We start from the raw sequence: 87,500 nt of genomic DNA, 5'->3' as shown, positions 1-87,500 counted from the left end.
GGTGATCCAGCCGCACCTTCCGATACGGCTACCTTGTTACGACTTCACCCCAATCATCTACCCCACCTTCGGCGGCTGGCTCCCTTACGGGTTACCCCACCGACTTCGGGTGTTGTAAACTCTCGTGGTGTGACGGGCGGTGTGTACAAGACCCGGGAACGTATTCACCGCGGCATGCTGATCCGCGATTACTAGCAATTCCGACTTCATGCAGGCGAGTTGCAGCCTGCAATCCGAACTGAGACCGGCTTTATAAGATTGGCTCCACCTCGCGGTTTCGCTTCCCGTTGTACCGGCCATTGTAGTACGTGTGTAGCCCAGGTCATAAGGGGCATGATGATTTGACGTCATCCCCACCTTCCTCCGGTTTGTCACCGGCAGTCACTCTAGAGTGCCCAGCCTGACCTGCTGGCAACTAAAGTCAAGGGTTGCGCTCGTTGCGGGACTTAACCCAACATCTCACGACACGAGCTGACGACAACCATGCACCACCTGTCTCCCCTGTCCCGAAGGCCTACGCTATCTCTAACGTATTCAGGGGGATGTCAAGACCTGGTAAGGTTCTTCGCGTTGCTTCGAATTAAACCACATACTCCACTGCTTGTGCGGGTCCCCGTCAATTCCTTTGAGTTTCAGTCTTGCGACCGTACTCCCCAGGCGGAGTGCTTACTGTGTTAACTTCGGCACCAAGGGTATCGAAACCCCTAACACCTAGCACTCATCGTTTACGGCGTGGACTACCAGGGTATCTAATCCTGTTTGCTCCCCACGCTTTCGCGCCTCAGCGTCAGTTACAGCCCAGAAAGTCGCCTTCGCCACTGGTGTTCCTCCACATCTCTACGCATTTCACCGCTACACGTGGAATTCCACTTTCCTCTTCTGCACTCAAGCCATCCAGTTTCCGATGCGACCACAGGTTGAGCCCATGGTTTAAACACCAGACTTAAATCGCCGCCTGCGCGCGCTTTACGCCCAATAATTCCGGACAACGCTTGCCCCCTACGTATTACCGCGGCTGCTGGCACGTAGTTAGCCGGGGCTTTCTTCTCAGGTACCGTCACTTCTCTAGCAGTTACTCTAGAGAACGTTCTTCCCTGGCAACAGAGCTTTACGATCCGAAAACCTTCATCACTCACGCGGCGTTGCTCCGTCAGGCTTTCGCCCATTGCGGAAGATTCCCTACTGCTGCCTCCCGTAGGAGTCTGGGCCGTGTCTCAGTCCCAGTGTGGCCGTTCACCCTCTCAGGTCGGCTACGCATCGTCGCCTTGGTGAGCCGTTACCCCACCAACTAGCTAATGCGCCGCAGGCCCATCCCTCAGTAACAGATTGCTCCGTCTTTCATCCCTTCTTCAGGCGAAGAAAGGAATTATCCGGTATTAGCTACCGTTTCCGGTAGTTATCCCAGTCTGAAGGGCAGGTTGCCTACGTGTTACTCACCCGTCCGCCGCTAAGTTAATCCGGAGCAAGCTCCTTCATAACTCCGCTCGACTTGCATGTATTAGGCACGCCGCCAGCGTTCGTCCTGAGCCAGGATCAAACTCTCCATTAATGAAAAGCTGATTTGCTCATTTTGAATCTGACGAGAATTAAATTCTCTTAATACTCACTCGTTGTTCAGTTTTCAAAGATCAAGCTTCATAAGACTTTCATCGTCGCTTATCTTTCGCATCAGCAACTTTTATATCTTATCACAACCAAGTGATTCATGCAAGCTTTTTTTATTTCTTTTTTGAATCAGCAGCTCGTATTTCTTGGCCGGAATTAGAATATACCATGTATGAATTGAGAAAGCAAGATCTTTTTTAGAATATTATTTATTTGTCGGCCTTCTTGGCCATAGCGTATAACTGAAGCTGATAACGAAGTCGATCACCAGGATGCAAGCCCAGCCCCCAATTATTCTTTCAAATATACGGGTTCGCTCAGGTTGACCGATCATCAGAATCATCACTGCGAGCAGCGCGCTTCCAATAACCCATGCCAGGAGATGCCTGTACCAGCCGGCTCGCTCTACTGCGGCATGAGCAGCACCCGTCTTCGGCGGCTTAGCCGGTCGTGCTCCGCCAGCAAAGCGATACGCAAAGTGCGAGTCCGCCCAGTTAATCATTCTGTGGCCGTAAGCGACCGTTCCGCCGATATAAATGGCCGCCAATCCATGCAGATAGCTTGCAGCCGTTCCCGACCGGATATCCCATACCGTCGCCACGAGGAGGGTTAAATCAATCAGCGGTGTCAACAGCAGCAGCAAGATCCCGGCACGGCGCTTCTTAAAGAAGTAACGTACAATCAAGCCGCTCAGGATCATCACCCAAAAACCAATTTCACACGTAACAATCAGCCAACCAATCATGTTGCGCCTCCTTTTTTACAATACAACTGTATTATAAAAATAATAGCACAACTGTACTGCAAAGTCGATTCCTGATCGGATATGGTATAATAAGCGCATGCCGAAAATTGTAGATCATGAACAGCAAAAAATAAAAGTGGCGGAAGCAACATGGAGAGTTATCCGCAAAGCAGGGATGGAAAACGCCACCGTACGCCAAATCGCCCAGGAAGCCGGCTTCTCTCCAGGCTTAATGCGCCATTACTTCTCCAGCCAGACCGAGCTGCTGGCCTATGCCATGAATCTTGTCGCGGAGAGAGTGCGGCAGCGAATCGAGAGCTACCCGTTTAGCGGTACACCGCTGGCCAATATACTTTGGATACTCGGTGTGTTTTTGCCTCTTGATGAAGAGAGACAAGCGGAGATGGAGGTTTGGCTTGCGTTCAAGGTCAAGTCGCTGACTGACCCCTCGCTGCAAGAGCTTGCCATGCGCGTTCGCGCCGAGATGAAGGCCGTGATGGAGCAGGCCATCTTGTCGCTGATCGAGAGTGGAGAGGCACGTCCGGGACTCCGTGCAGACGCAGAAAGCGAGCCCATGCTCGTATACATCGACGGCCTTGCCCTGCACGGCCTGCTGTATCCGGATCAGATGCCGCAATCACGGTTGAGCGAGCTGCTTAAGCTCTACGTAGAGTCTTTATGTAACGAGAGCAACGAGCAGGGAGTAACAGATTAACCCCAGAGCCTCATCGCCATCAGCATAAAATATAAAAGGGAGAAGCGCCCACGCGCCTTCTCCCTTTTTTTCATATAGCAAACTTCAATTGTTGAGTAACTGGTGAGCTCTACTGGTTCCGCATATGCGGGAACAGCAGCACATCACGGATCGAAGGAGAGTCAGTCAGCAGCATGATCAGACGGTCGACGCCAATGCCCAGACCACCGGTCGGCGGCATGCCATATTCAAGCGCCCGGATAAAGTCTTCATCCATCTCATGCGCTTCATCATTGCCCTGCTCCTTCTCCAGAAGCTGCGCTTCAAAACGCTGACGCTGATCGATCGGATCATTCAACTCGCTGAACGCATTGGCGTGCTCGCGCGCCACAATGAACAACTCAAAGCGGTCCGTGAACCGGGGATCATGATCGTTCTTCTTGGCCAGCGGCGAAATCTCGACAGGATGTCCGGTAACAAAAGTCGGCTGAATCAGCGTCTCTTCGACAAAATGCTCAAAGAACGCATTGAGGATATGCCCAAAGGTCATATGCTTCTCAACCGGCACCCGATGCTCCTTCGCCAGACGATGAGCTTCCTCATCCGTCATGTGAACGCCGAAGTCCACACCCGTTACTTCCTTGACGGCATCAACCATCGATACACGGCGCCATTCCGGCGTCAAGTCAACTTCGTGGCCCTGATAGTTGATCTTCTGCGTACCAAGCACTTCCTGGGCGATATGCGAGATCAAATTCTCGGTCAGTTTCATGATATCCTTGTAGTCCGCATAAGCTTCGTACAGCTCAATCATGGTGAATTCCGGGTTATGGCGGGTAGATACACCTTCATTACGGTAGACGCGGCCGATTTCATACACCTTCTCCAGACCGCCGACAATGAGCCGCTTCAGATGCAGCTCGATCGCGATCCGCATATACAGCTCCATTTCAAGCGTATTATGGTAGGTGATGAACGGACGTGCCGCTGCACCGCCAGCAATGGAGTGAAGGGTCGGCGTTTCAACTTCGAGATAACCGAGCGAGTCCAGATAACGGCGCATCGACTGAATAATCCGGGAACGGGTAATAAATGTCTGCTGAACCTCAGGGTTGATGATGAGGTCGACATAGCGCTGGCGGTAGCGCAGCTCTACATCCTTGAGACCGTTATACTTGTCCGGCAGCGGAAGGAGCGACTTCGACAGCACTTCAATCCCGCTGACTTTAATCGTCGTTTCCCCGGTCTTCGTCTTGAAGACAGTTCCCTTCACCCCGATAATATCGCCGAGATCAAGCACATCAAATGCCGCGTACTGCACTTCAGGAACGCTGTCCTGGCGCACATAGATCTGGATTTTGCCCGACAGATCCTGGATGTGGGAGAAGCTGGCCTTGCCCATTTTGCGCTTAGCCATAATACGTCCTGCCACGCTGACCTCTACCGCCAGCTCGTCCAGCTCGTCATGAGTCATTCCGTCATATTTGGCCAGAATGCTTGCTGCGCTGTGGGTGCGCTCATACTTTTTGCCGAACGGGTCGATTCCAAGGCTCCGAAGCTCGTCCAGCTTGGCACGACGCACCTTCAACAGCTCGCTAAGCTCGCTCTCGGTACCGGTTGAATTGCCGATTTCTTCACTCATGCTCTAGTCTCCTTCAATTCCAAATTTAAATCTCTCGCAGACACAAGAAGAAACGCCAATCGGCGCCTCCCGGACGGCCGTGCGTTTCTTGTCAACAAATAAGGCCGGGGCGGGACCATTGGACAATCCTCTCCATCTTGGAAAAAAGCCTCCCTAAGGAAGCTTTCTCCATACGGACACCGGCAGCATGCGCCGATCGGTCAGATTGCCTGGCATGTCCCAATCCCGCGTAGACGCTTTCGGCCGAGATTATTTCATTTTGATGTCGATGATTTTATATTGGATAACGCCTGCGGGTACGTTGACGTCAACGACAGCACCCTTCTTCTTGCCAATGATGGCCTTGCCCACCGGACTCTCGTTGGAAATCTTGTTGTTGAGCGGATCGGATTCGGCGGTGCCGACGATCGTGTACTCCATAATATCTCCAAATTCCATATCTTCCACAGTTACGGTGACGCCGACGCTAACCGTCTCGGTATCAATCTCGTCGCTGTTGATGATGCGGGCGTTACGAAGCATTTTCTCCAGAGTAATGATGCGGCCTTCAATGAAAGCCTGTTCGTTCTTGGCATCTTCATACTCCGAGTTCTCGCTTATATCCCCGTATCCGATCGCCACTTTAATCCGCTCGGCTACTTCGCGGCGCTTGACGGATTTGAGGTTCTCCAATTCCTCTTCCAGACGCTTCAGTCCGTCCGGGGTAAGAATAACTTCTTTATCACTCATCTCAACCGATTCTCCTGTCATTTACATTATAGAAAACACCATACTATATGCGTAACCGAAAGGATCAGAACCCTTTCCCTGCAATGCTTTTTGTAACGGCGAATTTATACTGTGAAATTATATGGGAACCGTTACAAAATGTCAATGACGGCCTTCGGCCCGCAGAATGTGCTTATTATAACGGTCAGACAGGCATTAAATCGCCGATGCGGAGGTCCCTAACATCTCTTCTTCTCCATCCTGCTCCTCCGACAACCGGTCGACAAAATCATTCAAAATCCGTACCATTTCATCCCGCTTCGTTTCTTCCATAATAACGTCTTTGACGCGAGCTGCGCCTTTAAGGCCCTTCAGATACCAGGCCAGATGCTTCCGCATTTCACGAACGGCCACCGCTTCGCCCTTCAGAGCAACCAGACGGTCCATATGCAAAATGGCGACCTCGATCTTCTCCTGCGGAGATGGATCGGGCATAAGCTCGCCGGTGTTGAGGTATTGAACAGTGCGATACAGCATCCATGGATTGCCGAGCGCGCCGCGTCCGATCATCACGCCGTCGCAGCCGGTCTGATCCAGCATAGCTCTGGCATCCTGCGGCGTCAGCACATCGCCGTTGCCGATAACCGGAATCGATACGGCTTCTTTAGCCTGGCGGATATAGCTCCAGTCCGCATGTCCCGTGTACAGCTGCTCGCGCGTGCGGCCGTGAACGCTGATGGCTTGACCGCCGGCCCGTTCGACAGCCTGTGCATTCTCCACGACGAAGATATGCTCGCTGTCCCAGCCGATCCGCATTTTGACGGTTACTGGCTTCTCAACGGCGTCGACCACCGCGGAGACCATTTCATAGATTTTGCTTGGCTCAAGCAGCCAGCGGGCTCCGGCGTCGCACTTGGTGACCTTCGGCACCGGGCAGCCCATATTGATATCGATAATATCGGCGTTCGTCTCCTTGTCGACGACCTTCGCGGCCGCCACCAGCGACTCGCGGTCCCCGCCAAAAATCTGCAGGCTGAGCGGCTTCTCGCGCTCGTCGACAAACAGCATTTCGCGCGTTCGCTTGTTGCCGTGAACAATCGCCTTGTCGCTCACCATTTCAGCGCATACAAGGCCCGTTCCGAACTCCTTGGCGATCAGCCGGAAAGCCGGATTGCACACGCCGGCCATTGGAGCCAGCACGACCTGATTCTTCATTTCGATGTTGCCGATTTTAAGCATGATATTCACTTCCTTATATAGAAGGTGAGTCGGTCAATTCATCCACGCCGACCCCCAGGACCATTGCAATTTTATCTAAAATTTGATCTTCCAAGCGCCGGTTTCCCCGCTCCACCGCACCGAGCACAGCAAGTGAAATCCCTGCGCGGTCCGCAAGCTCCTGCTGTGTGTAGCCCTTCAGTTTGCGGAAAGCCCGGATCCGCCGCCCAAGACGTCTGCTGTCCACAATGTAATTCCATCCTCTCCGTCTAACTTCTTCAGCGCATCGTCGACAAGCTGCCGCAGTCCCGATGTCTCATCCTGCGGAACGATGTCATTTAAAGGAAACAGAACGAATGCCCGCTCCATCATCCGGGGATGAGGCAGCGTCAAATGCGCGCTATCCAGTCTTCTCCCTTCCATCCAGAGCAGATCCAAATCCACGGTCCGCGGGCCATTCGGAATATGACGGACTCTGCCCAGGTGGTTCTCGGTTTCCAGCATGATCGACAGCAGACACTCCGGCTCCAATGAGGTTCGTAGAGCCGCTGCCATATTCAAGAACTTCGGCTGATCCAGATATCCGACCGGGTCGGTCTCATAGACTCTGGAACAGCGCGTCACTTCAATTCCTTCACGGGAATCAAGCAGCGCCAACGCTTCTCTTAAGCTGCGCTCCCGGTCACCCAAATTAGCCCCTAAAGCAATATAAGCCTCTGAATACTCAGAGGTGGAATGGTTGTTCATCAAACGTCTCTCTTTCTTGTTCTCCGCAGCTCCACTGTTACTCCCTGAAAATGAACATCGAATGGCGGATGAGGCTTCGTTACCTTGACAGTAACGGCATTGATAATAGTATAAGTGTCTAGTACCGCAGATGCAATACGTTCGGCCAAAGCTTCGATCAGCTTGAAGGACTCGTGTTCGACAATTTTTTTAACCAGAGCATGCGCTTCGGCATAGTTAACCGTCAGTTCCAGATCGTCGCTCCGCCCGGCCGCGCTTAAATCCATCTCAAATTCCAGATCTACATAATAGCGCTGTCCCAGCTTCCGTTCTTCCTCAAATACGCCGTGATAGCCGTAATATTCCATGCGGTGCAGCTTCATTTTATCCATGACAACAGTCGTCCTTCCTTATCTAGTAGTCTTACCGGTTCGAGTACAGCATGGCGTCGCACATCGCAACGGTCCGCTTGATCAACCGCACATCATGAACACGCACAATCTGGCAGCCCTGGGCAATGCCGAACGCGACCGTCGCGGCGGTTCCTTCCACCACATCGTCTGCGGGCAGATCCAGCACGGTGCGGATGAAACGTTTGCGGGAAGTCGCCAGCAGCACCGGATAGCCCATTTCCGTCAGCCGGTCCAGCAGCATCATCGCCCGAAGGTTCTCTTCATAATCCTTGGCAAAGCCGATGCCGGGATCGAGAATGATATTCTCGGGGCTCACACCCGCAGAGACCGCAAGATTGATGCTCTCCTCAAGATCGGCAACCATGTCGTCTCCAAGCTCCCGGTAATTCCGGTCATGCCGGTTATGCATCAGAATGACGGGACATCCGGCGTCGGCGGCGATCTGTGCCATATCGGGATCGGCCTTGAAGCCCCAAATATCGTTGATAATATGGGCGCCGGCGGCCAATGCCTGACGGGCTACCTCCGCCTTGTACGTATCCACGGACAGCGGAATATGGGGCGCAACGTCGTGAATCGCCTCAATGACAGGCAGAATCCGGGACAGCTCTTCCTCAGCGCTGATCTGCACATGTCCCGGGCGTGTCGATTCGCCCCCGATATCAATAATGTCCGCCCCTTCCTCCGCCATCTGCAGAGCGTGCCGAACCGCCTCTTCCGGCTTGTCCCACAGCCCCCCGTCGGAGAACGAATCGGGCGTCACATTCAGAATGCCCATAATGAGCGTGCGGTCCCCAAGCTTGAACTGGGCGGGTCCGCATGCGTAGGTTCTTTGGTACAGCTTCGGTTTCATTGTCCGCTAACCCCCGTTTGTTCCCGGTATTTCAGCAGCAGCTTAGAAGTAAGCGGTCCGGCCGTGCCAGCTCCGATCACCCTCCGCGTCTGTTCTTCCCATAGTGCTGTAACCGGGACGATCTCCTGAATCGAATTGGTCAAAAAGATTTCGTCCGCGCCCTCAAGCGTCTGCCAGTCATATAACCCGGACTCCGCCGGTATGCCCAGTTCCTCCGCCAGATCCATGACCATTTCCCGGGTAATTCCCGGAAGAATGCCGGTAGTCTCATCCGGTGTAAGAAGCTGTCCGTTTTTGACGAAAAAGATATTGCTTACAATGCCCTCGGACACATATCCCCGTTCCGTCAGCATCAGACCTTCCGCGCCGCTTGAGGCGCTGGGATATCCCGACAGCTCGCGCTTGGCCAATATATTGTTCATATAATGGAGAGATTTAAACCGAACCCGCCCCTCGGGCGTATTGCGCCGCAGCTTCAGAAGCTGCACCTCCCTGCCCTTCGTATCCAGCTCCTTCGGCCGGGCAGGAAGAGCTTTCGCGAACAGCACATGGTTCGGATTCTTGTAATCGCCTGCCGGGAGGCCGAGAATATCCTCTCCGGCCGTCACCGTATAACGGATATAGGCCTCCTGAAGCCCGTTTCGCTCCATCAGCCTTGCGATCCACTCTCTTAAACCATCTGCATCCGGCTGAAAAGGGATTCCCAGATCACGGCAGCCTTCCTCCATGCGTCTTAAGTGGCGATCCAGCAAAAAGGGCGTGCCTCCGTAGGTGCGGAACGTCTCGAACAAACCGACTCCATATAAAAGACCGTGATCCCTGACGGAAACCACGGCCTCTTCCGCGCCGAGAACGGCGCCGTTCATTCCTATAAAGGTCATGCCGTCGTTCCGGCTTTGCGCTTCAGGAAATTGCGGAGCATGGTATGACCATGATCGGTAATGATCGATTCGGGATGGAACTGCACGCCCTCTATCGGATATTCTTTATGGCGGAGTCCCATAATCTCGCCTTCTTCCGTCTCGGCCGTAATTTCCAGGCAGTCCGGCAGGCTCTCACGTTCCACCAGCAGCGAGTGATACCGGGTCGCCGTGAACGGCGATTCCAGGCCCTCGAATACGGAGCCGCCCTTGTGGTGGATCGGCGATGTCTTGCCATGCATCAGGCGCTCGGCCCGAATGACATTCCCGCCAAAAGCCTGTCCAATTGCCTGATGCCCCAGACATACGCCGAAGATCGGAATTTGCCCTTTGAACCGGTCGATCAGCGCCAGGCTGATGCCCGCTTCATTCGGCGTGCAGGGCCCCGGCGAAATGAGAATATGATCGGGCGCCATCTTTTCGATGTCCTCCAGACTAATCTCATCGTTGCGGCGGACCTCCACCTTCTCGCCAAGCTCTCCCAAATACTGCACCAGGTTATAGGTAAAAGAGTCGTAGTTGTCGATAACTAAAATCATGAATGACTCGCCCCTTCCGCGCCGCCGCCAGGCTGACCGTGCGCTGCTTCGCTGCAGAGCACCGCCTTCACAATGGCCTTGGCCTTATTATGACATTCCCTGTATTCGCGGTACGGGTCGGAGTCGATCACAACGCCCGCTCCCGTCTGGATATAGCCGATGCCGTCCTGTACAACCAACGTTCGTATAATAATATTTAATTCCATATTCCCGCTGTAGTCAATCCAGCCCATCGATCCGGTATACGGCCCGCGCCGCACCGGCTCCAGTTCTTCAATGATTTCCATCGTCCGCACCTTCGGAGCGCCGGTGATCGTTCCTCCGGGGAACAGGGCGGCGATGACATCATAGGCATCCTTCCCTTCTGCGAGCCGCCCGTTCACCTGGGATACGAGATGCATGACATGCGAGTAGCGCTCCACGGTCATGAGCTCCGGCACATGGACCGTCCCATACGCGGCGACACGGCCGATGTCGTTGCGCTCCAGATCGACGAGCATAATATGCTCGGCGCACTCTTTCTCGCTCCCGCGCAGCTCCGCCTCCATGGCGTCGTCCTCCGCGGGAGTGTGGCCCCTTCGCCGGGTGCCGGCGATCGGCCGCGCGCTGACTTCGTCCCCATGCAGCTTGACCAGCAGCTCCGGCGAAGCGCTGGAGAGCGCGAAGCCGGGCGAGCGCAGCAGCCCCATGTATGGGGACGGGTTCAGGCGGCGCAGCCATTCGTAGACCTCTTCCGGCGAAGAGGACAGCGGCGCTTCCTGCCGCAGGGACAGGTTCACCTGGAAGACATCGCCTTGGCGGATATAGTCCTGGATGGCCTGAACCGCCTGCTGAAACTTCTCCTGCGAGAACGCCGAGGAGGAACCCGGCCACTCTCCGGAGTCGCCGCCGGACAGGGGCGGGACATCCGCGAATGCGATGTCCCCGTCCCCATCATCAGCGGCGCTCAGCTCCCGCCATAGCCCGAGCATCTCTTCGGCCCTGGCCAAGGCCGATTGATATAGCCGCTCGAGCTCAGCTGAGGGCCGGGGCGGAAGCGCAGCATCGGCCGCAGCATCGGCATCGGCATTACCGGCTGAAGAGCCGAAGATTCTGCCGTCCAAGGAAGCGCCGTCTGGGGCGTTGCTGTCCAGAGCGGCACTGTCCGAGACGGTGCTGACCGGAGCAATACTGCCCGAGGCATTACCGTCCGGGGCGGCGCCGACTGAAGCGTTGCTGTCCGGGGTAGTGCTGACCGAGGTAATGCTGCCCGGTGACATGCTGCTCGCCTCCGGCACATTACAATGAACGGCGCAATACAGCTCGTCCAGCTCATGGTCGTAGATCCACACCTCGGGCAGCATCATCCAGAGATAATCAGGGAAGCCGGGGTCATCCTCGGCCGTCTCGGGCAGACGCTCCAGGGACCGGACAACATCATAAGCGAGGAAGCCTGCACAGCCGCCGATAAACGGAGGCAATCCAGGAACTTCTACACGCGGTCCGGCAAAGGGCTTCATCCACTGCCGGAGCACCTGGATTGGCGAACCTTCAAAGGCGGCGGCCTCTGCGGTTCCGGCCGCCTCTTGCATTCCCGGTGAACCGGCGACTTTCTCCAGTTGAACTGCTGTTGCCGCTTGTCCCTTCCCGGTTAGCACCGATGAGGGCTGAAGGCCGAGATATGAATAGCGGCCGCTCTTGCCGCTCTCCAGCAGCACGGAATAGGGGGATGATGCCGCCCAGGCCTTTTTCCAGGAAGACGGCAGACCGCTCATCCCCGCTCCCGATTTAATAACCAAGGGAAGGACGTTCCAGCCTTGTCCAGACCAGCGCTCCCATTCCTTCCACTCCGTGACGATCTCCAAGTTCATCCTCCTATGTCTCTGTCCTGACTGTTTGCCTGTCAGTATACTGTATGTCCCCTTGTTTGAAAAGCCTTCCCCGTCATTCGCCTCATTAACCGCATAAATATGAGCTTTAGGCCGATGCTCCATCCGTATTAGGATAAACAGCTGATCCTTCCGCCGACGAACCCTTAGTGGGAGATAGAAAAAGGTCATAATATGCGCAGCAGCTAATGCGATACCAATGAAAAAGGCCTCCGCCCTTTGCGATCAATCGCAAGGACAGAGGCCCTACCCAATCATAGATATGACTTCAATTCGGAAGAAAGTCCGACAAATTAAGCTTCGAAATTGTACAGCGGTGTGCTGAGGTAGCGTTCGCCGTTACTTGGCACGATTGCGACAACACGCTTGCCTGCGCCCAGTTCTTTGGCCACTTTGATGGCTGCAAAGATTGCTGCGCCGGAAGAGATGCCGGACAAAATGCCTTCTTCTTTGGCTACACGGCGTGCCGTTTCGAAAGCTTCATCATTCTCCACATGGATGATTTCGTCGTAAACGTTCTGATTCAGAATTTCAGGAATAAAGTTTGCTCCGATACCCTGGATTTTATGAGGGCCCGGCTTGCCGCCAGCCAGAATTGGCGAAGCCGCAGGTTCTACCGCGTACACCTTGATGTCCGGATATTTCTCTTTCAGCACTTCACCAGCGCCTGTAATCGTTCCGCCTGTTCCGATACCAGCGATGAAGGCATCCAGGGAACCGCCGATGGAGTCGATCGCTTCCACGATTTCCGGTCCGGTCGTTTCGCGGTGAATCTTCACGTTCGCCGGGTTCTTGAACTGCTCGGCTACAAAGTAGCTAGGGTTCTCAGCCAGAATGGCTTCAGCTTTCTTGACCGCGCCGTTCATGCCTTCCGATCCCGGTGTCAGTACCAGCTCCGCGCCGTAAGCGCGCAGCAGGTTGCGGCGCTCCAAGCTCATCGTTTCCGGCATAACAATGATCGCTTTGTAGCCCTTCGCTGCCGCTACCATTGCGAGACCGATACCGGTGTTGCCGCTTGTCGCTTCCAGAATTGTATCTCCCGGCTTCAGACGGCCGTCCTTCTCCGCTTCTTCCACGATGCTGACCGCGATACGGTCTTTAACGCTCGAACCCGGATTTTGATACTCCAGCTTCACATAAACTTCCGCTGCGCCTTCCGGTACGATCCGGTTCAGACGAACAAGCGGTGTTCCCCCGATAAGTTCAGTTACATTATTAACGACTTTGGCCATGAGCAGAAACCTCCTTGGAATAATAAACGAGAATAATGAAAACAGGGCTTGTGACTGTAGTCTTCAGCATTCTGCTCCCCGGCTCATCAGGAATGTCCGATTATGTATCCGATCGGTCATGCCGGACCGCTCCGAAGTTGGCAGCTGGCGCCGCGCCCCAAGTCGGGCGCTTCTTCGGCGTCTCTGGGAGCCGCCGATATTCCGACTAATTCAGTAGGTATTACTGTTAATCCAATATTATCAATCTTGAAGTCCCTTGTCAACACTTATTGAAGCCTCGTATTTAGTCCGAAGGTCATCCTTGACCCGCTCCAGCGAAGGGGCCTGCTCCAAGGCCAATTCACGGCGCACCTGCTTCCGTGCCTCCTGCTCGTCCGGGGCCTGCGGAATGATGATCTTGTCCGTGCGAATCACCGCAAAATTCGCGTCGAGCTGGAACGGGCCGGCGATATCGCCAGCCTCAAGCCCTGCCGCCGCCGACAACAGTTCCTGGGGCCAGAAGGGATCGTCCTCTTCGACGACCCCAACCCGCCCTCCCTGATGCCGGGTATCCTCATCGGTCGATAGTTCCTCCGCCAGCGCGGCGAAATCCTCGCCGTTCTCCAGCCGGTCCAGCGTACGCTCCGCTTCCCCGTAGGAGGCCAGCTCGATGATGGACAGCTCTATTTTCTTCGGCGGATGGAGCTTGCTTGGATTCTCGCGAAGATACTCATCTATCCGATCCTCACCAATCTTGATTCCGGCGATTGCGATGCTCTCCAGCATAACCCGGTACTTCGCTTCCTTGCGCACTTCTGCCTTGGACAAGCCCAGCTCCGACTCCATCTGCGCGTAATACTGCTCCTCCGAGTCGTACCCGGAAGCCGCTTCCTCCACTTCACGGTCCACATCCTGCTCCGATACGGAGATACCCAGGACTTCCGCTTCCTTCTCTGCGGCAATCCGGTCCACCATCCCAAGCAGCACCTCGTCTCCGTGCTTACGGCGAAGCTCGTCCTGCCACTGGTCTTCGGTAATCCCCTGGCCCGCTACTTTCGCGACCGTCTTACTGCCATTCCCGTTGTCGTCCGCCCTCTCAGCCTTGCGCCATTGCCATACAAGCAGCGCCGCGAGAACCAGCGCGAGGCCGGCCAGAATAAGAACGGCTTTGCGCAATGCGCTCTCCTGTCTCGTCATTGCCGCTTCATTCCTACCTCGCTTGATTCAAAATTTCCTGAAGCTCTTCCTTGTTGAAGGTGTAGGCCTCGTTGCAGAAATGACAGACGACTTCCGCCTGTCCGTCTTCCTCGATCATCTGCTCAAGCTCATATTTGCCCAAGCTGACCAGCGTCTGCTCTACCCGCTCTCTGGAGCAATGGCACTGAAAACGGATGTCCATTTCATCCAGCACTTCGGTATCCGGCAAAATCCGGCGCAGCATATCCTCCGGCTCAAGCCCTTGGTCCAGCAGTGCCGTAACCGATGGAGTCGCGCCCAGATTGTTCTCGATTTCCGTAATTTCCTCATCGCTTAGGCCCGGCAGCAGCTGAATGATAAAGCCGCCCGCTACCTTGACGCTGTTGTCGGCCTCTACCAGAACGCCGAGTCCCACTGCGGAGTTGGTCTGCTCCGATATGGCAAAATAATAGGTGAAATCGTCGCCCAGCTCCCCCGAAATAATCGGAACGCTGCCGCGGTAAGGCTCTTTCAGGCCCAAATCCTTGATGACATGGATGAAGCCCTCGGTGCCGACCGCACCTGCCACGTCCAGCTTGCCGAGACTGTTGCTCGGGAGATGAACGTGAGGATTCTGGACGTAACCGCGGACTTCGCCTTCGGCGTTGGCTTCCGCCACAATTTGACCCAAAGGACCGTTGCCCTTAACCTGGATGTTGATCATTTCTCTGCCTTTGAGCATGGCGCCCATCATGGCGGCTGCGGTAACCGTGCGCCCGAGCGCGGCGGTTGCAGTCGGATAGGTGTCGTGTCTGCGCTGCAGCTCGGCGGCCAGCTCGGTCGTACGAACCGCGAACGCCCGCACTCTCCCGCCAAGCGCCGTCCCTCTCACCAACCGGTCTTTTTTATTCTGCATGGGTTATGGGCCCTCCCGTTTCTAATTAAAAGTATAGCGCTTGTTACTGGTTTCGGTCGTAGATAATCCGCAGTCCTTCCAGCGTTAGCATCGGATTAACCTCGTCAATGCATTCCGTCTCTCCTGCAATCATGGAAGCCAGACCGCCTGTCGCGATTACTTTCAGTTCAGGCGCGTTCATCTCCGCCTTGATCCGTCTTACAATGCCCTCAACCTGTCCCGCATAGCCAAAAATAATCCCGGCCTGCATCGCGTGCACCGTGTTGCGGCCGATAACCTTCTTGGGCTTCTCCAGCTCGATGCGGGGCAGCTTGGACGCCCGCTGATACAGAGCCTCGGTTGAAATTCCGATGCCCGGCACGATGCAGCCCCCCAAATAATTGGCGCTGCCGTCGATACAGTCGAACGTCGTCGCCGTTCCGAAATCCACCACGACCAGCGGGCACTGGTAGCGTTCAATCGCCGCAACGGCGTTGACGATCCGGTCCGCCCCTACCTCGCGGGGATTCTCATAACGCAGATTAAGCCCGGTCTTGATCCCGGGCCCTACCAGCAAAGGGTCTTTGCCGACATATTTGCGGCACATCTCTACAATGACATGCACGAGCGGCGGAACGACGGAGGAGATAATAACCCCCTCCACATTCTTAACCGAGAGTCCCGACATATCAAACAAATTATGAATCATAATTCCGTATTCATCCGCGGTCGCCTGCCTTGCCGTACTGAGCCGGAAATGGTGCAGCAGCTCCTTCCCGCGGTATACGCCAAGCACGATATTGGTATTGCCGATATCCACGGCCAGCATCATGACAAGCCGCCCTCCTTCTTCGCATTCAAATCCAGACTGATATCCAGGCTTGCGAAGGAGTAAGTCAGCCGTCCGACCGAAATTACATTAACCCCTGTTTCAGCGATGGAGCGAACGGTCTCAAGCGAGACATTGCCCGACGCCTCGGTCTTGACATGCGGGGCCTTGGCCTTGATCCGGCGCACCGCCTCCGCCATCATCTCATGGGACATATTGTCCAGCATGATAATATCCGCTCCTGCGGCAAGCGCCTCCTCCACCTGATCCAGGCTCTCGGTTTCGACCTCAATCGTCATCGTATGCGGGATATGCGCCCGCGCCCGGCTGACCGCCTGCGAGATGCCGCCTGCGCCCTTGATATGATTGTCCTTGATCATCACGGCGTCGTACAATCCGAACCGGTGATTCGCGCCGCCGCCGATACGTACAGCATACTTCTCCAGCATCCGGTGTCCCGGCGTCGTCTTCCGGGTGTCGACCAGCCTGGTCGGCAGCCCTTCCAGCGCTGCCACGAACGAAGCCGTCCGTGTCGCGATTCCGGACAACCGCTGCATGAGGTTCAGCGCAAGACGCTCTCCGGTCAGAATAGAATGCGTGCTGCCCTCCACTTCGGCCAGGACGGTTCCCTTGGCGATCACCTCTCCCTCCTTAACGCGCGGAAGGAAGCTCAGGGAAGGGTCCACCACCTCGAATACGAGCTCCGCGACCGGAAGGCCGCAGACGACTCCGCCCTCTTTGGCATGAATGATTCCCTTGGACTGGTGTCCGGAGGGTATCGTCGTCTGGGTGGTCACGTCGCCGGAGCCGACATCCTCCCGGAGCCATGCCTTGATGGACTCTATCAGTTGTTCATTATATCCATTAAACATCATCGCTTTTCTCCTCTACAATGCCAACGCCCCGGATCTGAAGCAAATGCTTGCGCCAATGCTCATCATCCCGCTGCGGAAAATCCTCGCGGTAATGGGCCCCTCTGCTCTCCTGACGCGCCAGCGCCGATTCTGTGATCAGCAGGCTGCAGGTCAGCATATTGGCAAATTCATATTCTTCACGCTTGGTCAGCGCCCCGCTGAATATCGGAAGCTGCCGCTTCAATTCGTCCAGCCCCTTGTTCAGCATCTCTTCATTTCGGCGCAGACCGGCGTAGCGGACCATAATCTTCTGAAGCTTCAGCCGCCGCTCCACAATCGCCTGGGTAGAATGCTCATGCCGGCCCAGGTCGCAGCCCGCCGATACCGGGCCCTTCTTGAGCTTCGGCAAGCTGCGCACACGCTCGATAATGCGCCCGCCGAAGACGATCGCTTCGGACAGGGAATTGCTCGCCAGGCGGTTCGCGCCATGAACACCGGTGGACGACACTTCACCGCAGGCAAAGAGCCGCGAAATGCTGCTCTCGCCGTTCAGGTCGGTCTTGATGCCTCCCATCATATAATGCGCAGCAGGAGCCACCGGAATCCAGTCGCTCGTAATATCCAGACCATAGCTGATGCAGGTCTCATAAATCGTAGGGAAACGGTGTTTCACCATATCCGGAGATTCATGGGTGATATCCAAATAGACAAAGGTCGACTTCGTCTCGTCCATCTCGCTGAGAATCGCCCGCGCCACGATATCGCGGGGAGCCAGTTCCAGAAGCTCATGATAACGCTCCATGAACCGCTCGCCGTTAATGTTCCGCAGCACTGCTCCCTCGCCACGCACCGCCTCCGAGATCAGAAAGCGGGGAGCACCCGGATAACTCAGCGCCGTGGGATGGAACTGCAGAAACTCCATGTCACGGATATGCGCGCCCGCCCGGTAAGCGATCGCCACACCGTCGCCGGTCGCCACATCAGGGTTCGTTGTGTAGCGGTATAACTGGCCCGCGCCGCCCGAGCAGAGAATGGTCGCGTCGCCCTTCAGGAACAGGCGCTCTCCGCTTGGTCTCTGGACGAGCGCGCCGACGCATTCCCCGTCCTCGGTAATAAGGTCGATAACATAATGATCATCCCACACCTCGATATTGGGATGCCGGGTAAGCTGCTCGGACAGCGCCCGCACGATCTCATAGCCGGTCGCGTCTCCGTTCGCATGCAGGATGCGCCGGTGGCTGTGAGCGCCCTCCTGGGTCAGCGCAAGGACACCGTCCTCCTTGTCGAACAGCGTGCCGAGCCGGATCAGCTCGCGCACCCCTTCAGGCCCTTCGTTCACCAGCACATCGACGGAGGACGAGGAGCATAGGCCCGCCCCGGCCATCAGCGTATCCTGACGATGATAGACGGGAGAATCATCTTCGGCGATAACGGCAGCTATGCCTCCCTGGGCATAGCGCGTGTTGCTCTCCATCACCGACTTCTTCGTGAGCATAACGACACGGCGATCCTCGCTCGCCTTGATTGCCGTGAATAATCCGGCTATGCCCGAGCCGATGACGATGCAATCCGTCTCGACGACCTGCAGCTCCCGGAGATCGAAATCAACCAAATATTGTGGAATCATGACCGCTCTTCACCTGTTCCTAATCGAAAGAGTAGCGCATGCTACTTGACTTGTAGCATGCGCTCTAAGGACAATCTGGCTTTATCTGCGACAACTTCCGGCACATAAATCTGCGGCTTCATCGTCTCCAGGCATTTCACCAGTTTTTTGAGATTGTTGACCTTCATATTCGGACACACGAGGAATTTGGAAGCAAAATGAAACGCTTTGTCCGGGCTGTCTTTCCGCAGCTGATAGCCGGTTCCATCTTCGGTTCCGACGATAAATTCGCGGGTCTCCGACTTCTTGCAGTAATCGATAATGGCGGTCGTGCTGCCGACAAAATCGCCCATAGCCACAACTTCAGGACGGCATTCAGGGTGAACGACAAACTCGGCGTTCGGGTACTTGGCCTTCATTTCCACAACATCCTTAACGGTCAGCATATCATGAGTGTTGCAGTAGCCCTCCCAAATGATGAGCTTCTTGCCGGTCTTCTCCTGTACGTAATGGCCCAGATTTTTGTCGGGAACCCAGATGATCTCCTCGGCATCCACAGATTCAATCACCCGCACCGCGTTGGCGGAGGTACAACAGATATCCGTCTCGGCCTTGATCTCGGCGGAAGAATTAATGTAAGTGACGACCTTCGCGTTCGGATGCTTGGCCTTCAGCTTGCGAAGACCGTCTACGTTCACCATATCAGCCATCGGACAGCCCGCGCGTTCGTCCGGAATGAGCACCGTCTTGTTCGGGGCCAGAATTTTGGCGCTTTCTCCCATGAAATGCACACCGCAGAACACGATCACTTCCGCGTCGGTAGCCGCCGCCTTCTGAGCCAACAAAAAGGAGTCTCCCCGGAAATCGGCAACCTCCTGAACTTCATCGCGCTGATAATAGTGAGCCAGAATAATGGCATTCCGTTCCTTCTTGAGCTGTTCCAAGCGTTCACGCAGTTCACGGTTCTGTTCCTGCCTACGCTCCAGCGCCAGAGCTTCCACTGTTCACGTTCCCCCTTATGTCTTGACGCCATGCCTGCGGCACAGCCCATCTGTCGGTAAACTGGTTATTAAATCTGAAGCAGGTTTATGAAAAAGAATAGACTTCGTAATATTTATCACTAATGTACACAACTGTCTACTTCGTGTCAATCAGATGAAACACCCGGCGGCAGCCGCGCCAAAGGCCGGAACAATCGCATTCTTCCCTAAAATAAAAAAAGCCGCGGAAGCGCCGGATATCGAATCCTGCGTTTCCGCGGCCTTCATTAAGCCAATATATGTCCGCCTTCCACATGCAGCACCGTCCCGGTCACGAAGCCGTTGCCGATCAGGTACAAGACGCCTTTGGCGACATCCTCGGCGGTGCCGACCCGCTTCACCGGAAGCTTGGCGGCAACCGATTCATAAAATTGGTTCCGCGCCTCCTCCTGCATGCCGCTGCGCGAAGGCGTATCAATAATGCCCGGCGATACGACATTGACGCGGATCGGCGCCAGTTCGAGCGCAAGTGTCTGCCCGAGGGACGATACCGCGGAATTCACGGCGCCCAGCACGGAAGAACCCACCATCGCCTTATAGGCGACGACTCCCGAGAACAGCGTGACCGATCCGCCCGCGGACAGATGGGGAACGCCGTATTTCACCGCCAGGTACTGCCCCCAAAATTTATTGTCGAACAGCCGGCGCGCCGCCGCCGTGTCCGTCTGGAGAAACGGACCGCCTGACGTCTCGGCCGCGCTGACCACCAGATGATCGAACGCGCCGATACTGTCAAAGAGCTGCTGCACCTGCTCTTCCTTCATCATATCAACCTGGCGGAATTCCGCTCCCGGCCCCAGGCTTGCCACCGCCTGTTCCAGCTTCTCTGCGGAACGGCTGGCGATCACAACCTGATTTCCAAGCGCCAGCAGCTGTCTGGCTGTTTCCAGTCCGATTCCCGAGCTGCCTCCGATAATGACGATCTTCTGATTCGTTACATTTGGCATTTAATTCCCCTCCTTTTTGTCCATCCCATTGTGAGTGGTTAAATCGTTAAGTTAAGCGCCGGTCAATACCTCTTTCAGGTGGCGCCGAAGACCTGCAACATAATCCTCGATACGCGGATTTTTGATCACATCATAGCAGGCGTAGCTTCGGAGCGGCTTCATTCCGACATACTCCTGAACCCGGTGCAGATGGCGGATCGCTTCTTCCAAACCGTCTCCCTTGAAGAACTGGCCGGGATCGCCAAAGGCTTGTGCCGGAGCGTTCCAGGTTGTGGAGAACATATACTTGGTTCCGGTCAGCAGACCGCCCCGGCCATATGTTCCGGCTCCTTCGAAGAACGTTCCCGGAGCGTAGACTTCATCCATATAAGTCTTCATCAGCCCCGGAACGCTGAACCAATAAATCGGGGTCTGAAAAATGACGAGATCCGCCCACAGGAACTTCTTCCGTTCTTCTTCAATGTCGTAGCCATGCTGAACCGTTGTGGTCCGCACCTCGCCCCGTTCGCTTAACTCGGCGGCTATCGTATCGGCAAGCGTCTGATTCAGTCTTCCCTCCGCACCGGCATATTGCTGATGCCCGTTGATTACGAGGAAATTCTTCAACCCCTTCACTCCCTCTCAAACAGCAAATGTGATTTTGAATGGCCATTCGTCGATATTATAAAATGCAATAATTCATTTTGGGAAGTAGTGATATTTAATTCATATAGTTTCCGCAAGGGAAGTTTTGTGGTATGATTACATTTATCAGAATAATTAGTTCAGGAGGTCTTCGATATGGATATTCCGGTTCCGGATACGATTGAACTGACGAAGGGAACGCCGGGCGAGCCCTGCCCAATCGCCAGAACGCTGGACATTATCGGAACGAAGTGGACCTTTCTCATTATCCGCGATCTGCTGATCGAAGGGACGCTCCGATTCAGCGACCTGCTGAAATCACTGGAGGGGATCAGTCCCAAGACGCTCTCTCTGCGGCTCAAGGAACTGGAGGATCACGGCATCGTGAATCGAAAGGTGTATCCGGAGGTTCCTCCCCGCGTCGAGTACAGCTTGACGGATAAGGGCCGGCAGCTGGAGGGAATTTTTATCGAGTTGAAGCGCTTTGGCATTAGTCTGTAGGGATGAAGGGCGGCAGAACTCGTCAAATCTCATACATGCTGCATACGAGAAAAAAAGCCCGGAGAACGTCGCGTTCTCCGGGCTTTCTTCTGTTTCATTCATTAACTCAGGCTGCTTCCGCCGCCGTTGCCATCGGTATTGCCTTTATCTCCGCCGTCTTGCGGAGGATTGTTCGTAATATCCTTCGGCGCATCGCCAAGCGTAGCGCTCTGCTCCTCGGATTTACCCTGGATGCGGACTTTGACGTCACCGATGGAATCGATGACTGGCTCTGCACCGTCATTAGTCGTTCCCTCGCCGCCTTCCGGCTTGCCGTCCTCGGTCAGATAGCCCTGCTCGATCAGCTCTTTAATCTGTTCAAGCTCAAGCGTCTCTTTCTCAAGCAGCGTGTTCGCAATGAGGTGCATTTCCTTGGAATGCTCCTGCAGAAGCGCTCTGCATCGTTCGTAGCATTCGTTGGTAAAGCGCTGCATTTCCTGGTCGATCTCATAAGCGATCGAATCACTGTAGTTCTGCTCATGTCCGATATCACGGCCGAGGAACACCTGGCCCTGACTCGTACCGAACTGCATCGGACCGAGCTTCTCGCTCATGCCGTATTCCATGATCATGCTGCGCACGATCCGAGTTGCCTGCTGGAAGTCGCTGTAAGCGCCCGTGCCGATTTCACCGATGAACATTTCTTCGGCGACCCGGCCTCCGAGGAGTCCGGTAACCTTATCGAGCAGTTCCTGCTTCGTAACGAGCATGCGGTCTTCCTTCGGAAGCATGATGACATATCCGCCGGCGCGTCCGCGCGGGATAATCGTAACCTTGTGGACCATATCGGCATGCTCCAGGAAGTATCCGGCGATGGTGTGGCCGGCTTCATGGTAAGCGACAATCCGTTTCTCGCGTTCGCTGATGACGCGGCTGCGCTTCTCAGTACCGACGATAACGCGGTCGATCGCCTCATCAACTTCCCGCATAGAGATATCCTTGCGATTGCGGCGAGCGGCCAGCAGAGCCGCTTCGTTCAGCAGGTTCTCCAGATCCGCGCCGGTGAAGCCGGTCGTGCGCTTGGCGATTACGTCAAGCTTCACGTCCTTCGTCAGCGGCTTATTGCGGGAGTGTACCTTCAGAACTGCCTCGCGTCCTTTCACGTCTGGACGGTCAACCGTAATCTGACGGTCAAAGCGTCCCGGACGAAGCAGCGCGGGGTCGAGAATGTCGGCGCGGTTCGTTGCCGCGACGATGATAATGCCTTCGTTGCCGCCGAAGCCGTCCATTTCGACGAGCAGCTGGTTGAGCGTCTGCTCGCGTTCGTCATGGCCGCCGCCGAGTCCGGCGCCGCGCTGGCGTCCGACAGCATCGATTTCGTCAATGAAGATAATGCAGGGTGCGTTCTTCTTCGCGTTCTCGAACAGGTCGCGGACACGGGATGCGCCGACACCGACGAACATTTCCACGAAATCCGAACCGGAGATGCTGAAGAACGGAACGCCCGCTTCACCCGCAACAGCGCGGGCAAGAAGGGTTTTACCGGTACCCGGAGGGCCTACAAGCAGTACGCCTTTCGGAATACGCGCGCCGACAGCGGCGAATTTCCGCGGGTCCTTCAGGAATTCGACGACTTCGACAAGCTCCTGCTTCTCTTCGTCGGCTCCCGCCACATCCTCGAAGGTGACTCTCTTCTTCTCTTCGTTGTAGAGGCGGGCCTTGCTCTTACCGAAGTTCATGACCTTGCCGCCCCCGCCTTGCGCCTGATTGAACAGGAAGAAGAACAGGATGAACATAATCACAAGCGGTATAATGGAAGACAGGAAGGTCAGCCAGATGCTGTCGCCCTCCATTTTCTTCTGGGTGAACGGGATACCGTTGCTTTCACTGGCATCCGTCAGTTCACTGATAGCCGCATCCGTAGGAGGAATATATGTGGAGAAGCTATCCGATTTAGCCCCGTCCGGCTTCTCTTTGTAAGCGCCGGTTACGAGAAAGGCGTTGCCTTCGAACTGAACCGTCAAATTCTTCACATTATTATTCTTAAGCTCCTGCCGTAACTGGTCGTATCTAGGGAAATCGGCGGCTTCATTTCCATTGCTGACGAATTGGACGATGCCCACCACGACAAGAAATAAAATCAAATAAAAACCAGAATTCCGGATGAACCGATTCATCCCCTACCTCCTCTCGCAACACTTAAGTTATTGTAACATAGCCTATCGGAACACCTCAAATAGAGGGACTTCCAGCCGAAATGCAAACGGGGAAGCAAGGCTTGGAACAAAGTTATTTGGTGTAGATCTCCGGTTTCAGAATCCCAATATAAGGAAGATTCCGATATTGCTCGGCAAAGTCCAGTCCATACCCGACGATGAATTCGTCAGGAATGACAAAACCGGTATAGTCAGCCTCCAGCTCTACCGTACGGCCTGCCGGCTTGTCGAACAGGGTGACGACCGAAACCGAAGCGGCGTTGCGATTGCGAAGGAGTTCAATCAGGTAACTCAGCGTAAGACCGCTGTCGATAATGTCTTCCACGATCAGCACGTCTCGGCCATCGACCGGAACGTCCAGATCCTTGATAATTTTAACGACACCCGAAGATCTGGTTGCGGCTCCATAGCTGGATACAGCCATGAAGTCCATTTCAACAGGTACGGTTATAACTTTAACCAAATCAGCCATAAAAATAAACGCGCCTTTCAGCACGCAGATGACTAAAGGAGTGCGACCCTCATATACATCGCTCAGCTTGGCACCGAGCTCCTTGACTCTTTCCTGGATTTGCTCTTCGCTGATCAAAACTTCCTGAATATCGTTCTGCAACCTGTGAACCTCCTAAGATATACTATGAAAAACTGTCTGCGGCCATTACGAATCATTCCGGGGCCAGGTCTTCAAGCGACAGCAGCAGAACCGAAACCGTGTCTTGGCCAACGGCGGCATGGAATGAGCGGCGGATGCCGGGAATCCATATAATCTCGCCATGACCGTCGCACACGATGGGAATACGTGAACGTCCGGCGGAAGGTATCTTGTCGTCAATGTAAATATCTTTTACCTTTTTGCTTCCGTTTAATCCCATGATCCTGATGGTATCTCCAGGCAGCCGCGAGCGAATCGTCAGCGGGAAGACCAGTTGATCCAAGTCGAACCAGGCTTTTGCCCGGCCGCCGGAACCGCTGTAATCCAGTCCCTTCGCGCGCTCAAGGGCTGTCATGGTAAGAACCTTGTTAATCTCCCGAAGCTCTAGCCGGGATGCCGGTGAAGACAGCATATAGGAATAGCTGGCCTGACCATCCGGAGGAGACGAAAGGAAACAAACCGTATGATATTGCCGAATGCAGGTCAGTCCGCCCCCCAAATCCAAACGCCAGGACGCCGTTCTTTCCTGCAAAATTCCCCGCCTTACAGCTTCAACCTTCGGAAAATCGATTTCCGGTGTATCCGCCGACAGATAATTTAATATTAGTTTAATCAAACGCCGTTGTAAAGCGGACGGCAGGGCGGCAAAACCGGCTGATTCAAGCGTACATTTCCCCCGTTCCTTCCGCACAATATCCGCGAAGCTGCGCGCGGCAGCTTCCTCCATGTAATCGTCCTCGGCGCCGGCGATTTCAGCCAGTTGCGTCAGAGAACGGGACAGCGAGGGATTGAACTCCGCCAGAAAGGGCAGAACCTCCAGGCGCACGGCGTTGCGCTTGTACTTAACCTGCGCATTGCTCGCATCCTCTGCATAGCGGAAGCCGCGCTCCCGGCAGGCTTCAACGAGCGATGCCTTGTTCATACGAAGAAGGGGACGCACAAGTTCCATCTTTCTTTCGGTTCTTTTCCAGCGCATGCCGGCAAGTCCCGAAAGGCCGCTTCCCCGAAGCAAATGCATCAGCACAGTCTCGGCCTGGTCGTCGGCATGATGGGCCAGAGCTACGGCCGCCGCTCCGTGACGGTGTGCGGTATCGATCAGGAACCGGTACCGCTTATTGCGGGCGGCTTCCTGCGGGCCCAGACCGCTTTCCTTCATATAAGCGGGGATATCGAACTCGGCGAGTTCGAAGGGAACCTCCAACCTCTCTGCGAGGTCCCGGACCAGTTCCGCCTCCATTTTCGATTCTGCCCGAAAGCCGTGATTCACATGCGCGCAGATGAGGGACAACGGCATCCTTGTGCGGGAGATTTCATTCAGAACATGCAAAAGAGCCACAGAATCCGGCCCGCCGGACACTGCGACTACGATGGCGTCTCCGGCGCTCCACAGCTTATATTCGGCTGCGGCATCCATAACCGAATCCACCAGTTCATTCCACTTCATTAATATCAGGCTTCCTTCCTGCCCTGTAGCCGCTATTGGCCGCGACTGGGCGGCTGCCGGCACGGCAATCGGCGTGCCTGTCCTTATGTATAATCATAGAATATTAAAAATGATAAATCCAGTACACGGTAAAGACAAGCAGGCAAAGGGACAGTGCAAAGGCCCCCTTAAGCCAGCCGGGGGTCGCCACCGGCTCAGGCTTGCTCCGCCCTCCCCGGAAAATGTGGGTCTTCCAGGCCTCTCTCGCTTCAGCGGACGAGGCAAAACCGCCCTTTAGAGCGGTCTTCAGCCAGGATGCCAGTTTCCGATCAGGGAGACGGTTCGCCAGCTTGAGCAGTTCCTCTCCGCTTCGCATCTGGGGAAGCTGCGCAGCAGCGTTCTTCAGCCCCTGCTCGTCCAGAAGACGGAGACATAGCACGGCGAAGGCGAACAGATCGTAAGCCTCGTCACCAACCCGGCTTCCCGCGCTCCAGAAGCCGCGGTCATGCCACTCGGTGAACTGCTTCACGCTTCGCCCGATCGGGCCCGCCCCGCCGAAGTCAATCAATTCGGCTTCGCCATACTCCGAGACAATAACATTCTCCGGCTTCAGGTCGCCGAAGATAAAGCCGCATCCATGCAGGGCGCACAGCCGGTCCAGCAGCTTCAGTCCGATCAATTCCAGCCAGGCCGGCCCCTTCTTGGCCAGAAAGCGGTGAAGGGGCATACCCTGGACATACCTCATCACGTAGAAAGGAAAATCGCCGTCCGAGGCGTCGTCCGATTCCAGAAAGTAGAAGGACATCGGATCGGGCTTCCCGGGCCGCTTCCCCTGCCTGGCCTGGCAGGATTGAAGCGAAGTCAGCACATTGATCTCCGACTGAAGATCGAGCGCGTCGTAGCCGATCTTCAGCGCATACTTCTCCCGTCTGCTCTCCCGGGTTACCAAATATACGGTTCCGTTAGCACCTTTTCCGAGCAGCCTGTCCACCACATACCGGTTCCCTCGCCACTTGCCGGCGATAACTTCCCCGGGAGAACGTACGGGCCTAGACGACGTATCCACCGGGCATCCCTTCTCCTTCTTCAGCGTAAGCCGCCAGGCGGCCTTGATGTTCATCTAGTGTATCATACCGGAAATGATCCAGCACCCGGAAAATGGCAGGTCCCGTAGGCGTCGTCCCCTTCATCCGGATCTTCCCGAACAGCGACCGGATGCCGGTTACGTTGCGGCTCCAGTCCATATCCATCACGGCCGGCTCCTCCCCTGTTCCGGGAAAATGAAACACGGCAATTTCGCTGACCCCTTCCCGGGCCTCGAGACTGAGCGCCAGATCGCGGATAGCCTCCTCGACAGCTGCAAGCTTCGGCTTCATGCTGGCGCTTGCGTCAATCAGCAGCGCCAGCCGCAGCGGCGCCTTCTCGCTGAGATCGTCCACCACAGTCACCACCTGGGAGCGCTTCGCGGGCGGAAGATCCTCGATCGAGCCTTCACCCAGAATTTTCTGCACTTCCTTATTAACCGCCACCTGAATGGTCTGAACCACGGTCTTGCGCGTCATCATCTGCATCGTCTGCGCCAGCTGCGGCGAGCCGACGATCCGGCTGAGACCTCCACCGGCCTTCGCAATATCCTCGATCTCCCTCCCTCCTAGCTCGCCGATCGTTCCATAGTCCACCACTCCGATCACATTGACACTAATCCCTTCCTGAAATGCGTGTGCCGCCGCCATCACCGGGCTGTCGCCCACATTGGAACATCCATCCGTAATCAACAGAATCTGCTTCATCCTCTTAGCCTCCCGTTATATGAACTCTCTCTTCTCTAGTATGTCCCAGGAAGAGAGATTCCAAACGGGATAAGAAAGGCAAAATCAGAGTGACGGAGTCTTCAGCTTACGGTCCGGGGCCGCTCCATGCGCGAGAGTCCCGGAACATGCAGTGTCGACCATTCGGGCCGGTAATGGTCGATCCGGCTGACAACTACCGTCATATCATCATGGATCTCATTGCCCTGATAGCGAATGACCTTCTCCAGCAGGCTGTCGGCGATCTCCTGGGGATCGCCCGTATCCAGTTCCTGGATCATCCGCTTCATCCAGATTTCCTTGTTGACCGCATACCCGGGCGCGTCGTAAATGCCGTCGGTCATCATAATAAGGATGTCGCCCGCCTGCAGCTGCATGGTGACGAACTCGACCTCGATATCCTGAATGATGCCGATCGGCAGATTGCTGGCCGTGATCGGAATGACCTCGCTTCCCCGTTTGATGAAGCTGGGCGCCGAGGCAATCTTCATGAAGGTCGTCTGGGCGGAGTACTGGTCGATCAGCGCCATATCCACCGTCGCATAGAATTCCTCCGGCGAGCGCAGGAGCAGAATCGAATTGACGGACTTTACCGCAAGCCGCTCATCCATGCCGGATTGCAGCAGCTTCTCCAGCATGCCGAGCGCCGCGCTGCTCTCCATCTGCGCCCGTTCCCCGTTGCCCATGCCGTCGCTCACCGACACCGCAAATGTTCCGTTGCCCAGCTCGGAAATGCTGAAGCTGTCGCCGGAGAGCATATCCCCTCCTTTGGCGGCTTCTGCCATGCCGGTGCTGATCTCGTAGGCTTTCGCGGAGCCGAAGATCACCGTCGCCAGTCCCTCCCGGCTGTAAGGAGCTGTTTCGCTGACCACCGATATATTCTCCTCTAATATATCGGACAGAAGGGGAGCAATCATTTTACGGCATTCATCGAATCCGCGGGTGTAGGCATGGACAATTTCAATTTCCACACGGCCGGGGTCCAGACTGATGATATCAATGCCTTGAATGGACAGGCCCATAGCCTCCAGCGCTTCGCGGATCTGCGCCTCCTGGCGGTACATCGCCTGACTCTCCCGCTTGATCTCCCGGGCCAGATCCTCCATGACCTGCGAGACGCCGGACAGCTGCTCGGCCACAAATTTGCGGCTGTCGTATATTTGTCTCTTCCACCGCATATCATGCTGGTAGAGGTTGTATTCGCTGCGCATGACCTCAAGAACCTCCTCCGTCTTGCCGCAGATCCGCGACCATTCGGCGGGCAGCTTGTCCGCCGAAAGCTCGGGATTGTCCTCGACGGCGGTCATCATATCGGTCATATATTTATAGGTCTGATAGAATTTCGCATCCCAGCAATGGGTGCGACGGACGCATTTGGCGCAGGCCTCCTCGGTCACCGCATTCATGAAATGCTCCATCTCCCGGTTCGCTGCCTCCACTTGGCCGGCAGATGAAACCTGGCCGAAGCTGGTGGACAGCTGACGAAAGACCTGGGAGAACTGGGTTACACGCTCGGCGGTAATATCGCGGACGCGCCGCGCATATTCATGCTGGGAGCGGCTGTGATCGATTGTCCCCGGTACATATTTGGCGATCGAAGCGATCGTACTGCGCGGGGTCGCAATGAACAAGAGCACCGCTGCGCAGGTCTCCCAAGTGGATAGAAGCATATCGCCCGGCCCGCTGAAATAGACGGACAGAATGCTTGACCCGAGCAGCATGCCGAGCGCCACGGCGCCTTTGCGCCCGCCCTGCAGCATGCCTGCCAGCATGCCCGAGAAGGCGAGCAGACTCATCTGATAGATCGCGTGAATATCAGCAAGACTAAGGATCAAGCCCGTCACAACGCCGACAGCGGCTCCAAGGGGAGCCCCTCCCGCCATCGCGAACAGCAGAATTAAATAACGCGACAGAACATGCTCAAGGGACAGCCCGTCCACCTTCCAGCCGACCAGTCCGGTCATAATGGAAGCAAGCATAATAATCAGGCAGAGAATTTCCTCATTTCGCAGCGCCCGGCTCTTTGCTTTGTAGAGCAGAACAGGGAGGGCCTGAATGAAGACGAGCGTCAGCACGAAGGACAGCAGCGCATTCAGCGTCGTCATCATTAAGGCATACCAGGAGAGGGAAGGGCCGATCACGCTCTGGAAGAGCCCGACCATAAACGAGGAAACGAAGACCATGACCGGCGCATAGGCGAGGTCGATCCGCTGAAAGGCTTTCAATCCTTTATACAGCAGAACGAAGAGAATGAGCTCCGCAGCGATAACCAGCACGCCGGGAAACGGTGTGAACAATGCTCCGCCGATAATCGCAGCGAAGACAGGTGCAATGCTATCTCTGCGCATAAAGACCACTATGGCGAAAAAAGCCGCGGCAAACGGGGACAGCTCGTTCAGAATCATCGCTCTGCCCAGCAGAAATCCCATGCAGCTCAAGAGGAACATCCACTTTTTGGATTCCAGCCCGCGAAGAGCCCGCCGGCGGCTGCCCCACGCCTTTACGCTTTCCCACCAGGTCGACTTCTCTTCCTCTCTGACGCTCTCAGCTCTTGTCCATTCCGGGAATTTCACCACATTGCTCTTCTCCATCGATTTAAGCACCACCCGTTTAAGAGTAAAATCCACAGCCCTTGCCGGAGGGTTGTCTTGGATTTCCTTTTGGTGGACCCATTATATCTGGATGAGTATGGAAAGTTTGTCAGAACAAGAGGACCACACCTAAGAAATTTCCGACAAAAAAGTTCGGAATGACGAACACTTGTCAGCGCTCTCATTCCCTTGCCCGGCGCTTGTCCAGGCGGCCTCAGGAGCAGAAGCTAGCAGAAGCTCCCGACAAGCGGCATCCCCGATTCGTCAGCGAATGGGGCGGGCTTTCGCGGAATGGCCTTGGATGCTGTCGCAAATTTCCTTCGAGCCGACAAATTCAACCGGAGCCCGGAATAAAACCGGGCCTTTTGACGCCTTGCTGGTCCATTCATGGTTCTCCCGCGGACTACAGAGGAAGGGGGGCGACGAAAACAGAAAAAAACCGCAGCAGGCCTGCCGGCCCCTGCGGTTGTTGCATGTTAGGCTGATTTGATTAGACGCGTTTGGCTCCACGGCCGCCGCGTTTGCCTTCCGTGTTCTTCTTGAGAGAAGACATCCGTTCTTCACTGTCTTTAAGGAAGCGTGACATTTTATCCTCGAATGAAGGTTTACCGGCTGCTGGCTTGAATGGACGCCCTCCCCGTTCACGATTGTAGCCGCCACCACCACCGCCACCGCCGAAACGGTCACCGCCGCTTGGACGATCCGGTCTTGGTGCTCTGGGCGGTCTAGTCTCCGAAGCCGGCTTGTCGACTGCCTGCTTGATGGAAAGACCGATCTTGCCGTCCTTGTCGACATTGATCACCTTAACCGTTACCACGTCATTAATCTTCAGATGATCGTTGACATCCTTGACGTAATTATCGGCGATTTCCGAGATGTGAACGAGACCTGTGACACCTCCTGACAGATCTACAAACGCTCCGAAATGCGTGATGCCTGTCACCTTGCCCTCTAACTTGGTGCCCACTTCAATTGCCATAGAATAAAATGATCCTCCCTTAAAAATATACAGACTTAAGATTAGAAAAATCCAGTCTGCGGTGATTTGATTATACAGGAAAGCGCATTGCAAGGCAACAGAGCGAAGAGCCTCTTTTTTCTATAAGGAGAAAGGCTTGACGGCTCATTCGCCAGATTGTTCGGTACGGATCGGAATCTCCCCTTTAGGGTAGATGTTAAACCATTTGCGCGCCAGTTGGCCGACATACTCGTCGTCATTAAGACGCGACACCTCATACTTCAGCTGGTTCAGTGAAGCGTTCACCTGTTCGCCGGCAGCCTGCTTCTTGGCCAGGTCCTGACTCTTGTCCGCAATCAAAGCGCTCTGGGCGAAGAATATGTAGCCGGCCCATCCGAAGAACACCGCCATCACGGCCATCCAGAGAAATCTTCTTCTCTTAGCTCCCGCCGCGGTGCTCCCCCCAGCCTGCTTCTCTTCCGGAGAAAATCTGTTCATAAGAGCGGTCCTCCCATTAAAGGTCAGCGTTGTTTTTTGGCGGCAATCCAAGCCTTCAATTTAGTCAGCGGCGCGCTGCCCAGCAGCCGGTCATAGAGAGGGGTTAGCCATTTAACGGGAAAATGCCACAGCGGACGGGTCAGCCAAAGCGCAAGCTTCAGCAGTCTCCGGAGCACGGCTGCAAGCAGCCGCAGCGTCCAGCGTGTCAGTCGCCATATTCCAATTAGCGGCATGCCAATCACAATGCCCAGCAGCTTCACCAGCAGTTTCCATACCCGCTGAACCACCTGAATTAACATTACCACAAATTTCTGGACCGTAACACTGAAGATTAAAAAATATACCCACACACCCAGGAACAATCCCAGAAAGGCGTAAAAACGAAGCTGGCCCTGATTGCCCTCGTACAGAAGGCGGAAGACAAGCAGAGCCGAGGCCAGCCAATAGAGCAGATCGAGAACGGCCGTCAGCCATCCCGGAAATCGCAGCCGCTGGGACAGCACCCGGTACGCGTCAAAAGCAAACCCCATCATTGCGCCGGCCCCCGCCAGGTATAGCAGTGTCATCCACTGCACAGCCGGATTCATTTGAACAGCTTGCCGAGCAGCCCTTTATTCTTGTCCTTCGCTCCCGGTTCCACATAAACCACCGATTGGATATTCCCTTCCAGCGACAGCAGCCCATTCTCCAGACTGAGGTTCTTGATATGTAAATGGCTGCCGCGGATGCTTAAGGTCCCAAGCTCTGTCTGAAGCAGAAACTCCCCGCTGTCGAAGCTCTCCACATTCTGCACACCCGTCAGATCCACCGCCTTACGGCTGCGCATATGAAGGTCGTGCTGCTTGACGTTTTTTCCAGGTTCGATCATGGCCTGTACCCCTCCTTCTAGTCCTAGCATATGGCTGTCCGGATCGGTTTAGAACAGGCCCGCAGCGTCCTTTTCGCGCAGCATTTGCAGGCTAGAAGCGGCCTGTTATACAAGGATGTACGCCTGACAGCGTCCTTTAGGCGCCAAGCGTTTACCGAGAAATAGAAGATCTATTATAAATAAAGTCTTATATCTAAAAAAAGCGCTCCCGCATACAGCGGGAACGCTTCTTCCGAGAAAAAAGGGACCGTCTACCAATCCAGGCCGTTGCTCTTCTGGATCGGCTCTTCGCGGAGCACAGTGTACATGCCGGCAGCTTCGTCCTTGCGGGTCGTTTCGACCAGCTTCTCGACGCGTACCGTCACGAGCTTCTGCCCGAACTGGACCGTGATTTCGTCGCCGATCTTCACACTCGCGCTCGGCTTCGATTCTTTGCCGTTGATCAGCACCCGGCCTTGCTCGGACACATCCTTCGCCACTGTGCGGCGCTTGATAAGACGGGATACCTTAAGAAATTTGTCGAGGCGCATTAGTTGACGGCTTCTTTAAGCTTGCCGCCGGCCTTGAACGCCGGGACGTTGGATTCCGGAATATCAATGACCGTACCCGTCTGCGGGTTGCGGCCTGTCCGGCCGGAGCGCTTGCGGGTTTCGAAGGTGCCGAACCCGATCAGCTGGACTTTATCGCCCTTGGAGAGGGCTTCCGTAATTTCACCAAGAAAGCCGTTGAGCACCAGCTCCACGTCTTTTTTGGACAAGCCGTTTTTCTCGGAAATGTTGTTGATCAGATCTGTTTTGTTCATAACTTAGCGTTCCTCCCGGAAATGAAAAAAATAAGGAAACGATCGATCTTGTGCCCTGCTATGGCGAAGACCGCCGTTCCATCTTAAAGGTATTCTGGATGCCTTGTCAAATTCCTGCCGAAGCCAGCGGTTTTTGGACAGAATTTGGCAGGGCCAAATGATTCAGGCGCTTACCCGGAGCAGCTTCATGCCGGGCTTCAGGCCCGCTCTGCCCCCTTGGCCTCCTGCCAGAGCGCCTCCATTTCATCCAGTGTGCTGTCCTTGGGCGATATGCCCCGCTCCCGCAATTTGCGCTCGATATACCGGAACCGTTCGACAAATTTGCGGTTGGTGCGCGTCAGCGCCTCCTCCGGATCGGCGTCTATGAACCGGGCAGCGTTCGTTGCCGCGAACAGCAGGTCTCCAAGCTCCAGCATCTGCTCCTCCTGAGAAGAGCCGGAGGCAATCGCTTCTTTCAGCTCATCAAGCTCCTCCTGAACCTTGGCGAGCACATCCTCGACATTGCCCCAATCGAAGCCGACTTTGGACGCTTTCTTCTGAAGCTTGTAGGCCTTCATCAGCGCCGGCAAATCGCGGGGGACGCCATCCAGCGCCGACAGTTCCCCTGGCTCGATGCCCTTCCGCCGCTTCTCCTCGGCCTTCATCCCTTCCCAGTTCTGCAGCGCCGCCTCCGCGTCGGCCGCATCCTTGTCGCCGAACACATGCGGATGACGGAAGATCAGCTTGCCGTTCAGCGCCTCGATTACGTCGAATACGTCGAACGCGCCCAATTCTTCCTCCATCTGCGAATGAAGCATAATCTGCAGCATAAGATCGCCGAGCTCCTCTTTCATATGCTCGGGATCATCCTCGTCGATTGTCTCCAGCACCTCGTACGTCTCCTCGATCAAGTTCTTGCGAAGCGAGTCATGCGTCTGCTCCCGGTCCCAAGGGCAGCCGCCCGGACTGCGCAGGATGCCGACGATTTCGTGCAGCCGGGCAAATGTTCGCTGCCGCAGCCGATCGGAGCGGTCCGCCGGAATGTAGATCAGCGACAGATTGCCGTAGCCTTCCTGGCGGTCCAGCTCATAGAGCGGCACGCGCAGAATCTGTTCTTCGCCTTCCACGCCAAGGGCATGTCCCACGACCACCTCATATTCGGGCGGATACATTTCCATCAGGCACAGCTTCGCCTCGGAAGCCGTGTAGGTATCGTACACCTGGCCGATCAGCGTATGCAGCTCCGGCTGAAGCTGTGAGCGGGTAATGCCAGTGGCGTCCAGCAGCTGGAAGCCCTCGATCGGATCGAAGCCGAGGCGCAGAAACGCTTCATCAAGAAAGCTCTCGCCGCCCAGCACGGTCAGTTCGATGGATTCCTCCGCGCAGCGCGCCCGCAGCTTGGACACGGCCGATTCGGCAACCATCGGATGGCCGGGAACGGCATAGACGATCTCGTCGCCCTGATTCCCCGAGCGCGCTTCCTCCAGCAGCTTCAGAGTAATCGCTTCGTACACTTCGGGAAAGGAAGAAAAGGACTCATACAGGTTGTCAAAAGACTCGTATGGAATCTCCAGTTCCTCCAGAACCTTGACCGCCGGGTGCTCGCCGGTCCGCACATGCACCCGGGAAGCCGCCTTCAGCTTGTTCACGATGCCCAGCGTCAGCCGGTCCGGATTGCCGGAGCCAAGTCCGACTACCGTTAATTTTGCGCTCATGCCGATTCTCTCCTTATCGCGCCTGCCAACCCGGCAGGCGGTCTATAATTCCCTGGCCTGTCTCCCCGCCATCCATGATCGTCAAGGAAACAGGCCCCATTTCTTAATCTTCCGGGCCAGCTTCGGACCGAATCCCGGGAGCTGCATCAGCTCCCCTTCGTTCAGCAGCCGCAGCCGCACGGCCAGCGCGGCGAACACGAGGCAGCCTGCGGTTACACCGAGCAGGCTCTCCCCGAGCGCCTGGATGCGGCCGTGCACCCCGGCCGCGCCCAGCAGCGCGCCGCCCGCCCAGCCGGCGGCGGCCGCAGCCGCGGCAAGACCCGCGATCAGCGCCGCGGGCTTGCCGAGCCATTCCGCGGGGCGCAGCGTAAGCCCCGCCGCCTTGCGCAGCAGCCGGAGATTCAGCCCGGCTGCCAGTGCCTGCGCGGCCACGCCTGCTATGGCCGCGCCCATGATGCCCTGCTGCGGAACGAGCAGCAGGTTCAGCGCCGCCTTCAACGCGGCGGCGGCCAGGAAGTGCACGGCCGGGGCGCGCACATGGCCCAGGCCCTGGAGCAGCGCGGCGGAGATGAGGCTGACCGTTCCGCCCGCGGCGGTGAAGGCCAGCCAGCGGATCGTGCCGCTGCCGGCGGCATCGCCGTACAGGGCGATGTTGATCGGCACCGCGAGTATGGCGAGCCCCGCCGAGGCGGCCAGGCCGAGCAGCCAGAACCAGCGCAGCGACAGGCGGCAACGACTCTCGATCTCCCTGGTGTCGCCGCGAAATTTCGACTCCGCCAGCGCCGGGATGAACAGGACCGTGAGCGAAGTAGCCAGCATCGTCACGAGCTGGACGATCGGCAGCCCCCGGTTGTAGATGCCGAAGTCGGCCATCGCCCGGCTCTCCCCGACGGCGTAAGACAGCAGCCTCGGCATAGTGAACACGTCCACGAGGCTGATCAGCGGCGCGGCAAGGCCGCCCAGCATGACCGGTACGCCGTAGGTCAGCAGGCTCCGGACGCTGCCGGAGCGGCTGTGAGCCGCTGTCGAGGCTGCGGCGGCTGTCTCGGCGAACGCATCAACGCTCGCCGCTGCGGTTATCGACGCGGAGGTTTCCGGCGCGTCCATTGTGGCTGCGGCTGTGGGGGCCGCAGTTATGGAGACTGCCGCCTCCGTCGCGGCCGCCGCTGGCTTACGGCTCACCCGGCGATGCCGGCGCCAGAACAGCAGCATGACGGCAAGCCCCGCCAGACCGCCGCCGGCCGACCCCAGCATAGCGCCGGAGGCAATCTCGCCGGCGCCCGCACCGCTCTGCGTCAGCAGGAGCAGCAGCGTGATCATGACGGCCACCCGGGCCGACTGCTCGACGATCTGCGACACCGCTGTCGGCAGCATGTTCTGGAGGCCCTGGAAATAGCCCCGCAGGGCGGCGAGCAGCGGCACGACCGCCAGGCCGAACGCGGCGGTCCGCAGCGCCGCCACAATATGCCCGCTGCCGATGAAGCGGGCGAGCAGCGGGGCGCCTGCATACGTGCCGGCGGCGAGCAGCAGCCCGGCCGCCGTGGTCGTCAGCGAGGCGCGCCGCAGCACCTGCCGGCTCTGGGGGGTACCGCCGCCGGCCTCGTCCTCGGCGACGTACTTCGAGACCGCCGCCGGCAGTCCCAGCATCGCCAAGGTGACGAGCAGTGTGTAAATCGGGTATACCGTGTTGTAGATGCCGAAGACGGCATCCCCGCCCAGGTTCTGCAGCGGAATTTTTTGCAGCGTTCCAATCAGCTTCGACAGCAGTGCGGCGGCGCTCAATATAAACGCTCCCCGCAGCAGCTTCGAGCCCGTCGCTTCTTTTCTCATATCAGCCCTACTTCGTCTGAACTGGATTCGAATGAATTTCTATATTATACCGCAACCTCCCCTGGAACGACAAAATCCCGCCTTCATCGTTCCGGTCCGTACGCCGGGATCGAAAAGCGGGATGGGGAAAGACCTTTACTGCTCCATCTGTTTGCCCAAAAAACCTGCGGCCGTTTCGGCCATCTTGACTTCCATCTGCGACATTTTGACCGCCTCGTCCTTGTTCATCATCACTACGGCTCCGATGGGATCGCCTCCCGAGATGATGGGAGCCGCCACATAGGAAGACAGGGTATCCTGATAATCCTTCGTGATTTCATAGGTGCCGCCGTTAGTCTCCAGCACCGTCTTTCGGCTGTCCATGCATTTTTCGAGCAGTTGTCCGACCGGCTTCTCCAGATAATCCTTCTTGGAGCCGCCGGAGAGAGCGATAAAGGTATCACGGTCGGATATAAGGGTAATATGTCCGGTGCTTTCATACAGCGATTCGGCATACTCCTTCGCGAAATCGCCCAGCTCGCCGATGGGGGAGTATTTCTTCAGGATGACCTCCCCGTCGCGGTCCACAAAAATTTCAAGCGGATCTCCTTCGCGGATTCGAAGCGTCCGTCTGATTTCTTTAGGAATAACGACCCGTCCCAAGTCGTCGATGCGTCTTACAATGCCAGTAGCTTTCATTCACCTGTTGCCCCGCTTTCTTAAGAAGTATTGTGTCAACTACTGCCTTTGGTGAGGGACCCCACGATCCCGGCGTTGGTTCCTTGTTGTCTGACCATAGTATTCATCTGTTCCCAGTTCCTTATGCATAGTACAAAGCGGCACCGCCAAAGATGGCGGTGCCGCTGTAAAGAGCCTGAATGATGTTGCTTGGAATTAGCGAAAATCCATGCTTACTTGGCGCCTGCGCTCGCGCTTGGCGAGGCGGCCGGAGCGGCAGAAGCCGCCGGAGAACCGGCAGGGGCTGCGGAAGCACCCGCAGAAGCGGCTGGGGAGGCGCTGCTCTTCGGCAGGTTGATTTTTACAATGATGCTGTCCAGATTCTTCTCCATGAATTCCTGCAGCTTGTTCGACGCGACCGAGCTCTTGATCGTTTCCTTCTGCTCATCGGTCAGCTGGTCAAATGTCTTCTCGGTACGGGATTCCACCTTCATGATGTGGTAGCCGTAGGTCGTCTCGACCGGATCACTGATCGTATTCAGCGGAAGCGTCTGGGCTGCTTTCTTGAATTCCTCGACATAGGTGCCGAGCTCCTTGTTCTCATACAGACCGCCGTTATCCTTGGAGCCTGTGTCGTCCGAGTATTCCTTGGCGATCGCCGCGAAATCCGCTCCGCCGTCCAGCTTCGCCTTCACTTCCTTGGCGCGCTTCAAAGCGTCTTCCTTGCTGCGCTCCTTATTGTTCGAATCGGTGAAGCCGACCAGGACATGGCGTACCGAAGCTACGGTGAAATCGCCTTTGGTGTCTTCGAATTCCTTCTTCACTTCATCGTCGGTTACCTTCTGAATCATATCCTGATAGACGCTCAATACGCGGACCATATAATTCTTGATCTCGTCTTCCGTAACGCCCTGCTCTTTCAAAGAGCTTTCATAGGTGTCGCCAAGCCCCTGCTTGTACGACGCAATCTGCGAGTCGGCCTGCTTCTCGGCTTCCTGCTTCGCTTTATCGTCCGCTTGCCCCGCCAAATATTCGAAGGCGACCTCCTGCTTCAGGATCGTCTCCTTGAAGGCATCCAGTTCCAGATACTGCGCCTGCTCCGGGGACAGGAGCTTCATCACCTTCACATCGGTGTCAAATTCCTTCTGCGTAATTTCGCCCCCCTTATAAGTAGCGAGTACCGTGCTGTTGTCTTCGGCATTGTTCTTGCCGCTGCTGCATGCCGAGAGCATGGATAACGAAAGGGCCGCTGCCAGCGAGACGAACAGCACCTTCCAGGGTTTATTTGACCGCATTGTGTAATTCTCCCTTCGATTTAAAAGCGGGCTTGACTTCCTTGAGGAAGCGCTCGAGCAGTTCGAGCAACTCCTTGTCGTCAAGGCCTTTGGCTTTGATCCGGATGGCCGCTTTGGCTTCCTTTTCAAATTGTACACGTCTTTCAAAACCATTGCCAATCTTGGCAAGCTTGGGCGTATCGATCATCGCGATCCGGTCCTCATGGAAGCTCAGCAGCACCTCGTCGCCGCGCCGGTTCATGGAATCGAGGCCGTACAGTTTGCCGTACAGCTTAAGCCGCGCGACGGACAACAGATTCACTACCGACTCAGGCAGCTCCCCGAACCGGTCAAGCAGCTCGTCCTCCAGCTCCGCCTCGTCTTCGAAGGTCGCAACGCCGGCAACTTTCTTGTAGATCTCGATCTTCTGCACACTGTCGTAAATATACTCGGAAGGCAGGTAGGCGTCAATTGCCAAATCGATGACGGTATTGCCTTCCTTAAGCGACTGATCCTCTTCGCCGAGGACGGTCACCTTCCGTTTGCGGATTTCTTCCGCCAGCATCTGGGAGTACAGGTCGAAGCCGACCGAGGCGATGAAGCCGTGCTGCTCCGCGCCTAGCAGATTGCCGGCGCCGCGAATCGACAGGTCGCGCATGGCGATCTTGAAGCCGGAGCCAAGCTCGGTGAACTCCTTGATCGACTGCAGACGCTTCTCGGCGACTTCGGTCAGCACCTTATCCCGCTGGTAGGTGAAATAGGCATAGGCGATCCGGTTGGACCGGCCGACCCGTCCCCGAAGCTGGTACAGCTGGGACAGGCCCATTTTATCGGCATCATGGACAATCAGCGTATTAACGTTCGGAATATCGACCCCGGTCTCGATAATGCTTGTGCTGACCAGCACGTCGTACTCGCCGTCCAGGAAGTCGAGAATCGTCTTCTCCAGCTCCGACTCGGACATTTGGCCGTGACCGATGCCAACCCGGGCCTCCGGAACGAGCATCTGGATCTGGGAGGCCATCTCCTGGATGCCCTGCACACGGTTATACAGGTAATACACCTGTCCTCCGCGTCCAAGCTCCCGTTCAACCGCCTCGCGGACCAGCGTCTGGCTGTATTCCACGACATAGGTCTGCACGGGGAAGCGATTCTCCGGCGGCGTCTCGATAACCGACAAGTCGCGAACGCCGAGCATCGACATATGCAGCGTGCGGGGAATCGGAGTTGCCGTCAGCGTCAGGACATCGACATTGGTCTTGAGCTTCTTCAGCTTCTCCTTATGGGTGACGCCGAACCGCTGCTCTTCGTCGACGATCAGCAGGCCCAGATCCTTGAATACAAGATCCTGGGAGAGCAGGCGATGGGTTCCGATTACAATATCCACCGTTCCCTGCCGGACGCCCTTGATCGTCTCGTTCTGTTCCTTCCGGCTGCGAAACCGGCTGAGCACCTGAATATTTATCGGATAGGAAGCGAAGCGCTCGCGGAACGTCTCATAATGCTGCTGGGCCAAAATCGTGGTCGGTACGAGCACCGCCACCTGCTTGCCCTCGATCGCGGCCTTGAAGGCGGCGCGGATCGCCACCTCGGTCTTGCCGTAGCCTACATCGCCGCAGAGGAGACGGTCCATCGGACGGTTCTGCTCCATATCCTTCTTGATTTCCTCGATTGCCCGCAGCTGATCCCGGGTCTCATCATACGGGAACATTCCCTCGAATTCATGCTGCTCCTGCGTATCCCTCTCGAACCCGTAGCCCGGCGCGCTCTGGCGTTCGGCGTACAGCTTGATCAGATCGTCGGCAATATCCTGCACGGAGGAACGCACTTTATTGGTAACGCGTGTCCACTCATTGCCGCCGAGCTTGTAAATCTTCGGCTCCTTGTCCTCGGAGCCTACGTATTTCTGGATCAGATCGATCTGCTCGATCGGAACGGACAGCTTGTCTCCACCGGCGTACATGATGTGCATGTAATCCCGGTGAATGCCGCTGACCTCCAATGTCCCGATGCCCATGTATTTGCCGATGCCGTGATTCTGGTGCACGACATAATCGCCAATTTTGAGCTCGGTATAGCTCTTGATCCGCTCCGCATTATCCATATGCTTCGAATTTTTGCGGGCCTTGCGCTGCTTCTGCGAGAACAGCTCTCCCTCGGTAATGACCGCCAGGTGAATCGAGGGAAGCTCGAAGCCGGAACCCAGACTTCCAAGCATAATGGTCGGCTCCTCAATGCCGTAATCGTCCAGCACGCGGCGGATCCGGTCAATCCGGTCCTCTCCGCCTGCAAGCATGATGACCTTCACGCCAGATTTGTGCCAGCGCTCCATCTCCGATTTCAGCACATTCATCTGTCCGTGGAAATCCTGCATGCCCCGGCTGATGAAGCCCAGAATATTCTGCGGCTGCACATGCGGAACCTGACGCAGGAAAATCGACATGAAGAGGCTTTGGAACGGACGATGGTAGATCACCGCATCGCTGTCGAGCGACAGCTCCAGATCCGGGAGCGTCTTGCCGTTCTGCAGCAAATGCAGGTTCCATTCCGATTCGTCGCGCTCAAGCTGCTTCGCCGTCTCCAGCAGACGCGCCGGTTCGTCCAGTATAAGCAGGGTGTCCTCCTCCATGTAGTCATAGAGATGGCAGCGTTCCGGATAGAGCAGGGCAATATATTTATACATTTCCGGAAAATACGTGCCCTCGCGCAGAAGCTCAAGCTCGCGTCCGATCTCTTCCCGCAGCCGGATCTTGGCCTGCCGGTCGGTCGTCTTCTCCAGCTGGCGTTCCAGCAAGCCGGACGCCTTATCCGCCGCTGCGGCAAGCTGTCTCGCTCCGGCGACAATTTCCCTGGCAGGCGTGATGGTCACGCTTCTGACCTTGTCGATGGACCGCTGGTCGGATGGATCGAACGTCCGGATGGAATCGACATCTTCGTCAAAGAGCTCGACCCGGTACGCCAGCGGCGTATTCATCGGATAGAAATCGAGGATGCCTCCCCGGACGCTCAGTTCTCCGCGGTTCTCCACCCGTTCAACCCGTTCGTAGCCCATTTCAATCATGGCGTTCAGGAACGTCTCCAGCTCAAGCGTTCCGTCCTGTTGAATAGTAACCTGCGCATTCGCCATGACTTGCGGCGATGGCAGCAGACGCCGCACACCCGAATAAGGCGCGACCACAATGCCCCGGAATCCCTGCGAGCATTTGTTCAGCACCTCGATACGCTGGGCCACTGTCTCCGGGCTCGAGACCGCCGCTTCGGCCGCGACGAGCTCATTGGCCGGATACAGCAGAACCCGTTCAGGAGAAAGCGCTTCCTGCAAGTCATCGGCAATTTTTTGCGCCGAGAACATGTTATGCGTCACGATGAGCATCGGCCGGGAAGTCTCTTCATGCAGAGCAGCGAGCATGATCTGCCTCGCCGATCCCGAAAGACCCGAGATCAGCTGCTCTTTCATTCCGGCGGCGACGCCTTTGGCTACCGACTGAAAATCGGAATCTTTGGTAAAAGCCTCAATAAGACCTTGTAACAAAAGGCGCACCTCACTTACTAAAATCGCATCAAGCGAAACGGGTTCTTCCGCCGCTTCAACGCGCATGGAATAATAAATTTTTTAAAGATCCGGAGAACCCGGAAATAGAAGAACAAGGATACGCCGTCCGGCTTATCCCCTGATCATATGATTAATAGCAGCTTATACGTGCTGCATTTCAAAATAAGCCTCAGCTTTAGAGCCAAGGCTTTCGGATTCTGCGTGAAATCGGCAACGGCCTCCAGCTATTGAAGCGGGTTGGCCAGCAAGCTCAGCTCCGGATTATACTCCAGGGCTTCCTTGCAGTAGTCGCAGGTTACCTTTACGGTAATCCCGCCTTCCGAATCATACGCTATTATATCTCTGCGTTCTGCGGGGGTCAAGGAATGAAGGCCCAGCTTCATCTCACTGACCGCACTTCTTGGAATGCTCCCGAGAACGGTCCGGCAGTGTCTGCACACATAGTGTATTGCCATCAATATGCCTCCTGAAGGTAGAATATACCTTCAGTATGCCCCGTTTGCTTCTCTGCTAGCCCAAGACCCGCACCGCAATCAGCCGTTAAACTTGGCCATCGTCTGTTCAAAGGTATGATCCAGGCTGAATTCCAGCGCATCGCAGGTACTGCCGATCATATCGGTTAGCCGCTCGCTTTCCTTCTTGGGGAAGGTCCCCAGCACATAATCAATAATGGCATAGCCCGGCTCCGGCCGCGAAATGCCCATGCGGATCCGGTTGAAGCTCTGCGTACCGGTATGCTGAATGAGTGACTTGATTCCGTTATGCCCTCCGGCGCTGCCCTGATAGCGCAGCCGGATTTTGCCCACTTCCGTATCGAGATCGTCGTAGACGACAATCATATCCTCGAGGGCGACCTTATAATAATCCATATAAGCGCGAACCGCTTCGCCCGATAGATTCATGAAGGTCATCGGCTTGATCAGCACGACCTTGGTCCCGCCGATATTTCCTTCCCCGATGACGGACTTGCACTTGTTCTGGTTAAAAGAGATGCCGTGGCGCCGCGCCAGCTCATCCAGAGCCATAAAGCCGACATTATGCCGGGTCTTGGCGTACTGCGGCCCCGGGTTGCCCAGACCGACGATCCATTTCATTTGTAAACCTTCCCTTTCTTGGTACAATAGAAGCATAAGGGTGCTCCAGACCCGGAATCCATTTCAAAAAGACAGGTGATCTTTCTATGCTTCAGCAGGGCGAGCCTCTGACGCTTCACCGCCATTTTCAATACCATCTTCAGTATGCCATTCCTGTCGAGGTGTACCGTGGCGACGAGCATGTCGATATCGGTATTCTCACAGCTGTGGATGGCAGCTTCGCCGAGCTTCAGGGCACCCTCTACAACCGAAGTATGTTCACCTTCATCTCCCGGCCGGGCTTCTAGCTCCGCCGCTTCAGGCGCAATCTTCGCCAAACCGACAAGGGGTTACACCTCCTGAAGCAGGAGATGTAACCCCTTGTCGGACATTCAGCCTTGTCCCCGCTTCTTATTCAATCTCGAACAGCTTGCTGATGGACAGCTCCTCGTGAACGCGGATAATCGCCTCACCGAGCAGCGGAGCCACAGACAGCACTCTCAGCTTGGAGGTAGGCTTCTCATGGCGGATCGGAATCGTGTCGGTGACTACAACCTCTTTGATCGGCGAGTTCTCGAGACGCTCATGCGCAGGTCCGGACAGTACCGGGTGCGTACAGCAGGCGTACACTTCTTTCACGCCGCCTTCCATCAGAGCGTTGGCCCCCAGCACAATCGTACCGGCCGTATCAATGATGTCGTCGATGAGGATTGCCGTCTTGCCTTCGATGTTACCGATGATGTTCATAACTTCACTAACATTCGGCTCCGGACGGCGCTTGTCGATAATCGCCAGCGGCGCATTCAGGAAGTCAGCCAGCTTTCTGGCACGGACCACGCCTCCATGGTCGGGAGAGACGACGACCGGATTCTGAATCTGCTTCGACCGGAAATACTGCGCCAGAATCGGCACGCCCAGCATATGATCCACTGGAATATTGAAGAAGCCCTGAATCTGCATGGCATGCAGGTCCATCGTAATGACGCGGTGCGCGCCAGCACGTTCAATCAGGTCGGCTACCAGCTTAGCGGTGATCGGATCGCGCGAGCGAGCCTTGCGGTCCTGGCGGGCATATCCGTAATATGGAATGACGACATTGATGCTCTTGGCCGAGGCGCGCTTCAGCGCGTCGATCATGACCAGCATCTCCATCAGGTTGTCGTTGACCGGGCCGCATGTCGACTGCACGATGTAGACATGGCAGCCGCGAACGCTCTCCGACAATTTGACCTGAATTTCGCCGTCGCTGAAACTGGTCGTATGGGACTCGCCCATCGGAATCCCGATATAATCGGCGATCTGATGAGCCAGCTTCGGGTTGGAGTTACAGGTGAAAATTTTTAATTTGGAATCCAGATAAGCCATAAAAGTTAAACCCTCCGTGACGGTTCAATGGAATTTTGGCTGCCCGCGCGCTTACGATGGATGGCGCTGGCTTTTTTTCGCTTTGGCCCGGGCACGGATCTTGTCCGCATAACCCGGCTTGTTCTCCTGACGCTGTCTCGCGATTGCGAGATCGCCTTCGGCGACCGTTCTAGTGATCGTAGATCCGGCTACCACATAAGCGCCTTTGCCGACCTTGACGGGAGCGATCAGGTTGACGTTGCTGCCGATAAAGGCCTCATCCTCGATCTCCGTCAGAGATTTGTTAAATCCGTCGTAGTTGACCGTGATGGCCCCGCAGCCCACGTTCACGTTCTTGCCGACGACGGCGTCGCCGACATAGCTCAGGTGGGATACTTTGGAGCCGTCGCCGATGGTGGCTTTTTTGATCTCCACAAAGTCGCCGATCTTCACATCTTCACCCAGGACGCTGCCCGGACGCAAATAGGCAAAAGGCCCAACGGAAGTCCGTGCGCCGACTTCGGCACCGCTTAAGACGGAATGTTTGATCTTGGCTCCGTCACTAATGGCGCTGTCTTCAATTTCGCTGGAGGGTCCGATGGTACAGCCCTCTCCGATAGCGGTCTTGCCTTTCAATACCGAACCCGGGTAGATCACCGTGTCCGTGCCGATTGTTACATCGGCTTCTATATAGGTTGAGGCAGGATCTATAATCGTTACTCCATTCAGCATATGGCGGCGGTTGATGCGAAGGCGCATTTGGCTTTCAGCCTCGGACAGCGCCAGGCGGTCGTTCACGCCGATCGACTCCGCTGCGTCCTCCGTCTGGAAGGCAAGCACCAGCTCTCCTTGTTCCCGCAAAATGCCGATAACATCGGTTAAGTAATATTCGCCCTGCGCGTTCTGGTTCGTCACCTGCTGCAGCGCCGCGAACAACTTGGCGTTGTCGAAACAGTAGATCCCGGTATTGATTTCGCGTATGGCATCCTCTTCGGGCGTGCAGTCCTTCTGCTCCACAATCTTCAGCAGCGCGCCATCCTCGGTGCGGATAATGCGTCCGAGTCCTGCGGGATTGTCCATTACGGCGGTCAAGACTGTCGCCGCTGCTCCCCGCTTCTCATGCAGCACCATCAGCTCGGCCAGCGTTTCCGGCTTCACAAGCGGCGTATCTCCGCAAGCAACAATCAGGGTGCCTTCTTCCCCGCCTAGGATATCCTTGGCCTGCATAACGGCATGGCCGGTTCCAAGCTGGGTCTCCTGAAGAACATATTCCACCGAATCGCCCAAGTAAGCTTGTACGCTCTCGGCGCCGTGTCCTACCACCACAATATTGCGCTGGCAGCCGGTTGCTTTGACTGTGTCAAGCACATGCCCTACCATCGGCTTTCCGCAGACGGGATGCAGCACTTTGTACAGCTTCGACTTCATGCGCTTCCCCTGACCCGCGGCCAAAACAACAGCCATTCTTTTCAAGAATGCCAACCTCCTACTCTAAACTCATTACTGAATATACTTCATTCTCGGCAAAAAGAAAAGAGAACCATCCCAAGGATGGTTCTCTTTTCTTCGAACCCCAATTCGAATTGCATAGCCGAAACCACTGTTCAAAAAGCAAGGGCACTTCCCGGAGCGATTACGCTCCTTCTTCGATTACTTCTTCTTCCGTTGCCGCGCGGTCATACTCGGCAAGCACCGCTGTCTGGATCTTCTCACGCGTTCCGGAAGAAATCGGATGCGCGATGTCACGGAATTCCCCGTCCGGCGTACGTTTGCTGGGCATGGCAACGAACATTCCATTGTTGCCGTCAATGACGCGAATGTCGTGAACGACAAACTCGTTATCGATGGTAATGGATGCGATTGCCTTCATTCTCCCCTCAGAGTTAACGCGGCGGAGTCTGACATCCGTAATTTGCATGTGTGTGTTCACCACCTTTTTCCATAAGAGACTTGGGTGTATAATTCCACACACTCAGGCAAATTCCTTCTTTTTGGTGGTATAAAATCCCTTTCATAATCCAATAAATTTGACAAAACGGTGTTTTTAGTGTTCTTTTATCTCTTTCAACACCATATTCACGAAATTGCCATATATTTATATCTGAGGATTATTGAAGAAATTACCGGGATACGCCGAGACCCGCCGTTCCTTGGGGTCCACCTCGCCCAGCCGAATGAGCGACACATAATCATGCAGAAGACGCTCCTCCGACTCCACCGCGTCCGATTCTACGAGAACGCCGACGCCTGCGACCTCCGCGTTGAATTCCTTCAGCAGATCCACCATGCCACCGACCGTTCCGCCCGCCTTCATGAAGTCGTCGACGATAAGCACGCGTGATTTCTCCTTAAGCGCTCTGCGCGACAAGGACATCGTATGTATGCTCTTATGGGAGCCCGATACATAATTGATGCTGACCGCCGAGCCCTCCGTTACTTTGTGGTCACGCCGTACGAGCACCACCGGAAGCCCCAGCTGCGCCGCCGTTGCATAAGCCAGCGGAATGCCTTTGGTCTCCACTGTCATAACAGTATCGATCGGGACGCCATAGAAAGCCGTCGCAATGATCTTGCCTGCCTGCTCCATAAGGGATGGCTGTCCCAGCAGGTCGGACATATAAAGATAACCGCCCGGGAGAATCCGGTCGCTCTGTTCAAGCTGTCTGCACAGATCCTGGACAAAGGACAAGGCCATTTCTCCCGGCATAACGGGAATGTATTTCACGCCGCCCGCCGCTCCGGCCAGCGTCTGCAGCTCTCCGATGCCTTCGCCCTCGAACACTTCCTTGATAATCGCCAGGTCCTCGCTGATGGAGGACTTGGCCGCTCCGTATCGTTCGGCAAAAGTGGAAAGCGGCAGCAGCTCATGCGGCTTTTCCAGCAAAAATTGGGTCATATCCACTAAACGCTGACTTCTTTTTAGTTTCTTCACTGAAGGCTCCCTCGTCAAAACCGAATATTATAGAGAAAATATATCACTTTTGTACGGCTTTACACAAGGGATACGGCTTCGAATTCGTTATCCTTCAGCACAGCGAACGAACCGCGTAGACCTCGTTGCAAAATCCCCGCAGCCCGTTGTAAATCCGGGGCACCTTCGACTGCTTGGATACGAGCCCGAACACGGTCGGCCCGCTTCCGGACATCAGCACACCGTCCGCTCCCAGCGAGATCATCGCTTCCTTCAGCCGCAGCACCTCGGGGTGCAGCTTCAGGGTAACCTCCTCCAGCACGTTGCCGAGCCTTCCGCAGATCGCCTGGAAGTCGCGGGCCTCCACCGCCTCCCGCATCAATGCGGCGGAAGGATGGTTCGTAATCCGATCCGCCCGGAGCTTGCCGTACACATCGGCCGTGGAGACATTGATCGGCGGTTTGGCCAGGATAACCCAGCATTGCGGCATGCTGAAGATCGGCTCCAGCTTCTCGCCTCTTCCGGTGGCAAGGGCTGTTCCGCCCGTTACACAGAAAGGGATATCGGAGCCGAGCTCAGAGCCAAGCTCCTGAAGCTCCGTATGCGACAGGCCAAGTCTCCAGAGCCGATTCAGGCCGCGAAGCGTCGCTGCTGCGTCGCTGCTTCCTCCGGCCAGTCCGGCGGCGACCGGTATATGCTTATCCAGATGGATATGGACGCCCCGGCTAATGCCGTAACGTTCCTTGAGCAGCCTCGCCGCCTGAAAAGCCAGATTCTTCTCGTCGAGCGGAATATAACCGGCCTGGCTTGATATAATAATGGTGTCTCGCTTCATTTCGGACAGCTCCAGCCTGTCGGCGAGATCCACCATGGTCATGATCATTTCCACCTCATGAAATCCATCCGGCCGTTTGCGCAGCACATCCAGCATCAGGTTGATTTTGGCCGGCGCTTTTTCATATACTTTCAAGGCGTTCACCCTACTCTCCATTTTCCCTAACCAAACAGCTTAACATATTATAGGGGAATCTGAGAATGAAGTCCATTGCACCCGCAGCGCAGCATGATCAGGACATAATTTGCGTAAAGTTGCAGAATATTTTCATGAAAAAGGCCGTCCCGCGAAGGACGACCTTTTCCTTTTATGCAGTCTGTGGAGGATCAGGATCTTCGCGCAGCCTGTTCGGCAAGCTGGATCGCCCGTTTCACCATGTTCCCGGCGTCCTTTGCCCGTATGCCTCCCCAACCTTCGCGCTCCACCGTCTCATAGAATCCCAGATCCTTGGCCAGCTCGGTCTTGAGCTCCTCGGACATCATGCTCCGTCTTCTGCGGCTCACTACGGATTCCTCCTTCGGTTAATGAAATTAGGGATTGCCTACTTAGTATGGTTGTGTTCCTGCCTTAGCATACGCCCGAGCCACTTCAGGCCGCCGAGAAGCAGGGCATCACAAGGATAGTCCCTGACGGCCTTTTGGGGTCGACAGACGCTGAGTGGGAAAAATAAAGCCTGTGATTTTCGGGTAAGTTATAAATCCCCTAAGTACGCAAAACAGCCTCCCCTCTTGCGAGAAGGAAGGCTGTTTGTTGAGGAAAATATTTACGCTTTTGCAACCATAAGCGGCAGTTCTACATCATCTTCACAGACCGTAATTTCAACGGTCTCGGTCAGGATATCGGCATAGCTGTAAGAAACACGCTTAAAGGACTGCTGCTCCTCATCGAGCTTGACGATAAATACAGAAGGGTACGTTTCTTCCAGGACGCCGGTGCGTTCGACCGTCTTGCGGCGGCCACCGTTGGCCCGCAAAGTAATCTTGGAACCGACATGAGCTTCGAGACTGCGTTTAATTTCCAACAGCGTGTTATTAGCCATTGCCTAACGACCACCTCTTTCCTTGTCCATTATAACTCCTTTTAACGTCGTTGTCAAATCAAACAAATAATTATAGAGGATGCCAATTATGTTTGTCAACGATATTTTTTGAGTCATGGACACGGAAAAAGAGGCGGGTCAGATCGCCGAAGGCGTTACCTTCAGCGTGGACAAGTCATGCAATCCCGGCATGCCAATGCGGAAGCTGCCCCGGGTCTCAACACCGCCAACACCCTGGCTTCCGCTGATCGTATGATGCAGCACATCGTTCAGGTCAACGGTCTCGCGGATTGAAGTCAGAGCCGCCTTGGCCGCGATATAGACGGGATCAAGCGCATGAATCAGCACACGGGCCGGCGAGCTCGCGAAATTGGCTCCCGCCCCGATCAGCGCCTCAAAGTGCGACTGACAGGCGCCCGCTACAACGGTCAGTGCGTCGTAGCTGCGCTCGTAATCCCGGGCCACCGAAATGGCAGCCGCGAAATTCTGCGAATTCTTGTAGCTGTGCAGACTGTTCAGGTCATAGGACGTCAGCGACTTCAGCACACCGTCATGTCCGGTGACGACCACGATGTTCGGACGCACCTTGGGCAGCAGCCGGTACAGCACCGAAGCCATCTCCGGCTCGCGCACATGATGGCCCTCGGCCGGAATGCGCAGCTGCTGGTACATGCTGAGGCTCTTGCCCAAATAACCCGGGTCGCCATCCAAGTGAAGCACCTTTCCGGGAAGCTCAAAGTAGGAGCCGGCATTTGCCGGCTGATCCCACAGATCGGCCGTCCCGCTCATTCCCAGCCGGCTGCGTTCCTGCCGGTTCCTGCTCAGCTCGGTCAGCGACTCCGCCGCCTTAATCCGTGCACGCTCTCCCCGCTCGCTCGTAGCGGCAGGAGGCACCCGGACCAGATCGCTAAGAGGTGCATCCGCCAGCAGCCGGAATTCCGTTCCTTTGATGACCGCCTGATTTCTCGTCAGCTGCTCCACCCGGAACGTCACGTCGCCGCCGTAAGACCTCCGAACGACCAGATCTCCAATATTCATCCCAACATCACCTCTTTCCCATCCTATGGGCTAAGAGACCGGTTGGTTCTCATTTCTTCACGAAATGCCCGCTTCAAGCAGCACATCGCTAAGGCGCGCGTATTCGGCCAGGCTTAGCGTCTCGCCGCGCCGGGACGGCTCGATGCCCGCTGCCGCAAGCAGCTCCTCCAGCCGCTCCCGGCCCTCCTTGGGAAAGAAGCGGGCCTTCAGATTGTTGGAGATCGTCTTGCGCCGCTGCGTGAAGGAGGCCCGCACTACCTCGAAGAAATGATTCTCGTCCTTCACCTCAACCGGCGGACGCTCCCTGACCTTCAACCGGATGACCGCCGACTCCACATTCGGCTGGGGAATGAACACCGTATGCGGAACCGTGCAGATCAGCTCCGGCTCGCTGTAGTATTGGACCGCAATGCTCAGACTCCCGTAATCCTTGCCTCCCGGTGATGCGGCCATACGGTCCGCCACCTCTTTCTGGATCATGACCACGATGTTCGCCAGCGGCAGCTTCTCCTCCAGCAGCTTCATCAGAATCGGCGTGGTCACATAGTAAGGCAGATTGGCGACCACACTGACCCGCTCGACCCCGGAGAAATCCTCGGCGAACAGCTGCCGGAGATCCACCTTCAGCACATCGCCATGCCGGATCTTGACATGCGGATAAGGCGCGAGCACATCCGACAGAATCGGGATCAGCCGCTGGTCGATCTCGACCGCCGTCACGGCCCCGGCCTCCGCAGCGAGGCGCTCTGTCAGAGCGCCGATCCCCGGACCAATTTCGAGCACTCCTGTATTCTCTTTCAGGCCGGCGGCGTCCACGATTTTGTTCAAAATATTTTGGTCAATCAAAAAATTCTGGCCCAGACTCTTCTTGAAGGAGAAGCCGTGGGCGGCGATAATCTCCTTGGTCCGTCTGGGAGACGAAATCTCTTCTCTGCCGTTCATAGGGTATGCCCTCCCTGGTTCATTTGCCTCAGCGCATCCCCGAACTCTTCCGGCGTGATGCGGAAAATCGCGAGGCGCTTATACAGCTGCTTGCCGTTGCAGTATCCAATGCCAAGAATGTTGCCGAGCGCCATCCGGCGTTCGGCGGCGCTCGGATGGCCGATCAGGCCTGCTGCAATCAAATCGTCCATGCCGATCAATACCGGCGCCCCTTCAAATTCGGTATGCACATGTGCAAGCGCGTGACGGATCGCCTCGGGCGACGCGTTCTCCACCCCGATATCACCCTTCGCGGTGGCATCCTGCTCCGGGATAAACGCATGCTTGCAGCCCGGCACCTTCGACGAGACGATTTTGCGTATCCGCTCTCCCGCATGATCGGGATCTGTCAGAATGATGACCCCCCGCCGCTCGGCGGCCAGCGCAATCTTGGCGATAACGCGGCGGTCCACGGCCGAGCCGCCTGTTTCAATTGTGTCGGCATCAACCGCGCGCTTGACGGCGGCCGTGTCATTTTTACCCTCAACCACTATTAATTCCTTGATCATTCGTACTGTATTCCTCCCGGGTGCCTCATCCTGCTCCTGGCCGATGCGACAACCTGTAAAGTCTTGTATGCAAGGGTAAACGCACGCCCAGGCTTTCGGACGACGAACGTTACCCAAAAAAAGAAAAAGAAGAGGATTCGCTCCTCTTCTTTTTGGCTAAATTTGTTATACAGGGCGAGCTTACACCACTATAGCGTATTGCCGCCTAATTTGCAAAAGGGATTACAGCGGTCTAGTCAAGCTCCGGTTTAACCGGTCCGATGACATAGACGGTCCGTGTTTTGCGCCCGAAGTTAAGCGCATGGCTAAGGGAATCGTAGTAGACGTCGATCTTGTTGCCTTTGATGGCACCACCCGTATCTTCTGCACGGCGGAATCCGAGCCCCTCGATATATACCCACCAGCCGATCGGAATGACATCGGGATCGACCGCAATGGTCCGTCCTTCCGTTACACGAGTTCCGGATGCAGTCCGCGTTCCAATGCCCGGTTCCTCAGACGAATAGGCGGTCATCGAGACGTTCTTGATTATTTTCTTGTACTCAAAATCCACGCCGGCTTTTCTTACGACATTGCTGCTGCTGGCACTGATCTTCGCGCTGGTCTGTTTGATGGCAGTTGATGGACTGGAGCTCACTTTCGCCACTGCGGGTTGAGGCTTGGCTTTCGTTCCTACGGCGATGATTTTATCCTTGGTCACCGTTTGAACTTCTTTGCCGATCATGCGCATCGAGACCAGATTGCCGTCCTGGTAAGTCTTCTCGATATGCTGGATCATGACGCCTTGTTTGCCTGCCTGTGCTACTCGTACATCTCCCACATACAGGGAAGGGTCCGCCGTCTTGATGACCCGGTAAGGCAGGTTCTGCGTCCGCTGCACCACTTGCTTGTTGATGCGGAGCACCTTGACTTCCGTGTCGGCGGTAATTGCGGAGTCTAGCGAAGGAAAGATTTTGTCGTGGGTCCCTAAGGTAATTCCACTGTTCTTGATCGCCTGGCCGACCGTATCTTCGGTCGTATAGAGCGTATGCGTTGTGCCGCTCTCGGTCAGGGTAAATTCTTTGGCCCGTTTGATAATGATTTGATCACCATCACTAATCTCATCGCCCAATCCTGCCGATAATTGATCATAGGGCTTCAGCGAAATCAGTTCTGCGGCAAGCGCTTCGCCGAGCAGATCTTCACGGGTTTCGAGCGAGCGAACCTGACCGTCTATGACTAAAGTGATTTGCTTGCTGCTCTGAGAGTGTACATACAGCATAATAAGCAGCGCTACTGCTACTCCGATTACACCGGCAAGCGCCCAAACGCGGAGATTGAAGTGCTCCAAGCGTAACCGTAATGCATTAAACCTGCTGGATGATTGCGAATCATGGGATACTTCTGGTTGGAATACGCCCATCTTCTACATCCTCCTTACATAGCCTGGCTGAACGCGTAACTTGATTAACGCGACTTCACCCTTGCTACTAGAGATTGTTACAGGACGCGATACATGGCGAGGCTTCGCATCCTGCTTCATAAATCGCCTGCCCGGCTTTGCCAATTCCACGGTCGGCCAACTGTTATATAACAGTTTGCGGACAGGAATCCGTTTATTTCAAACAAAAAGAAGCCTAGATAAAGAGCCTAAAGGCAGAGGACTCTTTCGTGGCTTCTTGGGATGTCCGAATAAACGGCCAAAGCACGAGGTTGCCTCTCTTACTTGCGCTTACGGGGTTAGCTGTCGGGTTCGGACGAAAGAGAGACGCCCTAGCTTCGGTCAACCGCTCATGGCGGCTGCCTCCACATTCACCCCAAAGACCACGTGAAGAAATCAAATACGGCCTAGACGGCGACATCGACGTGTACGCCATGTACAGAATCATTCGTCAGGGCGGTATTGGTTCCCCCGTTCTCCATACGGAGACTCAGCGAGACGATCTATGAATCAGCAGCTGTCTCTGTATTACCAACAGCTCACTGCACTGAAACGATGATATCCTGTTTCGATGCATGTTGTAAAGGTTGTTTCAACCAGATTTGCGCAAAAATTTGGTTAATTTATTGTAATAATCCTTCGTTTTTTCGTTAAAATTCTTTAATCCTTCGCTCATGCTTACTTTTTTAACCGATTTTCTCCCGTTTTCACTTAATTCCAAATAGTTCCAGCCCGTTCGCATACGTAATTTCAGCCAATTTTTCCAATTGAATTCCTTTAATTTCCGCTGCAGCCTCTGCCACTAATCTGACATGAGCGCTCTCATTTCGCTTCCCACGATATGGGTGCGGAGTCAAATACGGGGAATCGGTTTCGATCAAAAGACGGTCGAGCGGAACCTGTGCCAGCACCTCTTTGGGCACCCTTGCATTCTTGAATGTAATCGGTCCCCCGAAGGACAGGTGGAAGCCTAAATCGAGACACATTTTCGCTGTCTCCCAGCTCCCCGAGAATGAATGCATAATCCCTCCGACCTCCGAAGCTTTCTCCTCACGCAGAATCCGAACCACATCCTCATGCGCATCCCGGTTATGAATCACAATCGGCATATTCAATTCGCGCGCCAGTCCGATCTGCCGTCTAAACACCTTATGCTGTACGTCTTTGGGTGACGTGTCCCAGTAATAATCCAGTCCTATTTCTCCGATCGCCACCACTTTGTCATGGGCGCACAAGGAAGCGATCCAGTCCAGATCCTCATCCTTCATGTCAATCGCATCTGTAGGATGCCAGCCGACAGCCGCGTAGATGAAATCGTACGATTCCGCCAGCTTCATGGTGGTGGGAATCGTCTCCCGGTTAAACCCGATATTAACCATCCGGGTCACTCCCGCCTCTACGGCGCGGGCAATTGTCTCTTCGCGGTCGCCGTCGAATTGGGGAGCATCCAGGTGAGTGTGAGTGTCGAAAAGCTGCATAGCCATTATCCCCTTTCAGTGCATAATAACTTAATTCAAATCAAAAATTTCACGTATCGATTTCGGAAGCCGGGAACGTGCTTCATTCAGCTTATCCTGTGGGTAATAGAGATGATAACGCCCCCGGTGAATGCCGCTGATCGAGCGCACAATATCGGACACCTCAGAGATTTCGCGAAGCCGTTCCTGGCGGTCGAGCAGCAGAATCTGCTTGCCGTGAAAGCCCTCTCCGGGATGGAAGACATCATACGGAAGATCTGTCGGAAAATCAATTTCCAAGTCGTATTCCGGATGAAGCCCGGCCGAGGCAAAGCTTCCGCGAATCTCGTCGATGGTCTCCAGGTCAAGGCTCTCCATTTCTACATATTTATACAGTTTACGATGAATAAAACGGCTGCACAAGTCGCTCAGCAGGTCGTCCTGTTCCCCGGTCCATTGCATAAACGCCGCCTGAACGATCGCCTCATCCAGCCTCAAATACTGCTGCACCTGGATGTCTCCCTCAAACAAATCGGTCAGAGGCTCCACCATGAAACGGAAGGCATACCCTTCCTGATACAGCTGCTTGGCCCGGCGGAATACCTGCCGCAAAATAATTTCCGAGCTCCGGGTCACCGGATGGAAATAAACCTGCCAGTACATTTGATATCTCGACATCAGGTAGTCTTCGATCGCATGCATGCCCGACTCCTTGACCACAACTCTCCCATTATAAGGACGAAGCACCCGCAGAATCCGGTCGATGTCAATTGTGCCGTAATTCACGCCGGTATAGTAGGCATCGCGGAGCAGATAATCCATCCGGTCCGCGTCGAGCGGGCTGGACACGAGATTGACGACAATGTCATGCTCATATTTTTTTGAGATCACGGAGGAGACCTTCTCGGGAAAATCTTCCGACACTTCCTTCAAAATCTCGGTAATTCCTGTGTTCTCCAAAATAATCCGGCATGTCCAATCCTCATGATTCATCTCAAAGGCCTCTTCGATCGAGTGAGAGAACGGTCCATGCCCCAGATCGTGGAGCAGCGCCGCGCACAGGGTAAGGAGCCCCTCTTCAGGAAGCCAATCCTTGTACCCGCTCCGCTCAAACTGGGAAATAATTCGGCGGGTGATCTCATAAACTCCTAAGGAATGGGAGAACCGGCTATGCTCGGCCCCATGAAAGGTAAGAAAGGTTGTGCCAAGCTGCCTGATGCGGCGCAGCCGCTGAAATTCCTCGGTGTTGATCAGACGCCAAATAATCGCATCCTGCACATGAATATAATTATGAACCGGATCTTTGAATACTTTTTCTTCGGAAAGCGGCTGCTGCGGCATAGATTCAGCTCCTTTACGTTCACCCCGTCGGGTTCTGATTACAAAATTGAAGAAGAAAACCTCTTTTTTTGTCGAAAAATATGCTTTTTCATTTTCCAATTCGACATTTATATTTTAACCTGCAAATGTTATACTTCGGATTAGAATACAGCGCTAATTATAAGAAATGTGCTCACTCACTATAATTCATCTGCTAAAAACAGGTTGACTGTTTTGGGAATGGTTGGTATTATGAGTACCATAAAACAGAGAAGATTGTCGAATGATGACATTTTTTGATTATTGAGAGGAGCAACGATTGCTATGATGAAATCAACTGGCATTGTAAGAAAAGTAGACGAACTGGGACGGGTTGTCATTCCGATCGAACTGCGCCGCACACTGGGTATTGGTGAAAAAGATGCACTGGAAATCTACGTTGACGGTGAGCGGATCATGCTGAAAAAATACGAGCCCGCCTGCATTTTCTGCGGCAACGCCGAGAACGTTACCTACTTCAAAGGAAAAATTGTTTGCCACGAATGCATTTCTGCTATCCCTGCCCCTGTGACAAATTAAAATAAATCGGTTATAATAGAGTCAATCCAATTAAATTGTTAATTCTAACCTTTTTATATCTCCTTGGCCTCCCGATTTTCGGGGGGTATTTTTTTTGCGCCATATGGGCGATTCCCCTCCTAAATCCTCCCCGAAGGGGAGGACCCCAAGGGTTGCACCCTCTGGACACCCGCAAATATTGGAGGATGCGCCAAGTTTAATTGGATAAAGTTACATAAGGTGAAGGAGCGACCCTTCTCGTCTCCTTTCCTCACGGAAAGGAGGACTCGGGGCTCTTCCATCCGGCGCTCAAAAGCGGTGCGTGGAGAGACGGTGGCGTTCTCCCCACGCTGTCCCTTCGGGATGCGCTTTACACTGGAGCGCTGAGTTTCGGCAGCCGTCCCGTCTCCCCCGCTGTCCCTTCGGGATGCGCTTTACACTGGAGCGCTGAGTTTCAGCAGCCGTCCCGTCTCTCCCTCGCTGTCCCTTCGGGATGCGCTTTACGCTGGAGCGCTGAGTTTCAGCAGCCGTCCCCTCTCTCCCTCGCTGTCCCTTCGGGATGCGCTTTACGCTGGAGCGCTGAGTTTCGGCTGCTGTCCCGTCTCCCTCGCTGTCCCTTCGGGATGCGCTTTACGCTGGAGCGCTGAGTTTCGGCAGCCATCCCGTCTCCCCCGCTGTCCCTTCGGGATGCGCTTTACACTGGAGCGCTGAGATATAGCGTTTTTTCGTATAACAGAATTAATATATCTTTTTCTTTGCCACTTCACCTCAGCACGTAGTGTGTCCCTGTGCTACTCCTCCAGCAGCGCGTTATAAATATCGCGCTTGGCCACGCCGCGATCTGCGGCGGCTTTCTTCATCGCGTCCTTGCGGGAGATGCCTTCGCCTTCGTAATGAACGACATGCTCGGCGATGCTGAGCGGACGCCACCAGGCGGAATCGGCTTCCTGAGCCTCTTCGCGGCTTTCGCCCTCCACGACAATCACATACTCTCCCATCGGCGGATGCTCCTCCAGCCACTCCAGGCATTCCTCAATTGTCCCGCGCAGAAACTCCTCGTACCGCTTCGTCAGCTCGCGGGCCAAAGTTACTCTCCGGTTCCCGAAGGCCTCCTGCAGGTATGCGAGCGTTTTGCCCACCCGGTGAGGGGACTCGTAGAAGAGCAGTGTTCCCTGAGAAGCGCGAAGCGGGGTCAGCACGGCGCGGATGTCCTTGCGCTCCCGGGGCAAAAATCCGACAAACGTGAATTTGCCCGTCGGCAATCCGGAAGCAATCAAAGCCGACAAAGCGGCATTGGCCCCGGGAACGGGAACCACGGAAATTCCGGCCTGAACAGCGAGTGTCACCAAATCGGCTCCGGGGTCGGAAATGGCCGGCAGACCGGCATCACTGACCAGCGCCAGATTATTTCCTTCTATTATATAGCGTATCAATTCGGGTCCGCTGGCGGTCTTGTTATGCTCATGGTAGCTGAACAACTGCTTGGGAGAAATGTCGAAATGGCTCAGCAGCTTGCGCGTCTGCCGGGTGTCCTCCGCCGCGATAATATCGCACTCCTTCAGAGTCCGGACCGCGCGAAAGGTCATATCCTCCAGATTGCCGATCGGGGTCGCCACCAGGTACAGAACGCCGCTGCCGGAATCGTTATGCTGAAAGCTGCTTTTGCATTGTATGGTCATGATTGTCCCTCTTTTGAACCGAAATAGATATCCATAATCTCCTGGCAATATTGATTGTCATCTGTATATACGATGAGCGGAGGCTGCACCCGAACCTCGGGCTTGCCATCCCTCGCCGCCTCGATCAAGACCATGTTGGCTTCCAGATGCGCTCTGGGATGCACGAACCGGATATTCTTGGGCTCCAGCCGGTATTTCCGCATCAGACTGATGATGTCGGCAAGCCGCTGCGGCTTGTGAACCATGCTGACTTTGCCTCCGGTACGGACGAGCCGGACAGCGGCCTGGATCACATCCTCCAGCGTACATCCGATTTCGTGCCGGGCCATCGCCTGATGGGTATTCATTTTCAGATCGCTGCCGTTCAGGGGCATGTACGGCGGATTCACCGTAATCGCATCATACACGCCGTATCCCGCCGTTTCATGCAGCGTCCGAAGATCGCCTTCATGAATCGTGATCTTCTCCTGAAGATCATTCATGGCGACACTTCGCCTTGCCATATCGGCCAGCCGGGGCTGGATCTCGATGCCCTCAAGCTTGGCGGAAGTCCTTGTGGTCAGCAGCAGCGGGATCACCCCATTGCCGGTACATAAATCGAGCACCCGGCCGCGCGGCGGAATGGATGCGAACCGAGCCAGCAGCACCGCATCCATCGAGAAGCTGAACACTTCATCGCTCTGAATAATATGCAGATTATGCGTCAGGAGGTCATCCACTCGCTCGGAAGGCAGCAAGGGAATGTCATGTAATCGGTTATTCATTTGAACTCTCCTATTTCCCAAGTATCTCTTGTTCTCTTTCAAATTTCAAAAAAGCCGTAGGCGGCGTCCTCCTACGGCTGGATGTTCTCATTTATTTAGGAATGACAGACAGAACAGACAGTCACCCTCCGTGCGTAAATGCCCGAAGTTGACATTGCAGATATGAAAGCCTTCATGATACAGCCGGGCCAGATTGTCGTAGCCCTCACCGACGACTTCTTCTGCCGGAGTCTCGGGGGCCGTCTGCCGCTTGCCGGCTTTAACCGGCTGCGGAGCCGCATTCTGCCGAGGAGCTTCCCGCTTCAAAATTCTTCGCAGCTGCTCGTTCTCCAGCGTCAATCGCTGGTTGGCTTCCATCAATTCCTTAACCGCCTGCTTCCAATCTTCCAGGTTCAGGCGCATCGTTTCCATCTGCGCTTCAATCTCCTGAATGTGTGCAAAAATATTTTTCTTTTCCAAGTTTCCACCCCGAAAGTAACCTTAATGGTCTACTTGACGACAACATCATCCATTGGAAGCTCTTTTACTTTGCCCACTTCAAATAACTGTACATGCACCATGCGACTTCCGGCGTTGATGCCAACCACCTTGCCTTCGCCAAGCGAAGTGATGACCAGCTTACCGACCGCGGGCAGTTCTTCTTTGATGCTTTCGTAATTATCATGCTCAAATTTCAAGCAGCACATGAGTCTGCCGCACAACCCGGAAATCTTGGTCGGATTAAGCGACAAATTCTGATCCTTGGCCATCTTGATCGATACCGGCTCAAAATCGCCGAGCCATGAGGAACAGCATAGCACACGGCCGCACGGACCGAGACCACCAAGCATCTTCGCTTCATCGCGGACGCCGATCTGTCTCAGCTCAATACGTGTACGGAAGATGCTAGCCAAATCCTTGACCAGTTCCCGGAAATCAACCCGGCCCTCCGCCGTGAAATAAAAAATGATTTTATTGCGGTCAAACGTAAACTCCACGTCGACGAGCTTCATTTTCAGCCCATGATCGCGGATCTTATTAAGACAAGTTGTAAATGCGTCCTTGGCCGCCTGCTTATTCTCTTCCACCATGCGCGCGTCATTATCCCCCGCAATACGCATGACTTTCTTAAGCGGCAGAACCACGTCGGCTTCCTGAACCTCTTTCTTTCCAACAACAACTCTGCCGTATTCAACCCCCCGGGCCGTCTCCACGATCACGCACTGATCACGTTCAATCGGCAATTCCAAGGGATCAAAATAATATATTTTACCCGCCTTTTTAAAGCGGACACCAACTACGCTGTATAACAAAATTAACCTCCTTGTCTGCCGGCGAAGGAACCCCAGCAAGTCCGCTCCATGATGCCTTCATGCTTGTAATTCCTGCCCTCAACCCAAGAAGAGACCGCTGCCAAACCGTATCTTATTCTTCCAGCCGTATTAAGAATTGCTCCAGACACAGCTGGGCATTCACATTGAAACGGAGCTTCTTCTTGCTCTCCGCCGCGTACTCCATGTACGACACCCACCGGGAAACGCTTCGGCTTCCAGCGTAATTGGAAATAAAGTCCAACTGATCTATGAAAACGATGTTCTCGTGTTTCAGGTGAAGGAAATACAGCATATCTTTGAACCACAGGTGGAACATGCTGAACAAGGTGTCCATATGCTCACCAAGCTCGGTCTTGAACAGTTTCTGACCCGCGGTCGCCACCGCAGAGCCCTTTTTGCCCAAAGACTCCTTCGCTAATTGTAACACTAGATTTCTCATTTCTGCAAACCAATTCTGCGCCGCAAGCTCGCGGCAGCCTTCGATTCCAGAGCTTAGAGAAACGGCACAGCGCGCCAGCGGAGCAGGCACTCCTTCGTCGGACAATGTTTGAAGCATTAGGTCCGGGGACAGAGGTGCAAAAGGAATGCGCTGAGTTCTCGACAAGATAGTCGGAAGCAGCGACTGGCTGTTCGAGGCAATCAGAATTGCCACTGCGGGAACCGGAGGCTCCTCCAGAAATTTCAGCAAGCTGTTGGCTGCCTGAACGGTCATTTTATCCGCTTCATCAATAATATATACCTTGGGATGGCTTCCCTTGGCCCGATAGGAAAAGACCCGCTGCAGTTCGCGGATCTGGTCGATTTTGATACTGGATCCGTCCGGCGACAGAATCGTCAGATCCGGATGGTTGCCATGCTCCACCTTACGGCACTCCAGGCACTCACCGCAGGCATCGTCCTGAAGAACCGTGCAAAATATCGCCTGGGCCAGCGTCAGCGCTGTCTTCATCTGCCCGCTTCCCGCAGGACCGGTAAACAAATAGGCATGACCCAGCGTGCCGCTTCTCAGCGAATTTTGCAGGATCTGCTTGGCAGCAGCTTGTCCCATTATATCTGTAAAAGGCATGTTTTCCTCCTGAATCCGTTAAAACGATAGATTAATCAGCATTCCCCGGATTTCTCCCACCTTGCCCAGCAGTTCAATTCGGCCCTGCTCACTGTCCAGCAGCTCATCAGCCAGCGACAAGAGCGCCGAATCGATTTCCTCCAGCAGCTTGTAGCGCTTGCCCCGACCGCGCCGGTCCCAGCCCTTGGTATCCTTCAGGCTAACGCCGCGGCGCGCCGTCTCTTCAAGGAACCGTTTGACCATCGTCCGGTAAATGGTTAACTCCCGAACGGTCATGGATTTGGAGAGCCGCTCTCCTTGGACTTGTATATCCTGGATCTTGCGCAGCAATTCGTCGCGGCTCGCATGCTCCCCATTCTGCTGAAGCACATCGGAGAATGTCTTCCGCTGAATCGGTTGCTTCGTATTGTCCGATACGGGCAGATCGCTCTTTATCGGCCTGAAGCCGGGATTAATTTTCATGAGTATTTACCGTCCTTCCTGAGCGGGCGCCTATTCACCATCCCGCATTGTCGGAAAGACGGTCTCGCACTGTCCAAAAAAGGAGGCGGGACCGTCTCTTCCACAATCTCAATAATGTTCAAAACGGTCAACCGGCAGGACGAATACCGTGGCTCCGCCAACCTGCACTTCAACAGGCAGCGGCAAATAAGAGTCTGTGGTTCCGCTCATTGGAGTTACAGGGGTGACCAACTGTTCACGCACTTTGCAGCTGTTGCGGATGACGCCGAGTACGGCTTCAACCTGACTGTCCTCAACCCCAATCATAAAGGTCGTATTTCCCGCACGCAGGAAGCCCCCTGTGCTCGCAAGCTTCGTTGCGCGGAAATTGGCCTTGACCAGTTCGCCGGACAAGCGGTTGCTGTCCTTGTCTTGGATAATCGCGACGATCAGTTTCATCGTATGCATCTCCTTTATTAGCGTTATTTTCGGGCTTATTGAAGAAGATTGTATCCCTAACAATTTGACACAGACCTTTAAAAATCCTTTAACAGCTTTCTTTCCAACGTATCTACTAGTTCCTTCTCCACCACATGCAGGGGACGTCCGGCATCAACGGTAACGATTCGCTGCGCATTGGCTTCTGCGATCAGGCGATACCCCTCCCGTACTTTATGATGGAAAGCCAGGCTTTCCCGGTCAAGCCGGTTAAATTCGCGTTCGCCATTGGCCGCAATTCGGGCTAATCCTGCTTCCGGCTCAATATCCAGGTAAAACGTGAGATCCGGTGTTCTTCCGCCTGTGGCAAAATCGTTGATGGCCTTAACCCGATCCATCCCGAGCCCTCTGGCATATCCCTGGTAGACGAGACTGCTGTCGACGAAGCGATCGCAGATCACAATCAGGCCCTGCTCCAGAGCCGGTTCGACCCGCTCGGCCAAATGCTGGCTTCTTGAAGCGGCATACAGCAGCGCCTCTGTCCTCGCGTCCATCGCCGTGTGAAGTGGGTCCAAAATTATGGAGCGGATCTTCTCGGCGATATCGATCCCTCCCGGCTCCCTGGTGATCAGATAAGGCAGCGACCGGTTCTGCATGTATGCTGCCAGCCTGCCGATAACTGTTGTCTTTCCCGATCCTTCTCCGCCCTCAAGCGTTATGAAATATCCCTTCCGGCCCAATTCCGTTCTCCGCCTTTCACTTTCTGCTTACGTTCCGGCAGCCTTAGAAGACGGCGTCCGTTCTACACTGGTAGGCATACACCTATGCCAGCTACTATAAATATACTTTCAATGTCTGCAAAGTGTGATCCATCGAGCCTTGAAATTTGGCTCCGGCTGTTACAAGGCTCATTATTCTGGAGTTTATTTCCCCGGTAATAACCTCCCCCGGGTAGAGCAGCGGAATGCCCGGAGGATAAGGGATGACCATCTCCGCCGCTATCCGCCCGGTGCATGCCTCAAGCCTGATGCGCTCCGTCTCTTCTTCCCGTACCGGTCTGAGCGAGAAGGATACCGGTTCGGATAGCCGATCCGCATGATAAATGTTCCACGTGGAAACATGTGCCTTGTTCTCAGAAAACGGTTGTTCAGGCTGCGGTGCTTCTTGATCAATCGCCTTGAGCGCATCCAGCAGTCTCATGGCATCCGCTTCGGATGAGCCTAAGCTGAACAACAGTACCACATACCGGTCATCGCTCATCTCCGGTATGCATCCCCGCCGCTCCAGCTCCGCCTGCAGCCGGGAGCCGCTTAGGCCGCCGCTTGCATCGAAGATCACGACCTTGAAGGGGTCTTGATAGCCGTAGGCGGCGCTTGGGTCTGCGCTGGCGGCAGCTGTGCTTGGCAGGCTGCCGTCTGCATTCTGCGGCGATTCCGGCCGCAGACACCCGAAGCGCGGCAGCTCCGCCAGGCCGCGCCTCACGGCCTCCACGGCGGCAAGCCCCGCCGAGAAGGCCTCCCCGCGCCGGACATGCACCATCCGGCGCGCCAGATCGAGCGAAGCCATCACCGGGTACGATGGGCTTGAGCTCTGCACCATGGCAAGCCGCTGCCTCAGCAGGTCCCGGTCGAGCCGGGGACCCTGCACGTGCAGCATGGCGCCCATGGTCATCGCCGCCAGCATCTTGTGCGTGGACTGTACCACGCCATCTGCACCGGCGCTCAAAGCGCTGGGCGGCAGCTTCGCATGCTGCCCGAAATGCGCCCCGTGCGCCTCATCCACGAGCAGCGGCACGCCGCTGTCATGGCAGGCGCGAGCCAGCGGCGCCAGATCGCCTCCCATGCCGTAATAATTCGGCATGGTCACCAGGACGCCGACCGCCTCCGGGTGGGCGGCAAGTGCCTTCCTCACGGCTGACTCCGCCGGAGCAACAGCCAGGCCGCTGGCTTCATCCACCTGCGGCTCCAGGAACAGCGCCCGGGCTCCGGCCAGCATGAGCCCGTGAATGACTGATTTGTGCACATTGCGCTGCACCAGCAGCAGCGAACCCGGTTCTGCACATACTGTCAGAATCAAAGCCAGATTCCCCGCCGTGCTGCCCCCCACGAGAAAAAAACTCTCGTCAGCTCCAAAACATTCCGCGGCAAGCTTCTGCGCTTCCAGGATGATACCTTCCGGATGATGCAGATCGTCGCTGCCCGTAATCTCGGTAATATCCGCTCGCAGCACTTCATCTAAAAAGCCGGAGCCGCCCTCCTCCCGGTAGGCTTGGCCATTTTTATGGCCCGGAACGTGGAAGGAAGCATTTCCTTCCGATTTATAGCGTTCCAGCATTTCATATAGAGGTGTGTTATTGCGCATTTCTTCCTTCATTTCTCGTAAGTCCTTTTCGCACCGGCATATCTCTATTTTACCCCATAACCGCTTTCCCGCCTATTCTTTGATTCTGCAGCCGCGTCCCCAAAGCGGCAAAACGGCCCTCCTGTATCAGGAGAAGCCGTCTTAGCCCATCTTATATCGATATGGTACGGGAGAAACTACGCATTCTTCTGCAGTCCGATTTTCTTCATACGGCCGATAAAAAAACGGTATTTCGCATCCTCCGCTTCCGTTCTCACCATTTCCGCCTCGCATTCCTCACAAATAAATTGCGATATAATGCGAATTCCCTCTGCCTTCTCCTGCCCGCAAATAATACACACCTCGGGAACCGCCTGTTCCTGATCCATTGCCATCCCACCTTGGTCTTTTAAGAACAGTATGCTTCACTTTCTACCATTTTAAACCCTTTCATAGTCTTTTTCATATCCTTTCTTGCCCCAAAGAAGGAACAATTAATTTTTTCGGGCAAATAGCCGATAGAAAGAGTAGGTGTTAAGATATCATGTGGAGGACCCGTATGGAACAAACAATTAAAGGGGCAACCTTTTACCAATATAAGCTGCTCAAAAAAGTAAATATTTCAGTCAATGCCAACCGGGTTTACGCCGTGTTTCCTCTTCTATTTATTATACTGGCTACCCTGCTGATCTCTCCGGTCAGTCTGTTGTATTTCTTGATAGCGATTCCGGTCATCCTCTGGATTCATTATGTGGTTTCCCGTTCCGTGCTTCTGATTGCAGGCTATCCGGTTAACAAACGGTGGCATCATAACTTCCGCCTGCCCTGGATCGGCTTTATGCCGGATCAATACATCAACTGCCGTCTATTCCGACAGGTCCAGCTGCATAATTTCTGGATTGGACTTGCTTTTACGGCGCTGTTTGTTTTCTGGTCTCCACATGCCTTTACTTTCTCTCTCGGTTTTCTGCATGTTTGGCTGCTGTTCCCGAAATTCTATGCGGTTGTTCGGACGGGATGGAGCCGGCAGGACGATATGCTGAAATTTAGCCCCGATGATGTATCCTGTTACTCTCAATAAACGCCTCATAATCGGATAGGAGGCTACCCATTAATTGAGTAGCCGACCTTCCACACCACCGTACGTACCGTTCGGTATACGGCGGTTCAACCGTTTGAGTGCAATTGACGCAAGCGCTCGTACTGGGCAGGGAAGTCATAATACCCTGCCTGTACGAGCCTTTCGTTTGTTACAGAGCGATTCAATACTGCGCTTCTGGCTATTCGCCAGTAGCCCCGCCTTGTATTTCCCCATTGGTAAGCCTGCCACTCCGGTATCCCCAGCTTTCGCAGATTTTGTACCTTCGTTCTTGGCTTCTTCCATTGCTTCCAGATGTACATGCGCATCCGCCTTCGCAGCCATTCATTCCAGTTTTGCAGGATTCGCTTCATGTCGGCTACGTAGAAGTGACCCAGCCAGCCGCGAATGTAGACTTTTACGTTCTCCATTACCTCTCTTGCACTCCTGCCTTGTCTTCGATTCGTGAGCTCTTTCAGTTTCCTCTTTGCTTTAGCGAGAGATTGCGGATGGGTGCGAATGTACACACCGTTCCCGTTCTTTCCCAGCGCATAGCCGAGGAATTTAAAGTGTTTCTGCGCCACGACGCTGACGACCTTACTCTTCTGCGGGTTCATTTGAAGTTTTAGCTTCTGCTCCAAGTACGTCCGGCTGGATTCCAGCAGTCGCATGGCTGCTCGTTTGCTCTTCGCCAGCACGACAATGTCGTCCGCATAGCGGATGACCCTCACGCCTCGGCTCTCCATCTCCTGATCGAATTCGTTCAGATAGACATTTGACAAAAGCGGAGACAGCGGCCCGCCTTGCGGCGATCCTTCCTCCGTTGCGCCTCGTACCCCGTTTTCCATGACTCCGCTTTTCAGGTACTTTTTGATCAGGTCGATGACGCGTTTATCCTCGATCTGTTTGCGCAGCAAGTTCAAAAGAAGCTCATGGTTCAACGTGTCAAAGTATTTCGACAGATCGATTTCAACCGCTTGTCCATAGCCCTGCTCGGCGTACGTTTTGACTTTCCGAATGGCCTGTTGCGCACTTCGACCCCGGCGGTAGCCATAGCTTCCATCCGAGAAAAGTGGCTCGAATAACGGTTGCAGTTGCTGGGAGATCGCTTGCTGGATCACCCGATCTACGACGGTCGGGATGCCGAGCTTTCTCACTCCGCTTCCATCTGGTTTGGGGATTTCCTTGCGCCGCACCGGGCTTGGTTTGTATTTCCCTTCCCGGATGCTTTGCAGCAGTTCATCTCTGTTTTCCCGCAGCCACGGAAGCGCCGCCTCTACGGTCATCCCATCGATCCCGGGCGCTCCGTGATTACTTTTGACCTGTTTGTACGCCCGGTTCAGATTATCTCTGTCCAGGATGCGTTCCATCAGATCGTTTGCACCGTCTCTTTCTTTACCTTCCCGAGCTCCGGCACTCCGCACTCCCGCATACTCTTCGTGTTCCACACTATCCCTTTGAGGGCAGCCCTTTCGGTATTCTGCTTTCATCGCACCGGTTCTCCTTCCAGTCTGTACTCGAGACTTACGATTGTTCAGCCCTTCCGCTTGCCGCTGACGCAACAAGCGTACTATGGCGTCTGCTGACCTCTCACAACAAGCTTTACTCCGTGTTTCGGATTTTTTTTTTTCTACGCCTGCCCGTTTTACTAACGTTGGCAGAATACAAGCACAAACCGGGTAATAGAGGGTAAGGAAGGAGGAGGTTATAATGCCTTCAACCAAAAACCGAATTACTCCGGAACAACGGATCTACTTTCACAGTGAATTGCGGCAATGTCCGCATTGTGGCACCAAACTCAAGCGGCATCATACCGCTTGGCATAAATACGTGAATACATTAAGCGGCATCTATGACGTGTGGAATATGGCCTATGCCTGTCCGAATTCGGAATGCCCCTATCCCGGATCGTATTATCGCTCAGCTGAAGCCGATGCGCTAGTCATGAAGCATACCTCATATGGGTTTGACGTCCTCGCGCTTGTAGGCGAACTTCGTTTCAAACATCACTACACCTTGTCTGAATTGCATGAGGAATTGAATCGACGGGGCGTTGTCACCTCCGAGCGTAATTGCGAGCGGCTGTATGAGCGTTATCTCACGCTGCTTCGCGCTTCCGTCACCGACCATCTCCGGGAAAACTTGAAAGAAGTAGTCCGTGAACACGGCGGATTACTGCTATCCATGGATGGCATACAGCCTGAGAAAGGCAATGAAACTCTGTATGTGGTCCGCGAAGGATTCAGTGGAAGCATTCTGGCCGCGCAAAACCTCAAAAGCGGCAGCGCCGAAGAATTGAAACAACTGCTGAGACCCGTGGAAGCTTTAGGTTTTCCCATAATTGGACTGCTCAGCGACGGCCAACATTCTATCCGCCTGGCGATGTCCGGCCTGTGGCCGGAAGTACCCTACCAATACTGCCAGTACCATTACCTGAAAGACATTGCCAAACCGGTCGTGGAGTTGGATCGCAAACTCAAAACCGGGATTAAGAAAAACTTACGTGGTATTCGCGAACTGGAAAAACAAGTTCAGGCTGACCCTTCCGAAGAAGCAACCCTCGCTAAAGATTACCTGGCCGCTGTGCGCTCCGTTCTGCTCGAAGACGGCAACCCACCGCTCGACCTTCCCGGAGTACGAGTGTTTGAAGAAGCAGAAGCGATCCGAAATTCCTTGAAACGAAGCGCTAAAAAAGGGGGTTCACCTACAGCGAGAAACTCTTGAAGCTGTTTGAAAAACTGGATTCCTTCCGTCCTGCATACCGAAAGGTAAAGCGTTGGTGCCAGCCTCTTGAGGATGCCGCCCATATTTTGGGTGCTCCGTCTGGGACAAGCAGTGAGACAACGCAAGTTCGAATGAACTGGCTGAAGTTCGAACTAAGAGCGAAGTTTATCCGAAAAGAAGACCAGCCCATGGTGGAGAATTTCGAACGGTATACAACCGGATTTTGGACGGGACTGTTTGCTTGCTACAACACCGCTTATCTTCCCCGGACGAATAACGACCAGGAACGCTGTTTCCGCCGAACGAAGACCCGACACCGCCGAATGACGGGTCTTCGTAGCTGGAACCGGTATCTTTGGCGTAATGGCGAGTTTGTGATTTGGGTAGAGGATGCCTTGATGCAAGAAAATGTGCAGCACCGACTTCAGCAGGTTCCTTATGAAACCTACTTTCAGGAACGGCGTCAATGGGAATCCCGACTGCTTGAAGGAACGAAACGGCTCCGGTTTCGACGAGAGCCTCAGCAGTATTTAGCTCAGCTTGAACAACGCGTCTGTTCGTTAGTTGGGCAGGCGTAGTTTTTTTTCTCCTACTCCCCGTCTGTGAGATCTCCCCGGGTAAGAGCGATAACTTTACCCTCATCTATCTGCCACATTTACATCATGGGATTCGGGCAGTATTGGACTTTGCTTTGTGTGGCAAGCTCGTCCGTCCCATCATGCCTTATATGTGATTTCTGTTCGTCAGACCGAGGGTTTGCCTCCGGCTTCCTTCAGATTCCGCCTCGCGGCGGACACCCTTGCCTTCAGCTAACAGTTCCTACTGCCAAGCCTGTAGCGGACTTTCACCGCCGAGTTATCGCCCATGCCGGGCGCACCACAGCAAAAATCGCCACCCTAAAGGTGGCGATTTTTTATGGACTGCCAAGAGACTGAGTTGTCGCTTTCTTATCCTTCGGAACCATTACAATAAAATACCCGTCATGAATGCTCAAATGAACAATGCTCTGATCCTTCTGAAATACATAGGAATTCGCGGTCTTCCCTTTGACCACTTCCTTCCACCCCCAAGCCTCAATGGCTTCCGAATAAGGCTCCGGCAGGCTATCCTTCTCCTTCAGTCCCGGAAGGGAATATCTCACATAATCCATTGCGGCATTCGTTGTGGTATGATCCGAAGAGTTGGCTTCTTTCGGGACGGGAAAATTCTTCTCGTTCAGCGCTCCTTCAAAAGAGTCCCAATGGGCTTCTTTCGCTCCGCACCCCGCCAGTATTCCCGTTAGCAGGCACACAAGAAGGAGAGTCCATAACGCTCGGGCTCGTTTCATGCTAATCCTCCTTACCCTTTAACCCTGCAACTTCATTTAGACACAGGTATATATTCAAGGAAATTGCTATTGATGAGTAGGTCCTCCGAATTAAAATTGCGTATTTAATTGCACTTTACTATTATACTTGCTACTTCTGTCCTGTCGGTAACAAAAATGTCACTCAACTTTATGCGAAACCATGCAACAGCATATGAGCCTATACAAAAAACCACTGCTGAGTATTCAGCAGTGGTTCATGTGCTTGGCAGCGTCCTACTCTCCCAGGACCCTTCGGTCCAAGTACCATCGGCGCTGGAGGGCTTAACGGTCGTGTTCGGGATGGGTACGCGTGGAACCCCTCCGCCATCGCCACCAAACGGGCATTTGCGGTGCAAATGCATATTCAGGCTTGATCGCCTGAAAACTGGATCGAAACGAAACCTTGCGTCTTAGCCCTTACTGGGTGTCTCGGGGTCCCCGAAAAGTACTCGGTGTACTCTTCGAAGCCTCCACTTCACTTTTTGGGGTATGCTTATGGGGCCCCCGCAAAGTACTCGGAATCGGCTTCGTCAGCGTCTTCCTCACTTTGTGGGGTAGTCTTGGATAAGCCCTCGACCGATTAGTACTGGTCAGCTCCATGCATTGCTGCACTTCCACCCCCAGCCTATCAACCTCGTCGTCTTCAAGGGGTCTTACGTATTGGGAAATCTCATCTTGAGGGGGGCTTCACGCTTAGATGCTTTCAGCGCTTATCCCGTCCGTACATAGCTACCCAGCCGTGCTCCTGGCGGAACAACTGGTGCACCAGCGGTACGTCCATCCCGGTCCTCTCGTACTAAGGACAGCTCCTCTCAAATTTCCTGCGCCCACGACAGATAGGGACCGAACTGTCTCACGACGTTCTGAACCCAGCTCGCGTACCGCTTTAATGGGCGAACAGCCCAACCCTTGGGACCTACTTCAGCCCCAGGATGCGATGAGCCGACATCGAGGTGCCAAACCTCCCCGTCGATGTGGACTCTTGGGGGAGATAAGCCTGTTATCCCCAGGGTAGCTTTTATCCGTTGAGCGATGGCCCTTCCATGCGGTACCACCGGATCACTAAGCCCGACTTTCGTCCCTGCTCGACTTGTAGGTCTCGCAGTCAAGCTCCCTTCTGCCTTTGCACTCTTCGAATGATTTCCAACCATTCTGAGGGAACCTTGGGACGCCTCCGTTACGCTTTAGGAGGCGACCGCCCCAGTCAAACTGCCCGCCTGACACGGTCCCCGTACCGGGTTACGGTACCAGGTTAGAACCTAGATACGATCAGGGTGGTATCCCAACGTCGCCTCCACCGAAGCTGGCGCTCCGCCTTCCTAGGCTCCCACCTATCCTGTACAGATCGTACCCAAGTTCAATATCAAGCTGCAGTAAAGCTCCATGGGGTCTTTCCGTCTTGTCGCGGGTAACCTGCATCTTCACAGGTATTAAAATTTCACCGGATCTCTCGTTGAGACAGCGCCCAAGTCGTTACGCCATTCGTGCGGGTCAGAATTTACCTGACAAGGAATTTCGCTACCTTAGGACCGTTATAGTTACGGCCGCCGTTTACTGGGGCTTCGGTTCACAGCTTCGGGTTACCCCTAACCGCTCCCCTTAACCTTCCAGCACCGGGCAGGCGTCAGCCCGTATACTTCGCCTTGCGGCTTCGCACAGACCTGTGTTTTTGCTAAACAGTCGCTTGGGCCTTTTCACTGCGGCCCCCTCGGGCTATTCACCCTACCGAGGCACCCCTTCTCCCGAAGTTACGGGGTCATTTTGCCGAGTTCCTTAACGAGAGTTCTTCCGCGCGCCTTAGAATTCTCTTCTCGCCTACCTGTGTCGGTTTGCGGTACGGGCACCTTCTCCTGGCTAGAGGCTTTTCTTGGCAGTGTGAGATCATGACCTTCGCTACTGTAAGTTTCGCTCCCCATCACAGCCCAGCCTTATGGTGTACGGATTTGCCTATACACCAGCCTCGCTGCTTAGACGGACATCCATCAGTCCGCGTCACTACCCTCCTGCGTCCCCCCATTGCTCATAACGGATTATGGTGGTACAGGAATATCAACCTGTTGTCCTTCGACTACGCCTTTCGGCCTCGCCTTAGGTCCCGACTGACCCTGAGCGGACGAGCCTTCCTCAGGAAACCTTGGGCTTTCGGCGGATCAGATTCTCACTGATCTTTTCGTTACTCATACCGGCATTCTCACTTGTGTACTGTCCACCAGTCCTCTCGGTCCAGCTTCAACCTATACACAACGCTCCCCTACCCCTGGATCGACTTCACTCCTGCCTCGAAGCCTTGTGTTTATCCCCTGGGAACCATTTGGCCTCAAGCCTTCATAACCGGCTCTTCGGCAAATATGTTCTCGCGATAAACACCGCCTCAAAGAAGCAGTGAAGTCGATCCAAGCCATAGCTTCGGTGGTGTGTTTAGCCCCGTTACATTTTCGGCGCAGAGTCACTCGACCAGTGAGCTATTACGCACTCTTTAAATGTTGGCTGCTTCTAAGCCAACATCCTGGTTGTCTGTGCAACTCCACATCCTTTCCCACTTAACACACACTTGGGGACCTTAGCTGATGGTCTGGGCTGTTTCCCTTTTGACAATGGATCTTAGCACTCACTGTCTGACTCCCGGTTAATCAGTCTATGGCATTCGGAGTTTGACTGAGCTTGGTAACCCTTGCGGGCCCCGCACCCAATCAGTGCTCTACCTCCACGACTGTCATTTCCGAGGCTAGCCCTAAAGCTATTTCGGGGAGAACCAGCTATCTCCGAGTTCGATTGGAATTTCTCCGCTACCCCCACCTCATCCCCGAACTTTTCAACGTTCGTGGGTTCGGGCCTCCAGTGCGTGTTACCGCACCTTCACCCTGGACAGGGGTAGATCACACGGTTTCGGGTCTACGTCCACGTACTCAAGTCGCCCTATTCAGACTCGCTTTCGCTGCGGCTCCGGCTCCTCGCCTTAACCTTGCACGTTAAACGTAACTCGCCGGTTCATTCTACAAAAGGCACGCCATCACCCCTAAAATGGGCTCTGACTTCTTGTAAGCACACGGTTTCAGGTACTGTTTCACTCCCCTTCCGGGGTGCTTTTCACCTTTCCCTCACGGTACTGTTTCACTATCGGTCGCCAGGGAGTATTTAGCCTTGGCAGATGGTCCTGCCGGATTCATACGGGGTTTCACGTGCCCCGCACTACTCGGGATCCGTCTCGGAGGGAACAGACTTTCAACTACAGGGCTTTTACCTTATCCGGCGGGCCTTTCCAGACCTCTTCGTCTACCCTGTTCCTTTGTAACTCCATGTGAGACGTCCCACAACCCCAGGGAGCAAGCTCCCTGGTTTAGGCTGTTCCGCGTTCGCTCGCCGCTACTGACGGAATCACTCTTGTTTTCTCTTCCTCAGGGTACTTAGATGTTTCAGTTCCCCTGGTCTGCCTCTTCATTGCCTATGAATTCAGCAATGAGTGACTGTGCATTACCACAGCCGGGTTTCCCCATTCGGACACCCCCGGATCAACGCTTGCTTACAGCTCCCCGAGGCCTTTTCGTTGTTCGCCACGTCCTTCTTCGGCTCCTGGCGCCTAGGCATCCTCCGTGTGCTCTTACTAGCTTAACCAACGCTCCGGCGTTTGGCTGTTTCTGCTCCGCTTGGTGGAACCTCTTCTCCGCCGCTTACGCTGCTTCGAACACCGCTTCCATCCAAATTCGCTCCAACATCCAAACCCCTTTGCTCTAAGCATCACTTACTTCAACTTGTTGACACAAGTTTCAGCTAAAAGATGTTCTAAAACGCAATTTTCGTTTCGGTATCCAGTTTTCAAGGATCAAGGTTCTTGCTGTTGAGAGCTTGAACTCTCAAAACTGACCAACGAGTGAGCTAAAAGCTTTGCGGAGCAAAGCTGCTTCGGAAGCATAAGCTTGGCCGAATTTTTTGAATGTCATCTCTGCGGATGACGATTCTCCATAGAAAGGAGGTGATCCAGCCGCACCTTCCGATACGGCTACCTTGTTACGACTTCACCCCAATCATCTACCCCACCTTCGGCGGCTGGCTCCCTTGCGGGTTACCCCACCGACTTCGGGTGTTGTAAACTCTCGTGGTGTGACGGGCGGTGTGTACAAGACCCGGGAACGTATTCACCGCGGCATGCTGATCCGCGATTACTAGCAATTCCGACTTCATGCAGGCGAGTTGCAGCCTGCAATCCGAACTGAGACCGGCTTTATAAGATTGGCTCCACCTCGCGGTTTCGCTTCCCGTTGTACCGGCCATTGTAGTACGTGTGTAGCCCAGGTCATAAGGGGCATGATGATTTGACGTCATCCCCACCTTCCTCCGGTTTGTCACCGGCAGTCACTCTAGAGTGCCCAGCCTGACCTGCTGGCAACTAAAGTCAAGGGTTGCGCTCGTTGCGGGACTTAACCCAACATCTCACGACACGAGCTGACGACAACCATGCACCACCTGTCTCCCCTGTCCCGAAGGCCTACGCTATCTCTAACGTATTCAGGGGGATGTCAAGACCTGGTAAGGTTCTTCGCGTTGCTTCGAATTAAACCACATACTCCACTGCTTGTGCGGGTCCCCGTCAATTCCTTTGAGTTTCAGTCTTGCGACCGTACTCCCCAGGCGGAGTGCTTACTGTGTTAACTTCGGCACCAAGGGTATCGAAACCCCTAACACCTAGCACTCATCGTTTACGGCGTGGACTACCAGGGTATCTAATCCTGTTTGCTCCCCACGCTTTCGCGCCTCAGCGTCAGTTACAGCCCAGAAAGTCGCCTTCGCCACTGGTGTTCCTCCACATCTCTACGCATTTCACCGCTACACGTGGAATTCCACTTTCCTCTTCTGCACTCAAGCCATCCAGTTTCCGATGCGACCACAGGTTGAGCCCATGGTTTAAACACCAGACTTAAATCGCCGCCTGCGCGCGCTTTACGCCCAATAATTCCGGACAACGCTTGCCCCCTACGTATTACCGCGGCTGCTGGCACGTAGTTAGCCGGGGCTTTCTTCTCAGGTACCGTCACTTCTCTAGCAGTTACTCTAGAGAACGTTCTTCCCTGGCAACAGAGCTTTACGATCCGAAAACCTTCATCACTCACGCGGCGTTGCTCCGTCAGGCTTTCGCCCATTGCGGAAGATTCCCTACTGCTGCCTCCCGTAGGAGTCTGGGCCGTGTCTCAGTCCCAGTGTGGCCGTTCACCCTCTCAGGTCGGCTACGCATCGTTGCCTTGGTGAGCCGTTACCCCACCAACTAGCTAATGCGCCGCAGGCCCATCCCTCAGCAACAGATTGCTCCGTCTTTCATCCTTCCTTCAGGCGAAGAAAGGAATTATCCGGTATTAGCTACCGTTTCCGGTAGTTATCCCAGTCTGAAGGGCAGGTTGCCTACGTGTTACTCACCCGTCCGCCGCTAAGTTAATCCAGAGCAAGCTCCTTCATAACTCCGCTCGACTTGCATGTATTAGGCACGCCGCCAGCGTTCGTCCTGAGCCAGGATCAAACTCTCCATTAATGAAAAGCTGATTTGCTCATTTTGAATCTGACGAGAATTAAATTCTCTTAATACTCACTCGTTGTTCAGTTTTCAAAGATCAAGCTTCATTTAAGACTTTCATCGTCGCTTATCTTTCGCATCAGCAACTTTTATATCTTATCACAACCAAGTGATTCATGCAAGCTTTTTTATTTCTTTTTTGAATCAGCAGCTCGTATTTCTTGGCCGGAATTAGAATATACCATATATGAATAGCAACTGCAAGGTTTATTTCTAAAAAAAGAGAGTGGCATATTTCGCCACCCTACCGGTTAGTGTATGATCTCTTGAATATACAGCTCGCGCGAGCTTGCCAAGTTAATGATTCGGCCGTTTACATTCACCATCGGACGAGTCGGGTTACTGCGGTCGGAGAATATGATCTCGCCTCTGCCGCCATCATTGAGCCGAACTTTCGTTCCATTATGAAACTCCGTAGTTTTATTGATAAAAGTCTGAACGATAGCCGGATCCAACTTGCCGAAGCCTTCCTTCTGGATCTGTTCCAGCACCAGATAAGGCGACTGCGCTTTTTTATAAATACGTTCCAGCGTCATCGCATGAAAAATATCGGCCACCGCCACGATTTTGGCATAGAAATGAATTTGACTGCCCTGAAGCCGGAGCGGATATCCGGACCCGTCCACCTTCTCATGGTGCTGAAGCGCTGCAAGTCTGACGCCTTCATTGATTGCCGTGACATTCCGAAGAATCTGATAGCCATAGGTCGTATGTCTGCGCATCTCATTCCGTTCCGCCGCTGTAAGAGTCCCTGGATTATTCAGAACGGCCGGATCTACTTTCACATTGCCGATGTCATGCAAGAGCCCTGCAAAAGCAGCCTGAAGCCAATCCCTCTGAGGGTAGCCGCACCACTGGGCGATTTTGTAAGAGGTTAGAGCAGACATTACCGCATGGTGGTATACATAATCCCGTTCGACGATATGACGCGGAGTAAAATTGAGCACATGATAATCCTTGATTTGAGCAATGAGCGCTTCTGTTCCACTGCGCAGCTCCAGAATCGGCAGACCTCCGGCGGCAGCAGAGCTGTAACAGCGCTTGATCAACGCCAGCATCTTGTCATACTCATCATGAAGAGGAGACTGGCTGCGGGTTACGGTTCCGATTGCCGGCTTCGTTCCAACTTTGTCTGCGCTCTTCGAAGCTTCCACCGCTCCGCTCTCTTCCTCCGCACCATCCACTTCCAAATGGTCAATGAAGAATGCTTCCAGAATCTCCATATCCCTGGGCAGCAGAACTTTTCCTTTTTCAAACAGGGTTCCACCGAGAGGCGTAATGACATCTTTGTTTATTATCAAGCCCGGCTTCGCTTCCATTACCGAGATATTTGGCATTATACCCAACTCCTCTATCCTATACCTTACTGAATCTTCGGAAACGGTACTATTTACCTAATTATAGTATGGATAAGAAGAAGAGACTAGTATGAAAGGTTTATTCTTCTAAATTTTTTTTCAAAAAAAAGTACCTGGCAGCTATTTAGCCGCAGGTACTCTCGGAGTGTTCAATCTTTAGTATTATTCTTCAGAACCTTCATCATCACTGTGAGTTTCATCCGATGCCATTTCCGGTTCTACTGATGCGTTAGACTCGCCTTCAACGGATTCTTCATCCTCGTTCTCCTCTTCGCTCTTATCAGTACGGCAAACGGTCGACACGGAGTCATCGTCTCTTGTATTGATCAGCTTCACGCCCTGTGCATAACGTCCCATTGTAGAGATGCCATCCATGCTCATTCGAATCAGCGTACCGCCGGTTGTGATAATCATCAAATCTTCTTCCTGCTTGACGACCTTGAGGCTGACAACACGGCCATTCTTCTCTGTGAGATTAATGGTCTTGATCCCCTTGCCACCGCGGGTCTGCAGGCGATAGTCCGATGCAGGGGTACGTTTGCCGTATCCGTTAGCGGTTACGATCAGCACGTCCAATTCCTTGTCGATGCAATCCATCCCAATCACATGGTCTTTGTCATCGAGCGTGATGCCTTTAACCCCGGTAGCGCTTCTTCCCATGGAACGCACATCTTCTTCCGAGAAGGTAATGGACATACCGTCCGCGGTCCCGAGAATCAGCTTCTGCTTACCGTCTGTAAGCTTCACATCAATCAGCTCGTCTTCTTCACGAAGATTGATCGCGATCAGGCCGCCTTTGCGGATATTATTGTAATCCTCAAGCGGCGTCTTCTTCACGATGCCCTCGCGGGTGGCGAAGAATAAATACTTGTCGCTGTCGGTCTCCTCGATCTGGATGACGGCGCTGATCTTCTCCCCTTGTTCAATCTGAATCAGATTGATAATCGGAGTTCCCCGAGCGGCGCGGCCAAGCTCCGGTATTTCATAGGCTTTGATCCGGTAGACCTTGCCTTTATCGGTGAAGAACATGAGATAGTTGTGGGAATTGCTCACAAAGAGATGCTCCACAAAGTCCTGTTCCTTGGTGTCCATTCCTATAACGCCTCGTCCGCCGCGCTTCTGGCTCCGGTAAGTCGTTACCGGGAGACGCTTGATGTAGCCGGTATGCGTTACCGTAATTACAACTTCTTCGCGTGGAATAAGGTCCTCGTCGAGGATGCTCTCTTCTCCGATCGTGATCTCAGTCCGGCGGTCATCGCCAAACCGTTCACGGATTTCCTGCAGCTCGTTGCTGATAATCTCGAGAACAAGCGTCTCATCAGCCAGAATGGCTTTATATTCCGCAATTTTGGCGAGCAGCTCATTATACTCATTCTCGATCTTGTCGCGTTCCAGACCGGTCAGACGCTGCATCCGCATATCCAGAATCGCCTGGGCCTGCTCAACACTAAGATCGAAGGTCGAAATGAGTCCCTCGCGTGCGATATCTACGGTTCTCGACGCCCGGATCAGTGCGATGACCTCATCCAGATTATCAAGGGCAATACGCAAGCCTTCCAGAATATGAGCCCGGGCTTCCGCCTTCTTGAGATCGTACTCGGTCCGCCGGCGGATGACGATGATTTGATGCTGCAGATAATGGTACAGCACGTCGCGCAGATTCAATATCTTCGGCTCTTTGTCGACAATGGCCAGCATGTTAATACCGAAGGTCGACTGCATCGCCGTATGCTTATACAGGTTGTTCAGCACAACATTCGGATTCACATCGCGGCGAACCTCCACCACGACGCGCATTCCGTTACGGTCGGATTCGTCGCGCAGGTCCGTAATGCCGTCAACCCGTTTCTCGCGAACCAGCTCGGCGATCTTCTCCACAAGGCGCGCCTTATTAACCTGGTAAGGAAGCTCGTTGACGACAATCCGTGCCTTACCATTGTTGTCCTCAATAGTAGCCTTCGCGCGCATCGTTACCGAACCGCGTCCCGTACGATAAGCCTGACGAATTCCCTCACGGCCCAGAATGAATCCGCCTGTCGGGAAATCCGGTCCTTTGATGTATTCCATCAGTTCCATCGGTGTGATGTCCGGATTCTTGATCATGGCCTGCACACCGTCGACAACCTCACCAAGGTTATGCGGCGGAATATTGGTGGCCATACCGACGGCAATACCGCCGACACCATTGACCAGAAGGTTCGGGAAACGGGCAGGAAGCACATCCGGCTCCTGTTCCTCGCCATCATAGTTCGGGTTAAAGTCAACGGTTTCTTTATTTAAATCGCGCAGCATTTCCATCGCAATCTTGGAAAGGCGCGCCTCCGTATAACGCATTGCCGCAGCCATGTCGCCGTCGATCGAGCCAAAGTTCCCGTGGCCGTCAACGAGCATATACCGCATGGAGAAGTCCTGTGCCATCCGGACCATCGTCTCATATACGGCCGAGTCGCCGTGCGGATGATATTTACCGATAACCTCGCCCACGATTCTCGCTGACTTCTTGTAAGGCTTGTCAGGGGACATGCCGAGTTCCGACATCGCGTACAGAATACGGCGATGCACCGGCTTAAGTCCGTCCCGCACATCAGGAAGCGCACGGCTGACAATGATGCTCATTGCGTAATCCATGAAGGATTCGCGCATCTCGGTACCGATGTCCCTATCCCTGATTTGAGGGTTATTTTGTTCAGCCATGAGTTGCTGGACCTCCTTCGGTTAAGAAGAAACGGGTGCCCGTTTCCTTGGTGCCTATCTCTTAGTATTTTCTAAAAAAACTCGCACTTAAACGTCCCCGCCGGCCACTCGAGGGTTGATAACTTTTTTTGCTGCCCCTGCCGGGATATCAGCCCTGTCCGCAAGCCGGTAGACGCCATAGACTGCTATGGAGCCGTCCGCAGTCAAATGCACAAACCGTTCACTAAGACACCATCCCATATCTTTTAATTATAACATTCTTTAGAACACTTGTCCTTAAATTTCAAACGCACAGAGGGAGGAGTAGCATGAGAATTCAGCGGGTCGCCAGCAAATGGGCCAAGACGGAAGTCATGATGGCAAACCGCTCGCTGGCACCTTATATTCCAGAAACCCGTAAGTTTGACGACGTATCGCTGAGCGACATGCTCTTGACGTATGAAACGGTCTATATCAAACCGGATCACGGGACATACGGCAACGGAGTCATGAGAGCAGAACTTAGAAGCCTGTCCTCGGCATCCAAAAGCGGAGATCTGACAAAGTCCGAATCGGAGAACATCGAGCTAGTCCAGAAGTCCGTCTATATTCTCCGTTACGGCACGCAAGCCAAGGTGTTCCGCTCTGTAGAGGAACTGCACCGGGCCATATCCGATCGCATCGGAAGCCGTCTGTATATTATTCAAAAAGGAATTGATCTTCTAAAGTATAAAAAACGCCCCTTCGACCTTCGGGTGCTCGTTCAATCAACGCCTCAGGGAAATTGGGAGACTACAGGACTATTGACCAGAATGGCCGCCCCGCAAAAAATCATTACCAACTACCACAGCGGAGGACAGGTTCTGGCTCCACATGAGCCGCTTGGCAGCCATATGAGCGCCGGCGAACTGGAACGTACCCTGAAGAAGCTGGCTAATCTGGGGGTTCGCGTAGGAAGCGGGATGCAATCGGCTTATCCGGGCATTCGTGAACTCGGTCTCGATGTGGCCATCGACAATCATCATGAGATCTGGATTATTGAGATCAATACGATGCCTTCCCTCATTGCATTCAAGAAATTCTCAGATCCTTCAACCTATCGAAAAATCCGCCGCTATGCATCTCATTACGGCCGATCCGGCTTCAGTCCCGATTCAAGCCTTCGCCGCCATCCGCCCGTCTAACAACTTTCCAAGACATTCTCCGGTAGTCTCCTAACGTAAAACAGCCTCCGGCAACTCCCGGGTAACCGGAAGTTCCGAAGGCTGCTGGATGATAAGCATAGGAGCGAGTGCCCTGCCTCACTTAAATATCCAGATTTTTGACGGTCTTGGCGTGTTCATGGATAAAGTCGCGTCGCGGCTCCACATTGTCACCCATCAAAGTATCGAAGATGCCGTCCGCGAGGATGGCGTCTTCAATCGTGACCTGAAGCATGCTGCGGCTCTCCGGATCCATCGTCGTCTCCCAGAGCTGGGCGGCATTCATTTCACCGAGACCTTTGTAGCGCTGGATGTTGAATTTGGCATTCTCGCCGAAGGAAGCGATGATTTCATCCCGCTCCGTTTCACTGCCGGCGTACCGCACGGTTTTGTTGCGCTCCACCTTAAAGAGCGGCGGCTGGGCGATATAAATATAGCCGGCTTCGACAATCTTCCGCATGTACCGGTAGAAGAAGGTCAGCAGCAGGGTCCGGATATGCGCGCCGTCGACGTCCGCGTCAGTCATGATGACCACTTTGTGATAGCGGGCTTTGGACAGATCGAAGTCATCGCCAATCCCCGTTCCAAGCGCCGTAATAATGGCCCGGATTTCCGCATTGGACAAGATTCGGTCCAGTCTTGCCTTCTCCACGTTCAGGATCTTGCCCCGAAGCGGGAGAATCGCCTGAAAATGACGGTCACGGCCCTGTTTGGCCGATCCGCCGGCGGAGTCCCCTTCGACGATGAACAGTTCACTGATCGAAGCGTCCTTGGAGGAGCAGTCCGCCAGCTTGCCCGGAAGGGCGCTGACTTCAAGCGCGCTCTTGCGGCGCGTCAGCTCGCGGGCCTTGCGGGCCGCTTCACGGGCGCGGGAGGCCTGCAGCGACTTCTCCAGAATCCGGCGCGAGACGGCCGGGTTCTCTTCGAGGAATTCCTGCAGCTTCTCGCCGAACAGCGACTCGACGATCCCGCGTACTTCGCTATTGCCGAGCTTGGTTTTGGTCTGTCCTTCGAACTGGGGCTCAGGAATTTTGACGGAGATAATCGCCGTCAGACCCTCGCGGACATCGTCCCCCGTTAGATTGGAGCTGTTATCCTTAATCATGCCGGATTTGCGGGCATAATCGTTGATGATGCGCGTCAGCGCGCTTTTGAAGCCCGATTCATGCGTTCCGCCTTCATGGGTATTGATGTTGTTGGCGAACGAATAAATATTCTCCGTGTAGGAATCATTGTACTGCAGAGCCACTTCGACCTGGATCATTTCGCGGGATCCGCCGACATAAATCGGCTCTTCATGCAGCACTTCCTTCTTCTCGTTGAGAAATTTCACATATTCCATGATGCCGCCATCGTATTTGAAGCTGTTGGAAATGCCTGTGCGTTCATCCTTCAGCGTGATTTCAATACCCTTGTTGAGGAACGCCAGCTCACGGATACGGGTAAGCAGCGTGCTGTATTCGAAAACGGTCGTTTCGGTAAAAATCTCCGGGTCCGGCGAGAACGTCGTCTTGGTTCCGGTTTCTTCCGTTTCACCGATCGTGCGGATCTCATACTGCGGCACGCCTCTACGGTATTCCTGCTGGTAAATATGGCCTTCGCGCTTAACCGTAACGATAACTTTCTCCGAAAGGGCATTCACGACGGAAATACCTACCCCGTGCAGACCGCCGGACACCTTATATCCGCCACCGCCGAATTTGCCGCCCGCATGCAGGACGGTCATGACGACTTCGAGCGTGGATTTCTTAAGCTTCGTATTCTCGCCAACCGGGATTCCGCGCCCGTTGTCGATAACGGTGACGCTGTTATCCTCATGTACGATCACCTGGATTTGGGTACAGTATCCGGCCAGCGCCTCGTCGATACTGTTATCCACGACTTCCCACACGAGATGGTGTAAGCCCTTTACACTGGTGGAACCGATGTACATGCCGGGACGCTTGCGGACGGCTTCCAGCCCCTCAAGCACCTGAATCTGGCTCTCATCATATGTCGGTTGATTCATTGACATGCCTTCACCTACTTCTTTCAGATTAACTCAAATGTCCTGCCTAGCTCAGCTGTCGGCCAATATATTGGAGCGTTTCTTGAGAGTGGAAGAAGAAATGGGGGAATAATACACGGCGTTCTGTGTAACGACTATCGATTTCGCTTCTTCTTCGCCGATCCGCTCAAGCCTTTTATCCTGAAGAGCAGCAGTCACGAACTGTTTGGACAGCTTGGAGGATTTCTCTATGGATATATCAAAAATAGCGATCATTTCGGATGACCGGATTATTTTTTCCCCGCCCAAATGAATGTACATGCTCTTCTTCCCCCGATCGATTAAGAATCGATTCTTCCTCCATGGACTTGAAACTGGCAGGCGCCTTTTAGTCTATCGGCGTTCAGGCTTTCGATCCCTGTCGCCGTAATGAACGTTTGCACTTTGCTTTGAAAGGTTTCGATCAGCTGCGTCTGACGGTACGGATCAAGCTCCGACAGAACATCATCCAGCAGCAGAACGGGATACTCTCCGATTTCCTCGTGAATCAGTTCGATTTCGGCAAGCTTCAGGGAGAGAGCAGTCGTGCGCTGCTGTCCCTGCGAGCCGTATACTGACGCCTCCCGGCTGTTGATAAAGAAAGATAAATCATCCCGGTGAGGGCCCGTCAGCGTCATGCCACGGCGGATTTCCTGTTCACGTGTTTGTGATAACTTTAACATAAATTTGTCCAATAAGACAGCTTCATCTTCCTCTTCGCGCTCCCCGAAGGAGGGAATATACCGCAGCTTCAGCTCTTCTCCGCCGTTCGTAATTCCCCTGTGGATCTCCTCTGCCCAGATCTGCAGCTTCTTAATGAATTGTTTCCTTTTTTTGACGATTTTAACACCATGCTCTGCCAGTTGGGCGTCCCAAATTTCCAGCATGGCCCCGCCGCCATCCTTCTTGCCCCACAGCTGCTTCAGCAGATTCCCCCGCTGGAGAAGCACCTTCTGATACTGCTGCAGATGAAACAGATAGCCCGGCTGAACCTGCCCGATCTCCATATCCAGGAACCGGCGCCGGATTCCCGGAGATCCCTTCACAATTTCGAGATCCTCCGGAGCAAACATGACCACATTCAGCGAACCGATAAATTCGCTCAGCCGGCGCTGCTCCAGGCCATTGATCTTGGCTTTCTTCCCCTGCAGCGAATAGGCCAGCTCAAGCTTCAGATTCCCGTATTTCCGGGTCACTTCGGCTTCTATATGGGCGGCTCCGTCCGGAGCGTTAAATGCGATCAATTCCCGGTCCTTGGAAGTCCGGTGGCTTTTGGTCATCGCCAGGCAGTAGAGCGCTTCGACAAGGTTCGTTTTGCCCTGCGCGTTCTGCCCGAGAATGAGATTGACATCCCCAAGTCCCTCCAGCATCAGCGCTTCGTAATTGCGGTAATGGCGAAGGCTTATTCGGTTCACAAACACTAGAAGGTTCCTCCCCCATTTTAGAAGCGCGGCTGCGATCTTCCATGAAGAAACCCGCAAAGCGCATCCCTGGCCCTTGAGCATGACCGGGTACTTTGCGGGACTCTTAACCATCATTATACCACTTTTTTTGAAACTTCGGCTAAACTCTTAAGCCTCGCTCGTTTCGCCTTCCACCTCAAACACACCTTCGCCTTGAACCTCCACCTTGTCCCCGGGATACAGCTTTCTTCCCCGGCGCTCTTCCCGTTCTCCATTCACGGCTACAAGCCCTTCCTGCAGCAGCGCCTTCGCCATCCCGCCTGTGGATACACAATCCGCCAGCTTCAGGAACGAATCCAGCTTGATATATCCACTGTGGATAACTATTTTTTTCATCGGTTTATTCCTCTCCGCCGCTTATCCACAGCCGTGAACCGGGCGTTAATTTGTTGTGCGATACGGCAGAATGACATACAATGCCTGACTCTCATCCAGCGGTTTTAAAATAATCGGGCTCATCATTCCGGTAAAAGCAATCGTCAGCTGTTCGCTGTCGATTACTTTAAGCACGTCCAGCATATATTTGGAGTTGAACGAGATTTTCAGCGGCTCTCCCTTAAAATCAATGAGATCGAGTTCTTCCCGCACCTTGCCAAGCTCAGAGGAGCTGGAGGAGATTTCAATACCGCCCTGTTCCAGCGTCTGAAGACGGACGATATTCGTTTTTTCCTCGCGGGACAGCAAATAAGCCCGGTCGATCGATTCGCTTAATTTTTTTGTTTCCAGCGTCAGTTCTGTTTTGTACACGGTCGGAATAATTCTAGAAGTATCCGGATAGACACCGTCCAGAATACGGGTGTAGAACAGCACGCGGTCAAGCTTGAACAGCACCTGATTATCAGCCACGACAATATCGATCAGCATATTCTGGTCGGGGATGATTTTGCTCAGCTCGTTCAGCGTCTTGCCGGCAATGACGACATTGCTGAATTTGACGTCCTCGGTTCCTTCCAATTTGGCGGCTCTTGTGGCCAGCCGGTGGCGGTCTGTCGCGATGAATTTGAATTCGCCTTCGGCCAGATTCCACAGAATACCGGTTAAGATTGGCGTAGTCTCCTGAGTCGAAATGGAGAAAGCCGTCTGCTTGATCATATTCTTCAATAGATCGCCTGGCAGCGAGATGGTTTCGTTGCCCTCAATGTTCGGCAGTACCGGGAACTCTTCCGGATCGAGGCCCACCATCTGAATTTCCGTCGCTCCGGAAGAGATAAAGGTGTGGAAGCCTTCCTTGACCTCCATCTGAATTTCTTTGGACGGCAGCTTCTTAATGATTTCAACGAAAAATTTGGCTGGCAGCACTACGCTGCCGGGTCTGTCCACTTGCACGATCTGCTGGTTCTCATCCTCGGTTGGAATGAACGATTGGATGGAAATATCCGTATCGCTTGCAGTCAAGGTAACGCCCTGATGCGTAACCTCCAGCTTGATACCGGTAAGAATCGGAATGGTTGTACGGCTGGATATGGCCTTCGATACATGCTGGATGGATTCGTTGAGCTCATTTTTAAGAATGCTGATTTTCATATTTTCACTCCTAGATCAATAATGGCTTGAATGAAGAATGTTTTTAATCTTTTTAAAATAGTATTAGTAGTAGGGGCGCTGAATATGTGGATAAGCCTGGCGAACAACATAAAATTAAGCCTACGCACATGTGAATAGATTGTGTATAGGCTTGTTTATTCCTTCGGATCAGGAAGGATTTTTAATTTTCTCTGAAATATTGTTGACCACTTTATATAGATCCTGATCGACCTTGAGCGATTGGCTGATCTTCTCATGGGCATGAATGACCGTTGTATGGTCTCTTCCTCCAAAGGCTTCTCCGATCTTCGGCAGCGAATAATCCGTCAGCTCTCGGGATAGATACATGGCGATCTGCCGAGGAAATGCGACAGCTTTCGTCCGCTTGCGCGCCTTGAAATCCTCCAGCCTTAGATTGTAATATTCGCCGACCCTCTGCTGAATGTCCTGAATCGTGATCATCTTCGGCCGGCTGGATGGGATAATATCCTTCAGCGCTTCGGCGGCCAGATGCGTCGTTACATCCTGATTTGTCAGGGATGAATAGGCGACAACCCGAATGAGAGCGCCTTCCAGCTCACGGATGTTAGTATCGATCTGGTTGGCGATATACATCATCGCTTCATTCGGAATATCCAGATTCTCCGCCTTCGCCTTCTTGCGAAGAATAGCGATTCGTGTCTCCAGATCCGGAGGCTGAATATCGGTGATCAGGCCCCATTCGAACCTTGAACGCAATCGTTCCTCAAGCGTCGGAATTTCCTTTGGCGGACGGTCGCTGGAGATGATGATCTGCTTGCGCTCTTCATGCAGGGCGTTGAATGTATGGAAAAATTCCTCCTGGGTCGATTCCTTCCCCGCCAGGAATTGAATGTCGTCAATCAGCAGGATGTCTACGTTCCGGTATTTGTTGCGGAAGCTTTCGCCGCGGTTGTCACGGATCGAATTGATGAACTCATTCGTGAATTTCTCTGACGAAATGTAGATTACCTTATTGCTGGGATTATGCTCCAAAATGTAATGGCCGATCGCGTGCATCAAATGGGTTTTGCCGAGTCCCACCCCTCCGTACAAGAACAGGGGATTGTAAGCTTTGGCCGGCGCTTCCGCTACAGCTAGCGAAGCAGCGTGCGCGAACCGGTTGCCGGAACCGATAACGAACGTATCGAACGTATATTTGGGGTTCAGCATATGCGTCTGGGCTTCTTCGCGGGAGACAGCGGGAGGTCCGGGGGATACCTGCACGACAGGCTCGGCGGGCTTGTTCTCTTCGATCACAAACTTGACGTCGACCTGCTTGCCGGTTACTTCATATACAGTAGCTCCGACCAGCTTCGTATACCTGCTCTCCAGCCATTCAACCGCAAACGTCGTCGGCGCCGAGATAATCAGCGACTGCGCATTGAGGGAAATCGCTTTGGTTGCCTTAAACCAGGTGTCGAAGCTGGGCTTGCTTAGTTTGGTTTGGATAATTGATAAAATCTGCTGCCATAATTCGGAAGTATGGCTTTCCACACACTGTCACTCCTTTAAGTCTTCCAAATGTGGCTTGAGCCATGAAGTGGAAATGTCGAAGAAAATAAATTGATGGAGACATTATC

80 protein-coding genes, 4 rRNA genes and 1 riboswitch (1 of these 85 running past the window's edge) are annotated in these 87,500 nt (G+C 54.3%); of the genes, 8 read left to right on the top strand and 76 right to left on the bottom strand.

Going from position 1 to position 87,500, the window contains the following annotated elements; genetic code table 11:
* Positions 1 to 1,549, bottom strand: a 16S ribosomal RNA gene (locus PSTEL_RS00420); it reaches 6 nt to the left of the window's first position.
* 261 nt (positions 1,550 to 1,810) lie between these two features.
* Positions 1,811 to 2,350, bottom strand: coding sequence for a hypothetical protein (locus PSTEL_RS00415; RefSeq protein ID WP_038692878.1), 540 nt, complete (start codon positions 2,348 to 2,350; stop codon positions 1,811 to 1,813).
* Between the two features lie 97 nt (positions 2,351 to 2,447).
* On the opposite strand from PSTEL_RS00415, the gene PSTEL_RS00410 reads away from it, so the two are divergent.
* Positions 2,448 to 3,065, top strand: coding sequence for a TetR/AcrR family transcriptional regulator (locus PSTEL_RS00410; protein ID WP_038692877.1), 618 nt, complete (start codon positions 2,448 to 2,450; stop codon positions 3,063 to 3,065).
* A 109-nt stretch (positions 3,066 to 3,174) separates the two neighbouring features.
* Here PSTEL_RS00410 and lysS read toward each other — a convergent pair whose 3' ends face one another.
* From lysS to PSTEL_RS00315, 19 genes are all read right to left on the bottom strand, one after another.
* Positions 3,175 to 4,686, bottom strand: a complete 1,512-nt coding sequence (gene lysS / locus PSTEL_RS00405; protein WP_038692876.1) for a lysine--tRNA ligase — start codon at positions 4,684 to 4,686, stop codon at positions 3,175 to 3,177.
* A 249-nt stretch (positions 4,687 to 4,935) separates the two neighbouring features.
* Positions 4,936 to 5,415, bottom strand: a complete 480-nt coding sequence (gene greA / locus PSTEL_RS00400; protein ID WP_038692875.1) for a transcription elongation factor GreA — start codon at positions 5,413 to 5,415, stop codon at positions 4,936 to 4,938.
* Positions 5,416 to 5,610: 195 nt separating this feature from the next.
* Entirely contained in the window at positions 5,611 to 6,633 is a 1,023-nt protein-coding gene (gene dusB / locus PSTEL_RS00395) for a tRNA dihydrouridine synthase DusB (RefSeq protein WP_038692874.1), read from the bottom strand.
* 13 nt (positions 6,634 to 6,646) lie between these two features.
* On the bottom strand, positions 6,647 to 6,859 hold the full coding sequence (locus tag PSTEL_RS26590) for a helix-turn-helix domain-containing protein (protein WP_038692873.1): 213 nt from the start codon (positions 6,857 to 6,859) through the stop codon (positions 6,647 to 6,649).
* Complete coding sequence (gene folK / locus PSTEL_RS00385) at positions 6,811 to 7,359, bottom strand: 2-amino-4-hydroxy-6-hydroxymethyldihydropteridine diphosphokinase (RefSeq protein ID WP_038692872.1); 549 nt, start codon at positions 7,357 to 7,359, stop codon at positions 6,811 to 6,813. Before folK ends, PSTEL_RS26590 begins: the two co-directional genes overlap by 49 nt.
* The gene (folB, locus tag PSTEL_RS00380) at positions 7,359 to 7,730 is read right to left on the bottom strand and encodes a dihydroneopterin aldolase (RefSeq protein ID WP_038692871.1); all 372 of its coding nucleotides are present in this window, start codon (positions 7,728 to 7,730) and stop codon (positions 7,359 to 7,361) included. The genes folK and folB overlap by 1 nt, the downstream gene beginning before the upstream one ends.
* 31 nt (positions 7,731 to 7,761) lie before the next feature.
* Entirely contained in the window at positions 7,762 to 8,604 is an 843-nt protein-coding gene (gene folP / locus PSTEL_RS00375) for a dihydropteroate synthase (RefSeq protein ID WP_038692870.1), read from the bottom strand.
* Complete coding sequence (locus PSTEL_RS00370) at positions 8,601 to 9,485, bottom strand: aminotransferase class IV (RefSeq protein WP_038692869.1); 885 nt, start codon at positions 9,483 to 9,485, stop codon at positions 8,601 to 8,603. The genes folP and PSTEL_RS00370 overlap by 4 nt, the downstream gene beginning before the upstream one ends.
* Positions 9,482 to 10,063, bottom strand: a complete 582-nt coding sequence (pabA, locus tag PSTEL_RS00365) for an aminodeoxychorismate/anthranilate synthase component II (protein WP_038692868.1) — start codon at positions 10,061 to 10,063, stop codon at positions 9,482 to 9,484. Before pabA ends, PSTEL_RS00370 begins: the two co-directional genes overlap by 4 nt.
* Positions 10,060 to 11,907 carry an anthranilate synthase component I family protein gene (locus tag PSTEL_RS00360; protein WP_169744514.1) on the bottom strand — a complete coding sequence of 616 codons (1,848 nt, stop codon included), beginning with the start codon at positions 11,905 to 11,907 and terminating at the stop codon, positions 10,060 to 10,062. The genes pabA and PSTEL_RS00360 overlap by 4 nt, the downstream gene beginning before the upstream one ends.
* 317 nt (positions 11,908 to 12,224) lie before the next feature.
* Positions 12,225 to 13,163 (bottom strand): cysteine synthase A, encoded by a 939-nt coding sequence (cysK, locus tag PSTEL_RS00355; protein ID WP_038692867.1) that lies wholly within the window; start codon positions 13,161 to 13,163, stop codon positions 12,225 to 12,227.
* Positions 13,164 to 13,403: 240 nt separating this feature from the next.
* The gene (locus PSTEL_RS00350; RefSeq protein ID WP_038692866.1) at positions 13,404 to 14,339 is read right to left on the bottom strand and encodes a peptidylprolyl isomerase; all 936 of its coding nucleotides are present in this window, start codon (positions 14,337 to 14,339) and stop codon (positions 13,404 to 13,406) included.
* A gap of 13 nt (positions 14,340 to 14,352) precedes the next feature.
* Positions 14,353 to 15,234, bottom strand: coding sequence for an Hsp33 family molecular chaperone HslO (hslO, locus tag PSTEL_RS00345; protein WP_038692865.1), 882 nt, complete (start codon positions 15,232 to 15,234; stop codon positions 14,353 to 14,355).
* Positions 15,235 to 15,277: 43 nt separating this feature from the next.
* Complete coding sequence (locus PSTEL_RS00340) at positions 15,278 to 16,045, bottom strand: type III pantothenate kinase (protein WP_038692864.1); 768 nt, start codon at positions 16,043 to 16,045, stop codon at positions 15,278 to 15,280.
* The gene (nadC, locus tag PSTEL_RS00335) at positions 16,042 to 16,917 is read right to left on the bottom strand and encodes a carboxylating nicotinate-nucleotide diphosphorylase (protein WP_038692863.1); all 876 of its coding nucleotides are present in this window, start codon (positions 16,915 to 16,917) and stop codon (positions 16,042 to 16,044) included. Before nadC ends, PSTEL_RS00340 begins: the two co-directional genes overlap by 4 nt.
* The gene (gene nadB, locus PSTEL_RS00330) at positions 16,907 to 18,523 is read right to left on the bottom strand and encodes an L-aspartate oxidase (protein WP_038692862.1); all 1,617 of its coding nucleotides are present in this window, start codon (positions 18,521 to 18,523) and stop codon (positions 16,907 to 16,909) included. Before nadB ends, nadC begins: the two co-directional genes overlap by 11 nt.
* 41 nt (positions 18,524 to 18,564) lie before the next feature.
* The gene (gene nadA, locus PSTEL_RS00325) at positions 18,565 to 19,503 is read right to left on the bottom strand and encodes a quinolinate synthase NadA (protein WP_038692861.1); all 939 of its coding nucleotides are present in this window, start codon (positions 19,501 to 19,503) and stop codon (positions 18,565 to 18,567) included.
* Between the two features lie 266 nt (positions 19,504 to 19,769).
* A complete protein-coding gene (locus tag PSTEL_RS00320; protein WP_038692860.1) occupies positions 19,770 to 20,489 on the bottom strand; it encodes an SDR family oxidoreductase in 720 nt (239 codons plus the stop codon).
* A 51-nt stretch (positions 20,490 to 20,540) separates the two neighbouring features.
* On the bottom strand, positions 20,541 to 21,095 hold the full coding sequence (locus PSTEL_RS00315; protein ID WP_038692859.1) for an NAD(P)H-dependent oxidoreductase: 555 nt from the start codon (positions 21,093 to 21,095) through the stop codon (positions 20,541 to 20,543).
* A 174-nt stretch (positions 21,096 to 21,269) separates the two neighbouring features.
* Here PSTEL_RS00315 and PSTEL_RS00310 point away from each other — a divergent pair, with 174 nt between their 5' ends.
* On the top strand, positions 21,270 to 21,614 hold the full coding sequence (locus tag PSTEL_RS00310; RefSeq protein ID WP_179944912.1) for a winged helix-turn-helix transcriptional regulator: 345 nt from the start codon (positions 21,270 to 21,272) through the stop codon (positions 21,612 to 21,614).
* A gap of 101 nt (positions 21,615 to 21,715) precedes the next feature.
* Here the strand turns inward: PSTEL_RS00310 and ftsH are convergent, their stop codons facing one another.
* The 19 genes from ftsH to pth all read right to left on the bottom strand — a co-directional run bounded on the left by ftsH (position 21,716) and on the right by pth (position 43,511).
* Entirely contained in the window at positions 21,716 to 23,770 is a 2,055-nt protein-coding gene (ftsH, locus tag PSTEL_RS00305; protein WP_038692858.1) for an ATP-dependent zinc metalloprotease FtsH, read from the bottom strand.
* A 112-nt stretch (positions 23,771 to 23,882) separates the two neighbouring features.
* A complete protein-coding gene (hpt, locus tag PSTEL_RS00300) occupies positions 23,883 to 24,422 on the bottom strand; it encodes a hypoxanthine phosphoribosyltransferase (protein ID WP_038692857.1) in 540 nt (179 codons plus the stop codon).
* A gap of 52 nt (positions 24,423 to 24,474) precedes the next feature.
* The gene (gene tilS / locus PSTEL_RS00295; protein ID WP_038692856.1) at positions 24,475 to 25,905 is read right to left on the bottom strand and encodes a tRNA lysidine(34) synthetase TilS; all 1,431 of its coding nucleotides are present in this window, start codon (positions 25,903 to 25,905) and stop codon (positions 24,475 to 24,477) included.
* A 103-nt stretch (positions 25,906 to 26,008) separates the two neighbouring features.
* A complete protein-coding gene (locus PSTEL_RS00290) occupies positions 26,009 to 26,950 on the bottom strand; it encodes a serine/threonine protein kinase (RefSeq protein WP_038692855.1) in 942 nt (313 codons plus the stop codon).
* Positions 26,934 to 27,674 carry a vWA domain-containing protein gene (locus PSTEL_RS00285; RefSeq protein ID WP_038692854.1) on the bottom strand — a complete coding sequence of 247 codons (741 nt, stop codon included), beginning with the start codon at positions 27,672 to 27,674 and terminating at the stop codon, positions 26,934 to 26,936. The genes PSTEL_RS00290 and PSTEL_RS00285 overlap by 17 nt, the downstream gene beginning before the upstream one ends.
* A 101-nt stretch (positions 27,675 to 27,775) precedes the next feature.
* On the bottom strand, positions 27,776 to 30,283 hold the full coding sequence (gene spoIIE, locus PSTEL_RS00280; protein ID WP_038692853.1) for a stage II sporulation protein E: 2,508 nt from the start codon (positions 30,281 to 30,283) through the stop codon (positions 27,776 to 27,778).
* Between the two features lie 490 nt (positions 30,284 to 30,773).
* Entirely contained in the window at positions 30,774 to 31,262 is a 489-nt protein-coding gene (locus PSTEL_RS00275; RefSeq protein WP_038692852.1) for a S1 domain-containing RNA-binding protein, read from the bottom strand.
* 144 nt (positions 31,263 to 31,406) lie between these two features.
* On the bottom strand, positions 31,407 to 31,739 hold the full coding sequence (locus PSTEL_RS00270) for an FtsB family cell division protein (protein ID WP_038692851.1): 333 nt from the start codon (positions 31,737 to 31,739) through the stop codon (positions 31,407 to 31,409).
* Between the two features lie 23 nt (positions 31,740 to 31,762).
* A complete protein-coding gene (gene yabQ / locus PSTEL_RS00265) occupies positions 31,763 to 32,305 on the bottom strand; it encodes a spore cortex biosynthesis protein YabQ (RefSeq protein ID WP_245625040.1) in 543 nt (180 codons plus the stop codon).
* 17 nt (positions 32,306 to 32,322) lie between these two features.
* Positions 32,323 to 32,607, bottom strand: a complete 285-nt coding sequence (gene yabP, locus PSTEL_RS00260) for a sporulation protein YabP (RefSeq protein ID WP_038692849.1) — start codon at positions 32,605 to 32,607, stop codon at positions 32,323 to 32,325.
* A gap of 251 nt (positions 32,608 to 32,858) precedes the next feature.
* On the bottom strand, positions 32,859 to 33,137 hold the full coding sequence (locus PSTEL_RS00255; protein WP_038692848.1) for an RNA-binding S4 domain-containing protein: 279 nt from the start codon (positions 33,135 to 33,137) through the stop codon (positions 32,859 to 32,861).
* Positions 33,137 to 33,409 carry an HU family DNA-binding protein gene (locus PSTEL_RS00250; protein WP_038692847.1) on the bottom strand — a complete coding sequence of 91 codons (273 nt, stop codon included), beginning with the start codon at positions 33,407 to 33,409 and terminating at the stop codon, positions 33,137 to 33,139. Before PSTEL_RS00250 ends, PSTEL_RS00255 begins: the two co-directional genes overlap by 1 nt.
* Before the next feature lie 197 nt (positions 33,410 to 33,606).
* On the bottom strand, positions 33,607 to 35,103 hold the full coding sequence (yabN, locus tag PSTEL_RS00245; protein WP_038692846.1) for a bifunctional methyltransferase/pyrophosphohydrolase YabN: 1,497 nt from the start codon (positions 35,101 to 35,103) through the stop codon (positions 33,607 to 33,609).
* A gap of 81 nt (positions 35,104 to 35,184) precedes the next feature.
* Positions 35,185 to 36,933 (bottom strand): putative polysaccharide biosynthesis protein, encoded by a 1,749-nt coding sequence (locus PSTEL_RS00240; RefSeq protein WP_038692845.1) that lies wholly within the window; start codon positions 36,931 to 36,933, stop codon positions 35,185 to 35,187.
* 135 nt (positions 36,934 to 37,068) lie between these two features.
* Positions 37,069 to 37,611: a stage V sporulation protein T gene (spoVT, locus tag PSTEL_RS00235; RefSeq protein WP_038692844.1), complete on the bottom strand. Its 543-nt coding sequence runs from the start codon at positions 37,609 to 37,611 to the stop codon at positions 37,069 to 37,071.
* Between the two features lie 212 nt (positions 37,612 to 37,823).
* Complete coding sequence (locus PSTEL_RS00230; protein ID WP_038692843.1) at positions 37,824 to 38,885, bottom strand: peptidylprolyl isomerase; 1,062 nt, start codon at positions 38,883 to 38,885, stop codon at positions 37,824 to 37,826.
* Entirely contained in the window at positions 38,872 to 42,396 is a 3,525-nt protein-coding gene (gene mfd, locus PSTEL_RS00225) for a transcription-repair coupling factor (RefSeq protein WP_038692842.1), read from the bottom strand. The genes PSTEL_RS00230 and mfd overlap by 14 nt, the downstream gene beginning before the upstream one ends.
* Before the next feature lie 245 nt (positions 42,397 to 42,641).
* A complete protein-coding gene (locus PSTEL_RS00220) occupies positions 42,642 to 42,872 on the bottom strand; it encodes an anti-sigma-F factor Fin family protein (protein WP_038692841.1) in 231 nt (76 codons plus the stop codon).
* A gap of 78 nt (positions 42,873 to 42,950) precedes the next feature.
* Complete coding sequence (pth, locus tag PSTEL_RS00215; RefSeq protein ID WP_038692840.1) at positions 42,951 to 43,511, bottom strand: aminoacyl-tRNA hydrolase; 561 nt, start codon at positions 43,509 to 43,511, stop codon at positions 42,951 to 42,953.
* A gap of 86 nt (positions 43,512 to 43,597) precedes the next feature.
* Between pth and PSTEL_RS26585 the strand changes: the two genes are divergently transcribed.
* The gene (locus PSTEL_RS26585; protein ID WP_084064536.1) at positions 43,598 to 43,798 is read left to right on the top strand and encodes a hypothetical protein; all 201 of its coding nucleotides are present in this window, start codon (positions 43,598 to 43,600) and stop codon (positions 43,796 to 43,798) included.
* A 103-nt stretch (positions 43,799 to 43,901) separates the two neighbouring features.
* On the opposite strand, the gene PSTEL_RS00205 is transcribed toward PSTEL_RS26585, so the two are convergent.
* From PSTEL_RS00205 to PSTEL_RS00145, 13 genes are all read right to left on the bottom strand, one after another.
* On the bottom strand, positions 43,902 to 44,855 hold the full coding sequence (locus PSTEL_RS00205; RefSeq protein ID WP_038692838.1) for a ribose-phosphate diphosphokinase: 954 nt from the start codon (positions 44,853 to 44,855) through the stop codon (positions 43,902 to 43,904).
* A 51-nt stretch (positions 44,856 to 44,906) separates the two neighbouring features.
* Positions 44,907 to 46,307, bottom strand: a complete 1,401-nt coding sequence (gene glmU / locus PSTEL_RS00200) for a bifunctional UDP-N-acetylglucosamine diphosphorylase/glucosamine-1-phosphate N-acetyltransferase GlmU (RefSeq protein WP_038692837.1) — start codon at positions 46,305 to 46,307, stop codon at positions 44,907 to 44,909.
* A 160-nt stretch (positions 46,308 to 46,467) separates the two neighbouring features.
* Positions 46,468 to 46,752 (bottom strand): septation regulator SpoVG, encoded by a 285-nt coding sequence (spoVG, locus tag PSTEL_RS00195; protein ID WP_025332586.1) that lies wholly within the window; start codon positions 46,750 to 46,752, stop codon positions 46,468 to 46,470.
* 177 nt (positions 46,753 to 46,929) lie between these two features.
* Entirely contained in the window at positions 46,930 to 47,766 is an 837-nt protein-coding gene (purR, locus tag PSTEL_RS00190) for a pur operon repressor (RefSeq protein ID WP_038692836.1), read from the bottom strand.
* A 94-nt stretch (positions 47,767 to 47,860) separates the two neighbouring features.
* Positions 47,861 to 48,715: a 4-(cytidine 5'-diphospho)-2-C-methyl-D-erythritol kinase gene (gene ispE / locus PSTEL_RS00185; protein ID WP_038699857.1), complete on the bottom strand. Its 855-nt coding sequence runs from the start codon at positions 48,713 to 48,715 to the stop codon at positions 47,861 to 47,863.
* Between the two features lie 191 nt (positions 48,716 to 48,906).
* Complete coding sequence (locus PSTEL_RS00180) at positions 48,907 to 49,083, bottom strand: alpha/beta-type small acid-soluble spore protein (protein ID WP_038692835.1); 177 nt, start codon at positions 49,081 to 49,083, stop codon at positions 48,907 to 48,909.
* Positions 49,084 to 49,343: 260 nt separating this feature from the next.
* Entirely contained in the window at positions 49,344 to 49,619 is a 276-nt protein-coding gene (gene veg / locus PSTEL_RS00175; RefSeq protein ID WP_038692834.1) for a biofilm formation stimulator Veg, read from the bottom strand.
* A gap of 138 nt (positions 49,620 to 49,757) precedes the next feature.
* Positions 49,758 to 50,657, bottom strand: coding sequence for a sporulation peptidase YabG (yabG, locus tag PSTEL_RS00170; RefSeq protein ID WP_038692833.1), 900 nt, complete (start codon positions 50,655 to 50,657; stop codon positions 49,758 to 49,760).
* Positions 50,658 to 50,714: 57 nt separating this feature from the next.
* Complete coding sequence (gene rsmA, locus PSTEL_RS00165; protein WP_038692832.1) at positions 50,715 to 51,599, bottom strand: 16S rRNA (adenine(1518)-N(6)/adenine(1519)-N(6))-dimethyltransferase RsmA; 885 nt, start codon at positions 51,597 to 51,599, stop codon at positions 50,715 to 50,717.
* Complete coding sequence (gene rnmV, locus PSTEL_RS00160; protein ID WP_038692831.1) at positions 51,596 to 52,147, bottom strand: ribonuclease M5; 552 nt, start codon at positions 52,145 to 52,147, stop codon at positions 51,596 to 51,598. Before rnmV ends, rsmA begins: the two co-directional genes overlap by 4 nt.
* A 232-nt stretch (positions 52,148 to 52,379) precedes the next feature.
* The gene (locus PSTEL_RS00155) at positions 52,380 to 53,549 is read right to left on the bottom strand and encodes a resuscitation-promoting factor (RefSeq protein ID WP_038692830.1); all 1,170 of its coding nucleotides are present in this window, start codon (positions 53,547 to 53,549) and stop codon (positions 52,380 to 52,382) included.
* Between the two features lie 291 nt (positions 53,550 to 53,840).
* Positions 53,841 to 54,073, bottom strand: a riboswitch (cyclic di-AMP (ydaO/yuaA leader).
* 201 nt (positions 54,074 to 54,274) lie between these two features.
* A complete protein-coding gene (locus PSTEL_RS00150) occupies positions 54,275 to 55,045 on the bottom strand; it encodes a TatD family hydrolase (protein WP_038692829.1) in 771 nt (256 codons plus the stop codon).
* Between the two features lie 30 nt (positions 55,046 to 55,075).
* Positions 55,076 to 56,365 carry an HD domain-containing protein gene (locus PSTEL_RS00145; protein WP_038692828.1) on the bottom strand — a complete coding sequence of 430 codons (1,290 nt, stop codon included), beginning with the start codon at positions 56,363 to 56,365 and terminating at the stop codon, positions 55,076 to 55,078.
* A gap of 303 nt (positions 56,366 to 56,668) precedes the next feature.
* Between PSTEL_RS00145 and PSTEL_RS00140 the strand changes: the two genes are divergently transcribed.
* Complete coding sequence (locus tag PSTEL_RS00140; RefSeq protein ID WP_025332575.1) at positions 56,669 to 56,923, top strand: AbrB/MazE/SpoVT family DNA-binding domain-containing protein; 255 nt, start codon at positions 56,669 to 56,671, stop codon at positions 56,921 to 56,923.
* A 770-nt stretch (positions 56,924 to 57,693) separates the two neighbouring features.
* Here PSTEL_RS00140 and rsmI read toward each other — a convergent pair.
* The 10 genes from rsmI to PSTEL_RS00090 all read right to left on the bottom strand — a co-directional run bounded on the left by rsmI (position 57,694) and on the right by PSTEL_RS00090 (position 65,332).
* Entirely contained in the window at positions 57,694 to 58,581 is an 888-nt protein-coding gene (gene rsmI, locus PSTEL_RS00135; protein WP_038692827.1) for a 16S rRNA (cytidine(1402)-2'-O)-methyltransferase, read from the bottom strand.
* Positions 58,578 to 59,345 carry a tRNA1(Val) (adenine(37)-N6)-methyltransferase gene (locus PSTEL_RS00130; RefSeq protein WP_038692826.1) on the bottom strand — a complete coding sequence of 256 codons (768 nt, stop codon included), beginning with the start codon at positions 59,343 to 59,345 and terminating at the stop codon, positions 58,578 to 58,580. Before PSTEL_RS00130 ends, rsmI begins: the two co-directional genes overlap by 4 nt.
* 87 nt (positions 59,346 to 59,432) lie before the next feature.
* A complete protein-coding gene (yabA, locus tag PSTEL_RS00125) occupies positions 59,433 to 59,804 on the bottom strand; it encodes a DNA replication initiation control protein YabA (protein WP_038692825.1) in 372 nt (123 codons plus the stop codon).
* 29 nt (positions 59,805 to 59,833) lie between these two features.
* On the bottom strand, positions 59,834 to 60,637 hold the full coding sequence (locus tag PSTEL_RS00120) for a PSP1 domain-containing protein (protein WP_038692824.1): 804 nt from the start codon (positions 60,635 to 60,637) through the stop codon (positions 59,834 to 59,836).
* 112 nt (positions 60,638 to 60,749) lie between these two features.
* The gene (gene holB / locus PSTEL_RS00115; RefSeq protein ID WP_038692823.1) at positions 60,750 to 61,724 is read right to left on the bottom strand and encodes a DNA polymerase III subunit delta'; all 975 of its coding nucleotides are present in this window, start codon (positions 61,722 to 61,724) and stop codon (positions 60,750 to 60,752) included.
* Between the two features lie 18 nt (positions 61,725 to 61,742).
* Positions 61,743 to 62,186 (bottom strand): YaaR family protein, encoded by a 444-nt coding sequence (locus tag PSTEL_RS00110; RefSeq protein ID WP_038692822.1) that lies wholly within the window; start codon positions 62,184 to 62,186, stop codon positions 61,743 to 61,745.
* 108 nt (positions 62,187 to 62,294) lie between these two features.
* Positions 62,295 to 62,624, bottom strand: coding sequence for a cyclic di-AMP receptor DarA (locus PSTEL_RS00105; protein ID WP_038692821.1), 330 nt, complete (start codon positions 62,622 to 62,624; stop codon positions 62,295 to 62,297).
* A 77-nt stretch (positions 62,625 to 62,701) separates the two neighbouring features.
* Positions 62,702 to 63,343 carry a dTMP kinase gene (gene tmk / locus PSTEL_RS00100; protein WP_038692820.1) on the bottom strand — a complete coding sequence of 214 codons (642 nt, stop codon included), beginning with the start codon at positions 63,341 to 63,343 and terminating at the stop codon, positions 62,702 to 62,704.
* A gap of 94 nt (positions 63,344 to 63,437) precedes the next feature.
* A complete protein-coding gene (locus tag PSTEL_RS00095) occupies positions 63,438 to 64,976 on the bottom strand; it encodes an aminotransferase class I/II-fold pyridoxal phosphate-dependent enzyme (RefSeq protein ID WP_038692819.1) in 1,539 nt (512 codons plus the stop codon).
* 164 nt (positions 64,977 to 65,140) lie between these two features.
* Positions 65,141 to 65,332, bottom strand: coding sequence for a sigma factor G inhibitor Gin (locus tag PSTEL_RS00090; protein ID WP_038692818.1), 192 nt, complete (start codon positions 65,330 to 65,332; stop codon positions 65,141 to 65,143).
* A 170-nt stretch (positions 65,333 to 65,502) separates the two neighbouring features.
* On the opposite strand from PSTEL_RS00090, the gene PSTEL_RS00085 reads away from it, so the two are divergent.
* A complete protein-coding gene (locus PSTEL_RS00085; protein WP_038692817.1) occupies positions 65,503 to 66,024 on the top strand; it encodes a hypothetical protein in 522 nt (173 codons plus the stop codon).
* A gap of 86 nt (positions 66,025 to 66,110) precedes the next feature.
* Here the strand turns inward: PSTEL_RS00085 and ltrA are convergent, their stop codons facing one another.
* Positions 66,111 to 67,511: a group II intron reverse transcriptase/maturase gene (gene ltrA, locus PSTEL_RS00080; protein WP_038692816.1), complete on the bottom strand. Its 1,401-nt coding sequence runs from the start codon at positions 67,509 to 67,511 to the stop codon at positions 66,111 to 66,113.
* 220 nt (positions 67,512 to 67,731) lie between these two features.
* Here ltrA and PSTEL_RS00075 point away from each other — a divergent pair, with 220 nt between their 5' ends.
* Complete coding sequence (locus PSTEL_RS00075; RefSeq protein WP_156995731.1) at positions 67,732 to 68,745, top strand: transposase; 1,014 nt, start codon at positions 67,732 to 67,734, stop codon at positions 68,743 to 68,745.
* Positions 68,742 to 69,323: a hypothetical protein gene (locus PSTEL_RS00070; protein ID WP_038692815.1), complete on the top strand. Its 582-nt coding sequence runs from the start codon at positions 68,742 to 68,744 to the stop codon at positions 69,321 to 69,323. The genes PSTEL_RS00075 and PSTEL_RS00070 overlap by 4 nt, the downstream gene beginning before the upstream one ends.
* A gap of 335 nt (positions 69,324 to 69,658) precedes the next feature.
* Here PSTEL_RS00070 and PSTEL_RS00065 read toward each other — a convergent pair whose 3' ends face one another.
* The 6 genes from PSTEL_RS00065 to gyrA form a co-directional block, all read right to left on the bottom strand.
* Positions 69,659 to 70,072 (bottom strand): hypothetical protein, encoded by a 414-nt coding sequence (locus tag PSTEL_RS00065; protein ID WP_038692814.1) that lies wholly within the window; start codon positions 70,070 to 70,072, stop codon positions 69,659 to 69,661.
* A 242-nt stretch (positions 70,073 to 70,314) separates the two neighbouring features.
* Positions 70,315 to 70,431: ribosomal RNA gene (gene rrf, locus PSTEL_RS00060) — 5S ribosomal RNA — on the bottom strand.
* 222 nt (positions 70,432 to 70,653) lie between these two features.
* Positions 70,654 to 73,705: ribosomal RNA gene (locus PSTEL_RS00055) — 23S ribosomal RNA — on the bottom strand.
* A gap of 351 nt (positions 73,706 to 74,056) precedes the next feature.
* Positions 74,057 to 75,611: ribosomal RNA gene (locus tag PSTEL_RS00050) — 16S ribosomal RNA — on the bottom strand.
* The 16S, 23S and 5S rRNA genes sit together here, the layout of an rRNA operon.
* A 293-nt stretch (positions 75,612 to 75,904) precedes the next feature.
* Positions 75,905 to 76,990, bottom strand: coding sequence for an HD-GYP domain-containing protein (locus tag PSTEL_RS00045; protein WP_038692813.1), 1,086 nt, complete (start codon positions 76,988 to 76,990; stop codon positions 75,905 to 75,907).
* A gap of 183 nt (positions 76,991 to 77,173) precedes the next feature.
* Positions 77,174 to 79,705, bottom strand: coding sequence for a DNA gyrase subunit A (gene gyrA, locus PSTEL_RS00040; protein WP_038692812.1), 2,532 nt, complete (start codon positions 79,703 to 79,705; stop codon positions 77,174 to 77,176).
* Positions 79,706 to 80,013: 308 nt separating this feature from the next.
* On the opposite strand from gyrA, the gene PSTEL_RS00035 reads away from it, so the two are divergent.
* Positions 80,014 to 80,868, top strand: a complete 855-nt coding sequence (locus PSTEL_RS00035; RefSeq protein WP_052098086.1) for a YheC/YheD family protein — start codon at positions 80,014 to 80,016, stop codon at positions 80,866 to 80,868.
* A 121-nt stretch (positions 80,869 to 80,989) separates the two neighbouring features.
* Here PSTEL_RS00035 and gyrB read toward each other — a convergent pair whose 3' ends face one another.
* The 6 genes from gyrB to dnaA form a co-directional block, all read right to left on the bottom strand.
* Entirely contained in the window at positions 80,990 to 82,900 is a 1,911-nt protein-coding gene (gyrB, locus tag PSTEL_RS00030) for a DNA topoisomerase (ATP-hydrolyzing) subunit B (RefSeq protein WP_038692811.1), read from the bottom strand.
* Positions 82,901 to 82,945: 45 nt separating this feature from the next.
* The gene (gene remB, locus PSTEL_RS00025; protein ID WP_038692810.1) at positions 82,946 to 83,194 is read right to left on the bottom strand and encodes an extracellular matrix regulator RemB; all 249 of its coding nucleotides are present in this window, start codon (positions 83,192 to 83,194) and stop codon (positions 82,946 to 82,948) included.
* A 20-nt stretch (positions 83,195 to 83,214) separates the two neighbouring features.
* The gene (gene recF, locus PSTEL_RS00020) at positions 83,215 to 84,333 is read right to left on the bottom strand and encodes a DNA replication/repair protein RecF (protein ID WP_038692809.1); all 1,119 of its coding nucleotides are present in this window, start codon (positions 84,331 to 84,333) and stop codon (positions 83,215 to 83,217) included.
* 150 nt (positions 84,334 to 84,483) lie between these two features.
* Positions 84,484 to 84,711: a S4 domain-containing protein YaaA gene (gene yaaA, locus PSTEL_RS00015; protein WP_038692808.1), complete on the bottom strand. Its 228-nt coding sequence runs from the start codon at positions 84,709 to 84,711 to the stop codon at positions 84,484 to 84,486.
* Positions 84,712 to 84,756: 45 nt separating this feature from the next.
* Entirely contained in the window at positions 84,757 to 85,899 is a 1,143-nt protein-coding gene (dnaN, locus tag PSTEL_RS00010; protein WP_038692807.1) for a DNA polymerase III subunit beta, read from the bottom strand.
* Positions 85,900 to 86,067: 168 nt separating this feature from the next.
* On the bottom strand, positions 86,068 to 87,414 hold the full coding sequence (gene dnaA, locus PSTEL_RS00005) for a chromosomal replication initiator protein DnaA (RefSeq protein WP_038692806.1): 1,347 nt from the start codon (positions 87,412 to 87,414) through the stop codon (positions 86,068 to 86,070).
* Positions 87,415 to 87,500 lie beyond the last annotated feature (86 nt).

The organism is Paenibacillus stellifer (genome assembly GCF_000758685.1).
GTDB lineage: Bacteria > Bacillota > Bacilli > Paenibacillales > Paenibacillaceae > Paenibacillus_AQ > Paenibacillus_AQ stellifer.
The sequence above is the reverse complement of the archived record's forward strand: the minus strand, read 5'-3'. Positions and strand labels throughout refer to the sequence as shown.

Bases quoted from the DNA above. Each gene is read 5' to 3' on its own strand.
- folK (WP_038692872.1), bottom strand. From the start codon at position 7,359: ATGAACAACCATTCCACCTCTGAGTATTCAGAGGCTTATATTGCTTTA.
- PSTEL_RS00255 (WP_038692848.1), bottom strand. From the start codon at position 33,137: ATGCGCCTCGACAAATTTCTTAAGGTATCCCGTCTTATCAAGCGCCGC.
- PSTEL_RS00240 (WP_038692845.1), bottom strand. From the start codon at position 36,933: ATGAGAAAAGAAGCGACGGGCTCGAAGCTGCTGCGGGGAGCGTTTATA.
- holB (WP_038692823.1), bottom strand. From the start codon at position 61,724: ATGCCTTTTACAGATATAATGGGACAAGCTGCTGCCAAGCAGATCCTG.
- PSTEL_RS00410 (WP_038692877.1), top strand. From the start codon at position 2,448: ATGCCGAAAATTGTAGATCATGAACAGCAAAAAATAAAAGTGGCGGAA.
- PSTEL_RS00310 (WP_179944912.1), top strand. From the start codon at position 21,270: ATGGATATTCCGGTTCCGGATACGATTGAACTGACGAAGGGAACGCCG.
- PSTEL_RS00085 (WP_038692817.1), top strand. From the start codon at position 65,503: ATGGAACAAACAATTAAAGGGGCAACCTTTTACCAATATAAGCTGCTC.
- PSTEL_RS00035 (WP_052098086.1), top strand. From the start codon at position 80,014: ATGAGAATTCAGCGGGTCGCCAGCAAATGGGCCAAGACGGAAGTCATG.
- PSTEL_RS00130 (WP_038692826.1), bottom strand. From the start codon at position 59,345: ATGAATAACCGATTACATGACATTCCCTTGCTGCCTTCCGAGCGAGTG.
- hslO (WP_038692865.1), bottom strand. From the start codon at position 15,234: ATGCAGAATAAAAAAGACCGGTTGGTGAGAGGGACGGCGCTTGGCGGG.
- folP (WP_038692870.1), bottom strand. From the start codon at position 8,604: ATGAAACCGAAGCTGTACCAAAGAACCTACGCATGCGGACCCGCCCAG.
- veg (WP_038692834.1), bottom strand. From the start codon at position 49,619: ATGGCTAATAACACGCTGTTGGAAATTAAACGCAGTCTCGAAGCTCAT.
- rsmA (WP_038692832.1), bottom strand. From the start codon at position 51,599: ATGAACGGCAGAGAAGAGATTTCGTCTCCCAGACGGACCAAGGAGATT.
- ltrA (WP_038692816.1), bottom strand. From the start codon at position 67,511: ATGAAAGCAGAATACCGAAAGGGCTGCCCTCAAAGGGATAGTGTGGAA.
- PSTEL_RS00090 (WP_038692818.1), bottom strand. From the start codon at position 65,332: ATGGATCAGGAACAGGCGGTTCCCGAGGTGTGTATTATTTGCGGGCAG.
- gyrA (WP_038692812.1), bottom strand. From the start codon at position 79,705: ATGGCTGAACAAAATAACCCTCAAATCAGGGATAGGGACATCGGTACC.
- rsmI (WP_038692827.1), bottom strand. From the start codon at position 58,581: ATGACCATACAATGCAAAAGCAGCTTTCAGCATAACGATTCCGGCAGC.
- PSTEL_RS00230 (WP_038692843.1), bottom strand. From the start codon at position 38,885: ATGCGGTCAAATAAACCCTGGAAGGTGCTGTTCGTCTCGCTGGCAGCG.
- PSTEL_RS00270 (WP_038692851.1), bottom strand. From the start codon at position 31,739: ATGAACAGATTTTCTCCGGAAGAGAAGCAGGCTGGGGGGAGCACCGCG.
- spoIIE (WP_038692853.1), bottom strand. From the start codon at position 30,283: ATGGAGAAGAGCAATGTGGTGAAATTCCCGGAATGGACAAGAGCTGAG.
- ftsH (WP_038692858.1), bottom strand. From the start codon at position 23,770: ATGAATCGGTTCATCCGGAATTCTGGTTTTTATTTGATTTTATTTCTT.
- PSTEL_RS00275 (WP_038692852.1), bottom strand. From the start codon at position 31,262: ATGGCAATTGAAGTGGGCACCAAGTTAGAGGGCAAGGTGACAGGCATC.
- PSTEL_RS00065 (WP_038692814.1), bottom strand. From the start codon at position 70,072: ATGAAACGAGCCCGAGCGTTATGGACTCTCCTTCTTGTGTGCCTGCTA.
- pabA (WP_038692868.1), bottom strand. From the start codon at position 10,063: ATGATTTTAGTTATCGACAACTACGACTCTTTTACCTATAACCTGGTG.
- yabN (WP_038692846.1), bottom strand. From the start codon at position 35,103: ATGAGCGCAAAATTAACGGTAGTCGGACTTGGCTCCGGCAATCCGGAC.
- PSTEL_RS00150 (WP_038692829.1), bottom strand. From the start codon at position 55,045: ATGCAGCTTTTCGACACTCACACTCACCTGGATGCTCCCCAATTCGAC.
- yabP (WP_038692849.1), bottom strand. From the start codon at position 32,607: ATGATCGAACCTGGAAAAAACGTCAAGCAGCACGACCTTCATATGCGC.
- PSTEL_RS00250 (WP_038692847.1), bottom strand. From the start codon at position 33,409: ATGAACAAAACAGATCTGATCAACAACATTTCCGAGAAAAACGGCTTG.
- dusB (WP_038692874.1), bottom strand. From the start codon at position 6,633: ATGCTTAAAATCGGCAACATCGAAATGAAGAATCAGGTCGTGCTGGCT.
- pth (WP_038692840.1), bottom strand. From the start codon at position 43,511: ATGAAATGGATCGTCGGTCTGGGCAACCCGGGGCCGCAGTACGCCAAG.
- PSTEL_RS00350 (WP_038692866.1), bottom strand. From the start codon at position 14,339: ATGACGAGACAGGAGAGCGCATTGCGCAAAGCCGTTCTTATTCTGGCC.
- dnaN (WP_038692807.1), bottom strand. From the start codon at position 85,899: ATGAAAATCAGCATTCTTAAAAATGAGCTCAACGAATCCATCCAGCAT.
- remB (WP_038692810.1), bottom strand. From the start codon at position 83,194: ATGTACATTCATTTGGGCGGGGAAAAAATAATCCGGTCATCCGAAATG.
- spoVG (WP_025332586.1), bottom strand. From the start codon at position 46,752: ATGCAAATTACGGATGTCAGACTCCGCCGCGTTAACTCTGAGGGGAGA.
- tilS (WP_038692856.1), bottom strand. From the start codon at position 25,905: ATGAAGTGGAATGAACTGGTGGATTCGGTTATGGATGCCGCAGCCGAA.
- nadC (WP_038692863.1), bottom strand. From the start codon at position 16,917: ATGATGTTTAATGGATATAATGAACAACTGATAGAGTCCATCAAGGCA.
- PSTEL_RS00095 (WP_038692819.1), bottom strand. From the start codon at position 64,976: ATGAAGGAAGAAATGCGCAATAACACACCTCTATATGAAATGCTGGAA.
- folB (WP_038692871.1), bottom strand. From the start codon at position 7,730: ATGGATAAAATGAAGCTGCACCGCATGGAATATTACGGCTATCACGGC.
- cysK (WP_038692867.1), bottom strand. From the start codon at position 13,163: ATGGCCAAAGTCGTTAATAATGTAACTGAACTTATCGGGGGAACACCG.
- PSTEL_RS00220 (WP_038692841.1), bottom strand. From the start codon at position 42,872: ATGGCAATACACTATGTGTGCAGACACTGCCGGACCGTTCTCGGGAGC.
- PSTEL_RS26585 (WP_084064536.1), top strand. From the start codon at position 43,598: ATGCTTCAGCAGGGCGAGCCTCTGACGCTTCACCGCCATTTTCAATAC.
- PSTEL_RS00105 (WP_038692821.1), bottom strand. From the start codon at position 62,624: ATGAAACTGATCGTCGCGATTATCCAAGACAAGGACAGCAACCGCTTG.
- rnmV (WP_038692831.1), bottom strand. From the start codon at position 52,147: ATGATCAAGGAATTAATAGTGGTTGAGGGTAAAAATGACACGGCCGCC.
- greA (WP_038692875.1), bottom strand. From the start codon at position 5,415: ATGAGTGATAAAGAAGTTATTCTTACCCCGGACGGACTGAAGCGTCTG.
- PSTEL_RS00340 (WP_038692864.1), bottom strand. From the start codon at position 16,045: ATGATGCTGGCCGTGGATATCGGCAATACCAATATCGTGCTTGGCGTA.
- yaaA (WP_038692808.1), bottom strand. From the start codon at position 84,711: ATGAAAAAAATAGTTATCCACAGTGGATATATCAAGCTGGATTCGTTC.
- gyrB (WP_038692811.1), bottom strand. From the start codon at position 82,900: ATGTCAATGAATCAACCGACATATGATGAGAGCCAGATTCAGGTGCTT.
- PSTEL_RS00415 (WP_038692878.1), bottom strand. From the start codon at position 2,350: ATGATTGGTTGGCTGATTGTTACGTGTGAAATTGGTTTTTGGGTGATG.
- spoVT (WP_038692844.1), bottom strand. From the start codon at position 37,611: ATGAAAGCTACTGGCATTGTAAGACGCATCGACGACTTGGGACGGGTC.
- PSTEL_RS00145 (WP_038692828.1), bottom strand. From the start codon at position 56,365: ATGCCGCAGCAGCCGCTTTCCGAAGAAAAAGTATTCAAAGATCCGGTT.
- PSTEL_RS00205 (WP_038692838.1), bottom strand. From the start codon at position 44,855: ATGGCTTATCTGGATTCCAAATTAAAAATTTTCACCTGTAACTCCAAC.
- PSTEL_RS00370 (WP_038692869.1), bottom strand. From the start codon at position 9,485: ATGACCTTTATAGGAATGAACGGCGCCGTTCTCGGCGCGGAAGAGGCC.
- PSTEL_RS00155 (WP_038692830.1), bottom strand. From the start codon at position 53,549: ATGGGCGTATTCCAACCAGAAGTATCCCATGATTCGCAATCATCCAGC.
- PSTEL_RS00285 (WP_038692854.1), bottom strand. From the start codon at position 27,674: ATGAAGCAGATTCTGTTGATTACGGATGGATGTTCCAATGTGGGCGAC.
- PSTEL_RS00075 (WP_156995731.1), top strand. From the start codon at position 67,732: ATGCCTTCAACCAAAAACCGAATTACTCCGGAACAACGGATCTACTTT.
- PSTEL_RS00045 (WP_038692813.1), bottom strand. From the start codon at position 76,990: ATGCCAAATATCTCGGTAATGGAAGCGAAGCCGGGCTTGATAATAAAC.
- lysS (WP_038692876.1), bottom strand. From the start codon at position 4,686: ATGAGTGAAGAAATCGGCAATTCAACCGGTACCGAGAGCGAGCTTAGC.
- PSTEL_RS00320 (WP_038692860.1), bottom strand. From the start codon at position 20,489: ATGCCAAATGTAACGAATCAGAAGATCGTCATTATCGGAGGCAGCTCG.
- PSTEL_RS00140 (WP_025332575.1), top strand. From the start codon at position 56,669: ATGATGAAATCAACTGGCATTGTAAGAAAAGTAGACGAACTGGGACGG.
- PSTEL_RS00110 (WP_038692822.1), bottom strand. From the start codon at position 62,186: ATGAAAATTAATCCCGGCTTCAGGCCGATAAAGAGCGATCTGCCCGTA.
- nadB (WP_038692862.1), bottom strand. From the start codon at position 18,523: ATGATTCCACAATATTTGGTTGATTTCGATCTCCGGGAGCTGCAGGTC.
- yabG (WP_038692833.1), bottom strand. From the start codon at position 50,657: ATGAATATTGGAGATCTGGTCGTTCGGAGGTCTTACGGCGGCGACGTG.
- yabQ (WP_245625040.1), bottom strand. From the start codon at position 32,305: ATGACACTGCTATACCTGGCGGGGGCCGGCGCAATGATGGGGTTTGCT.